Here is a 90,826-nt window from a genome sequence, read left to right on the forward strand (position 1 = left end):
TCAGTCAAACATGCATTAGCTGACACGCCGCCTTCGCGAGCAAGCCCGCTCCCACACAAGCCCGCTCCCACAAGGGATGGTATTCCCACATTGACTCAGGAGGAGGGCGGCACACTCGCCAGATGCGCCGGCAAACGGCGCAACGTCCACAGCGTGGTGAGCATCGCCGCAATGGCGCACAGCGCGATGCCAATCAACATCGGCGCCGGCGTATGGTCGGCGAACACACCGACTACCGTCATCGACACCGCCGCCACGATCATCTGGATCGCCCCCAGCAACGCCGACGCCGAACCCGCCACCGCGCCATGATCCTCCAGGGACAATACCCCGGCCGCCGGCAGCAGCAGGCCGAGGAACCCGAAGCCGATAAACAGCAGCGTCATCATCACGCCCAGGCTGTCGATCCACAACGTGGTCATTGCCAGTGCGGCCAAGACCACCGTCACTGCAATCACCGACCCGCGAATCAGCGGCGCCAAACCAAAGCGCGCGCTGAGGCGTGCGGTCAGCTGGCTCATGGCAAAGAACGACGCCGCGTTGAGGGCAAAGCACAGGCTGAATTGCGTCGGTGTCAGGCCGAAATACTCGATGTACACAAACGGCGCGCTGCCGATAAACACAAAGAACGTCGCGAGCCCAAAACCGCTGACCACTGACAGGCCGGTAAACACCGGGTCACGCAGCAGCGCGCCGTAGCTGCCAAACGCGTTGCCCAGGTTTTTGCCCAGGCGCCGCTCGGCGGGATGGGTTTCGGGCAGTTGCACGATGGTCATCACCAGGCAGGCCAGGGCCACCACGGCGAGGACGGCAAACACCTCACGCCAGCTCCAGATCGAAATCACCAGGCTGCCGGCCAATGGCGCCAGAATCGGCGACACACTCATCACCAGCATCAGCAACGCCATCAGGCGCGCGGCTTCATGGCCGGTGTACAGGTCGCGCACAATCGCCCGGGGAATCACCATCCCGGCACAGGCGCCAAACGCTTGCACGGCACGAAAGCCGATCAGCACTTCAATGGTCGGCGCCAACGCGCAGCCCACGCTGCCAATCGCAAAGATCACCAGCCCGGCATAAATGGGCGGCTTGCGCCCGAACACATCACTGATCGGCCCGTAGAACAGCTGGCACACGCCGATAATCATGAAAAACACCGTCAGGCTCATCTGCACCGCTGCCGGCGAGGCGTGCAGGCTGGCGCCGAGGGTGGGGAGGGCGGGCAGGTAGATGTCGATGGCAAAGGGGCCGACAGCCGTAATCAAGCCCAGTAACAGGGCGAGGTGGGCGATGCTTCGAGACATGGGCGGTTCCGGGCGGAGCAAGGGGCAGTCAGCTTAAGGGATTCGTGCATATCCGCAAACTTGGGCTTCAATATCCAACAGCTGATGCCGATAACAGTACAGGCGCAGCCCAACTGGCAGCCAGGCATGGGGACACCCGCATGACGATCAAACTTCGCTTGATGCTGTTGATTGCCACAGGCTTGGTCACGGCGCTGATTATGAGCCTGGCCAGTTACGTGGGAAACGCGCGGATGGGCAACGCCGTGCAAGAAAACGAAGTGAGCATGACGGTACTGCGCAACCACATGGAAGCCGACATGATGCACGACGCCCTGCGCGCCGATGTGTTGTCGGCCATGTTGGTGGGGTTGGGTAAAAGCACCAGCACCCCAGCCGAGGTCAACAGCGCCTTGCAGGAACACGCCGAGCACTTTCGCCAGGTCTTGGCGGATAATCTCAAGCTGCCACTGGACGATTCGCTCAGGGCCAGCCTGGAACAAATCAAACCCAGCCTCGACACCTACATCAGCACCGGCGAGCGCATTGTTGCCCTGGCCCTGAAGGATCCCGAGGCCGCCCGCGAACAATTGACGACCTTCAACAGCGCCTTCAGCCAGCTTGAAGATCAAATGGCGAGCCTCAGCGAACTGATCGAAAGCAACACCCAGCAGACCAGCGCGGGCACACGCCAGACCATTGCGAACGCCAACTTCACCTTGGGCGCGGTATTGATCGCCAGCCTGTTGTTGCTCTTGGCTCAGGGCCGCTGGGTAATCCTGAGCATCATGGGCCCGTTGCAGACCGCAAGCCGCATTGCCGCCAGCATCGCCCGGGGCAATTTGAGCGAGCCGATTGTCGAGCCTAAACGCAAAGATGAGGCCAGCGCCTTGATTCGCAGCCTTGCCACCATGCAACGTGATTTGCGCGGCATGATCGAAGTGGTGCGCAGCAACGCCCACGGTGTCAACGGCAAGAGCGAGCACCTGAGCCGGGGCTGCCATGAAGTGGCCGGCAGCAGTCAACAACAAAGTGCGGCTGCCAGCACCATGGCTGCGGCAGCCAGTGAAATGACCGCCAGCATCGAGGAAATCACCCGCCATGCCGGCCGCGCGCTGGCGATGGCCAACCAGGCCGAAACCCTGGCCAAGGACGGCGGCCGGGTGATTCACCAGGTCGTCAGTGACATGGATGGCATTGCCCGCTCGGCGCAGCAGTCGGCACAGGTTATCCGCACGCTGGACAAGGAGTCAGAGGCGATTTTCAGCATCATCCAGGTCATCAAGGGCATCGCCGACCAAACCAACCTGCTGGCTTTGAATGCCGCAATCGAAGCGGCCCGTGCCGGCGAACAAGGGCGCGGCTTTGCCGTGGTCGCCGACGAAGTGCGCAGCCTGGCCGCCCGCACCAGCGCATCGACCCAGGAAATCGCCAGCATGGTCGGACGCATCCAGCAAAACACCCGGGAAGCCGTGACCAGCATGGAGGAGGGCGTCGCCCAGGTAGACAAAGGCATGGCCGTGACCGCCGAAGTCGAACGGGCGATCCGCGAGATCCTGCAAGCCACGTTGAACACCACGGAGTTGGTCAACGACATCTCCCGCACAATCGGCGAGCAAAGCCTGGCCAGCAACGAGATCGCGCACCAGGTGGAGATGATTGCGGGCATGTCGGAGAGTAACAGCCGAGTGATCGCAGCGACGGCGACGACCACGGACGAGTTGTCGTCGTTGGCGGGGGAGCTGTCGCAGTCGGTGGATCGGTTCCGGTTGTAGGTTAGGGCTCCGCATATAACTAAACTAAATGACTATTTAGTTTAGTTATAATTATATTGAATATCAGAGCGGGCAGGTCAGGGCGCTTTCTTGTCCCTGTCACCGAGGCTGAACAGGCGTTTGTTGACGGAATAACCGGCCACACGCCATTGGCCGTCATCCTCGCGAAGCACTACTTTTTCCGTTGCGGGCCCGCTGCTGAACGTGGTGACACACTCAACCACCGCATAACTGCCAGCCGGTGCATCTGGCATCTGGGTAGTGAACCCGATCTGTGCGGAATTGCGCTCAACAAACGTACCAAGCCCAACACGCATAGCCTTGATCCCGTTAGTCCAGACCGCCTCGGACGTCGTCGCCTTGAGCAACGGACTGGTAACCGGCCAAGTCTGATCGACACTGCCTGAATCGAGCAGCCGCAAAAACTCGACCGTAGCGTTGAACACATCACGCTGTTGTTGTTCGGTGGCCGGTTCGGATGCAGTGACCTTGGGTGGGTTCTTGTTGAAGCTGACATCACAGCCCGATAGTAGCAACGAAGATAAAAGCACAGCGGCGAGTTGCTTCATGCATAGCCTCATGAGGGGATGGCGTCCGTGAAGCGAGTAAAGATGAGGATTGCGGGGGTTGCCATTGGTAGAGGGAAAATAGGCTTTGTGAGATTTGAAATCTGGCCTGCAACGACCCTGATGGGCGTATATGGTATTACGCATAATGTATATTATGTTAAATCGCATCCTATGTTCATAACGCATGTAAGTGTCACCAGTACCTAAAAACCGTGGTTTGCCTCGAATTACCAGAATCCAACCAAATCAACGAGTTCTGCACCCTACCTCCTTAGCTTTCGAGTTTTTTGAGGCTCTGCTTACTGGTTCTTCAGATTTAAAAACCAGACTCCACATGTTGTACAAAGCCACCAACTATTTTCGCTTAAGACCAGCCTCACACTCGCTAACGTGTTCTTTGTCGTCCTGACTTCTTAAGTGTAGGCTTCTTGTGAAGCACTGGCCGACCGTTCGGCGCTTGTGGTTTCCACAGGCGAACTTTGCGACGCGATGCCCCGGTTCGTTGACAGCGCTACGGCACCAACTCCGTTATGAGTCGTCACCACGAATCCTATCGTGACGATTCAGCACACTGCGCTGACTTGGCTCCCACGACTTGCTAGCCCAGCTAACCAGGTCGATCAGTCACCGCTCAGTTGAAAACGGTCACGCGTTCGCACAGGACTTACAATCCATGATTGAGCCTTCAGTTCCTTATCCTCTGTTCCCACCCCTTGGTTTACTCAATGACCATGTTCAAGCTGAGCGCCCGATAAACCTGGAAGTCCGGCGCCGCTTGGAGGCAGTTCCCGAGCACCTGAATGCGCTTAACACCTGGCAAACAGGTATGAGCTTTCTCGTAAACAAATCTGAGCAGCCTGGATTCGAAGAACGTCACTACAAGAAGCTTTGCCCGATCGTCGAGTCGATGATGCATTGGAGTTGGTCAATCCGCGGGAAGGCTCTAGATAACTGGGAAAGTGACGACGCTATAGCTTTTATAGAGTTCATCATGAGGCCGCCGATCGCTTGGGTAACGACCCCGGGCTGTAGTCGGTACTCCAAAAAGACCCGAGGGAACTTCGCGGATAAACCCCTCGATCCACTATGGCGTCCGATCATCCGGCAGACTCTCTCGGGCGATGACCCTGGGCTGAGCTCAAAGCATCATCGGAACTGGTTCATCACTCATGGACGGGAGTATTTCGCCTTTGCAGAGTCTCTGTCGGGCTCCAAGTCGATCGCTGACTCTAGCGGCAACCAAAACCAAAACGCCGGCGCTCCAAATCCTTTCAAAGATTTATTGCCGAAAGATTTTGACGCCCGTGCCGAAAAACGCCGGACTATCTTCACGCCAGAACAACTCTCCGACCTGATGGGAATCGCCGAGTCACTCGCAAACTACAGTGAGAAAACTGAACCGTTTTTGTTCATCGCCGCTGTGGCAAGCCACTCGGACATACCCATGCGGGCGCTCGGTGCAACGCAGACCATCAAGCCTACGTTCTCGTATTTCAAGCCCCGGGACTTCCAGGCAACCGACCCCATCCAAAATCAGCCCAAAACTGATTTTGCCAGCGCCTATCTGGCCTCACGGTTCGCATTTGCCAAGGGCCCCGGACTGTTCGAAAGTCCGCTTTATCCTGGCCGGTGGTTCCAGCTTTCTGTTCAGTTCCTGCCCTACTTCCAACGCTATGCGCAATTCCGACACCAGCGCGACCGATTAGTGAATGCTCATAGCTTCTTGATTCCGTTGCACCGTGACGTCGATGCTTATGGCTATGGGAGCCTGATCGAGAACTTCAGCGAGTTTACCGCCAATATCTTGCAGGTACTCCGGGCCCGACCTGCATCGGCTCGACTGCATTGGAGAGGGTCAGACAAGCTTGACCCCGGTGCTTCGCTCACATTCGTTGAGCTGCGTGAATCGGCGAAGCATGCCGGCCTGATTCCCAAGAGTCTTGTCTCGCGGGATGTCGGGAAGAAAGCCAACGTTTGGCCAGATATTGGCATTCGCCAAGATATGTCGAATACCCACTGGTTTCAGTCCCACTGACGGCACATGGCCGGCCGCCTACGCATTAGGCGTTGAGCAAGTCGATTGCCTCGGCCACCGTGGAACCGACATTGAGGGACTTGCACCCTCCTCTACAGCCTTTGCGCTGGCAAATTTTTTGGCGTGCCCCCAAAGGGGGCGGCTGGCGTGCACCGAGCCCCGACCTGGCGGTCGTGTCTCGGCCCTCCGGGCGCTCATCCTCACGCCTGCGCGCTCTGCTTACTGAAACCGTTCGAACGCCCCTCCCAATATGCCTTCACGGGACGCTTGCGTGTTTGAGGAGATAGCTAAGTACGGTGTCACCAGCGTCAGATCGGTTTTGTCTGGTTGCAAGTGACAGTGTTTTTTTCTCGACTGGCTTCACGGTCACGCGAACAAGGCCTGACCGTTCACGGCTTTGATGAAGCGAAAAATCCAAGGCCCTACGTGGCAGCCTGCGACAAATTCATCTACGAAGATGGTGAAGGTGCGGCGTTCATTTTCGACGCGGCCGTGCTGACAGTTGACTTCATCTGCTGAGGCCGCATCCTGCAACAAGGGCTTGATCCTCAACGAGTTGCTCGAACCGGTGCAAGCCTTCACCGCCCTCCCCACCTAACCCTGATTTCGTCTGGTGCCCAATCGCGTGCATCAGCCACGTCAAATGTTGTACGTCCCGATCTCTGAGCGCTTCCGACTGAATGCACGGGTGTTTCGTGGTTTTACAGGAAGAATTATCGGATACTGACATTCAGCCAGCATGTAAAACTTTCAGGGTAGATAGTAAATGGCAAGGAAGAAGTCGGGTAACGCCGCCGGCAACGGTATTCTGTTCGGTCTCGTGTTGGTTGGAGGTGCAATCGCCTCCGTTCCTAAGAGCGCCTGGATAGCAATCGGCATTGTTGCCGCCGTCGTCGCGATCGTCGGTGGAATCGGCTGGCTAGCTGCTAAAAGAAGTGCACGCCAAGCATCGCAACAGGCCTACCAAGCTCCGAAGCAGAAAACTACCAAGAAGGTTTCGCAGACAGATCGCAGAGACAATGCGCTGTCGTTTTCGCTTTCAGAAGTCGCTACTCCCCACAAATCGACGCAAGCAGAGCCCGAATTTTATAGCGTGCAGGTAGAGGTGGTCTCTCTTCCTGAGTTCCGAATCCCGGAACCAGTTTCTCAACGCCCCAACGCAAAATGGATACCCGCTGGAGAAACGGTGACCGTTGCCGAGTTCAGCATCCCCGGCGGCCTAATGTATGTCGGCGATGTTCTCGGTAGCTACGACGCGCAAGAGCCTTCCCTGATTAACCCGAAGCTGCGGATTGCAAAATCGCACGTCGACGTACAAGAGAGGTTGATGCCCTACTGGCCGAGCTATCACTCCATTTCCCCTGAGGCTAGACGTGGCTACCTGCAGTGGCTCGCTGGTGGACGTAATGACCCTGAGGCAGATACTGGCTACGTTTTCTTGTTCTTCTATGGGCTAGAGCGCCGGGCGTTGCTTGACGCTCAGGACGATTTAACGGCAAGCGCAGAAATCCCGACGATCATTACCGAGGTTCACCGCCTACTCGATCTTTATGGGGACAACAGGTCATTCCGAGGCTACGCAACCGGGTTGCTCAGTCATATCGGGGGCTCGGCAGCTGATTCAAACCTCTACCTCGGTCGGCCTCCTGAAGTGGCACCAATTGGCTACGAAATGCCATTGCCGCTACGGATCGCTCTAGGACAGCACGCAGTCAATAAACATCCTATGGACGCTGACTGGGCGCATGCCTGGGCGTTGGGAGATCCCAACATCAGCAAGCGCACGCCCGTCACGCGATGCGGTGACGTGTTCGCGAGCTTGTTCAAACTCCGCTACGACAGCTTCCATCCCAAAGGACTGCTACTCCCGCAGAACAAAACCAAGCTCAAAGCGAGCTATCGACCTGCTTCGGCAGCACTGCGTGTACCTGCAACATCTATCGGTGATCTGCCGGACGTTATGGCGACATCGGGAACGCGCAAGATCGTCCAGCGCCTGGTCGAAGTATGTACGTTGGAGTTGGAGCCATACAGCCGATACCTCGGGCGCAATCCAGAAGCAGCAAATACCCTGGAAGGCCTGCTCCAGCTGCCGGTCATGCTGTGGCCGCAGTCTGCGCGAGCAGAGCTGGATGACCTGGAAGCCAAGATTGGCGATGACATGATCATCATGAGCTTTGGCGAGTTGGCAGGACGTTTCAAAAGCGCTGGGCCCTTGTCGAGGGACAAAGTCCTTGCGTTGGCTCGCGCGCTTGAGTCGAAGCAGATCGGCATGGAGCCTGATGTGCTGGCCGGCAGCAGAACCCCAAAAGCAGAGGACAGGATTGCGCTGTTCGTCACGCAACCAGAGGACGGTGCGCTGCGAGCAACCCCTGCGTACAACGCCGCATCCGTTACGTTGGATCTGGCCAGTGCGGTTGCGGCTGCAGATGGAGACACTTCGCATGAAGAAGTAGCTTTACTGTCTGGCCACATCGACTCATGGAGCCATCTGAGCGTTGCACACCAAAAGCGCCTGAAGGCTCACCTTCAAATCCAGCTACAGCAGCCACCGACACTGGCCAGTTTGAAGAAACGACTCGATCCATTGCCGATCGACGCCAAGCGCACCATCGCAAGTTTTCTAGCCCACCTCGCGCAAGCCGATGGGACGGTGAGCCCATCGGAAGTGAAGCTACTTGAGCGCGTTTACAAGACGCTTCAGTTAGACAGCCAACTGCTATACAGCGATCTGCACGGTGCCGCGGCCGGTTCATCGATGGCATCCATCAAAGCAGCTGGCCCAGAAGCCCAGCAACCGGATACTGCGGTCAAAGGAGCTACTCAGCAGGCGAACGGCGGCTTCACCCTTGATCATGAGCGCATCGCTCAGTTGCAACGGGAGACAGCAGCCGTATCTGCCCTCCTCGCCCAGGTGTTTACCGAAGATCAGACTGACGATCACTTTAGCGATTCGCCTATCAGCTCAGCCCCCGCAAATACCTCCGAGAGTGCTGCTGGTATCGAGGCCGGACGTGTCGATGAGCAAGTAACCAGCTCTGACATCCCTGGTCTTGACTTGGAACACTCTGCTTTCCTGCGCCTGTTGGTGTCGCGGACGGAGTGGAGTCGTTCTGAGTTGGAGGAAGCCGCCAGCGACATGGAACTGATGCTCGATGGCGCGCTGGAGCAAATTAACGATATGGGGTTTGATCGCTTCAATATGCCAGTCACCGAAGGTGACGACCCTGTAGAAATCAATGCAGACATTTTGGAAGAGCTAGCCCTATGAGCGCCATCAGAGCAAAGGATCGCGATGCGGTAATTCAATCCCTACGTGCGGGGGTAGTACCTCGTGTAGGACAGCATCTCATTCAGGTTGGCCGGGTCGGTGAGCTCGATGCGCTGATCAAGGATGTGGATCGCCTGGTCGACAGCGGCTCTGCCTTTCGAGTGGTCATCGGTGAATATGGTGCGGGGAAAACGTTCTTTCTGAACCTGGTACGAGCGATCGCTATGGAGAGAAAACTCGTCACCATGCACGCAGATCTCAACCCCGATCGCAGGCTTCACGCAACGGGTGGGCAGGCTCGTTCGCTGTACTCTGAACTGGCCAAAAACATGTCGACGCGCACCAAGCCTGACGGTGGCGCGATGCAAGGTATCGTTGAGAAATTCATTTCCCAGGCCAAGACACAAGCCAAAACCGAAGGCGTCGAGAGCGAGGCAATCATTCGCCGTCACCTCAGCGAGTTGACCGAGATGGTCAACGGTTACGACTTCGCCGAAGTCATCGCCGCATATTGCCGAGGTTTCGACGAAGGTAATGAACAGCTCAAAGCCGACGCTATTCGTTGGCTTCGTGGAGAATTCACCACCAAGACTGATGCCAGGGCCGCATTGGGTGTTCGCACGATCATCGACGACGCCTCCGTCTACGATCAACTTAAGCTGTTGTCCCGGTTCGTTCGGCTCGCGGGGTTTGGTGGATTGATGATCTGCCTGGACGAGTTGGTGAACCTCTACAAGCTTGCGAATACTCAAGCTCGAAATGCCAACTATGAGCAGATCCTGCGTATCCTGAACGACTCCCTACAGGGTTCGTCAGAGGGGCTTGGTTTTGTGCTGGGCGGCACGCCTGAGTTTCTGATGGACACTCGCAGAGGCCTGTTTAGCTACCCTGCCCTCCAATCCAGACTTGCAGAGAACTCGTTTGCCAAGACTGGTTTGGTGGATCTTTCAGGCCCCGTGATCCGTCTGACCAGTCTGACACCCGAAGATTTCTACGTGCTGCTGCAGAAGCTTCGTCACGTCTACGCCGGCGGCGATGCAGAGAAATATTTGCTTCCAGACGAGGCGCTGCCGCTGTTCATGGCGCACTGTAATCAACGATTGGGAGAGGCGTACTTCCGGACACCGCGCACCACGATCACAGCGTTCATCAACCTGCTCGCAATTCTCGACCAAAATCCAGGCTCCGATTGGAGACCACTGCTTGGTGCGGTTGAAGTACCAAAGGACTTTGGCGGCGAAGCCGATACTCAGGTTGAGTCTGATGACGAACTTACCACCTTCAAACTCTGATTCAACAGGTTTCGAGTTGCTGGAAAGCCGCATTCAGCGATGGATCTGGCAAGAAGGCTGGACGACGCTGCGTGACGCCCAGGAGCGTGCGGTACCCGTATTGGTGGACGCAGATCAGGACGTCATCATCGCGGCTGCCACCGCGGCCGGCAAGACTGAGGCTGCGTTTCTTCCGATCCTGACAAACCTGCTGAACCGTAACGATCCGCCTGGGGCCGTGTTGTACATCAGCCCCTTAAAGGCTCTCATAAACGATCAATGGGGCAGGCTCGACCGACTGTGTGAGCAGTTGGAAATTCCAGTAGTGGCCTGGCACGGCGATATCTCCTCCAGCAGGAAGCACCGATTCCTCAAGTCGCCTGAAGGTGTTCTGCTGATTACCCCTGAGTCGCTGGAGGCGCTGTTCGTCAATCGGGGCTCAAGTCTGCCAGGAATATTTCAGAACCTGCGTTACATCGTGGTGGACGAGCTCCACGCCTTCATAGGCAGTGAGCGTGGTAAGCAACTTCAATCGTTGATGCACCGAGTCGAACTAATAGCAGGTCGGAAGCTTCCTCGTGTGGGCCTTTCCGCGACACTTGGAGATATGAGGCTGGGATCTGAGTTTCTGCGCCCGGGCGCAGCCAATCACGTCACGGTGATTGAGTCGAAAAACTCGAATCAGGAGATCCAGGTACAGGTTCGTGGGTACATCCAGCCACCGATGAGCCATCTGCTCAAAACCGTCCCCCCTGCCCCCGACAGCCAAAATGAAGATCAATCCAAAGGAGACGGTGAGGCGGATGAGGAAGAAGACAAAGCCAGTCCAGATTTCGCTATCGCCGACCACCTCTACAAAGTGCTGCGCGGCAGCAACAACCTGATTTTTCCAAACAGTCGTGCACAGGTGGAGTGGTATGCCGATCAGTTGCGCCGGCGTTGCGAGCACAATGGCGTTCCCAATGAGTTCTGGCCCCATCACGGCAGCCTTTCGAAAGACCTGCGAGAACAAGCTGAGCAAGCCCTGAAGGCTGGAACTCACGCCGCATCCGCTATCTGCACCACCACCCTTGAGCTCGGCATCGACATTGGCAACATCAAGACGGTCGCTCAGATTGGCTCTCCTCCATCGGTAGCCAGTCTCAGACAGCGACTAGGTCGATCAGGAAGACGAGCCGGTGAAAAAGCCACGCTTCGCGTCTACTGCAAAGAATCTCCATTGAAGGATGGATCGAGTCTGTCCGACCAGTTGCGCCAAAGTCTTGTTCAGACCATCGCGATGATCAGACTGCTGTCCCGCGGCTGGTTCGAGCCGCCACGGGCTCAGGGCATCCACGCCTCAACACTGGTACAGCAAACCCTGTCTATCATCGCCCAGTCAGGTGGTGCGTCGGCTGGCGACCTGTGGAAGAGCCTGGTTGCCGAGGGTGCTTTTAAAACCATCGACAAATCGGACTTCATTGCCCTGCTCAAAGCTCTGGGTGAGCACGAACTAATTGTTCAGGACAGCTCTGGGTTACTGCTCCCTGGAGTGATCGGCGAGCGCATGATCAACCACTATGAGTTCTACAGCGCGTTTACCAGTGATGAAGAGTTTCGTCTGGTGTGCGAAGGCAAGACCCTCGGATCGGTGCCTGTCAGTCGCCCCCTGACTAAAGATCAGCGCATCATTTTCGGTGGCCGCAGATGGCAAGTCAGGGATGTAGATCTGCAGGCAAAAGTGATCATGGTCTCAGCGGCACGAGCGGGCGCTCCACCCAGCTTCGATGGCTTGGGGGCCATGGTTCACGACACTGTACGAGCAGAAATGCGAGCGGTGCTCGCTGAGTCTACGCCCTGCCCGTTCCTCGACTCCGGAGGTCAGCAACTGCTGAATGAGGCCAGGACATTGTTCGGCGGGCTGGGGCTCGCCGATCGCTATCTGGTCGAAGCTGGGGGCAAGTGTTACCTAGTGAGCTGGTTGGGCGATTATGCAAATGACGCTTTGCGTTTGCTGCTCAACCACGTGGGTACTCCATGTGAGAGCGCAGGCTTGTTCCTTGAGATCGGCACCGGTCTTGAACATGCGAAAGCAGCCCTGGGTATTGTCGCGAAACTAGACATCTGCGATTTGCCCACAATTCTTGCTGACGTCGAAAACATGAACCGAGAGAAATGGGATTGGGCATTGCCTGAAGCACTGCTCATGAAGTCCTTTGCATCGATCTCCCTAGATATAGAGGCTGCGGTTGCATTCGCGCGATCGGTCGGGGCCGCTGAGGTGATCAAGGGCTGAGCCGTCATCTATACGATTTCGTTATCTTGTGTTGCTACCCGGTGAGTCTTGCCGCTGCACGTGACGTGTATTGCCGTCAAATCGTTGGGGCTGGAACGGACTGATACCCCGTTAGGGAGAAGCGAGCCGCGGGGTGCGTGGGTGTACTGTTGCCCACAAAACTGGATGCCATTATGGGTGACGAGCCGAGTTTGCTCTTTCGATTTCATTACCGAGTCCTTTTTGAGATTGAATGAGCACAATGTCGACAGCTTAGCGCACGTAATCGGACTTAACACACGGATGCTCCAAACTATGGAGAGTACAGTGAATAGCGACGCCAGATCATTCAGGGAGCTCCCACAGCTAGGGGCGATTTGGCTTCGCAATGCTGGCGTTCTTAATACTGCAGATGAGCTCAAGCGGAATGTCGCAGGCCACACCCAAATGGATGCAGGACTGTGTCCGCCTCTGAGGGAATTAGTCCGTGCTCAAGATTTTTTCCTGAAAATGGGCGTAGTAGCGCTGCGATCTTGTCGCTAGCATAGTGCCAGCTTGCTTAACCGGTGAAGAGGATAGGGACGAATGGAATCGAGTGTTGTGACGCGGGCTGAACTGCGAAACTGGCTTCGGGCGTTTTGCAGTGCACGAGGAGTTGAGCAACCGACAGGTTCCTCACTTTATTCGCTGAAGGTCTCAGATAATGAGTTTGCATCGCTTGGCATTGAGCTCAGACACCATGCCGCAGAGCTCTATCACCTCAGCGAGTCTGCAGCTTACGCAGCATGCTGGTTACTCTATGCGGCAGAATGGTGGAAGCGATGCTATGGCGGCGGCGCTTGGGCATGGAAGCCACTGTTCGATAGCATCAATATGTCCGTACCGTCGCATCAACGTATTCAGCAGCTAGTTGCATCGGGCAGAAAGTATTGGCATCTCACAAGCGAAATGAATGCAGGCAAGCGGTATATTGGTGAGGTAGCCATTCAGGGCGGGCTTCCCCTTCGCTTGATTGAGACTGCGCAAGGAAACGTGTCTCGCCTCCTTCATGCGGTGCTGCGTCAGACTATTTCATTCGACCTGTCCTCAGCCGCAATACGGGCTGAAGTCCAAAGCCTGCACCCTCTTCTTCCTCGAAGCTATCGTCAACCTGCGATCTACGACTTGTTGGGCAAAGTGGTAGAAGTCGTCAAGGATTTGCGCTCGCGCTACGCGCTCAAAGATGCCGATGATCCCATCATGTCTCTTCAGCGAGCCTATCCTGAATGGGCCGACGAATTCCCGCTGCGCATAGACGGGGAAGCAGCATCACAACTGCTTCGTGGCTTGGTACGCGAAGCGGGTGAAACTGAGCGATGTGATCGCCGTATACCCTTTTGGATGCGACGACAGCTGAGCTTCGATGCTGACGGCTCATGCGTTCTTGAGACCAGGGTAGAAGTACTGCCCACAAGCACGCCCGTCCTAGTCGCGCAGCTGTTTGGATGCGCGCCAGAAGAGCTGCCTGCGTCATTTCAAATCTCGTTGGTTTTGGGCGGTAATCGCTTTGCGTTAGCTGAGTGCGTGGTGCGGAGCCAAGGTATACGCATGGCCGTGCAGAACGTTCAGCTTCCCGATGATTGCCATATGTCTTTTGCACAGTTGCAGCTCAGCCGGTATGGAGAAACACTCCACACCGCCATGCTCCCCGGCGGCGAAAGACTGGAAGAAAACGCCCCGTGGGTATTCGAAAACGCATTCCCTGTTGCTAGGTTGCTGAAGGTTGGCAGCTTACGTATTGGCGCACCCTCTGCCCTCGTCTGCATCCCTGACGCCGCATTTTTCTTCAGTGAGGAAGGTGAATGCGAGTCCAGACTCAGCCCCGTGGATGGCAGATCGCTGAAGCTGCTCACTTCTGGCACCTCTCGAATGTCCTACAAGGGGGATGTGTATCGTATCCACTGCGGCGTTCAAGGCAACGAAAGTGAGCTGCTGCAGTGGCGCGGCCGAATTCTCGACGTTCACGCGGAACCTGCATTTGTATATGCAGGCATGCCAACACTCCACCGCGTTCACAAGGACGGCACCTCCTCGCGCGTAACCGATGGAGAAATAGTGTGGAGCACAGTCGCTGGCGAAGAGCGCGTCGTTTCGGACGCACGCCCGGCACTGGGGATGGGTACGTTGTCATGGAAGCTGGATGGGGAAACTCAGATCCGACAGACAGCAGTATGCCTACCCAATAATGCCGTGATCGAATCCGAGGCGGGTTCATCTGCTTCGACCGGACTAATTCACCTGAGAGGCTGGCCAGCACAGGCTGTTATATCGGCAGGGAACGAATGCCATGTTGACGCCGTTCCAGATGGCATGTCCTGGCGAGTGGCAGTGACCGCGCAACCCAACCAGATTCCTTCGCACTTCAGTCTGCAACTGGCGTGGGCGGGTGGAAGAACGCAGAAGATAACCCTGCCGTTTCCTGGAAAAGGCGCCGTATTTCTTGATTCGGCAGGCACGCGTCTGGCGCCTGATGCGGAGTTGGAAGTCAACAACCTCATGGGCTCCCGCCTCACACTCATGCCAGGCAGACATGGTGTCGCTTGGAAGGTGTGTTTGTCGTTGAAGTCAAAACGAGGCGGCCAGGAATTGGCAACTCGTGTGTTCAGTTATGGACGCTCCTGCGAGGTACGCCTCTTTGAGTTCATGAGACCGATCCAACAGATGCTGGCTTGCACCGAAGACCTGGACGCGTACGTTCAGGTAGAAGCCCTGGAGGGCGGCTCCCTGCGTGCGAAGCTGTTGGTCAGACGTTATGCGACACGGCTAGAAGTCGATAGAAGCAGCGGCAGCGTGCACTATCCAGCACATGCACTGGCGCCTGATGAGGATGCGTTGAAGCTGCTTGATGTATTCGCGCTGTGCATTACTCATCCAGAACAAGGGCCCGAAACCCTTAGGCGAGCCCGATCCAAAGAAGACAGCCTAGAACGATGGTGGTTTAACCCCCAGACCAAACAAGAAGGCGCATGGCTGATCTATCCGGATACCCAGTCGCGAAATGCTTTCAGGCCCCTCGCCTGGAGTACGCATGATCAACCAACCGGGCAACCTGTGATCGCTCATGAAGGGTTGCGCGCAGCACTGGCTATCGAGTCCTCAGGAGCGCGCTTCGCTGCGTTGACAAGTGCCGTGGACACGATGACCAGTAGTCCTGGCCATGCTGACTGGCGGCTGCTGGAAGAATTGCTTATCCATACTTCTCACCTCCCGCTAGCGGGTTTGGATATATGGCGGGTTTTCGCTCGCAGCCCCGCAGCCATGATCACTGCCCTGCTTCACCTGGAAGGATTCGCCGAGCACGTCGCACAGAGGATCACCGAAGAGCTTCCATTCGAATGGGTCTTAGCCTCTCCCCAAGACTGGGTCAGCAGCGTCGCAATACTGAGGCGTTATTACTATCAGGACGACGGCGATCGAGGCGTTCGCGCTCTGAAGCGAAGCCTGGAGGCGATCAAACAAAGCATGAGTATGTCGCAACCTGGCACCGTGCTCGGGATCGACTTGGCCTGTCATGAAGCCATGAGCCTTCCGACTCAGGAAACAAAGCTTTTACTGAACCATAACGCTGTGCTCGACGACCATCTCTTTCGTGCCTTGGTAGCCATTGAGCACGGCCCGCTCCAATCACTGGTACGTCAGTCTGACCGTGGCGACATGTGGCCTAACGAGCTTCATCAGGACATTTCCAAATTCATCGGGAGCGCGTCAGGCAAATCGATCCTCTCCAGGTTTCCACCGGTACTGGGAGATTTCAAGAGGCTGACAATCGCCTTTCCCATGTGGGTCGGTTACGAGGTCACCCGGGGAGCCGCCCGCGACTGGTTAGCGCAACCGGACAGGCTGCATGCACTTCGAACCTATCAGAGCTTTGATCCTGCATGGTTCGATGCGGCCTACCACTTCGCGCTCGTTCACTTCTTCAAACCGGCATAACAGCATTCCATCTGGACGGAAAACTATGGCTTATTTTGAATCGCTGATCACTGAACTCAAGACCCGGAGCACCCGGGCGATCCAGAGTCTCCTCTCGCTCGAAAGCAAACCTCTTCGCGACTTTTTGAGCGAGAAGCTGGCCTCAACACCCGGATCAAAAGATGCTCTGCTGGCCGACCCTGTGTTTGAGCCCACCTTCGGATGGCTCAAGAGCGGCGCAAGCTTACAGTCCTTGTCGGGCGGGCTGCTCAGCTCCCAGCTGGTAAAGTGCATGCAGCGGCCGCCCGCGGTCTTCGCCGATGAATATACGTTTCCAGGCGATAGGCAGATATTTACCCACCAGCTGGAAGCATGGGAGATCCTGGGTCAAGAAAAACCAGCATCCCTTGTTGTCACCAGCGGCACGGGCTCGGGCAAATCCGAATGCTTTCTCGTCCCAATTCTGAACAGTCTGGCTCGTGATATCGAACGCAGAGGCAGGCTGCAGGGTGTTCAAGCCCTTTTTATCTACCCGCTTAACGCGCTTATCAACAGCCAGCAGAATCGTCTGGACGCCTGGACAGACGGGTTTAACGGTGATCTGCGCTACTGCCTTTATACCGGTGCTCTAGAGAACGAAGTCAAAAGCACAGCAAAACAGTCTGCGGGCCATGTGGCGGATCGTACCTCCCTTCGCGCCAGCGCCCCTCCAGTTCTCGTCACCAACGCAACCATGCTTGAGTACATGCTGGTTCGTAAGGAAGATGCCCCCATTCTTGAGCAGTCCAAGGGGCAGCTTCGCTGGATCGTTCTGGACGAAGCACACACTTATGTTGGCTCGCAAGCCGCCGAAATGGCGCTCCTGCTACGTCGGGTCATGCTCGCATTCGACGTAGATCCGCGTGACGTCCGTTTCATCGCGACATCCGCAACGTTTGGTTCGGATAAAAAGACCGTCGAGTCGCTGCAGTCCTTCCTTGCTGACATGGCCGGCATTGAACCTGACCAGATCCATGTCGTTCATGGTTCCCGGCACGTTCCCGAAATTGCGCCGCTACAGACGCAACATTCCTCGAATAAGTCCACAGATGAGCTGATGGAAATAGGGAACGGTCAGGAGATCAGTAGAGAGCGGTATCACGCGCTTACGCAGCATCCAATGGCACGCCAAATCCGAACTGCATTCCTGAAACCAGGGGGTACTCGCGTAAACACGCTTGCAGATCTTCATCGCTCGCTAAATGGAGATGTAAGCCCCGCTGATATCCTGAACATGCTGGACATACTTTCAGGTACGCGAAGTGGTACCACGGATGATGACCCGTTCTTCCTTCCTCTGCGCGTACATCTGTTTCATAACGTGTTGTCGGACATTAAGGTCTGCATCGACCCCAAATGCGCTCACAAGCTTCAGACTGTCCTGGACACGCCCGAATGGCCTTACGGAATGGTCTACACCGCCGAGCGGTTGAGCTGCGACTGTGGCTGTCCGTTGATTGGCCTGGTCAGTTGCAACGATTGCAACCAGCCATTTTTGCTTGCGCATCGACGTGGCAATCTTTCACTAACAGCTGCTGACGATCATTCGGAAGATGAGTTTTCCATCAACCTCGATGCAGAAGTCGAGTTGGATGGGGATGAGACCTCCGGCGCCACTTCGGACGTGCATATGCTGATCGTCAACCGTATCGCTGGCGTTCAGACAGAACGGCTTTGGTTCAATCCCACGAAGAAGCAAGTGGAAGGCCACGCGTCCACACTCGATTCCATCGAGATGAGGGTCTTCAATCAGATACAGCGCGACCAATGCCCTTGTTGTGCGCAGGAGTCAGCTTCAGGCCGACAATTTCGCAGAGCGTCAATTGGCACCCCGTTCATGCTGAGCACCGTTATCTCGACGGTGCTGGAGTTCTGCCCCGAAGACAAAATTGATCCTCTCAACAAACCCTTCCGCGGTCGGAAAATGATTTCGTTTACCGACAGCAGACAAGGCACTGCCCGCATCGCGGTGAAGCTACAGCAGGACTCGGAACGGATCCGAATCCGCAGTCTGGTGTACCACTCGCTGCTAGGCGCGACGCCATCAGCATCGCTGTCCGAAGAAGACGAGCAGGATTTGCACGATTATCTGGACGAAGAGCGCGCAGGTACCATCCGACCACGTGATGTTCGTCGGCTGCAGGAGTTGAAGGATCGCAAGGCCAGTCTGTCCAAAGGCGTTGAACTGCCTTGGACAGAGATGGTGAGCAGCTTGACCACCAACAAGGATTTGCAGGAGGGATTGCTGCGCTACTACAGCACACTGTCGAAGATCGCATTTCCTGAAACCAGCGGTGCGAGAACCCTTGCAGGGGTGATGCTTGCGAGGGAATTTGTTCGTCGCCCCAAACGACAGAACAACCTGGAAACCATGGGCTTGGTAGAGATCACCTACCCAGCCCTTGCGCACGTCGTCAAAGCCCCCCTGGAGTGGCCCACAGGCAATATTGTGAGCTGGCGAGCCTACCTCAAGATTCTGCTCGACTTTTATGTTCGTGAGAACAGCTTCCTGCACCTTGATCAGGAATGGCAACGTTTCATCGGTGCAAAGATCAGCCCTAAATGGCTCCTCGCGCCAACCTCCAAGGAAAAAAACACCTCTAGGATCAAGACTTGGCCACAGGTTAATCCAGGTTCTAAGCGCCAATCGCGACCAATCCAGCTCATCTGCAATGCGTTCAGCTGGGACGCGCAAGATAATCAGGACAAGATCAACCACCTTCTTCAAGAGGCCTGGATTGCCCTGACGACGACTTCGACGATTCTGCGAAGCAGTGAAACAGGCTATCAACTGCACCTTGAGTCTCTCCATTTTCGACTGAGCTCAGACGTGTTTCTGTGCCCCATCACCCGCCGACTCCTGGACACCTCGTTCAGCAACCTCTCCCCTTACTCAGCGCCTGGCGGGCAGAATACTTTGCGGCCGATACGGCCTGTCTCGATGCCTCGATACCCTCAGGCGTTTGGTGGGGATGTGGATGCTTCAGAGAAAATCCTCAACGCCCGCGCCTGGCTAAACTCAGAACCAAAAGTGATCGGACTGCGCGATGAGGGTCTTTGGTCGGACTTGCATGACCGGATTATCGAGGGGGCGTCTTACTTCCGTACCGCGGAGCACTCTGCCCAGCAACCGAAAGCCAAGCTCAAGTCCTACGAGACTCAGTTCCGTTCAGGTCACATCAATCTGTTGAGCTGCTCGACCACCATGGAGATGGGTATCGACATCAGCGGTATCACGGCCGTCGCGATGAACAACGTACCGCCCCAGACGGCAAACTACTTGCAGCGGGCGGGCCGGGCGGGACGACGCGGGGAAGGACGCGCGGTTGCGTTAACCATTTGCCGCAAGACACCCCACGACCAGCACGTGTTCGCCAAGCCCCGGTGGCCGTTCGATACAAACATGATCATTCCGGCCGTCTCACTGCGAAGCCCAGATCTGGTCGCGCGCCACGTCAACTCCTACCTTTTGTCTTACTGGCTCAAGACAGTCTTGGGGCGAGAGGAGCTCAAAAGCATGACTATAGGCCCCTTCTGCATCGAGGAAGGTGGCGATTCCCTGGCGGGTCGATTCGAAGCGTGGTGCACGAATACCGCGGGCAGTTTGCCGGCAGTCATCAAAGGGATCGAGAAGCTGGTTCACCGGAGCCCGCTCGTGGACATGAATCCTGAAACGCTAACCCGCCACACCGCAGCCGCAATGCGAGATGTCGCGCAGAGCTGGAGGGAGGATTACAACAACGCCAGTCAAGAGCTCGGCTACTTCAAAGGCTGCTCAGAAAAGAAGAGCGCGGCATTGCGTGCGCTGAATGCTCAGCTGGAGCGGATCACAGGAGAGTACCTGCTGAGTGAGCTGGCAACTCGCCGGTTCCTGCCAGGTTACGGTTTTCCCACGGACATCGTCAGCTTTAACAACATCATCAGACAGCCCCCAGACAAAGCGCGAGAATACTCGCGCGAAGATAACCGCGGGCGCTACCTGGATCTCGCGACACGAGACCGTGTAACCGGGCTGAGGGAGTATGCACCTGGCGCCGAAGTTGTCATGGACGGTTTGGTTTATGAATCGCGGGGTATTTCACTCAATTGGAGGCTTCCCGCGTCCGAAGAAATCCTGCGTGAAGCGCAGCTTTTCAAGTATGCGTGGCGTTGCTCCCATTGCGGCGCAAGCGGGAGTACCTTTGCGCAACAACCGGGCGACTGCGGGCAGTGTGGAAGTCCCCTGGACGAGCAGGAAGATGTTCTGCGCTATCTGGTGCCTTCAGGATTCGCGGTGGACTTCTACGGTAAGGATCCGCACACAGATATCAGTAAGCCTACCTATATACCCGTCCAGCGGCCTTGGCTAAGCGTAAACGAGCCTTGGTTGACACTCGCCAATCCAGCCAACGGCGCATTCAGAGCAAGCGCTAAAGCTCGCTTGTTCAACCATACCAGCGGAGATGGCGGACAAGGGTTTGCACTCTGCCTGGAGTGTGGTCGTGCCGAGGCAATGCTCAAGTACCCTGACGAGCAAGCTGCCAAGAACGAGAAATTTCTTCCGCACAAGTTTCGCAGCGGCCAACAACACAGAAGGCTCAGGGGTGGCCGCACCGACGATGGAGAGAGCATTTGCGCTGGCAGCTCCGACAGCTGGAAAATCCAACGCAATGTTCATTTGGGACATGACAGCATCGCAGATGCTTTGGAAGTGATGATCCGAAACCCTGTGACGGGTGAGTATCTCAATGACGAAATTGCCGCCTTCAGCATTGCGGTTGCCCTGCGCGATGCCATTGCCGACCAAATGGGAGTAATGTCCGACGAGCTCGGATTTGGTACCAAGCACGTTCAGTGGCAACGAGAGCCCGTTCGACTCATTCAAGTTTTCGACCTGCGCAGTGGCGGCTACACATCCCAAGCTGCTCACCTGATGAACAGTCCAGTTCTGTGGGACAAGGTTTTGGATAGCCTTTCATGCCATTGCACCGGCGCCTGCCAAGAATGCTTGATCGGATTTGACACCCGGTTTGATGGTGAAAAGCTTGATCGCCACAAGGCGTTGGAATGGATATCCAAGGATTGGAGGGCATCCCTCGCCCTTCCCGATGACGAAGCGGTATTCGGAGCGGATTCTGTCGCTGAAACATCAACGCTTCTTGAAGCCGTAGAGCGGTATCTTGCTCAGGATAAATACGGTGCAGTTACCCTCTACCTTCAAGGGCCTGCTTCACTTTGGGATCTGCCCATGGCCACTGTGCTGAGGGATAAAGTACTCGGTTGGCAATGCCACAGAAGGATCGATGTAACGCTCATTGCCGAAAACGGCACCCTTGCCCATCTCGATGAGGCCAGTCGTTACAGCCTGGCATCCTGGGTCGACGCAGGTATTACCTACGTGGAAAGCGATCCAAGCCGCATGAGTCTTCAGGGCGGCCATCACTTGCTAGTCGGGCTGAGTGGTAAAGATGGCGAACTCACCTGGGCAAGCAGGCAAACCCTCATAGGCATAGCCAACCCTCACTGGGGAGAAAGCGATGGGGAAAGCCCACTGGTGCGAGGATTGCTCAGCCGCGGATTCAAACCTACCCGCCCCTACTCCCTAGATGAAATCAGACCCAAAACTGGTGACATTGAGGTCGATATCCACAAGGATCTGGATGGAGCCATCGCCCGATTCGGCGACCGACTATGGGCACTGCTTTGTGATAAATCGCCGGGACTACGTGCGGCCCTGGAGGGGAACGATCCCCTCCAATCCGTGGCATACACTGACCGCTATGTTGTCTCGCCATTGGCAGCCGCGTTGCTGCTTGAAGCCCTGACTGCCCTTAGAGAACGCGCGACAGTGGAGTCTGGAACGTTACCTGTCGCAATAACCGGCAGAGAATTTGAGTCGAAAAGCCGCGCTCCTCAGCGGATTTGGCACGACTGGCTCAATGATGTCGATCGTGATCACGCGCTTCAGGAAGCTTTGGACTATGTAGGTTTTGAGGCTCAGGTCAGGAGTGAGCCAGGCATCGAACATGGGCGCATGTTGAAGCTGGTTTTCGAGTCTGGCAAACAAATCCGGATTCGTCTCGATCAGGGCTTCTCATATTGGCAGGTGGATCGCAACATGAGCCACCGGCAACAGCAGCTTTTCGACTTTAAGAAAGACTCTGTAACGCAGGGCAAGGCGCTTCATGACGTTGCGGCCGTATTGACTGCCCCGGAGATCGGCAACACGCAGATATTTATAGGACTGTAATCCACGAATTGCCGTTGAAAAGTGGGTTGGTACTTTTCAACGGCATATCGACCGATCAGCAAGTCTGGCGTGCCGCGGCGAAAGTAAGTAGGTAGTGACCGTTACGCGCAGCTGCTAGTTGTTCTCTGGCGATACTGTAGGCGTCTTGGAGGGCGGCCATACTGAGTCACAGACTTGCAACGGCGTTTGCTCCACCAGCACACTGAGTAAAATAACAACAAAAGTGAACCCTCCCCATGAACCAGCCACTTGTAAAATACGTCGCGATCGAAGCTGACGGATGTACAGAGATTCGTGCGCAGACATTTTTCGAGAAGCAGGACAGTCACGCTTTCTCGCTTTTCCAACGGATTGGATTGAGATATCTGATGTTGGATGCGCTGATCGCTTTTAACTCAAACATCAGCCATCTCGCTCAAGCTTTCTTCACGAACACACTGGTTGAAGATGGCTGGTCTGGAAAAAACGCGAGCCAGCTCTTGGCGCAAGTTGGTTGGGAGCGTCGGATGTATACCACCTGGTGTCTGATGGACGACTCAGAACGCACGGCCGCCAAAGCGCTCGACTATGATGTTTTGCAAAACTTCTGGCCAAACCTCGATTTCATCGCCGATGGGTTCTCTGATCAGGCAGATGGCTCGGCCTGTGACCTACCCGCCTCCGTCCATTAACAGCCCCGGAATAGTCCCCACAATCATAGCCAACCATGGTTTTGCACAGCGCGCAGTGCGCCTCATCCACGCCTATGTTTGGTCTTATGTGCTTGTGTTTGTGGAGCGACAATGAGTAGCTCAGAATCGAGTACCGTGCGTGAGACGAATGCCAGCGTTCTCAGCGTAGGTTCGTTATCGATCGCTCGTGCGACATCGTCCGGATTGACGGATTTGTGCCCTACAAGCTTACGGCGCGCTCTACTTTGTCGAAGGGCGTCGACAATCGTCTCGCCAATGGCATGCACCCCAGCATCATCCAAGGCCCGAGAATCCCGTTCTTCCCGCTGCGCACCGAGCCAGTGGTTCATCATCTGAAATCTGACCGACTTTCGATCATCTGAGCATCTGTAGGCCACGCCATTGCGGAACACGATGTAGTGATCGTCATCATCTGGCAGCGAGCCAATGTCGCTTGGGCGGAATTGTGAAGATTGCGCCACGATTTTCTTTGACTGGAAATACGTGTTCAATTCCGCAGTTTGATGAAAGGCTGGTGCAACGTAATAAACTTCGTTGCCCCTGCTTTCCAGATCCAGCAACAAATCATGCTGAGCGGAATGCTTCAACGCATGGAGATGCCACCGGTAGTACGCTCCCCCCATCACCCCGTATTCTTTGCTGTTGGTGCGCGCCATGAAATGGCTGAGCTTGAACTGGAGGAAGAGCGGTGAGCCGAAAGGAATTTTGACGTCGTAGCCGCCGCCAGGCTTTCCCTCTTTCTGCAGCGAGGGGAATTCGGGTGCTGCTACGACGTGAGAGCCAGGCGCGTGGATCAACTCGTTGGTGAAGGCAAAGCCATAGGAAAACTCAGACATCTCAGGTTTCATTGCTGATGCATCCTTGCGATTGTTTTCGGACTGACTTCAGAGATTCGGGTACCGATTCATCAAGCGTTGAGAAGCGCTGTCGTGGTCGCTAGCCTGACGCGTAGCGTCTGGATATGAGCCGGTCAATCTGCTCTCAACCAGGGACACTACCTAAACCCCTGGTATTTCCTGTCTTTCGACCAAGGAACGTAATGAACCGCATCAACCTCGCTGCTAAATCGGACACCTTGGATCTGGTGGATAACGATGCAGTCTCTGGCTAGACGCAGGCTCGGCTCGGGAGGTGGTACGAGTGGCACATACTGGGAGCGTTCATCTGCGCACTTAGGCTCGGCTTCCCAGACCTCTGGGTAGTACACCCACCGATCCTCATCCGACTCCCACAGGCTCACGTACTCCGCCTCGTATCTGTCCTGGAGCCTTTCGACCCCGCTTGCCTTGTGAAAAAGAATCACGTTCTGGCCCGGTGAGGCATCCTTCGGCACCTGTGCAGACGGGAACAAGATCCCGTCGAGGTTGAGACCTTGGTGTGTAGCCAGAAAATCGGCAATCGCCTGCGTGATTAGATAACCGCTTTCCGCTGAGTCAGGCATGACCGGCATGGTCAGTTGGCTTTGCAAGGCTTTGAGGAAGGCGCATCGTTCGGCAAGGCTTCTGCGAATGGGATTGAAGTAGCTCAGGTCACGATGCGGACGCATCGCGCTCAGGTCGTTCAGGTTGAGAAGTCGCAGAGGCCTGATAACGTCGAACCGTGCCGTTACCACCGTGCTACCTACGGGAGGGCGAACCTCCGCAATTGCGGTATGGTCGTCTGTTGCACCATAAAAAACCGAGATGCCTTTGGCATTCATTCGCCCCGGGGAGCCCTTTCCCCTGGGTAGGGGCCCCAGATGCTTTTCAGGGTGCTTCAGCGCTGCTGTCATTGTGTCCTCGTCTTGGAACACTCGCCCCCGCTGGAATGATGAGATCGGTTGGCCTACGCCGGCGATGACAATGGCTGATCGATCGTCCTTTGAACGCAAATCTTCAATGCCATCGAACACCATGGACAGGATCGACCCCACTAGAGGGTTCGCCAGCCGAGATTCAAATTGCAAGCTGTGCTCCATTTTCCGCCAGCCAACCGTCAGCTCTGACGAGGCCTCAGTCTCCTCAATAAAATAGGGATCGTCGTCATCGTCCAGGCCGCTCCGGGCTTCAAGCAACCGATCATGAACATCAGACAGCAGGCTCTGATCGGCACCCAGCATGCGCTCCAGGACGAAATACAGGCTTTCACCGACTGGAGGATAACCGTGGTGTATTACTGAGCTCGGTTGCTGGATCGGACGAAAGCAGGCGTGGATTGCCGTCTCACACAGATCCACCAGTTCGTCCATGTCCATGACGGGAAGTTCTCGGTCACAGTAGTCGCATTCACTGACATCATTATTCGCGGCCTGATCACGCAAATAGGCTTCGGTGAGGCAATGGGTATACACGAGCTGGCTCATTACGGGCTCCTTGTCTGTTCAAAAGACGCTTGTCTATACGCCGGCGCAAGGCCAAGTCACCACCGGCTACCACTTTCGGAGTGGACGCGCCTCTGTGAGCGAGTAGCCGTGTTTTCTTCCTGCTGAACATTGGCTTTGAGAGGCGCTAGATCAGACAGGGCGTTACAAAGCTGGTTACTGCACCTCGAACCCCAACTGCGCCAGCACAGGTCGATCCTCGGCTTTGAGCTTTTTCACCGCCCAAATCAACATGTGCTGTGGCCTGGAACTCGCTACATAGGCAAACCGCGCTGCTTCTGATCCGCGATCCCGCAGCCAGTCTTGCCAATGAGACTGATGCACCCCGGGCTGTTGGGAAGAAACCACCACGGTGACATCGTGAGTTTCGCCCTTCACTTGGTGAATCGTCTCGTAGCGCAATGTGTCTGGTTGCCCTTCCAACATCTCTTGGCTTACTACTCGCACGGTCACGGGCTTGCCACCCTGCCCTTTACGAGCCACAAGATTCAAGCCTCTCAGGCCGCCCAGCACATCCTGCAGCTCCGTAGGTACAAAGGGCTGATCCGGGAGTTGTCGGATCGCCAGCTTCGCGGTGCGCACCCAGGCCGACCAGGTCTGATCGGAGTTTCCAGCACCATTGGCGACCATGAACTTCAGACTCTCATGGATGAACCTCCGCCAGGCAAGCCTGGACTCCATGACAATGGGGCAATACGGGCCGACCTTGGTGACCTCCAGCTCAAGTTTGTTCGCTAGCCACTTTGCAAAAGTCCTCAAGCTATCCTTGATGTCCTTGAGGTTGCCTGTACTGGCGCCGATGCACGCGACTGCCAGCAGCTCGATGCCTTCAAAGGTCTCACCATTACGTAAGCGCTGGAGGGTGGTATGACCGCGCGCCACCAGTACCACGTTGGTGTACGCCTGTGTCATGGCGCGGATCGTAGGCAACAGCTCAGAGGGGCAGGCCTTGTATTCGAGAATCCGCGGTTGTTCGGACGCAATATCTGGGTTGCCGCTGATCCGTTCGCCGCCGAGGAGGTTGGTGCATAGATCGACTATGCCCTGTCCGCTCCGCCAATTAGTCTTAAGCTCATACGGTTCGAACTTGAGCTTGGCCATGAGCTCGGTGACCTTATCGGGGTTCGACCTGCGAAAGCCATAGATTGACTGGTTCAAATCGCCCACGAAGTGGAACTTGATGCCGAACTCTGTGAGATGTTCGACGATTCGCAGCTGCTCGGCCGACAGATCCTGGCATTCGTCCACGATGACCAAAGGAAATCGGCGCGCGACCCGTGAATAGTAGGCGTCGAATTTCTTATCCTTGAATGCCTTCAGGGCGAGCATGTCGATGTCGCCAAAGGTGGCAAACCCTCCCTTCCACAGCCGTTTCTTGGTGGCGATGAGATCTTTGAAGGTATCCTGATCAATGGCTGCAGCATTCAACTGATTATCGAGGCTGCGCTCGCCGGTTGAAAATACGAACCTGTTCGCTCCAAGGTCATAGTCGTATTTGCACGCGGAGATCCAACGGTCGCAAATACTCTTTCGCGTGCGATAGATGTCCGCTGTCTTGTCTAGAATACGAATGCGAAAGTCACCCTCCTTGCCCGTATATCCAGTGATCTCACTGGCGATGCTCGCCACCAGCCGGTTCAGAACGAAGCTGTCGAACGTAGCGATCATATGGGGCATACCGATCGGCTCCCCCAGGTACTTATGAATCCTGTTTCTGAGTTCGTCCGTCGCGCTGTTGGAGAAGGTCAGCACTGCAATGCCTGCGGGTGAGCGAGACCATCCCTGAACGATCCGGGCCACCATAGCGCCAACCACCTCTGTCTTTCCGCTGCCCGGGCAGGCCTTGAGGTAAACATGCTGGTCAAGCGGTGAGGCAAGGTAGTCCAACTGCTCTTGGGTGAACGTCATCATGGGCGGGCCCTGCGCAGGACTGGTGCAGCGGCTCGAACCATCATGCTGGTCTTTCTTCCAGCCCGCAGGCCCAAAGAATCGCCAGTCGGATGTACTCTGGCACCACGAAGTCAGTTTCCAAGACCTCTAGCGCGTCCGCAAACGACTGGGCATAGAGCCCTTTGCCGATCTCATCCGAATCGAGCCGATCAAGTAACGCTCCCGCGTAATCGGCTCTTCCGGCAGATGTCATGGCGGCGAAATCCAGTTTCGCGTTCTTTTCCAGCCCCTTGACTACCGATCCGTCCGGTACCGGCCAGAGTCCAGCCGCAACCGTCAACATCGTCTTGAGATTGTCGCCCTCCATCGCGATGTCGTATTCGAATGTCTTGTACATGCCTGCGAACAGTCGACCGAACTGGGATCGGTTAATGGTGTCTTGGAGTGATAATGCTGGGTTGTTACCAACAGGATGCTCATCAGCGTGGGGTAAAAATGGCACTGCTTTGGTTCCACCTTTCCCGTCGTCAATGGACTTCAAAGACTTCGGTGGATCGTTGTCGGTTAAACCGGCGCACCTGACTGGCACATCAGCCCCCGGCTGTTCGCCATTGACGTCACAAAACAGCTGCATGAAGTGTTTGAAGTAAATACCGCCGAGGTTTATCACCGACACGCCATAGTCATCCAGGCAGTCTCTCCCTTTGCCGTAGGGCCGCAGGACAATCCGAGCCAGCTCCGGCACCACGATGGCTTCTGCGATGCCCTCGACTAATATTGCGCCCTTGGAGAACAGCAGATTTGACTTCGTGACATCTAGCCAGCGATCAACGAAGCGCCGGCTCTGGTCGGGAAGCCCCGTGTTCCTTAGTGGTATTGCTACGGGCTTTTCGTCATTGGAGATATGAATGATGTGATCGACCGACACAGCAGCAGAAATCACCGTTGAATGCGTGGTGATGATCACCTGCATCCCGCGTGCTTCGGCGACTGTCTTGAGGTGGCGAAGCAGCCGTAACTGGAGCTGGGGATGAAGGTGAGCCTCCGGCTCCTCGATCAGTAACAAGCGCAGATAGGTTTCTTCACCTCGATCTTCCTCTGCTTCAAGGATGAGCTCTGCCAGAATCGATGCGATGTACAGAAGGTTGTTGTACCCCAGGCTATTTTCCTCCAACGACCGAAACTGGGTGGCGTCAGCCTGGGAGAGATTGGGGAAATACAAGAGCCGCAGGCCTTCCACGATTCGGGAAAAGCTGACCTCTGAAAACTGGATCATTGTGCCCTGGGAAAGGTGCATCCCCAGAGCCGCCTTCAGATTTTCACCGATTCTCTGATTGGCCAATTTGATAGCAAACTTGTCGCTTTCGGAGAGCTCGCGGTTGAAGTCGCCCACGTGTTGCTCCAGCGGGTGCAACTCGCCGGCTTTTCTCGCCGTTTCGAGATCTTTGCGGCATAGGGCTTTCAACAGGCGAGCAAGGCGAGACTGGCGCCCCTCACGAAGCTTGGTCTCGGCGTCACGTAGCGGCGGTAGGTAAACGCAGTGAATGTAGTCGAGCGTTTCCGTGTCCAAGGCCTTGGTGTATTCATGGCCACCGTATGTGTGGTGTCTGAACCGGCCGCGCGACTCCTGATTAAGCGCGGTGAAAGTCAGTTTTGCTTCGTCGTGATTTCCGCACCAATCTTCGAAGGCAATGACATCGTCTTTGTCCAGGTCAGAGAACGTGGCTTGAATCTGGATCGATTCCGCAGGGACGGCTCCAACGTCAAAGCCCTTATAGAAATCGCGCTCACTGATGATCCGCTTCCCCGACTCGGAGTCATTGAAAAGCTGGCGTATCGCGCTGATGACGCCGGTTTTGCCCGCTCCGTTTTCCCCAACGAGAACGTTGAGACCGTCGTGGAATTCGATGGTAAACGGCTCGCCAAAACACTTGAACCCATCAACGTCTAAAGCACGCAGATACATGAGCATCCCTTCTCGTTAGTTGTCTTCCTGTGGAGCCTATGGCGCTGGGCGCCCACTCCAGGGCTTAGCACATGGCTGCCGCTTAAAGGGCGCCCGGGTAGTGGCGATACGATACACCGTGTATGGGCCAAGTCATATCGGCGAGCAGTTGCCAAACATCTCGTGCCTAAAGCACCCTCGCCCACTTTTCGGCGCCGCTTTCGGTTACATTTGGTAATCGCTGCGACCTGCACTGACTAAATCGAGCGAACGCCGTGCTGTGCTGGGCAGGATGAAGGTACGAATCGCGCCTTTGGCCCGTCTGGGCAGTTTGGCTTTCATGTTGAAACGCCGCTGAATTTGTTCTTCAGATGGCGTCGTCGGCCCACTTGATCATGCAAAGGAATGGCTCACGGCGGCAGTGCCGGGAGCGGACACTATGACCGGGAAATTTACTCTTGCGTGGTGGGCCAGGTGGCTACCATTCGCAGTTAGATCCGTCGCAATTACTGAGGATGGAGTTGAGTGGTGCTCTCGCGCAGGGCAGCATTACCTTCACTGGAGTGATCTCCCAGAGCCACCGAGGGCAGTGCCGCTATGGTTTCTGCATTCGGTTTGCCTCAATACGCCCAGCAAGACGTTCAGGCTCCATTTTGCCACTCCACGGCATCGAGATGATGTCTGGCAGCAGCTGATCCGAGCGTGGTACGCGCCTCACATCAAGCGGGTCGGTGATCGACTGGAGTACTTTCAGAGCTTCCTGGCGCAGCAGCGGTACATCAGGTCGAGCCAGTGGTCTCCTGTCTTACAGGAGCTCAATACGTGGCGAAACTACCTCCCACCAGTGCCTGCTAATGACGGGCTGCTCAATCCAGTGGCACAAGGTCTGCTCCAGAGTGCTTGGGCGTTGATCCATGATGCAGAGGGTTGTCTAGCTCAAGCTCGGGAGACGTACATCTGCGATGCATTAGACAAGTACAAAGCACTGTTTGACGTCATTGAGAGTCAGCCCCTCTCGGCCAAACAGCGTAGGGCATGTGTGATCGATGAAGACAACAATTTGATTCTGGCTGGAGCCGGTACGGGCAAAACCAGTACGGTTATTGGTCGGGTCGCCTTTCTCGTGCACAGCGGTCAGGCAAAACCTGAGGAAATCCTCCTGCTCGCTTACGGCAGTGCCGCGGCTGCGGAAATGCGCGAGCGTCTGGAGAAGCGCCTGGGTGTTAAGGGGGTTACCGCTGACACGTTTCACGCATTGGGGCGTCGTATCGTAGAAACTGTGGAAGGCAAGAAGTCGGCGATTAGTCCCATGGCCACCGACGGTGCGCTGAAGGCCAAATTCGTCGATGAAACCTTCAAGTCCCTGCAGCACAATGATGCTAAATATCGTGATTTGTTACTGACCTATTTCAAGCATTGGTTGTATCCGGCGCGCAACCCGTTCGACTTCAAATCTCTGGGGGCCTACTACTGCTTCCTGCAGGACAACGATGTTCGAACACTCAAAGGCGAAGCAGTCAAAGGCTTTGGTGAGTGCGACATCGCGAATTTTCTCTTCGCCAATGGCGTGGAGTACCAGTACGAGGCTGTCTTCACTACGCCCGAGCAATCCTCCGACCGCGGTGTATACCGCCCTGACTTCTACCTGCCTGACTACAACGTCTACATCGAGCATTTTGGTACCGATCGGGCGGGGAATACCGCTCCGTACATCGACCGCACCCAATACCATGCAGATATGGAATGGAAGCGCAAAGTTCACAAACTCAAGGGCACCCGGCTCATTGAGACCTTCCATTTCGAGAAGCAGGAAGCTCAGCTGCTTGAGCTACTTGAGAAGCGCCTCAAGGATGAGGGTGTAGTCCTCAACCCCTTACCGCCAGAGGCTGTCCTGGAGACGCTAAGGGAGTTCGGAGCAATTTCGAAGTTCGCCGAAGTCCTCGCGCAGATGCTGGGTCTGTTCAAGGCAGCAAATCTCTCGGGGCCAGAGCTGCTTGGACTGGCGGAGCAGTCACCTCACCCAGCACAAGTCAGGGCTGCACTGTTGCTACTGGCCCCTCTGCTCGATGCATACGACCTGAAGCTGAAATCGGCAAACGATGGCAAAGGTGAAGTCGACTTCGACGACATGATCAATCGAGCTATTGCGTATGTGGATGAGCCTGGGTTCATCGCTCCATGGAAATACATAGTGGTTGATGAGTTCCAGGACATTGCGAAATCTCGTGCGCAACTCGTCCAGGCACTGCGGCACAAATGTGGTGCCTCTTCGCTCTTCTGTGTGGGTGATGATTGGCAATCGATATACCGTTTCGCAGGTAGCGACATCACGTTCACTTTCGATTTCAAGGCACGCTTTGGCTCGACCGCCGTCAGCGACTTGGACAAAACGTACCGGTTCAACAGCAAAATAGGTGAGGTAGCCAGCCGCTTTGTGATGCGCAACCCGCGGCAGCTGGTAAAGCACATCCAGTCCCACGCCATTGCGACCCAGCCCACTGTCTCGTTGCTCAGGTCGTCCAAATCCTCTGCCGGGATAATCGATGAGGTGGTCGAAAGAATCAGCCGAGTCGCCGAGCCTGGCTCGTCGATTTACTTCCTTGCTCGCTTTGGTTTCGATCTACCTGGCCAAGATGCGCTCCATGCGCTGGCACGACGTTATCCGCTGCTCACTTTCAAAGGAGACACAATCCATCGATCCAAAGGCAAGGAGGCCGACTATGTCGTGCTACTAGGCCTTAAAAAGGGCCAGTTCGGTTTGCCATCCGAGAAGGTCACCCATCCTCTGGTCAATGCCCTGCTCCCCAAGGTCGAGGAGTTCTCTCACGCTGAGGAGCGGCGGCTTTTCTATGTGGCGCTGACGCGCGCCAGGCACCGAGTCTACCTCCCTGTGGACATGCGTTCGTGTTCACCATTCGTTCTGGAGCTGATGGCGGATGGTTATCCACTGGAACTCGATGAGTTCGACGCTACTGGCCAGCAACGTGTGTCCCAGGAGGCCAGATGCCCAATCTGTGAAGAGGGTGCTTTGGTCGTTCGGACGAACAAGACCAGCAAGGCTCAGTTCATCGGCTGCTCGAACTACCCGCGATGCACGCATACCGAAAAATGCTGCGAAAAATGTGATGCGCCAATGAATCGAGCAGGCCGTTTCAAAATTTGCGTGAATGAGAACTGCAACTGGTGGATTCCGGTCTGCCCGGTAAGTGGTGGTGACATGTCCTATAAGACAGGTTTCTGGGGTTGCTCGCATTACCGTAGCAATGATCCCGGCTCGTGTCGTCATACTGAAAAACGGATAGGTGATCCGCCCGTGAGACCGTCCCATGTGCTCATGACAAGGACGCAGGCCACTCCATGAATCAAACTGCCCTAACCGCGCGAGAAGCCTGCCAGGTGCTGCGCGACATTGCGCTGGGTGAACGCATCATGCGTCGCCTGGGCGATCAAAGCTGGCGTGCGATCTATTGCGGTCTGATGACCGTCGAAGTCGATGGCTGGGTTATTACGTTCTGCAACGACTGCGATAGCTTGGACTACTGTGACAGTTGCTACAGCCCTGATGGTCGCGCCTACCTCTTTGATTCATCCCAACGCTTTGGCACAGATCCTTTGGAGCTATTGAGTACGTGGGAGCATGCTCAGCTGGAGCGGCTGCTACTCGCTATTTGAACGATCGATGGTGTGCGGGTTACGCGCGGGCCCAGGCACTTGGGCATCGGCGCAACACTGATCAGTCATGCACGGGCAGATGTGGCCTCGCTTCCCAGAGTGCAGACCCATCGTGCACCCAAACTCCGACACTTTGCGGGCACGGGGCGTTACCGATGATAACGAAGACAAGTCCATTGAAGTCGGGGCGCCCTGCCCTCGCCTGTTCGGCAGCCATCGTCAGATCCGCCGGCGACGGGGTTGGATGCGGCTCTGGATGTGTGTGCCAGAATCCGAGACAGTGCAGGCCCCGGGAAAACATCTTGCGCCGTTCCTCATCGATCGATTTGAGGTCGAGCTGTACCCCGGCTCTGAGGGCCCATCGAGGCTTGTGTTTGGTCACAAGGTCGACGGTAATGGTATCGCTGGAGAAGTCCGATGAATACAGTTGCCCGGTGGACTCTTTACTGAACCAGCCTTTCTGAGCGTAGGAGCCAAGTTGCTCCATGATGTTGTCCGGGATCGCCAGCTGCCAGGATGCACCCTGAATCTTGAACATATGCTTCATGGTGCAGGCTTGACCGTGGCGGCGTAGGGTCGCGTGATTTGTACTGAATGGAAGATATCTGCTGACTTGGGTACCAACGGCCCGATATCAACGTCCGCATCGAGGTGCTCGAAGTACGCTGACGATCTGATGTAGCTCCAGATCGCGGAGGCTTGGGCGACGCCGTCCACGATGGCTAAGACACGCTCTGCGGCAAAACTCGCGACGTGCCATGCATCGGCTGCACCGTAAGGATGAAATCCTCTCCCACACGCCTGCAGCTCCACGCGCCCTGAAGCCTTCCAATCCCCGACATTGATTAGATCGGTGGGGTCGTTCGCAGGCCAAACGGAATCGCGATCGACGTACACTACGTGACCCGCGGCGCACTGAGGCTCCATCCACGCATGCACCACCGAGCACCCGCCCAGGGACGCTTCGCGATATTGAGCGAGCAGCGCTCGAACCGAGCTTTCACCGGTGCAATCAATGACCAGGTCGTAACTCCCAGGTTTACATTGCTGGCTGATCCAGCTGGATGCCTGCGTCCAGTACGCGGTGACTTGCACGTCGGGTACCGCCTCCAGCAGGCGCTTGGCAATTTGCTGTGCTTTTCCTTGGTCGAGATTGTTGGCGCCCAGCAGGTGTCTGGCGCAGTTCGCAGCCTCTAGAAACTCCATATCCAGCAAATCCATATGACCAATGCCTGCCCTTGCCAGGAGCTCAGCCAAGGGCGACCCCAAGGAGCCGCAACCCAGTAGAAGGATTTTTGCGGCGCGTCTCCTGGCCAACCTTCCAAGCTGGTGGTCGCGAGCCAACGTCCAGTCACTGTCAACCCGATCCAAGGTTAGAGGCATCAACTGAGGTTGAGTGAGGTTAGGAATCAGTCCTGGCTGCAGCAGGTAGCCGTAACAAACTCCCGACTCCACGAGGACAACCATGAGTAACTCGTGCTTCTTCTCGGGTTTTCGCTTTTCGCTGATCCAGCGTGCGAGGAAGCCCAGGCTCCCTGTGCAACGATCGACCAGATAAGCCAGGCTGGTGAAATCAGCAGGCCAAGTACTGGGACTCCATGGAGTATTGGCTCCTATCTGCACGTACAGAACGACGCCACGTTGCAAGGTGCCTTTGTTCCAGCCATGCCTGACAGCTACATTATGAGGCGCAGTATCTGTTGGGCTGGCGAGGAGCAGCGCGGCGTTAGCGCGGGGACTTTTTTCGAAGTAGCAAGCAACAGAGCCTTCCATGTGTCGCTCAAACGGCTTGAGAATTACGCGTGCAATTTGGGGAGCCGACCTGCCGGAGGCTTTGTGTTGTCTGGTACAAAATCGGGCCCAATAGGAGAGGCGCTCGCGCTGGAACTCTCGTTCGATCCAGTTGGGATCCTGGGTATTGAGCCAAAAGCCTTCCAGTCGGGAGAGAACAGTTTCGAGCGCGCGAGCAGGTGCGGCATAGTCGTCAGGTGAAGGCTCCACACCGTGGCAGAACTCCCCCGTCTCTTCCACGTGCGGCCATACCAGGCACAGGGAGGGTGAAAAATGTACCTTTGGGGTTGAGGCGGGAAAGTCAGGACGGATGGAAATCTGGACACGCTGAGAACCGACGACAGGATGCGACATGGTGATGTCCCAGGCATCCATTTTAATCCGTCGGTTCTGCACCGTGGCCCTTGTCGCAAAGGCTGCCCCCGGGCCGTCAAGCCAGTCACAGATAACTTGGACTGCGGCGTCAAAGGGCGACGGTGAGACAGCTCCGTCAGGCAAGGGTGTCTCCTGCGCCCGTTTTACGAGGCTGTTGAGGCTGGGCGCTATGACTTGGCGACGTTGCTTTGAGGCCCTGAAGGATCCCTGCACCCAGCAGTAGATCCGGCACTTCTTCGTGGCTGCCCTTCCAGGCACGAACGCCCTGTTGGCCGAAGATCTCGCGCACACGCTCCTCTGCTTTTTTGCTGTAGGACTCTGAGAACAAAGCCTCCAGATCCAGCGTCAGTCGTTTATGCCAGTTCCGAAAGCTCTTGTCCCGCGCCCCACCATCCCCATTCCAGCGATCTGCGAAATTTTCGCGTACTTGGCCCTGCATCGCAGGGTTATCAATCTTGATGTGGGTGGAGCGATCGATGTAGTCGGGCATGCGGGAGACAAGTTCCAGGGCTACCTCGATCGCGGAGGAAAAACTCGCCGCTTCATTTTCAACGAGTTCTTTGTAAGCGTGGCCTGCCAGGGTGACCAGGATCACCGAGATAGGCATGGTTTCCCGTATTTCGTCAGGTTGACGCTTGAAGTGATAGTCGCGATGCAGCTTCATCAACTGCACCATCCGACGCAGAATATCGTCGAGTCCGATAGGCTCGCTTGGGATTGGATCAGCGTGCGACCGGGCCTCCAACGACTTCTCCAGCATCACGTACTGGAAAGGGAACCGCTGATCAGCGATATCGCAAAACCATTCGGCAAAATCCTCCGGATTAGACGGACTCCAAACTGTCTTGGGGTCACGTACCCGAAGGTCAGTCCCAATGATTGCCAGGGAGTTAGGGATTGCAGGGGTGACGTCGAAGTAGAACGGTTCGCCCGGGTACTGGAGCCGCCAGCAGCGATTTTTAGGCTGGGGCTGGCCGGCCCCTTCGATTCCTTCGAGTGCTTTACCGAACGCTTGGAAGAACCACTCCGACTCGCGCAGCGGAGTGAACCTTGGCCCAGAAAGCTTTACCACCACATCAAGATCAAATTTTTCTCGGCCGTCGCCGGCAATCGTTGTCTGAGTCCGCATCGACCCCTGTACGACAACGTGTACGTTTGCAATGTCGAGCCCCATTTTCGTTGCGACGTGGTGCGCGAACTGCTCGTACCGCTTCTGCGCCGCGCGGCGCTTTTCCTCTGGTAACTCCAGTTTCTTGAGCATCGAGACGATGAAGCTTTCCCATTGCTTATCTTCGTTCAGGGCTCGAAGCTGCTGGGCGATTGCCCTGGAGCGCCTTGGTTGAGTCATAGATGTCATGAGCTTCTCCTTATGCGTTGCAGGGTGCCGGTTGCTGATGGGTAACGAGCTTTGCCAGCTCGCCTGAAGCGCGGGGCATTTCTATTGCCCAGGGGTAAGGGGGTGTCTGCGTGCGGTTCCACTGGTAACAACGCAGAGGCGGCATATTTCGGGGGTCATAGGCTCGCCCAAAACCGAAGGAGACACTGAACGGTGCGGCCAAGACCAAATGCACCATGCTCACCCCGGCCTTGCCCAGCCTGCAGAGAGTGTCAGTGAACTGCTGCTTGAGCGCCCTGACTTCGGCATCCGACCAAATCGTGTTTACAGTTGGATCGGGCCTTTCCAGGTGGACGATCGATAGACCGGGAAACGCCTTTTCAATGTCTTGAAATTCGGCGCGGTAGCTGGCCGAAACCGCTAGCACTACGTCAGTCTGAGCTTTGATATCGTCCAGACCCTGAACGTCGAAACGGATACCGAGATCGGGCTCAGTCAGCTCACGCCAGTCTTCGCGGGTACGATCCCAATCCATGGCGAGCAGTTGCCCCTCATCATCGAGCAGCATCCCGGCGTAGAACTGAAGCGACACTGGCATCATTCCCCCTGTCACGACCTGAACGTTTGCTCTTGAATTGTCCGCGCGCCATACCTTCAGGTCGCGGGGCAACTGAACGAGGTCATCCAGGGCAGCTTGTATGGATGGCGGCTTCGCGTTGAGCCAGGTGCGCAAGTCACGCAAAAGCGTGTCCCGCCGTCCCACAATGCGTGCAGGTACCGCGCTGGCCAAGGGTTTGTCGGAGGTATCGACTAGGCCCCGAAACTCGATGACAGCTACGCGACGACTGTCTCGATCCTTTCGGTCGGCATGCCAGTCGCGAAGAACAACATACCCTCCTGCGAGAAACCCGATGGCGCCTAGGTAGACCATTACGGTCGACGCCAAGGCATCGAGCCCGCCTGAAGTTGAGAACTTGAACACCTCCACCAAACCAAAAACGTGCTGGGCCTCGACATCGAAGTTGCCTGCGCTCTGGGATGCGATAATCCCGGCCGACGTAGCCATGATCGCAAGGCCGACGTTGCGTTTGCGAACCCAGTAGCCCACCAAGAGCGAACCTAGTCCCATTGCCCACTTCAAGATCTCGGACATAACGCGGCTCCTGCGCTGTCGTTTGAGGGGTGACAAAAACTATATATAGGATAACTGATCCGCAAACAACACTATATGTAGTGTTTGTTGCTGGAGCGTAGACGGCTAGGCATCAGAAAGGCATTCACCGACTACTGTATCCATAACCAGCATGGTTGGCAAATGGCCACGAGAGCGCGGAATCAGTCCATGAACGCCTATCGCTAACGAGTTGGCGGCGAGGGGCGTTTCGAGTGCAGGCTGCAGGGGGCATGGATTGCGATCAAGAAGCTGCCCTGCTTAGCGATCAAACTCTTGGGCAAGCAAATGCTGGGGAAGGCTTGAGTAACCAGGTGATAGGCCGGCAGAGCTATCCAGCAAGAATAGGTGGGATACAACGATGAGTTTGCGTCAAATGTGTCCCTGGGATGATCGTCTGTGCACCGGTAAACGAACCATCGGAAATGACACGTTAGCTGACTTCGTGACCTTGTCGTTTGCGAGTACTTGGAGGTAATGCTCCGCTCGGTATGGCTGACCCCGAGCCGAGGAGCCCATCAGCTTTCTTGGCCATTCTCTTCAACGCCGGCGCCGGGGGAAGGCGGCAAAGGGAGCTGTTGCTTTTTTGCAGCGATTTGTTCGCGCATCCATTCACCCGCCATTTCGTACTCGCGCATCATCGCGTCGAACTCTTCATCAGACAGCGCTCTGGCCTCATTTCGGTTCTTCACATGGCCACCTGGCAGCTCGCAAGAACATGCGTTTTGAAATCTAGACATGCTCGATTGAAGTCAAAGGCCCAATTCTGTACCAAAAAGGTCTTCGCGCATCGCGGAAGTGGCATAGCCATCATTGATTAGACACCGTTGCAAATGACTTGCGAGATGCCATCTCAACCTAGATCGGATTTCTAGATAGCCGATCTGGTCGGGGCCGCGATTTGGCATGGCCTGGGCAAGCGCTAAGCCTAGCGCCTCGAAGGCTTCAGGCCCGATCGGGCCGGAGTACAGGCGAGTCATGTCATCGTGACCGGGGCTGCGCCGATATCGCGACAGGGCCTGTGCAATCGTACTCTTCAGAGAGGGGCCATACACTTGCGACGCTACCACCCAAATGGCCGTCTCCAGATCGGCACCTATCCTCATAAAGCAAAACGCCCAAAAATCACCTCATCCGACCTTAAAAACACAACATATAGATAAGTATATTACAAAAACCACAATATATTGTTTTTTTCAAAAAAACGATTGTTGTTTGTAGACAAAGAGTAAGCAGCAGCCTTTCGGCTGCAAAGAAGGCGATCTCCCCAAGTGCCCTACCCTCACGACGTCCGACCAAGATTGCGCTCAGCCCTCCAGATAGCGTCACAAAATCCGCAAGAATCAGTTCTAAAAACCGGCGTTGTGTCAGCCGAAACGCGCTGCCTGGGTCAACACCGCTTTTTCTTTGCCCTCAAATATAAAGCTCCGTCGCGCTTTAAAAGTTTCAAGGGGGTGGGGTGGTAAAGTTGTCGCAAATTTGAACGTTTTGTCGCATCAAGAACAGTTTTTCTGAAGCTGTCCGAGGTTTAGGGTCACGAATCACGCCGAACGACTATTTCGTGAGGGGCAGGTCATTGCCCTATCGGAAGCATGTTGCAGGCCGCCCATGCGCGTTACTGTCACCAGCGGAGAGAAGCAATTACTGTCGTCCATCAGCATTTGGCTAAGGCGTTGGTGCGCCAGTTTCAAGCTCGTTGAGCACTCGCCGACTCTTCGCGGATTCACTGTGGACGTATTCATGTTTTTTTCCTGCGAGACGTTGAAGAGGTCGTGGGCTCGCTCGATGATTTTTCACCGGCCTCCAAAGTTTGCGCAGTCTCAGCATCCCTGCCCTGCCTTTCGAGTAGCTGCTTGTTCTGGACACTGGCTACGAGCTCCAAGGCCTTTTGCTCTCTCGATTCGGCTTCGGTCGCGGACTGCCGGAGCGTGTGAGTCTCTTTCCGCATTGCGGAGAGCTCCTCCAGGAGGTGTTCAGCGACCCCAGCTGACTTGGCTGCACTCTTTGTCAGTTCTTGAATCTCACCGGTGAGTGAACCTATTTGCGCATGCTGGGTATGGAGTGTCTTTGCCTGCTGCCTGGCCTCAGCAAGCAAACGTTCATTGTCCCGATTCAGCCGGGTCAATTCGTCCTGCTTCACGGCAAGCGTCTCGCGCAGCTTCCGTTGCTCAACCTGCATCTCGTTCAACTGCGATTCGTGCCGGCGTTGATCTTGATCTCGCTGCTCTTTGACCGACTCGCGATAGTGCTCCAATGCACCGCGCGCGTGAGTATGTTTCTCTTCCAGCGACTGAATCCGGGTGTCCTTTTCAGTGACGATTGTTTCCAAGGCTGTACAGCGTTGGCTGAGGCCCGCATTGCGCAGCAGTTCGGTTTGAAGTGAGGACAGAGTCGTCTGAAGTTCTGCGTCCTGGGCTTCGAGCGCTGACTGCATTGTTGCGATTTGCTGCTGGGCTTTGTCGAACTCGGCTGTGAGCTCGGACATCAGTTTATTCAGCTCTGCGCGTTCAAGCTCAAAGGACGAGCGAGCCTGTGCAAGTGCTTCCTCGCCCTCCTCCATAAGCCTATCCAGCAGGGTTTCCACTATCCCAGTCAGCTGCTCGCCGAGTCGCTCCCGTGGCGCGACACGGCCAGGGCTGAGTGATTCCAGCTCCTTAAGGTACCGCGAAATGGTGGTCTTAGAGCCGGTGTTTCCAAGCTCAACACGCACCGCATCAATGCTGGGATTCAGCCCTCTAGCCAGCAGCGCTTGCTGCGCTTTTTGCACGACTGCCTTGTTGATACCGCCACGGGCCATGGGATCTCCTACGATTTCATACCGTGTTACATGTCATGTACTTACGTTTCATGATACTAGCATATGTTATCGATTGAGCTCTGATTCCTATGAGCACATAATGGAGACTTATGGCTTCTTTACTGACGAAACGGTCTTTAGGCACCGGTAAAAGTGTGGAATGCTGGGATCACGCGGATTTTGAAGGCTAAGGGCGATGGACAAGGCTAATCGGTACCTCGAGGCGGGCACCCGCGAGAACACCCGTAAGAGCTACCGGGTTGCAATCGAGCACTTCGAAGTGACGTGGGGCGGCTACCTGCCCACGACTGGTGATGGGATTGTTCGCTACTTGGCCGAGTACGCCGACAAGCACGCGATCAGCACACTCAAGCAAAGGCTGGCAGCGCTGGCGCAGTGGCACATCTCCCAAGGGTTTCCAGATCCCACCAAGACACCCGACGTGCGCCAGATGATCAAGGGCATCCGAGTGGTGCATCCCGCCCAAGTGAAGCAAGCAGCCCCGCTCCTGCTCAAGCATCTGGAGCAATCCGTAAGGTGGCTGGAGTCTGAGGCTGCCGCCGCGCTGGATCGCGGTGACTACAAGACCCTCCTGCGGCACAGACGCTCGATTGCAATGGTGCTGATTGGCTTCTGGCGTGGCTTCCGCGGAGATGAGCTGGCCAGGCTCACGGTGGAGAACACAAAAGCCTATAGCGGTGAGGGCATCACGTTCTTCCTGGCTTACACCAAAGGTGATCGCCAGCACGAAGGGGCAACCTTCCAGACGCCAGCACTAACGATGCTCTGCCCGGTTGAGGCCTACATCGATTGGATCACTGTTGCGGGAATCGCCGCAGGCCCCGTGTTCCGGCGTTTGGATCGATGGGGCAATCTGTCGGACAAGGCCATCCGCCCACACAGCCTAATCCCCATGTTGCGCCGCATCTTCAAGGAAGCTGGACTGCCTGAGGAGCTGTATAGCACCCATTCCATGCGACGAGGCTTTGCGACCTGGGCATCGGCCAATGGATGGGATATCAAAAGCTTGATGGGCTATGTCGGCTGGAAGGACATGAAGTCGGCGCTTCGATATGTTGACTCGGGCGTGTCGTTTGGCGGCCTGGCCGCCAAATCGGCGTCTCCGGGTAATGTAGGCGTTGCCCAATTGGAGCGACGCCCAGAAGCCCGGTGATTTGATGACTGTGATCTCCACCCGGCCATAGCAGCTCCTACAGCCCAAGCGTCGGCAGGTGAGGCTCCAAATGAAGCTTAACGAGGGTGCGTGTGAAGGCAACGTAGGGTTCGCCAGAGTTCAACATGGCCATTAGATCGGTGAGATCCTCGCCAGGGTCAACACGATCCCCTAACGCGCGCTTGATGTGTCGTATGCAGCTCATTACGCTCCGGCCATGTCGTGCTCTAGCTTGCAGCAACTCCGCCCGAGCCAAGCCGAGGTAATGAATGCTCGCTTCACCCTTCTTGCAGACCACACCATTCACTTTTACGGGCTCGACAGCTCCGTTATCGCTAAAGACCAGGTGATCGTCTGGATCGTCCAAGCAGGGGTTCAGCAATAAGGGGACTTCGACCCTCAACGCACCTGCCCGCTGGGCTCGGGCGCTGTGTGCCGCAATTGGGAAGAAGTTTGACTTGCCGATCACTCGTTTCTGGTTGTCAAAGTCTTCTTGCTCTCTCGGGCGATTACAATCTGCGCAGGAGATCAGGAGGTTGCTCCACTCCGCAGCCAACCACCAGTAGCCATCGTGCACGGGCGCATTATTAACAGCCCCCCTCTTTGATCGTTTCGCTGGCTTGGGCTTGAAGGGCAGCTCGACATCTTTCGCGATTTTACCTTTGGGGCGGTAGTGCTCGATGTCGCCGGGCTGAGTGCCGAGCAGGGATGATTCGCAAAAAACACATTTGCGACCAAATATCTCGGCAAGCCTTTGTCGCACTGATTTGGCTCTATACGCCTCAAAGCTCAACTCAACCCCGGCAGCTAGTGCCTTGCGGTTTGCTCTGCGCTCACGAAGGCCAGCTAACAGCAGACCATCAGGGATGCTTCCGTTGGGGCGTTCCAATTTGATCATCTCCCTTCCCCCTCATCAGCCGGAGTCGGTTTCGCCACCTTTGCCATCAAACTCTTAAGCCGCGCGACCGTGGCGTCAGAGAGCTCCCGAGCGCTCGTTGTGGTATGCGCAGGGGGCTGATCCTCTTGATCGGCATCAAGGAGCTGCAGCGCCAGTCGCTCGCGACGCGTGGAACCGAGGTATCGGGCATCCGTCAGACGCTCGATAAGGGAGTCAAGCTCGACCTGTTCTGCCTTGGTTCGCTTGCGTTTCTTCATGAGGAGCTCGTAGCGCTGGATGATGAGATCCATCTGCGGATCAACCGTGCTGCGCAAGCCGAAGTGCTCCGAGGCAAGTAGCTGATCCACCCGCAGGCCCGCAACGGATGGTAGATCATCGAGAGCGTAGATCGCACCAGTCTTGTCGCGCATCAAGACAGCCACCTCTCCGTCGTAGAGCCCTCTCAGGCACAGCGGATCGTGAGTGCTGTATATGAATTGGGCCCTTGGGAAAGCTTGCCGCAAAGCGCTTAGGCACTGAAGTCGCCACGCTGGATGAAAATGATTTCCCAGTTCGTCGATTATGACGACGCCTTCGGCCGATTCGATGGAGGTCTCCGAGCGGAATAGAACCTTCATGATCTCCACAGCCATGCCAAGCATCGATTGGTAACCATCACTCAGCTCCCCGATGAGCCTGGCTCGAGATCCTCCGATTGAGAGCCGAACGTCCCCGCCCCTTCCATCCTGGACGACCTGCACCTGGTGCTCCTGTGGCATCAGACTCGACAACACCGTATTAACCTCATCGAGACGGTGTGGGGACAACTGCTCCAACCACTCAGCCGGATGGCTCAAAGGAAGGAAAGGGTCAAATAGGTTATCGATTTTTGCGTGAGCTTTACCTGCCTTGGGCTTATGACTTCCCCGCGGCAAGAGCCGCGTGGCCCCGTAGGCTAACACCAGAGACCTCGAACCCTTTTCACTGAACAGCAACGGCTTGTCGCGGCCCAGTGTTATCGATACATCGTGCTCGGCGCCTACGATAGAAACAGACACACCCCCTTGCAATGCGCCTTCTGAGAGGAGGTCGTTGCTCGACAGCCTCATGCGTCCTGCGTAACTCTTGCCAGCGAGACAGAGCGCCAGGGCGCGTAAAACAGTACTTTTTCCAACCCCATTTTCTCCGAGCAGCGCAAAGCATGGCGCTCGAGGAGACTCGGAGCGGCTCAGGTCTAGATCGAGGTGCGCGATTGGCCCAAAATTCGTTATCTGGATCCGTGACACGTACTGCGCAAAATCCAGATAGGTGTCTATGCCTTCGCCCGTTTCCGTATTTACTAAAGGCACCTTCGAGGGAGGTCGATCCGTTTTCGCAGCAAAGTCGGAGGGGGCTTTATAGGTGTTGAGCAACTGACGCCAAACCGCGCGATGTGCGCCACCACCAGCGGCGCGCGACACACGCTCATCGTGTGTGGAAAAGCTGAAAAGCTTTGCTTGATCGGCGCGTGCGCTGACCAGTTGCGTTCGGTTGAGAGCAAACAATTTGATCGTCTGCTCGCCGACATGACTGAGAGGCATGACCAACCCACCCTCTAGGAATTGGAGGTGCTCATCAGGATCATTTCGGCATGGGTCGATGATCAGAGGTCTCTCCCAATCCACGATCTCGTCATAGCTGAGGTTCGGCGGAGCATGCTCGCCGTCGACGGGGAACCGGTCGGCCTTGTAACGGTTGCAGGTCGGGCATGCCCAATACAAATTGCGCCAGTCGAACGCCAAGTGGGCATATGGCTGCTCGCTTGTGTAGGCGCCCCGCCCACCGATGCGCCTGGGACGGAAGCGCTCAATTTCCCCCTTGTCAGTAGCAGTCTCGCAATAGCAGCAGCTAGCGCGGAACGCATTGCTTAGAAGATCCACAATTTCCCGACGATGACGATCCAATACGACCGGCATCCCGCGCCCGGACTTAGTCGACACACCTTCGTATAGAGCCAAGAGGTCATCCACCGGAGCGTCAGCTTGGTAGCGAAGCAGAAAATCCGGGCATGGTGATCGTTTGGTAGGGGTCATCCTTGGCTCCGCGGGCAATTTTGTAAAAGTCGTCTATTCAGCCGCACTTCTCAGCGGGCCGCAACTTGAAGGTTGCTTATCGCCACTACTGTCGCCGGCGTACGTTCCAGGGCTGTGGGCAGCCAAGGCTCGATCTTGACGTCGCGCTATAGCTGATCGGCTAAGGCTTGCCGAACTTTTTCAGAGTGCTGCATCCGTAGCTTGGTCGCTGTAACCGTCTGGGTGGTTGTTGTGACCTCGACTCTCAAGGCATACCTACCTGCATAATTTCGCGCTGAGAAGACACGATCGACGTGGGCTGCAAACTGTTGCGCCAGCGCAACGTCCTCCAGGTAAAGGGTGTTGAACGTCAGCCGACCTGTAGGCGATACGTACAAGCCCGTGACGATGTCCTCGTCGTCATAGTGGGGATTTTTGAGATTCGCGGGCATGAGCCAATGCGCGAGGTCAACCAGGATGGTCGCGTACTCCACGGTGCGTTTATTTGGAAAATCGCCCTGAGAGCGAAGCCTTCCGTGCTGCGTCATTATCTTGCTCCTTGCTGACATATGGCCGATTTCAAGGCTCCGTTAGGCGGAGCAACTTGCATTATCACAAATATTGAACCAGCCTCAACGTCGGCATTTTAACGGTGATTTTTGAAGCGCATGGCCCACTGGCGTTGTGTGCGCGCATTTCGGAAGGCCTATGGTTCCGATGGAAAGCGACGCTCAGCGGTTGTTGAGTGTATTGGCAGCGGCCACAAAACTTGACCCCACGCTAACCTGCGAGCGAACCGCCCTGCTCCGTCAGGGAAGCGCAATTCTGTGGTGGGCCAACCCAGGCCAACCTGCGTTGAGCATTTCGACACTCAATCGCTACCTCAGCCTTCCAATCGAAAAGTGGATCGCCGCCTTGCACGGGAAATGATGAGCAAGGTGTCGCTGGTGGAGGATCCGGTGATGACCGCCGAATTCCTCACCTCAGGGCGTAACGTCAATCGCATCCCTGCCCTTGTGACCATCGAGCTCGTGAATGGCTCGACACATAGAGCGCTGTGTACCACTCCCGCAGGAACGCCTGGCCCAAACACTTCGGACTACGAGCAGCTGATGTTCGCGCGTAAGCATCGCACGTTACTCAGCACCCGCTTTGAGTTACAGGCCATAAACAGAATCATCGAAGCCATCCAGCATCTTCCTACAGCCCCTGACCTACAGGAATTGACGGACGCGCTGATGGACATTAACGAATCTTGATTTTCACCAGCATCGCCGCTGCAAGGTACTTCCAGATGAATAAAGACGCACAGGACAAACAGCTCACCTCCTCCACATTGCTGCTGAACTGCGATATCGGCGAAAGCTTTGGTGCCTGGGTTATGGGGATGGATGCGCAAGTCATGCCGTTCATTGACTGCGCAAACATAGCGTGTGGTTTCCATGCCGGAGACCCATCTGTCATGCGCAAAACAGTTGGTCTCGCGTTGAGGCACGGTGTGACGATCGGCGCGCATCCGGCTTACCCCGATCTGAATGGCTTTGGTAGGCGGTCAATGAAATGCTCCCCCGAGGAGATCCGCGACTTGCTCCATTACCAGATCGGCGCCCTGGATGGTATTTGCCGCGCACAAGGTGGCCGTGTCGAATACGTGAAGCCCCACGGAGCCCTGTACAACGACATGATGGCCAACCCAGAAATACTGAGGGCAGTACTGTCTGCGGTTAAGGAGTACGACGCGGATGTAGCGGTCATGATCCTCTCCACAGTCGACAACGAACTGTCTCAGTCCATCGCGAATGAGTATGGCGTTAGGCTCATGTTCGAAGCGTTTGCTGATCGGGCCTATACATCTAAGGGTTAGTTAGTGCCGAGGTCGATCCAGGGTTCCACCTACCATGAGGTGGCTCAAATCATCGAGCAGGCAACGCGGATCGGGTCGGGGAAGCCCATCAAGTCCCACGACGGTAGCGAGATAGGGATCGTGGCCGATACCTTATGCGTGCATGGCGACAACCAGAGCTCGATCGACGCTATCCAGCTCATACGAGCAGCGCTCTCTCAGGCGGGTCGACCATGAAGTACAACGTAGAAGTCGTAGCCATCGACTGTTTGATGGTACGTCTGTTTGACCTCATCGACGAAGCCAACATGCCTTGGATTCTCGCAGCGCAGACGCGCCTCAGCGCTGCCTTCTCGAATGGTCTCGTGGATATTGTGCCCTCGTACACCACCATCATGATCCACTTCGATCTGGCCCTGGTTAACCCCCTTCAGGCCAAACAAGTCATACGAAGCGCATTGAGTGACCTGGCACCAGCTGCATCAACGACGGGTCGTCACCATCCAGTTCCGGTTTGGTACGACCGCACCGTGGGCCCAGAACTTGAGCTGCTCGCCAAACAAATTAACAGATCGGTAGAAGAAGTCATCGAGCTTCACTCCCAGCAGCACTATCACGTCTTCGCGTTAGGATTTGCCCCGGGGTTCGCGTTCATGGGCATGGTGCCTGAGGTACTGGCGACTGCAAGACTGAGCACCCCTCGAAAAAGGGTCATGCCTGGAAGTGTCGGCATAGCCGAGCGGCAAACAGCCGTCTATCCAGCCGAGTCCCCTGGAGGCTGGAACATTCTAGGGCGTACACCCACCACATTATTCGACCCTGCCATCGAGGGGTATAGCCTTTTCCAGCCAGGTGACACCGTTCAATTTGTTCCGATTGATCGGGCCGAATTCCTGCGACTTGGCGGAGATGCGACACCCTTGGAGGCCCTGTCATGAACCAGCTGATCGTTGAAAAGAGCACCCCATTCTGCACGTTTCAGGATCAAGGTCGCTTTGGCGTTCGCCACCTAGGCGTCACGCAGGGCGGAGCTGCTGACTGGGTCTCGATGTCGTGGGCCAACTGGCTGTTGGGCAACGAGCTTAACGCAACGGTGATCGAAGTCGCCATGGGCGGGTTTTGTTTAAAAAGCTCACAAAGATGCCAGTTAGCAATCGCCGGCGCCGATCTCAACGCGACTATCAACGGGGTCAAGGTCGAGGCCAACACCTCGTTTGAAATCAAAGAAAATGAGACCCTGACCCTTTCTCACCCTCTGTCTGGCCAGCGAGCCTACATCGCCGTACCCGGAGGCTTTGATGTCCCCCAGACGCTGGGCAGTAGCTCGACTGTAGCGCGAGAGCGATTGGGAGGAAGCCTGGGAGACGGGGGAGCGATCAGAGCAGCCGATATTCTCCAGTTTTCGACCAGGTCGGAGATCTCGCGCGTTGTGAATCCACAATTGCTCCTCCCCCCTTCCTTGAATCTCCCGCTGGACGTGGTCATCGGAGCACAGCTAGGGCAGTTCAGTGGTCAGGCAACCTTCGACTTTTTCAATAGCGACTGGGAAGTTGACACGCGTGCTGATCGGATGGGCATTCGCTTACTAGGGCCAGCATTGGATTACTGCGGACAGGCGCTGGTGTCAGAAGGCATCCCACTCGGAGCGATCCAGGTACCGCCAGATGGTCAGCCAATCATCCTGATGAATGACCGCCAAACGATCGGTGGCTATCCCCGCATTGGGGCGCTGACGCCGATATCAGTTGCGCGCCTTTCGCAGATGAGTACGGGGAGCAAGCTGCGTTTCAAGGCGGTAACTCAGGAGCATGCGGCCGCCGAACATCAGCGATTTGTTGAGTCAAGGTGGGTATAAGTCGAGCGTCGCCACCGGGGCGTTGCTGATTCCTATACTCCGATGTCGAGGTCTCCCGCTGGCAGTCCCCTGACGGCTTGGGTGACCAGCTCCTTTACCAGTTGGATCGCCTGATCTCGGACGCTGTCCGCGCGCCAGCTAAGCTCGACCGAATAGCTAGGAAGTTTGATCGGGCAGTCCACCGAGACGAGTCGAGTGGTTCTGGAAAGGGCATGCGCGGCATGCCTTGGGAGCGTTGCGACGCAGCTACTCTCTGAGATCAAATGAGGTAACGCTGCAAAATGAGTCGTGGAGGCTTCAATCCGCCTCCTCAATGATTTTGCAGCGAGAGCCTCATCTACCAGGCCCACGAAACCACCGGAGGATACGAGGATGTGGCCTCTTTCCAGGTAATCACTCAGCTCAATTATACGGTCTGAATCCCTGTCTCGCCCCGCCACAACGCATGCATATCCCCCTGTGCCGATGACCCGGCGGCCCAGGGTTCTGGACGCCACTGACCCGGACGTCAGGGCGATATCGATGCTACGGCTCATCAGGGCATCACTGCTCAGCATGCTGTGTGTTTGCTTGAAAATGAGCCTCAGCCCTGCAGCGACAGAATTCACGGAATCAATGAGCGAGCGCCCAATGGCCATCTCGTAGTCATCTGATAGACCCAATGTGACAGTCCGGCCATTAAAGGATCCGCTACTGGAATTCACGACCTGAAGGCTCTGCCTGCATTTCTCCAGCGCCATCGCTATCAGGGGCCGCAACTCTTCAGTTTTGGGAGTTGGGCGCAACCCCCGCCCCGTCCGTTCAAACAGATGATCGCCGTAGACGACTCTCAAGCGTCCGAGCGCTGCGCTAACGGCCGATTGTGTAATTCCAAGCCGTATGGCTGCACGCCCGGCACCCCCCTCCTCATACAGCGCTTCAAAGACCTTGAAGAGGTTGAGGTCAAGCGATTCGATATTAATTTCATTCATAACAGATGCATCAATCTGTGAGTTGATTGATATTAGTGCCTAGGGCCACCATGGTGCAAATCATCCGTATACGAGGCCACGTCATGACCGTTTCTTCCGTTGCTGCGCTTCAGATAGGTTCACACCCAGAAGGGAAAGCCAAAACTCTTGAGGAAATCCTCTCCTACGAGAAGGCCATTGTTGATGCGGGTGTTTCGTTGGTGGTCATGCCAGAAGCAATCCTGGGTGGATACCCCAAGGGCGAGACCTTTGGCACCTACCTTGGGTATCGCTTGCCGGAAGGGCGCGAAGCGTTCGAACGATACTTCAACAACGCTATTGATGTTCCCGGCCCGGAAACCGTGGAGCTGGAGGGTTTGGCCCAAAGAACCGGAGCAAATCTGGTCGTGGGCGTTATCGAGAGAGCCGGCAGTTCAATGTTCTGCACTGCGCTCTTCTTCTCGCCGGAAGATGGTCTCATCGGGAAACATCGCAAGCTGATGCCGACCGGGACGGAGCGGCTGATCTGGAGCCAGGGTGATGGCTCTACCCTCCCCGTGTTCCCGACGTCTGTTGGAAAGATCGGAGCCGCGATCTGCTGGGAAAACCATATGCCGTTGCTGCGCACAGCCATGTACGCCAAAGGTGTTGAGGTCTGGTGCGCCCCAACGGTGGATGAGCGTGATGTTTGGCAAGCATCCATGCGGCACATCGCTCATGAGGGTCGGTGCTTCTTGGTAAGCGCCTGCCAAATTCAACCCTCTCCAAGCGAATTGGGCATCAATGTCCCTAGCTGGGAAGAGAATCGCCCGCTCATCCAAGGCAATAGCATCATCGTGGGGCCTATGGGCGAAGTGCTCGCAGGCCCGATGCGCAATGAACGCGGCCTCCTGGTGGCCCAGATTGATACCGCAGAATTGGTCAAGGCTCGATACGACTTCGATGTGGTAGGCCACTACGCTCGACCTGATGTCTTTTCGCTCAGCGTCGACGAGCGCGTCAAGAAGTCGGTGACATTCGTTAACTGAGGCCTTCAGTAGGCCTGCCTGACAGATATCACCAGCCCTAAAGGGGCGGTGATCGAGCTCGTAGTTGCTCCTGCTGCCCCTTACTGGGCAGCAGGACGGCGTCCCCCTCCCCCCCGCCAATCGCGCTGCTAGCTGGTTTGGTTTTCATATTCCCGAGTGAGGCTCAGATCAACACGGCACAGACCTTGGGGTAGTCGACGAGCCAGGGTGACTCGTCCCGGTGCCGACCCTATACCGGAGCACGCTAGAGCTAGGTCAGATTCAAGCCGCCGTCTGACAGGAGTATCTCGCCGGTTAAGTAGTCCGACTCGACCAGCATTACGACAGCTTTTGCGATGTCGTCTGGGCTAGCGGCCCTGCGCATAGGAGCGCGCGTTCGCCACAACTCTTGGGCCTCTGCCCACTCTGCGGTCAGGGGCGTGTCGACCAAGCCAGGCGCCACAGCGTTGACGCGAATGTCTGGCCCAAGCGATGCCGCGAGCAAGCGGGTCATGTGATTAAGCGCAGCTTTGCTTACCGCATAGGGAATCGAGGCGCCCTTAGGACGGACACCGGCATGCGAACTGATATTTACGACGGAACCTGCTCGGCGGAGACGGGCGGCATCGCGCAATGCCGACTCGGCCAAATCGACAAGGTGAAACGGCGCCACGACATTAACCTCATTAAGTTCGTGCCACACCTGCGAACTGGCAGAGGCAAGGTCGCCGTGCGGTATGACTCTGCTAATACCAGCATTATTGACCAATACGTCGAGCTGCCCCCAGGCGGCGATAGCCTCGTTAACAAGCCTGACCCTGTCAGCTTCGATAGCAAGATCCGCTTGCACGTAAATAGCCTGATTCATTTCGGCAGCCATAGCGCGACCCGTATCCGCAGAATTTCGGGAATGGAGCACCACTGCATAGCCTGCCAGGCTGAGTACACGTGCAATGGCTGCGCCGATGCCGGAAGTCGATCCCGTAACCAACGCGACGCGTAACTCGTTATCGAATGTCGGATTGGATGTCATATGGATTTCTCGAATGGGTTGCTAGAGAACCATACCGTAGCACCAAGCAGGCAACGTCGGCGTCAGACAGTCACGATTGGCAGGTATCCATTTGCGAACTCAGTTTGGCTCATGTTCTGTGGCCCGAAACTACGCTTGTGATGGAGACTTGTGGCTGTGGGCAGATCAGCTGTTTGCACCAAGACTACGGGAATGTGGGCAAATCCAGCGCCTCGCATGGCTAGTTCGGTCATACACCTGGCCGGATGGGTGACCACTGGCGAAATCCCGAATATGCTCGGTAGAGGGTCACCTCCTCCCAGCGAAACTCAAGGTCAATAAAATGCTGCTCACGGAAGATGCGCTTGAATTCGCCCGCCGGCACATCGGTGCCTACTACGACACCGACTTCTTCCCGAAGCCCTTCGAGTTTCTGGCTGTCTGGCACTGTTGGGATGAGGTCAAAGCCTACCTGCTGGCAACGCCTCTGAAAGATGTTTTGAGCAGTCAGCCCCGCGTCTTGCCGTGGCACAAGGCCCGGGGAGGCTGCCGAGTCGTCCATCAACTCGAGCCACTCGACGCGTTGATCTACACCGCCCTGGTTTCCCTGGTGGCCGAAAAGGTCGAGCGGGCGCGCATGGGGCCGGAGGTGTCCTGCGCCTACCGTATCGAGGTCAGTTCCAACAGTTTCTTCTCTCGGGGTTCGGGCTTTGACACCTATCGTGAAAACTGTGAGCGGCTCGCCAGCCAACATAGCTATGTGCTGTCCACGGACATCAGCGATTTTTACAACCAGATTTACCTGCACCGCATCCGCAATGGACTGGAGGAAATCGGCGCCGGCCCTGCCTTGGCTAAGGAAATCGAGTCGTTCCTGATGCGGCTCAATATCAAGTCCTCCCAAGGTCTGCCTGTTGGCCCTGCGGCCTCGATCATCCTGGCTGAAGCGGCGTTGATAGACGTCGATCAGTTCATTGCACACAGGGGACTGGAGCATGTTCGTTACGTGGATGATTACCGGATATTCAGCGACGACGAGGCTGAGCTGAAGGCCATCCTGGAAGACCTGGTGGTGTACCTGCACCAGCAGCACAGGCTTGGCTTGGTCTCAGAAAAGACCAAGATTCAGGACTCTTCGACCTTCCTCCATGTGGAGCTAAGAAACGCCTACCAGCTGGAAAAGCTCGACCTGATGCGCAGCATTGAGGCCGGCAATCAGTACGGTGAGTACCATGACGAAGAGGCAGAACAAGATGGGGATGAGGGCGAGGATCAGGATGACGACGATGGCTCCAGCCTTGGGGAACGCCTCTCTGAAGCCCTCATGCGCGTCAAAGAATCAGGTGCGATCGACCTGGGTGTGATGCGAGCCATCATCAGACGAGCCAAGAATGCCCGGGACTATACGATTGCCCCTCTCCTGACTGAAGATCTCGAGTTCTACCTGCCGGTGATCAATGACGTAGCGCTCTATCTCGATGCCTTATCTCCTGCTGATCATTTTGTGCTGGCGCCAGCTCTTACCTATGCATGTCGTCAGGGTCATCTGGAGAGCCAAAGCGCGAAGGTTTGGATGGGCTGGTACCTTGCAAGGCATGTGAGGGCGAACACGCCAGTGTTGAAGCAGTACGTCCAACGGTGCGGCACCGCCATCGCAACTGCTGCCGAGCTTTCCAGAGGAAACCGTGCGTGGTCAAAGGAGGCAAAGCAGCGGGTATCGGGTACAGCTTCGTGGGATCGTCGGGCCCTGATCCTGGCGCTCAGAGGGCTGTCTGACGATGAGCGCAAGGTGAGCCTGCAGTTGCTGAAGAACAGCGTGTCCTTGACCAAGCTTGATGGCTGGGTCTGCAAATGGGTGCAGGACGGAGCACCGGGGTTCTGAGATTCGGCAATCGCTTCGGCCTTGATGGTGATGTTCAACGCGACATCACCATAGGCACTGAGTCAAGGAACGGTTGATGGCAGGCAAGTCAGCTTGGCGTCAACCACGTCCTAGTCCGGATTACGAGGCCCTCAGGTTTCGGCTTGCACCGTTTCCTCATCTGACTCGAGCTTTCTGGGTTTACCCGATTGGAAGAGGTAACGCCCTTTGGCCAGCAATACCTTACCCACGAAATGCAGGATTGCCAGGCTCTGCAGATCGCGCTCGGGGGCGTCACCCTCCATCCGGTACTGCACCAGATCGTTGTTGTAGAAATGCAAGGTTTTGGCGAAGGCCTGCGCCATCGAATCTGGTTTGGTTGAACGAGGATTCTTGTACAACAGCGAAAATGACTCGCCAAACCACCAATGAGCGGTCAATTTGTCCTTCTTCTCCACTGCCTTATGACGGTGGTAAAGGTTGGTCAGGACGACCATGTCGACGTTGGAGTACTCATCCGTTGGGGCGTAGGATTGATCGGTGAACAGCCCTTGGGAGCCGGTCAGATATCCCTCCCATTGCATGATGTCGAGCGGATCATCGCAGCCAACGACCAGTACGTTGTACTCACCCTCACGTGACGCATCCGGGAACTTGCCATGGGCGTCCATCAGATAGTCTTTCAGCTTATTGTCCATGTGCAGGCCCTTTAGGAGCTGATTACCACCGCTCGCAAAGACTTCCTGCAACATGGTGGCTGCGTCGCCATAGTCATCCATCCGCCCCACCGCTCGCATGATGAAGGCGCCGCTCTCGTCAATTTTCTGCTTTGCGGTGTAGTCGGCGCACTTCACTTCGACGTTGAACTTGTACCCTTCACTCTTGAAGGAGCAATCCACGTCCCGCGGCGGCATTACCTTGTCTTCGTACACAAACCCTTCTGGGAAGAAGCGCGCGTAGTGGGTGCAAACTGTGAGCGCAACCGCAGCCTGCAGATACTGCTTTTCGGAAGGTTTGGGATCTTCTAGCCGGAGTTTTTTTAGCACCAGGGCTTCAAAAGCCGACTTGCTAAGAAATGGCCCGATGCACCTCAAGGCCTCCACGACGCCTTGGCGATACTCGTTCGGCGGGATGTAGGGATTGCAGACCGTCACTGATAATGGCTCCCGATCCTCTGGTGTTTTTTGCATGTATCACGTGTCCTGATATTGAGTGGTTCGTGTTGCCCAGCCCTTCCCCGGCTGGAGCTATGGGCAGATCGGTGGAATCAAGCTCGCGCGGTCATCATTTCGAAGCCCTGCAGCTCTACCGAAGGGGGCCAGGGAAGGTGTTTGGCACGACCTACCTGGCGTTCACATCCGTCGTTGTGAAAGCACGTGACCTCCACGGGGACTGCTCTCTGCAGTCGTCTCGATGGCAAAACACGGCGTAATTGCGGCAGCACCTAGGGGGCGCCATAACTCAAACACCATGGCATTTTTTGTACTTTTTCCCCGACGAACATGGACACGGATCGTTACGACCAATATCCAACGACTTGTACTGTTCACGTTCCGCATTCAGATCCGCCAACATACTGAGCCCAATCATCTGGAAGTGCTTCTGGAAGCTATCGTCGACGACCAAGTTGAGATACACACTTGCTCTCCTGATCCCCTGCTGCGCTGCGGCAGTCAGCAGTTGGCGCGCTCGTTTTTTATCCTGATCAATGAGCTCCCCTTCGTTAAGCACCACCCCGAGCTGAAACTTACAGTCAGCATCGTCTCGCGATACACCCTGTTCAAGGATTGCCACAGCACGCTCAGGGGAATAGCAGGGAGACTCTTGTGCGCTGTAGAGAAAAAAGAGACCAAGGTAGGCTTTCGACTGCTCTGACGTCGCGGCAAAGGTCAGCATTTCTTCAGCTTGGCCAAACTGCCCGATGTGCCGTAGATGGTCACCGTAGTAGACGCTCGCTTGTGGATGTTGACGCGTGGCGGCTTCCTTGAGCGCGTTCGTTGCGAGCCGCTCCATGTCCGTGGCCGGCTCGGTGGTGTAGGCCAGACTCCCGAAGCGATAAAGGGCCTCTGTATCTGCACGCTGTATCCACAACGCCTCTGAGCCACCGTGGACTTGAATGTACGCCATGGACAATACGTCCAAACGTGCGCTGATCTCACATGCGCACCGATACATCTCAACAGCCATGGTTTTGAGAGCTGTTGCGTGTTCTGCGCTGACTCGAGTGGAAATCAGACCACCACGGGCGCAAGCGCTTAGCCATTCAGCTTCGAGGACGAGCCCGGCTTGCATCTTTGCGTCAAAGGAATCCTCACTCGCAATGGCCTTGCCTATTACTTGCCCAGGTACGAGATCAGGTACCTCGGCAGGGACGATTGTCAGCTTGGGCGCGTTGCCGATCAGCAGCCCGTGAAATTCGTAGAGCGCCGACATGAAGAGCTCTCGAGCCTTTCTAGCTTGCTCAATGTCGCCCGTTTGCGATGAGGGTTGCTCATTCTCCTGCAGCGGTGCCAGCGCCTGAGGTGACGCATGCACGGCCTGGTTCCCCCACAAACGAATGCTGTGACAATCGCGTTTGGTGGCGTGGCTTATCAGCTGGCATTCGTGGAGGTGGTTGATACGCCAGCAAAGGTCTTGGTTCCCGAAAGGCAGGCTTAGCTTGTCGCCCACCAGTGAGACCATTAGCTCAAGAAGCTTTCGAAACGTGGTCAACGCGTAATCTGGGTAAAGCGTCAGAACTTCGAGCGCAGTGCGGTAGGTACCGCTGCTTTGCGCGGAAATCTTTGCCATCACTTCGAGGTCTGTGATGTGTTTGGTTACATCCATGTCAAACTCCTTGGCAGCACGCGAGCAGCGCCAGGCTGCCCGTTAACCAGCAATCAACAGCGGGATTAGTGGAGGGATTCAAGCGGGTCAAAAGCACCATTCTCCTGTTGCCGGTGCGCGATTACGTAAACCCCATCCATCGTAATGACCAACTCGTACTCCTCAACCCAAGCTCTATCCTGAACAGGAGACGTACTGATCGCTACCCCGTCAGGTAGGCCTTGATCCTCACCGCAGAACAGCAAGCCGGTCACACCAATTCGCTGCTCCCTGGCACACAGCAAATACCCTGTGATCCCCTCTGGGGATACAGCCGATCGCGCCCGCTCGATGGCCTTCGGTAATCTATAAATCCGCAAGTTGCCCACTGCTGCGGTCATCGGTTTATTGTCCATCACCACCGGCAAGCCGTACCCCCTTATCAAGCAGTTCAGCTAGCACCACTTCGCGCGATAGACCGGATTCTCCGCCCAGCCTGACCAGTGCTGCAGCAGCCCTCGCTGCAAGCCTTCTGGCTTGTATACGTTGGTTGGTCGAGATCTTCTCCAGACCTCCGCGGCCATGAATAAACGCGCTTCTGAGTTCAAACAGCTCTTCATAGACTTCTGCTGCACCTGGATCATCCAGGGCTGCAGCCAAGCGAAGCGCTACCCTTTTGGTAGGCCCCTTATCAACGTGGTTTCCACGCTCTCTGCGTCTGTAGTCCGCCTGGAGTCCAAGGGCTGCCTCCACGACGGTGAGGTGAGCCATGAACTCATCGATACCGTTCGCCAAAAATGCACGCACCAGGAAATGAATCACCGGTGTGTCGAACAGGCTGGTGTCGGAGGCATATCTGAACTCCGACCAGTGCTCTTGGTTTCGACTCAACAATTGTTCACTCGCCTCATCTGTAAGCGTCAGCACCACAGGGCCCTCTGTTTCTTCGACCTCGCCCCATTCGTCGTGGCGAAACTTAGGCTCCCACGAGAGGGAGTCGGGGTTACGAGGCTCTGAGGGCGCAACAAACAAGTCATCATCGAGCTGGTAAATCCACGGAATCCGAAAGCCCCGCCAGTCCACCTCAGTCATGGATGACCAGTCCTCCCAAGGAGCCAAGAGCAGGAAGAACAAAGCATGCTCGACCGCCGGAGGGAAACGGCTTTCATGGGGATCGATCTCGCCTAGATCACGACTCATCATCATCGAAAAACCCGGGGTCGAGCGGCCCCCCACGCTCTCCGCTACCGGGACGTCCTCCTCCACCACCAGCCAGTGAAATTGTGAGAAGCGGCTTGAGTCGAATGAAAGGTTTGGGTAGTACCTGGTGAGCCGTGGCTTATCGAACAACTCATCCAATTGCGCCGCCGTGAAGTAACCGGTTCTCGCGTCACCAAAATTTAACGTCGGAATGTCTTCGGCCAGATCAAGGGGGCAAATGTATCTGCGCCGCGTGGTCGTTCGGGTGAAGGCCGCGTCCAGCAACGTGTAGGCCTGTTTCGAATTGAAGGAGATGGTCTGAGAGCCACCTGAGGATAGACAAGGGAGCCCTAGAGATTTGAGAGCATGATCCAGCGCAAAGGTAAGTCCAAACGTGACCCTGCCCTCTTGATACCTTGCGGCGCATGCCTTTTGTAGCTCGTCGAATTCAGGTGCTTTCCAAAGCCCTCCCACTCGCGTTGTGCCTACGGCCCAGATGGCGTCCATAGCCTCGCTAACTCTAGTATCCACATCCATGTTCAAATCATTGTCCCCATCTGTGCCGGGCAGCGCCTCCGCGGCTTGGCTTCCAAATCGACTCACGGGCAATTACGCATGGTTATGTCGCACCAGACCTCGGTCGCACATGAGAGTCAGTTGGGATCTTAACTCAATCGGGGATCCGCTTTGTCGTCCGCACTGCAGCCTCTGGTTCAACACATTTCCTGCTTGGCGCAACGACTTCGAGGGCCCCGCGATACCAGACGACTGCAGGCTCACGTCCTGCTCGGTCTATCCGTGTCTCGAATTGCTTTGACTCGTGGAGGATCTGTCGCCAACTGCTATAGCCATACCGTTTCGGAGTTTGTTCCGGGTAGCAAATGCCGATCCAGCGAATGGCACAACCCAGGTGAGTCCAACCGCCCTCGGCAAACTTCGCCTCAGCCTCTTTCAAGCAGGCGTATATGCCGTGATCTGAGCCATCCACCGATCCATGGATCGAGCCGGCATCGAATATCGCCTCAGCGGCTGGGCTTTGGAGCCACAAGGCCAAGGTCTCTTGAGCCTCATTCATGCCCTTGGCCCAGTCACGTAGGTTCAGGTAGTGCTGGTGAATGGTCTTATAGCTTTCCTCTAAGAACTCATCCGCTGTCGAGCAGCCATCCACTGACCAGAGATCGAACCGATCAATAAAGTGATGAACCAGCTGATTGCGCAGACCTACCAGCTCCCGCAGGGCAACCTTCGTCATCTCGTAGTTTTCAGATGGCATCTGAAGCTCGTGCCGATAGCTGAACCAGGTCTGGTCGTCTGTTTCGACTTGCGTTGACTGCGGTCGATCACCAACCGTAGGCGAGGTCATATAGGTATCAGTCAGCATCCCCATCAGTGTGCCTAGGGTCTTCTGCTGGACAGCATTCGCCATCTTCTCTCGGATAGCTTCCAGTTGATCTATCGGGCCATTCAACTCGTGACGGGAGACTATGGCTTTCAGTAGCTTTTCGTACTGCTGCAATTGCAGGAGGCAGCGCCCAAGTTTGCGCTGCACGATCCTTTGAAGGCGGGACAAAGCATCTGAAGGGGAAGCGGCGTCATCCATGAATAGCGACTCGATCATCAGCAGTAACCAAAGGGATACCCTTCGGTCAGGGGTTGGGCTCAGATGATATTCCACCATTTCCTCTATCGCTTGGCGGTCTTGGATCATGGTGGATCGCTGTATCCAGATTTGCGTCTCTCGAGGAATACGTTTGGCCAAGGATCCTTTGTCTCACGCGCCGGCTGAGCTCCTGCATTATCTCTGGCTTGATTTCGAGGCAGTGACCGAGGCGGTCAATAGAGTTGGGACAAGAACAGCAGCATGATTGTGACGGCAGCCTGAAACCCTTCAAATTGGATTCCGAGCGTACTGTTGAGCGACCTGGAGGTCAGGTTTGAAGTCGCATGTTTCGGCACTCGTGAGCGATGGCGCAGCGCACACTAGGGAGTAAGCATATGAGGTTCACCAATCTCTAAACCCAGTCCGAAGCGCGCGCCGATTGTCGCCGCGACCTCGCGATGTACCTCAGTGGATCGATGAAAATGGATTTCTGTTTGGTAGGCGGGCCATTGACCTGCCTGACGAATCAGATACACCAGCTCGGCCTCCACGGTTTCGATGTCAAGACAGTCCCCCTCGACAGCGTCGAGCTGACACCAGATATCCATCGTCGCCGCAGAAAAATGACGCCGCCAGGCATAGCCGTGGTACCCGTTTTTGCCGTTGGCCGCCCATCCGATCCGAAGACGATTGCTCATCGATTGCTTGGTGATTCCGACATAGACGGGGTGTGAATGCCCCTCGACGCTGATGACGTAGAGCTTCGGAAATCGAGATGTCGCCAGCCCGGAAAATCTTGATGTGTTCTCTGGGCACTTGATGGCAAACCTCACAGGATCAAATGTAAGCGCGTACCGCCCCAGGTAAATCATTTCCATAAAGGCTCCTCAAAGACCGAATGCAAGCAAATATGGCTATGACGCAGAGACCAATAAAGAGCTGGGCCGTGGTTTCAAACGCTTTTCCGTCTAACCCAGAGGAGCAAGCACAGCTCGTATCGGCTGCGTAGAAGGCACATCAATGTTCCAACCTGCGCCCATGCACCTGCGCGTGGATGCGAACGTGAATTCTCCACCTCAACGCCATGATTTCAGCGACACCAAACCGCTAGACCTGTCAGCCGAATTGCAGCAATCCACCTCACATCTTGTACAGCGCAACATTCCGCGATGAGGGCCGACGGCAAGCGGACACCCCTACTGCAACGATTGGTTAAATGGTCAGCCTGACCCAGCCATAAGGTTGGCGAGGCTGCAAGAAAAAGCTACATGACCCTCATCGGCGGCTCATGGTGCCCAAGATCTAGAGGGCACTGTGTTCAGAAGCTGGATCGAGACGGGCTTCCTGAAGCCCTGGCCCACGAGCACAAAGATCGTGTCACTGGTTTCAAAGATGCCCCGACCATCGTAGCTGGTCGCGTAGCCGGTCTTGATGCGCTCGTTGTTCTCATAATCTCCGGTGCTGTGAAGCAAGACGCTATGGGAGAACAAGACAATGGGTAACCGCCCTGAGGCACCCAACGACTCGGCATCCACATCAAGTACATCAATAATGACCCAAGCAACCGCAGCACAGTATGCTTTGCCCGTTTCTGCGACACGTGTCTTGATGAGTTCGGCTTCCGCTTCGGACGCCCCAGACAGCGGCTCGCCGTCGAGCGCGATGGCTTCCGCAATATGTAGCAGATGCATCAATCCTCCAATCCCTGTGGTACCTCGTGCTTATAGAGGTGTCCAAAATTCTGTTCCACGGCGCCGGCCGGCTGGATGAGCACATAGCAGCTACCCGTAAACGTATGGGCAAGCAAATACCCATGCTCCCTGGTCAGTTGCATGATGACTGAGGTCTGTATCAGACCACCCTCCGAGAAGCGCTCGCTCAAATCCCCATGGATCTCACCAACCAGGCACGCCCCATGAGGAAACGCTCGCCGTAGAAATCCGCTGATCCTAGATTTGAAGCGCAGCGATGCAGCTTGAGCAAGTTCGCTAGGAATCTCAATGCTAGATGTCTTCATGATGCCCTTCGGCGCCGAGCTCGCTCACAATCAGAAAGTGATGATCCCCGCGTGGAGTACGCATCAGCTTAAATCCCGACTGAGCTGTCACAAGTTCCAGCGGTGGGGTGGCAACGGTCATGCCGTCAAGGCTCGCCCCTGATTTGTCCCCATACACGATCGCTGCATATCGCTGCCCTACCCTTGCCGCATCGTACAGGTATGCATCAATGGTCACACCCCAATCCATGGCTTGCGCTCGGATGACGGCACCAGGAATCACCTGACTCAGACGCTCGACGGCTTCCTTCTCCGCGACACGCTTATGGGAAAAATTGGTCATCAAATCGAAATCTCAAAAAACGGGTCAAAGCCAGTCTGCTCGTTGGGATAACCCCGGGGATTGGAGACGACTCTGCAGCCTGCCAACTCGACGTCCACAGCTTGGTGGGTATGGCCAAAGACCCACAGATCCGCTTTCTCGATGAGGCTAGGCCAATCGTTGGTGTAAGCCGCGTTGAGGTGTCCATCATGCTTCGTCCCAACGACCACGGGCGATGGTGAGTGATGGGTTATGACGATCGTTTTGCCTGCAAAAGGCTGGGCAAGCTGCTCGGCCAGCCAGGCCTTGGCTGCATGATTGCGAGTGACCAAGTCATCGGGCCTCAGGCGTCGGTATCCCGCATCAGCGCGGATGTAGTTAAAGTCATTCATCCACTGCCAAGCCATCCTGCTCGCGGCCACTTGGTCGCCCGTTGAGGAAAAATCCGTCCACGCTGCAGTGCCCAAGATGCGGGTGCCATTGATGATGAGTGAATCATTTTCGAGAACATGCACGTGGCTTTCTGCGGCATCTCGCATTTTGCGCAGTGTCCTGTCGATATGGCCGTCGTAATACTCGTGATTGCCGCATACATAAGCGACCTTGCACTGGAATGCGTCATTTGCCCACTTCACGCCGCGGGCTTTTTTGTCGATGTCGCCAGCGAGGATGACCAAGTCGACGCTAGGATCGAGGGCCGGCGGGTCGAAGCAGTGAAATTCGTTATGCAAGTCTGAGTAAATTCGTAGCTTCATCAGTCGGTCACTTGGGAATTTGCTGTGTTTCAATGTGATTTACAGGTTGTACGGCTTTAGTGCTTCCACACCTGGTTGACCTTCGCACGGGCACCGTTATGAGCTGCTGGTTTCGAGTGCGTTTGATACTCCATGGGGCCATAACAGCTTCACCTGTGTGGATCCGTATGCCGGATGGCTAGTGGCGTACGCCAGAAAAGCGTGGGCTCAATCCATCCGGCGCCCATTCGCAAACGACATATGTACTGCCATTGCTCGTCTCGAAGACGTGATATCCGTGGTTCTCGAACTGTCGACGTAGGGTGGACGTCCTAATAGTCGCACCATCTCGAAAGCGCCCACGTTGTTCTTGGTAAACCACACCTACCAGGCAGTTGATTTCCTGATCCACCCTCGCACAGCACATGTATGCGGTGGCCGGAAATTCGAACCGCACACCCATAGCACGCTTGACGCTTGCGGGCGTTAAGGTCGGCTTGACCTCCGCGGCGGTCTGCAAGCTGTTCAAGGATTCATAGTCTGTAGGCATGGCAATTCACTCGATATGTCCAGGCGTGATGTCCTGTGTTGACGTCCTTCAATGCACTTCGAAAAAAGGCCTGATAGCACCGTTTTCGAAGTAATGGTGGGCCACCACGAACAATCCGCCCGTGTCCGCCTCTACCACCAGATAACCGTTGCGGTGAAACCGCCTCACTACTGGTGGTGTATGCGCTGGCAGACCTGGGGGTAAGAGACTCATGCAATTGCAGAAGATCAGCCCAGTCATCCGCGGCGGCCTATACAGCGCGCATAAGAGAAATCCCACCACGTCATCCTCAGGTATGGCCGCCTTCGCCCTTTGGATGACCGTCGGCAGCCTGTTGAAGGAGAGGTCTCTTATCGTCGACCCGAAGGTCTTGATCATGAATGCCGAAGGATCTGGGAATGCTGGGTTGTTCACTGGTGGTTCCTCACATCAATCCAGGCCTCTCGGCACGCGACCCCGTTCTGTTGCTGCTTACGAGAGGTCAGCACTACCGGCTTCACCCTCTCAGCCGCTCATCCAGTCTCGAGCCGCCTCTGCAGCTGTTCGCCAACTCCCGGACGTAACCTCTGCTGGCGTGGGCTCTGCAGCTCGCCTAGGGCTAGAGGATAAAAATCAGAATCGACGGTTTAGGGCTAAATTGATATCTGGTAGAGAGATGTCGCCCTGAGCTGCTGCCCTCACCCGCCTGCCTGAACCCACGCAGCGGTAGTTCGAGCCACGCGCTCACGCCGTAACTGTACGACTACTATATACGGTAGAGTGTTACGGCACAACATGGCTACATCCTCGGTTTTGAGGAATGCCTGTGTCGATGAAGGTACCTTTAGCCGCGATCCTTCGCGCGCTGCGAGCTCACAAAGGGTTGACCCAGGAGTCAATTCCCGAGGGGAGCAATCGTCAGTACCTGAGTCAGCTTGAGCACGGCAAGTCGAGCCCTACCTTGGACAAGCTGCAGGACTTGTCGGAAGCCTACGGGGCGTCTCCCCTGTTGCTGGTCGGCGCAGCCACCCTGATCCAGGAAGGCGTCACGGTCGAGGAGCTCATCGAGAAATTTGCCACGCAGATGCGGCTATTAGAATCCGATGGCATCCTCGACGCTGCCCGTGCAGAGGTGAATGGGAACGAGTTGCTCAGTCGTCCAGCCGGCCGTGTTATCGATAGGATGCTTAAGGCGTCGATCCAGGAATGCAAAGCTCAGGGGCTGACTCAAGCTCAAGCATCCCAGAGTCTTGGGGTGAATAAGATGACTGTGAGCCGTTACTGGCGCGATTCTGAGTGATCCTCTGGCGGGCCCTCCCCCGGCTTCTGCAACTGGGCGTCGCGCATAAGCCCGGCTTGACCGCAGATGATCTTATAAAGCCGAGTATGCCGGCCCTCTTCGCTAGAGAGGCTCGTGTTCAGGAGAACGTCGAAGGCAATGCAGGACGTTGTGTATAGCCACGGCGGTTTTGGCTATACACGCTCAAGGCTGCAAAAGATGGCTAAAGACCAGCAAATATCAACCTCCGAAGAGCTATCCCTATTAGTGATAAGACGAAGGGTGACTAGAGCAGACTCCAGCCAGTTCATCATAACTCTCTCCAAGTAGGCAGAACATCTGCTCCATATTGTGCCTTCCACTCTTTAAGGCGGCCATGGTTAGAGCCCCGAGTTTCCACGACTTCTCCGGTGTGCGGATTTCGATACCGGCGAAGCGGTTTTGTAGTTGAATTCGCAGCGGCCGCTAATTTCTCATCTGACAGAAGTGCTTCAAACAGATCTTGAACCAGTGAAGGCGCAGCAACCGACGCCGCCGGTCTCAACAACCTTAGAACATCTGTAGCACTAAAATTGTACCGAGCTTTTAAGGCCACAAATTCGTGATAAAACCGTGCATCCCTATCTAGAGAAGAGTCATTTTCGATTTTCTTGATCTTCCCCATGAGCGCCAAGTAATCCATGATCGCAGTCATCAGCAACCTCCCATAAAACGGGCACTGACTCGTTGATTATACTGAGTCACACAGATATACAGGGAACATAGGATATCTACGAAAACTGACAGGGTGTCATTGGTAGTAATGTACCTCATTTATTATCACCCGCGCTTGTGTCACTGTCCGAAGGGATGCGATCTATGAGGATTCTGATGTCATCAGCCCCGTGAGTCTCATGGGCCTCAACGAGCTCTACCAGCTCCACGACTTCTTGATCCGTGTAACCGTAGCGACGGATTAGCTGATCAAGCTCGGCACTGAACTCCCGATCCAGCTGATAGTTGACGTCGCTGGCCTCAAGCGCGTGCATTTCGCTGTCAATTCGTGCTAGCAAACTTTTAATCTGTAGGTGCCTTACAAATGTATGGGGTCGATTCATAGCTGCCTACCCGCGCGGACATGCCTTGAGTGTAGCGCATGAAATGCACGGCTTAAAGCCGATGCTAGCGTTTAGCATGCGCGTCGCAAAACAGAAAAACCTGTATAATCAATAAATTAACTTGTTGGAAGGGTAATTTGAGGAATTCATGACGCGACGGATGGAAGTTCCGTCATTCATTGGCAATCCCACAAATGATGATCGTAGAGCTCCTTCCGTATTTTTCGTTAGAAAACATAAGCTTATAGGTATTACACCACCAACCTGCAACAATCGTTTGAGCCGTTTTCGGATGTGAAAATGGCGCAATCATGAACGTGCCAGCCATGCGTGAATGGCATGTTGTCAATTTAGGCTAAAAGACGCTCAATGCGAGCGCCAAATTTAACATTTTGTGGAATCCCGCTTTCGCGACCTTTTTTGGATAGCGGCGCATAGCCGCGCTCCGCTGCCTGCGCCAAAGGCGAAGGCTCTATCTCGGAGGTTTCAGCACCCTTCCAAAACTCACATTTCCCATATATTGACAGCAGGGTCGTACATTCTTGGCTCACGAATGTGCACGATCTGCTCTGATTTTTGAGGAGAACGGGAGCGAATGGCGACCAGACCGACCCACACTGGGCGTCAATAGCCCTCCGAGCTTCGATGCCTCCGTGGGCGCAGCCAGGAGGGAGGGTCTCATCGCCTAACTCCCCACACCAGTCTCTCCATGCTGGTTGAGCGCTTGTTTGGTTAGGGATCTAGATTTCTTTTAAGCACTAGAGCTTACCCACGTAGTTATCGTGACCACCACCAGCGGATTCGCCTTGCTAGCCTGCCACCGTTGCGCTCCGAGGTTTTAGTATGCATCTAACTGACGTCCTATAGGCTGGTTCATGTTTCTGCATCATCAGTGATACTTTAGCAACCAAGCCAGGTGAGCGAGATCGTCAACTGGTAGGTTCTGAAGTGCGCTGTTCCAGATAGCATCGAGGTGATAGGGTTGGAAGCACCGTGTTAATGACTTAAGTTCTTCGCGAGTCATGGGAAAAGAACTGTCAGTGAATATCAAAGCTTGGCGAATTAAACACAGCTCTTCTTTGGAGACGAGATCAAATGCTAAACCAAGAAGCAAGTAAGCAATTGCTAATGACCGTGGCGGCGCCGACTCGATATTTTTAACCATCTGGGCAACAGATGGCTTGTCATACTCATGGGAATTTATCTTCGAACCTCGAGCAGCTTTCAGGAACCATCGAGCAGCACCGCCATCGCTGACCAGGTTGCCTTGGTAGAGGAATATGCCAAGCAAGAAGTACAGTGAGTACTTGGATGGCCGCAGCGACGAAGGAATCGCAGGCGCATATTCCACCCAAGTCTGAACCCGCAACACTATTCGACAAATCCTAGTTTCGACTGATGCAGTTTGGTATCCCGACCTCTCGCAAGAGACCAGGCCTACCCCATGATCGAAATGCCCTCGCGTTGTTTGTTGCATATAGGCCTGCCAGCCTCCAGTGAAATTGCTCAGGTGCCCCTTCTCCAACTGCTGGAGCAAGACTGGCTGGCGATGCGCGGCACAAAGAGCTGAACCTCGGTTACGCCATGCACGCCGCAATCCAGGAGCTCTCATCGCTGATACATCATCCTCTAGGCATTGTGCGCAGAATCGGCGGTTATCATGTTGAGATACTGAATTGCTCGGCAGGCGGAAGCGCTCCGTTAGATGGATGCCTGTCGGATCAGAGAACGCTTCCAGGAAGAAGTCGGATCTGTAGAGGTCATCGCACTCAAGATCCTTGGCATCTTGGCAATGCTCTTGGGATCGAGGATTGCCAAGCAACACATCAGGATTCCAACGGTTGTGTTCATCTGCACCGTCAACCTGCGCCGCGGCATTCTTGGGACTGGCGAACTGGCTGAAATTGTGAGGGGTAGCTCGCGCAAAAGGGATGGCCGAAGGCTGCAGCAGCGCGATGCACCAATCCATAAACCCATCATGAATGACCGTGACCGCGCTCGATGCCGCATTTCGTGATAACCATGAGCCCAAAGTTTCGTCATGGAGTGGCGTCAAGTAGCCTGAAAAAGCCCTGCGTTGCTTGCGACTGCCGCTCAGGAGCGGATCGATTGAAGCTGCGCACTTGTCACCCGGATAGCTTGAGCTGCCCGACACAGGACTCAGAGAGAAACCCTTTTCTGTAGCTCCTCCAGTAGCGAGAATCGACGCAACGACAGGCTCATCTGTGCGTGTGATCGAGAGGCCAAAGCTAAGCTCCAGCTGCACCTCTATCTGCCGATCCTCGGCCAACTCAAACGGCAGACGGATTTGCATGCCGCGTGGAGTACCAGATGCGTCGGCCTGGGACGGAAATAAGTCATCGCCCCCGGATTCGCTTCTAGGGCTGAAAAACGCTTCTGATCCTGCCGGTTGAGCAACCGTAGAGTCGCTCGAGTAACTGAGTTGATCGTCGATTAGGCTAACTGATGAAATGGCGGCTCCTGCTCCGCTGGTTTGTTGGGTTTGTTCAGTTACGTCTGCTCCATTTTTCTCCCGTACTACCTCCTGATGCCTTGCTCGTTTGGAGCTCGGAGGTGAACTCGGCGATGCGTCATTTGATTGCCGTGGGGAGGAGTCAAACGTGCGGTGGTTGGTGGAAGCACCAGTTGTCACTGAGGCCGCCATAAGCCCCCTGACCACCGTCACGGTGTTTCCGATCAAGCCCTTCGTGTGTGCGTGCAGGATGCCAACGTCGAGCCCGCCGCAGGTCAAAGGGCAAGGGTCTAGCGCTAGGAAGGACGACGCACCCAGGTGGGTCTGCTCAGCCGAGAGATCGAAAGCTGCTGCCACGGAGCCCGGCTTGGATTGTGGAACTGGCACCTCTTGTGGCCCGCTAGCTGGTAGCGGTACGTCCACCCATCCCTTGGCGGTGGCAGAAAGTAAGAATGGGTTGATACGGTTGCCGTGAGCGCCCAGCTGCACGACCGTCGCAATGTCACGGACGAAGCCCAAGTAGTGCTGGTCGCAAGGCATTGGCTCCAGATCGACGTACTCGACATCCATCTCCATTGCTTGCGCAACGTGCCCCACCTCAGTCAATGGATCTCTTAGGCCGCAAAGCACCACGCAGTGCCCGTAAGGTGGTTGGGTTAGTTGTTGGATGGAGCCATAAATATTGTGGACTTTCACCTGGTGCTTATGAAAGAAATCGTGAGCATCTTCGCAGATAACGGCCTGATATCGTCGCAGGTGGATCGCTGCTTCGTAATGCAGCCTTACTTTCCGGCCTGAGATCATATCAACACTGGAGCTGGGTAACCCCAGCGACTTCAAGACGTGAGCAGTAAAAACAAAGTCTGCGTTAAAGGGCGCTCGGGGGACAAAGACAGATCGGATGTTTTTGCGTAACAGTATGGAGTGGAGACGTGAAGCGAAAGCGCTAGCCCCCGCTCCAGCCTCTCCTCTGACGACAATCAGCTTGCCGTGGGTATCCCCTCCATAGTGCCCGATCGACTCAACTACGCTTTCAAGCGGCGCTTGATTTGCAGAGCTCCCAATCCAGCGCCGCCCCATGTTGAAGGCTACTCCAGGAAAGCTGGAAGGCGGGCCTCAAAACAGGCATCCAGCAACGCTTCGTCGATGCATTCATGTCCGGTCTCGATAGCCAGCTTGGCAGAGGTGATCAAGACCCAAACGATATCGCGGGTGCTACCACGACAGTTCGACACCAGGCTTTGTTGGATCTCGACGGTATCCAGAGTTGATGGCTTGCGCAACGGCATGAACCGCACGAACGCCTTCAGGAAACGAGACAAGTCCTCCCCAGCTGCCTCCCACTGAGGGATTTCCCACACGCCGAAACGCGATCGCAGTTGAGGATCAATGCCCAAGAAGACCTTCAATTCATCGGTACCCGCGACCACTAAGCTGACCCCAAAGTCACGATTCGCCATCGCACGCAGGTATGTGTAATTGGGCTGGATCAGCATGTTTTTCACACCTGCGAGAGCATTGCCTTCATCGAGAATGCAGATAGCCAACTTCATCTCTTTGATACGCTCGGAAATGCGATTGATGCCGGACGCGGTACAAAGGGATTTCACCGACTGCGTGAATCCCAAATGGCTGAGGAAAACCTGCTGCAAGTCGATGTGCCGGCCGTATTCAGACAGATCGATGGTGAGAATCGATGTGGCGTCTGGGGTATTGAACCGTGTTGCAGCATGCTCAATCATTTTTGTCTTTCCGATACCACTGATGCCTATGAGCCCCATACAGGATCGGCTGCCAATCCGTGTAGCGTGGATCATTCGCTCGATCCCCGTGATGAATGTTTGACTAGTGTTAGTCTTGATCCAGAGCGGGTTATCGCAATACATGATGCGCTCAGGGCCATCGAGCATTGCTACCTGCTGAACCTTCTGAGCGAGATGTGGAAAGTCCATAGTTATTCCGCCTCGAAAGGTTCGACATCAAGAGCAAAGTTGCGAGTAACCAGCTTGTTTTTTTTGCCAGGGCGCTCGTGATGGGTCACGAGCCCGATTTCCTTATCAGCGTCATTGATCTCAAGCTGTTTACGCATGGCTGGAGTGTCAAGCAGGATCGACTGGCGAAGCTGATACGCGCGGGCGAGGAATGCCTTCACGGCGCGCTCACCCAGCTTGCCAGCGCGTTTAAGGTACTTCTGCAGGATTGCTTTCGCGGTGAGCGTGCCGGGGGTTTTCTCGCAGCACGGTACTTCGATCCACTGCCCCTCGAACCGGGCCAACACCATGGACAGGTTGGCCGCATCGTATTTCACCCGAATCTGCTTGCCGATCATGTGGCGGAGCACATCGTTCGAATAGCGAAAGCCGTTCACCTTGAGGCCGGTTTTCGACATCACGGGGTGCTTCTCAGGCAACACCTCGATGATAAAATTCTTCACATCGTGCACGCGCCGAGGAGCCACAGGACGGCCTTTCGCGTCCCGAAGCGCTTCACGCCAGCGATCACGTGGAGTCTTGCCGTCCTCTCCGGCCGTGTCGTGATATTCACACACAGCCAGTGTGAAGTACCGGGTGAACTCTTCCAGCGTCATTACCGCATGCTTTTGCGGGTTGAAATCACGATCCTTACGCGACCGCGATCCCGTTCCTCCCGGAAGCATATGGACAAACCCGACGTTCAAAGTCCCGAGAACGCGCTCGCAAATACCACCGTCTTGTTTCTGACGACGATGCCGCAGCTTGATCCCCTCCAAAGCGCATGCAGCGACAAGGTTGCCCGAACGGAACTCACGAGCATTGTCGGTTAATAGCTCATCGAACACGCCGTAGAACTCGTACTCATGATCCTTGAGGTCAACGTTCTTCATGAACGCTTCCTTGCTCATCACCGCATGTTTCAAAGTGTGAGCCACACTGGCCAGGCTGGGATACCGAAAGCTGATATAGAAGCCAAGGATGACTTTCGTCTTCGCGCAAACAGCGACAGTGATCCAAGGACGCCCAACAGGGTTTTTTCGGTCATGCCGGCTTGCGAGGAAAACGTCCGCTATGGTGTGATCCATTTGTACCTGTTCGAGCGCCCGACTGAGTTCTCGGAATCCGTCCCGAAGCTTGAAAGCATCGTCAGCATGGTTCTTCCCGTGTACCTGAAGATCTTTCACGTACTCAGGAAGGTTATTCATCCGATCGCATACAGTTTCATACGAAGGCACGTTGTCGATTTTTAAGTCAAAGCACGCTGCCTGAACACCCTTCCAAACTGTTCGGTAAGATGCACCCTCCCCCCGATAAAACCATACCTGCTCAGCGATGATTTTTTCGACTTCTGGTGAGATGGCCTTAGTTCCTTTTTTGCGTCCGCGCTTTTTACCGAGCAAGCTGATAGGGCCCACTTCGACATTAAAAAGCTTACGCACTTCGTAATAGCGCTGGACACTCAAACCGCATTCCTTGGCGGCCTCATCGACTGACAACTTCTCAGCAAACTGCTTCTCTATGATCTCGAAGCGATGGCGTGCCTGCTCTTTCTGCTCTGGAGTGAAATCATCACCCAAAATTAGGGCCCGCTTCGCGGTTTTATCTGCAATCTTCGCAGCAGCCGCCTGAAGTAACGTCTCATGATCGACTGACTCTACCTGTGCGGAGCTCACAAGACGAAGTGTGTCGTTACGGATGTTTTTGAGGTGCAGTTTCCGGGTGGTCTCGTCGATATCCTCGACGACCCAGATATCCCCTTCAAAATTTACAAGCTGTTTGCTGCCGTCTGGATTGCTGTATGTGCCCATGGCACACCTCCAAGCGACCAGCCGGCGCCGCTGAGGCGCAAGCACCGCACTGGTCAATAGTCCTTGTGGCGCCGATGACACTGGCGCTTCAAAGGAAATAAGGTTTTGGGCTATTCCGAAGGGTAGCCCGCTGGTTTATCCGTAAACGCGTCGCGAGTCACCGGGTGGAAACGCAGCACCTCACGAGAGAACAGGCGATCAATTTGTATGGTGACCGTCTTATAGGATGGCGGCTTGATGCCCGCTTCTCCGCACTTGGCCCTGACGTCTGCCCATACACCTCGCTTGGTGCTGCGTCCGTCGAACCAACCGACTCGGATAGCTTGCTCAACAATCTCTGCCGTCTTCTCAGGGAGCGCCGGGAGCGTTGACGACTCTTGAGCCAGTTCCGCGATTCCGCGTAGCGACCGGGCGTCAAGGGACTGCATGTCGAACGGATTTTCATGAGGCCAGATTTCGCTGGCGTTGAACTCATCAGCATCCATTGGCAGCTTTACTGGCGCAGGCGCGATAACCACCTTGGCAGGATGATTGGTGAAAGACACCGGTTTGAAGTCCCGATCCCCTGGATACTGAATGCAAAGCATCAGGGAAGCTTTGATCCTCATGAATCGGAGCTTAGGCAGCAGCTCACACGACCCCGGTATGGCGGGGAAAAACCCATTGCCCTGAATCAACGTGCGAGGGCTGTAGGTGCTTGGGATCGCACCGGTTTTAATGAGCCTTAACTTAGGTGGTTTGTCATTAGCCATGACTAGCCTCATTTTGGTAGATTTGCTAGTGAGTAGAGGAAGGGTTTGCCTAGTTTTGGCATCCAACACACTTTCGACTTAGGCAGCACTTCCGAATTAGGCTATGTATGCTTAACCACTAATGGCATTGCGCCATAACTTATGCAAATGTCATAACCGTCTTTGAGGTCTAGCAGGCAAACGTAAGCCGTCAAACGTATGAAATTCGTTTTTTCAATTAGGTCAAGAGATTCAGTGAGTTGAGTCGGAAATCTTTACATTGTCATAGAAATGAAAAGAAGAAAAAACACGGTGTATTTTCTTCTTTTTGACTCTGAGGAAGGTGTGGGCTAGGGAATGCGGGGCTTTCGGGGGGATCGGTTTTTAAGGGCTGGTCACAGTAAGTCACTGACTCGACGAATTCGTTTTTTATGCGTTCACGAATTTAGGAGATTTTCACCCATCGCTGTCCTGGGTGAGGTTATGGTCGGGCTGCTCTGCTGCGGGTCATATGGATGAGTGCTGATCTACGACTATCCAGAGAAGTTCTCTCTTCGACAGCAAAGGGCAAGAAGCCTAGTTTTGGATAAAGCAGCAAGCCTGCCGTATTTTCATTGAAGCACGAGATCTGCACCTCTGTGGCGTCATAGCGGTCGAATGCCAGAGCAGTCATCGTCTCTACGATGAAGGTCGCCACACCTTTACCTCGTGCCTCTGGGGCAACGATGACATTGCCGATACAGCAAACCCCACCCGTTTCAGCCCGATAAAAGTTAGCAAAGCCGACGACGCTGTTCCCGGCTTCGACAATCGTCGAGTCGAATCGTTGAGTAATAGCGTTAGACAGCTGAGCTTCAGTCAGAGGGTATTGAGCTTTCGGGAACATATAAAACAGTTCCTGAGCGTTAAGGGGAAAGCTGCAGATAGTTTTGATGTCATCCGCCGTCACTGGCCTGTGTCGCAATATCATCTCGCGTCCTTGAGGTCTATGCATTCGGCATTCTAGCCTGATTTTTTGACCTCCAAAACCACGCGCCTCACCGCCTCCTCAATCGCACCTTCATTCCGACACAAAACCCACCCCTGCTCCCCAACCACCCTCTCAAACGCCTCCGTACAAGCCACCTGCTCCTCCAACCGATGAATCACCGTACTCCCCAACCCCCGCCCTCGCCCCGCTGCCCGCGCCCATGAAATCTCCGGCGCCGTCACCACCCCCACATGCAAATCCGGCACCCGCACCCCTCGATCCAGATTCAACTGCAAAATCTCCGCAAACGGCACCAACCTGCGAAACGCCGCATCCGACGGATACCAACGATCAATCAAGATAATGCTATCGACCGGCTGCTTAACCAGCACATGCCGCGAGATCCACGCCCGACTCTCCGCCAACCGCTCACACACCGCCCATTCCAACTCCCGGCTGGGATCTCTGGCGAGTTTGTTGACGAGCACCATGGTTTCCCCCCTAAAGGGATCACTCTTTTTTTCGCACAGGCGGATGACCTTCTTGCCCTGGGCCCGCAGTTCTCGGGTAACCGCTTCCAACAACGTGGTTTTCCCGGTGCCCTTGGGCCCATCAAGCGCAACAAACAGCGGACGATTCATGCGGTAAACAACACGTGAAAAATTGGCGACCACTCTACCCCGATTTCTGCCTAGCCGAACCGGGGAATCGCCAACCCCAGGCTCTCGCGCAAGGTCGTGCCCTCATACGCCGTGCGATACACGCCGCGCGCTTGCAGCAACGGGATGACTTCCTGGGTGAAGCGCGTGAACTGCTCCGGGTGCCCTATATAGATGTTGAAGCCATCCACGGCCCGCGCTTCGAACCAATCGGCGATTTTCTGTGCGACGGTTTCCGCCGAGCCCACAAACGCCCCCGGCCGCAGTTGTCGGCCAAACTCCACCGCTTGGCGCAAGGTGAAGCCTTTTTCCCGCGCCTGGTCGGCAATGCGTTTGGCGGCGGTGAAGAAGCTGCTGCGTGCCGCCTCCAAACTCTCCTGGGGAAACGGTGCATCCAGGTCGTATTGGCTGAAGTCATGCCAGCCAAAATTGCGCCCGAATTCCTTCAGGGCCAGTTCAAAGCTATGGTCGGCCTGATGGTAGTGCTGCTCGATTTCCCGGGCGTGGGCGTCGCTGTCGCCCACGTAGATTTCAGCGCCGGGCATTACCAATAATTGTGATGGGTCGCGCCCGTGTTGCACCGCCCTACCCTTTATATCCTGGTAGAACGCCTGGCCCTGTTCGATGCTCGCGGCGTGGGTGAAGATCACGTCCGCCGTGGCGGCGCCGAGGTCGCGGCCTTGCTCGGAGTCGCCGGCCTGGAAGATCACCGGTTGGCCCTGGGGCGAACGTTGGATGTTCAGCGGGCCGACCACGGAGAAATGCTCGCCTTTGTGATTCAGGCTGTGCAGTTTGCTCGGGTCTAGGAACTGGCCGGTGGCGCGGTCGCGCACGAAGGCATCGTCTTCGTAGGAGTTCCACAGCCCTTGCACCACCTGCACGTGTTCGGCCGCGCGGCCGTAGCGTGTGTCGTAGTCGTAGTGCTCGTCACGGCTGTAGTTGCCCGCCGTGCCGGCGTCGCCGCTGGTGACGACGTTCCAGCCGGCGCGGCCTTTGCTGATGAGGTCGAGGGAGGCCAGCCGTCGTGCGACATTGTACGGTGAGTTGTAGGACGTCGTCAGCGTACCCACCAGGCCCAAATGCCGTGTACTGACCGCCAGTGCGGACAGTAGCGTCAGCGGTTCCAGGCGGTTGAGGTAGTGGGACGGCGAGCCAGGAGTGATGAACTGGCTGTCGACGATAAACATCAAGTCGAACAGTGCCGCCTCGGCCTGGCGGGCGATGTCGATGTACCAGTCGACGTTCACGCTGGCATCGGCCGGCAATTGGGGATCAAGCCACAGGTTGTGGCGGCCCGGCCCGCCGCAGCCCATGGTCAGGGCGCCAAGTTTTAGCTGTCGTTTGCTCATGTGTGGGGTGTTCCTTGCGGCGTTCAGGGCTGGGTTTTGGCGACGGCGGGCTGTAAGGCACCGGCAAAGGAGGCGTCGAACAGGCTGGCGGCAGCGTAGGACTTGACCAGGCCTTCGCTGGCGAAAAAGTCCACGGTCTTTTGCGCATCCAGCGGCGACTGGGCGGTGACCGGCTCAACCGTCGTGCGCGCGCGGGCAAACCAGGCGCGGGCGATGTCGGCGTCGGCGCGGGTGCGTTTGGCCCAGGCATCGGCATACGCGTCGGCGTTGGCCGGGTTCAGGCGTGTCCAGTCACGGGCTTTTTTCAGGCGCTGGAGGAAATCGCTGATCTGCGCGCGTTTGGTGTCCACCGCTTTGGCATTGGCGGCGATGTAGCTCTGGGCTGGAATCAAGCCGTCAGCCGTTGCCAGCACCCGTGCACCTTGGCGTTCCTGCTGGGTGACGTAGGGTTCCCAGGTAGCGATGACGTCCACCGAGCCGCCTTCCAGCGCATGGGAAGCGTCCAACGCGCTGAGGTAACGGAACTCCAGCGAATCCCTGGCAACCCCGGCTTTGTCGAGTGCGGTCAGCAGCAGTTGTTGGCTCCAGGAACCTTTCCAGATGGCCGCGCGCTTGCCCGCCAGGTCCGCCAGGCTATGGATCGATGACTCCTTTTTCACCAGGATGGCCACCCCGTCGAGGTTTTGCCGGGTGACGGCAATCACCTTGATTGGCGCGCCCAAGGCGCCGAGGAACAGCACCGGCGCATCGCCGAGCAAACCGATGTCCAGGCTGTTGGCATTCAGCGCTTCGGCCACCGGCGAACCGGCGGTAAATTGTTTCCACTCCAGGGTATAGGGCAGGTTATCCAGCACCCCCGCCGCCTCCATGACGGCCTGGGCGTTATAGCTTTGGTCGCCGACGGTCAGGGTCTGCGCCTGGGCCGTCAGGCTCAGCAACGCGCCAGCCAGGGCCGCCGCCAGTGTTGTCAGGTAACGCACATCAATCTCCAGATGCCTTCTCGGGCAGGTCAGGTCGATCCGCGCGCGCGGTCTCGGCAGTCTTCACAAGGTGGGCTACGATGAGGCCAGGATCGCGCCATGTAAAATACCCATAATGCATAACGTAATTCTATAATAATGCGATACATGCATTTTCATCATCAGCGTACCCCACGGCACATTGCGCAGTGCCCGGCACCACCTACACTGATTTGAACCCGGTTTTCCCCGTGCCCTTTTCAGCGAGCCCGCCTGATGCAGATCGGCCTCCCTCGACAAGCCTCTCGCCTGGCGCCCTTGAGCCTGTTGTGCCTCGCCCTCGCCGCCTGCACCGTCGGCCCTGACTTCCAGCGCCCCGAGGTGCCCGCAGGCGCGGGCTATACAAAAGAAAACCTGACCCGCACCGCCCATGCCGACATCGACCCCGGCGGCGCCGCACAACGCCTGGTCGCCGGCCTGGATATCCCCGGGCAATGGTGGACGCTGTTCCGCTCGCCCGCGCTCAACGCGTTGGTTGAAGAAGCCTTGCGCGCCAACCCGGATGTCAGCGCCGCCCAGGCTGCGTTGCGGCAAGCCAACGAACTGGTCTACGCCGACCAGGCCTCACTGTTTCCGTCCGTCAGCGCCAACGCGTCGAAAACCCGCGAGAAACTCTCCGGGGTGCAGACCGGCAGCCCGTCGTCACCGATTCTCACGATCAACTCGGCGTCATTGAGCGTGTCCTACGCCCCGGATGTGTTCGGCGGCACCCGTCGGCAAATCGAGTCCAGCACGGCGCAGGCCGAGTATGAACGCTTCCAGCTCGAGGCGACGTACCTGACCTTGACCGCCAACGTGGTCAACACCGCGATCAACCTGGCCTCCATCCGTGACCAGGTCGCCGCCACCGAAGAGATCATCCGCCTGCAAAGCGGGCAGCTCGATCTGTTGCAGGCCCAGCGCCAGCTCGGCGCCATCGGCAATACCGACGTGCTCACCCAGCAAACCACCCTGGCGCAAACCCGCGCGACGTTGCCCCCGCTGCAAAAGCAGTTGGCGCAAACCCGCAACCAGCTGATGGCGTACCTCGGCCGGTTTCCCAACCAGGATCGTGGCGAGGCGTTCAACCTCGCGTCCCTGCACTTGCCGCAGGAATTGCCGGTCAGCCTGCCCTCGGCCCTCGTCGGCCAGCGCCCCGATGTGCAATCGGCGCAAGCGCAGTTGCATCAGGCCAGCGCCAATATCGGCGTGGCCGTGGCCAACCAGCTGCCGCAGTTCAGCATCACCGGGTCGTTGGGTTCCACGGCGGCCGCCGGAACCAAGCTGTTTTCGGCCGGCACCGGCGTGTGGAGCCTGGCCGGGGCGATTGCCCAGCCGATCTTTGATGCCGGCGCGCTGGAACACCGCAAACGCGCCGCCGTGGCTGCCTATGACGAGTCGGCCGCGCGTTATCGCGGCACCGTGCTCATTGCGTTCCAGGATGTGGCCAACGCCCTGCGCGCCCTGCAAGCCGATGCCGATGCGCTCAACCAACAGGTGATGGCCGAGCGCTCTGCGCAGGCCAACCTGGACCTGGTGCAAGCTCAGTTCAAGCTCGGCGCCGTGGCCTATATCAACCTGCTCACGGCCCAGCAAACCTACCAGAACACCGTGCTGGCGCGGGTGCGCGCGCAGGCGGCGCGGTACAGCGACACCACGGCGCTGTTCCAGGCCCTGGGCGGCGGCTGGTGGAACCGCGCTGACGTAGACCCCGCCACCGCAGGCCGCCCGGACCGCTTCGGCCTGCCCACCTGGCAAGAACTCCGGCCGGCCCACACGGCGGCGACTGAACCGACTCCTTGATACAGCGAGAACCTCCATGGCCGACGCCCCGACTGCCTCTCCCCTGCCCCCGGCCCCGCGCAAGCGGCGGCTGTGGCGGCCTATGCTGATAATGGTCGTGGTGGTCCTGGTGATTGTCGCGATCATTGCCGGGGTGAAATTCGTGCAGATCTCCGCACTGATCGCCCAATCCAAAGTGCCGCTGCCCGCCGCCGTGGTCACGGCCCTGCACGTGCCGTTCGAAGACTGGCAGCCCAGCGTCAGCGCCGTCGGCTCGATCAAGGCCGTGCGGGGCGTGGACGTGACCACCGAAGTCGGCGGCATCGTGCGCACAATTGGCTTCAATCCCGGGCAGGAAGTGGCGGCCCAGGCGCTGCTGGTGCAATTGAACGCCGACTCGGACATCGCCCAGTTGCACGCGCTGGAAGCCACCGCCGACCTGGCCGCCATCGTGCTCAAGCGAGACAAGGCGCAACTGGCGGTCAACGCGGTGTCCCAGGCCCTGGTCGACAGCGACACCGCCGACTTGAAGGCCAAGCTCGCCGCCGCCGAACAACAGCGCGCACTGGTGGAAAAAAAGTCCATCCGCGCGCCATTTGCCGGGCGCATCGGCATTACCGGCGTCAACCCCGGCCAGTACCTCAACCCCGGTGACAAGATCGCCACGCTGCAAACCTTCGACCCCATCTACATCGACTTCACCGTGCCGCAGACCCAACTGGAAGCCATCGCCATCGGGCAAACGGTCGCGGTGACGGCGGACGGCCTGTCCCATCAAACCTTCAGCGGGCGCATCACTACCCTCGACACCCAGTTCGACGCGACCACGCGCAACGTCACGGTCGAAGCCACCGTCGCCAACCCCAAGCAAAGCCTGGTGCCGGGGATGTTTGCCCGCGCCGTGGTCAACGCCGGCAGCCCGCAGCGCTACCTCACCGTGCCGCAGACAGCGGTGACCTACAACCCTTACGGCACCACCGTGTTCATCGCCACGGCGAGCAAGAACGACAAGGGCGAAGACGTGCTCACCGCGCAACAGACCTTTATCAAGACCGGCCCGACCCGTGGCGACCAGGTGGCGATTGTGTCCGGGGTGAAGGAAGGCGACCTGTTGATTACCAGTGGCCAGATGAAGCTGAAAAATGGCTCGCCGGTGAAAGTCGACAACAGCGCCGCGCCCTTGAACGACCCCGCCCCGACTCCCCAAGAACACTAAGGGTGCGCCATGAAATTTACCGACACCTTTATCTATCGACCGGTCTGGGCCGTGGTGGTCTCGCTGTTCATCCTGATCCTGGGGCTGCGCTCGATCTTTGAATTGCCGGTCAACCAATGGCCGCGCACGGAAAATACCGTGGTCACCATCACCACCGCCTACTACGGCGCAGACGCGTCCACCGTCGCCGGGTTTATCACCCAGCCGCTGGAGTCGGCGATCGCCCAGGCCCAGGGCATCGACTACCTGTCGTCATCCAGCATCACCGGCGTGTCCACCATCACCGCCACCCTGCGCCTGAACTACGACGCCAGCAAGGCACTCACCGAGATCAACACCCAGGTCAACTCGGTCAAGAACCAGTTGCCGGCGCAGGCCCAGGAACCGGTGCTCACCGTGGCGGTCGGGCAAACCACCGACGCCATGTACCTGGGCTTCTACAGCGACACGTTGCCCACCAATAACATCACCGATTACCTGGTGCGTGTGGTCAAGCCCAAGCTGGACTCGGTGCAGGGCGTGCAAACCGCCGAGATCCTCGGCGGGCGCCAATTCGCCCTGCGCGCCTGGCTCGACCCGGACAAGCTGGCGGCGCATAACGTCACCGCGCAGGACGTGGCCAGCGCCCTGGCCAACAACAACTACCTGTCCGCCGTCGGTTCTACCCGTGGGCAAACGGTCACGGTGGACCTCACCGCCGGCACCGACTTGCATACGGTGGACGAATTCAAGCAGCTGGTGATCAAGCAAAAAGGCGACGCCCTGGTGCACCTGGAGGACGTGGCCAACGTCACCCTCGGCGCCGAAAGCTACGACAGCAGCGTGGCGTTTTCCGGCAAGCGCTCGGTGTTCATCGGCATCAAGGTGGCGCCCAGCGCAAACATCCTGACCGTCGCCGACAGCGTGCGCGAGGCCTTCCCCGAGTTGCAGGCGCAACTGCCTGCGGGCGTGCGCGGCGAGATCGTCTATGACTCCACCGCCTTCATCAACACCTCGATTGTGGAGGTGGTGAAGACCCTGGCCGAAGCCATGGTGATTGTTTCGGTGGTGATCTACCTGTTCCTCGGCTCCTTCCGCGCGGTGATTGTGCCGCTGGTGGCGATCCCGCTGTCGCTGGTCGGGACCTTCTTTGTGATGTACCTGCTGGGTTACTCCATCAACCTGCTGACCCTGCTCGCCCTGGTGCTGGCCATCGGGCTGGTGGTGGATGATGCGATCATCGTGGTGGAAAACGTCGACCGGCATATCAAGGAGGAAGGCAAAGGCGTGTTGGAGGCCGCGCTGGTGGCAGCGCGGGAACTGGGCGGGCCGATCCTGGCGATGACCGTGGTGCTGGTGGCCGCCTACGTGCCCATCGGCCTGCGCAGCGGCCTGACCGGGGCGTTGTTCAAGGAGTTCTGTTTCTCCCTGGCCGGAGCGGTGACCGTTTCCGCCGTGGTGGCGCTGACCCTCTCCCCCATGATGACCTCGCGTCTGTTCAAGCCCGGCCAGGAAGAAGGCCGCTTCGCCCGCCGCCTCGACGGCTATTTTGACTGGCTGCGCGGGCGCTATCACCGCATCTTGTCTGGAGGCCTGGATATCTGGCCGGTGCTGGTGACCTTTGGCTTTGTCCTGTTCCTGCTGGTGGCCGCCAGCGGCATGACGGCCAAGAGCGAACTCTCTCCTACCGAGGACCAGGGCCTGGTGTTCATGCAGATCAAAGGCCCACCGACCGCCTCACCGCAGCAGATGGAGCGCATTGCCGACCAGGCTTTCCAGATCGCCAACAAAGAGGCCGAGTACGCGCAAATGTTCCAGCTCACCGGCTTGCCTGCGCTGAACCAGGGCCTGGGCGGCGTGCTGCTCAAATCCTGGGGCGACCGTACGCGCTCCCAGGCCGAGCTGATCCTGGACTTGCAGCAAAAATGGAACCAGGTGCCCGGCGCAACCATCGCGGCGTTCCCCCTGCCGTCGCTGCCGGGGGCGCAAGGGTTGCCGGTGCAGTTTGTAATCACCACCACCGACTCCGTGGAAAACCTCAACGAAGTCGCCGAGGCGGTGATGGCCGAGGCGCAGAAACAACAGCTGTTCTGGTTTGCCGACATGGACCTGAAACTGGACAAACCCCAAGCGCGGCTAGTAGTCGACCGGGAAAAAATCGCCGCCCTCGGCATGACCCAGGCCGACGTCGGCGCCGCGCTGTCCGCCGCCTTGGGCGGCAACTACGTGAACTACTTCTCCACCGCCGGGCGCTCGTACAAGGTGATTCCCCAGGTGTTGCAGGTGGATCGCCTCAACCCGGAGCAGATTCTCGACTACTACATCCGCACACCTGGCGGCGCGATGATCCCGGCGCGCACCGTGGCGCATATCGAAACCTCGACGCAGCCGGAGTCGATCAACCACTTCCAGCAACTCAACTCGGCGACCCTGGCCGGCGTGAGTGGCGTGGCCCAGGGCGAACTGCTGGGCAAGCTGAACGCGATCCTCAACACCATCGCGCCGTCGGGCTACACCTCGGATTTCGCCGGCGAATCTCGGCAGTTCATCCAGGAATCCGGGGGTTTTGTCGGCCTGTTGCTGTTTTCGATCCTGATCGTCTACCTGGCGCTGGCCTTCCAGTTCGAGAGCTTTCGCGACCCGGTGGTGATCCTCTTTTCCGTGCCGCCCGCCCTGTTTGGCGCGCTGGCGTTCATCACCATGGGCTTCGCCTCCATCAACGTATACACCCAGGTCGGCCTGGTGACCCTGCTGGGCTTGATTACCAAGCACGGCATCTTGATCGTGCAATTCGCCAACGAACTGCAACGGGCCGGCCGCAGCAAACGCGAGGCGATTGAAGAAGCGGCGGCAGTACGTTTGCGCCCGATCCTGATGACCACCGCCGCGATGGTGCTGGGCGTGGCGCCACTGGTCTGGGCCTCCGGCGCCGGGGCTGCGGGGCGGCATGACATGGGCCTGGTGATCTTCAGCGGCCTGTCGATCGGCACCTTGCTCACCCTGTTTATGGTGCCGGCGATGTATATGTTTATCGGCGCCACTCACACCCACGCTGCTGAATCGGTGCAGCACCCTATGTGAATTGCGCATGGGCCATTCTCAAACGTCATAATCCTACCTTTTCCTACATGGTAATCTGCGACGTCCACCCATAGGCATTGATCGTATGCAGTCAATGGCCCCACCAGGAAAGATCATGCCGAAAAAGTCCCACACAGCCCTGCGCCGTAATTTCCGTGAACTGCTGGCAACGCCTGCGTGCGTTGAAACCGCTTCGGTCTTTGACCCGATGTCTGCGCGCATCGCCGCCGACCTGGGTTTCGAAGTCGGCATCCTTGGCGGCTCTGTCGCCTCCCTCCAGGTCCTCGCGGCCCCCGACTTTGCCCTGATTACCCTGAGTGAATTCGTTGAGCAGGCCACCCGCATCGGCCGCGTTGCCCAACTGCCCTTTATTGCCGACGCCGACCACGGCTATGGCAACGCCCTCAACGTGATGCGTACTGTCGAAGAGCTTGAGCGTGCCGGCGTGGCCGCGTTGACCATTGAAGACACCCTGCTGCCGGCGCAATTCGGGCGCAAATCCACCGACCTGATCTCCATCGAGGAAGGCATCGGCAAAGTGCGCGCGGCCCTGGAAGCCCGGGTTGACCCCGAGCTGTCGATCATCGCCCGTACCAACGCCGGCGTATTGCCCACCGAAGCCGTGATCGAGCGCACCCTGGCCTATCAAAAAGCCGGTGCGGACGGGATCTGCATGGTCGGTGTCAGCGACTTCGAACACCTGGAAAAGATCGCCGAACACCTCACCGTGCCGTTGATGCTGGTGACCTACGGCAACCCGAAACTGAACGACGCGGCCCGCCTGGCCAGCCTTGGCGTACGTGTGGTGGTGGCCGGTCACGGTGCCTACTTCGCGGCGATCAAAGCCACCTACGACAGCCTGCGCGCCCAGCGCCAGCTGACCCACAGCACTTCCAACCTCAGCGCTACCGAACTGACGCACACCTACACGTTGCCCGAGAACTACGTGGCGTGGGCGAAAGAGTTCATGGATGTAAAAGAGTAGTCCTTACCTGCCAGGTAAGCGGTGAATGCCCTCCTACTGCCTTGGGCTCACCGCCACCGTTGGCATGCGTCACCCCCTCTTAAAAGTCATAACGCGCCGTCGCGCCTAGCGTTCGCGGAGTGCCCAGCACCCCGGTATAAGCGCCGTTCGGCGAGTTCCACAGCGTGGTGTAGTAGGTCTTGTCGAAGGCATTTTTCAGCCACAGCGACACGTCCCATTGCCCATCCCCCCAATTCCCCCGCACCCCCGTAGATACGTTGACCAAGCCATACCCTGGCAATTGGGCTTCGCGCGAATCGTCCACCGTGCCCACCGCGTGGGATCGCCACGCATAGCTGCCGTTCACATACGGCTGCAAACCGTTATTCATCTGCCATTGATAGCTCGCGCTGGTGTTGTAGATCCATTTCGACGCCCCGACCACCGCGTGCCCGCTCAAATCACAGGCGGCGGGCGCGCCCGGGCGCAGGGCGACTTCGGCCGGGCATGGCGCGTCCTCGTAAGACAGGTAGCGCACGTCATTCCAGGAACCATTCACGCTGAGCGTTAGCCCCCGCAGTGGCCGCCAACTGCTTTCCAGCTCCAGGCCACGGCTGCGCACGGTGCCCGCGTTGGTCAGGTAGCTGGTGAGGTTGGCGTCATCGTAGGCGTTGGTCTGGTAGCCGTGCACCACGGTCCAGAACAGGTTGGCGTTGAGCAACAGGCGCTGGTCGAGCAAGGTGGTCTTGACCCCCAGCTCGGCATCGTTGGCGCGTTCGCTGCCGATCAACAGCGAGTCGGCCCCGGCGACGGGCGCACTGGCCACGCTGAGGTTGACCCCACCGGACTTCTCGCCGTGGGACAACGACGCGTACGCCAGCACGTTCTCGTCCACCTGCCAGGCGAGGCTGGCCAGCGCCGACGGGCTGAAGCTGTAGAGGCTCAAGTCACCCGAATCATACGCGCCGAGCCGCCCAGCCCTGGCACCCGCCGCTGCGCCCGTGACCGCAGCACCGCCCAGCGGCGCGTTACGCGTGACCTGCGCCAACTTGCGCTCGTAGGTGCCGCGCACGCCGAGGATGAAGTCCAGCGCTGGCGTCAAATGCCAGGTGCCTTGGGCAAACGTGGCAACGCTATCCGTATCCACCGTGCCATGCCCCACGCTGCTGACATTGTTCAGTGCGCCTTGGGCGGTGCCGTTCCAGGTGTCGGCCAGCGGGCCGTAATCGGTGAACACCGTATTGCGCATCTCCTGGCGGAAGTAGTACGCGCCCAGCACGTAGTCAAAGTGTTCGCCCACCGGCGAGGCCAGGCGCAGTTCCTGGGAGTATTGCTTGTCGCGGGCGGATTGACCGACGTTGTGCATGACATCGACGTTCAGTTCGTCATCGTTGCGCGGGGTGAAATCCCACCAGCGATAGGCGCTGATGGAGGTCAGCGTGTAGTCGCCGGGCAAGGTCCAGTTGGCTTCCAGCGAGGTGCCGCCCTGGAACACCTTGACGCTCTGGTCCGCGTCCAGGTTGACCCGGCGCCCGCTCACCAAGGTCGCGCCCACGGCGGCGGCGCGCTGTTCGTAGCGGTTGACGCCGTTGATGGTTGGCCCGGTGCTGAACAGCGAACGGGTGCCGGCGCTGGAGTCTTCTTCGTGGTAGTCGGCGACCCAGCGCAGGTTGAAATCTGCGTTGGGCTGGAACAGCAACTGCGTGCGAAAGCCCTGGCGTTGCCCGCCGCCGAGGGTGTTGCCGTTATATTGGTTCTCGACGTAGCCGTTTTCATGGGTGCGATACAGCGCAATCCGCCCGGCCAGGGTGTCGTTGAGCGGGCCGGAAAAGCTCGCCTGGGTCTGTACGTAACCGTCCTCCCCCAGTGACGTGGCAAGGCTGCCCTGCGGGGTAAACGTGGGACGCCGCGTGGTGATATTCAGCACGCCCGCCGTGGTGTTCTTGCCAAACAAGGTGCCTTGGGGCCCGCGCAGCAGTTCGATCTGCTCGACATCCAGCAGGTCGAACACCGCCATGCCCGGGCGACCGAGGTACACGTTGTCGAGGTAGATCCCGGCGCTGCCCTCCAGGCCATCGCTGGCCGGGTTGTTGCCCAGCCCGCGAATTGACAGGCTGGATTGGCGCGCATGCATAAACGCGACGTTGACGCTGGGCATCGCCTGCTGCACGTCCTGCAAGCGATACAGGCGCTGTTCTTCCAGGGTTTGCGCGCCAAGCACGCTCATGGCCACGGGTACGTGCTGGGCGTCTTCGCTGCGCCGGCGCGACTCCACCGTCACTGCTTGCAGCACGGTGTCGGGCGGCTCGGGTAACGTCTCGGCCGCTGCCGGCAGGCCTTGGATCAGCGCGCAAACGCCCAGTGCAGCCACGCTCAAAGGGCGCGAATAAAGCAGAATCATCGGTGGTTCCTTAAGTCGGGGATGAGTCGATACTTCGCTGCGCGTGGCCTGCGTGAGCGTGATCGTTGCGGGGTCGGGTCAGTCGCGCAGCCAGGGAATGTCCTGGCGCTGGTAGCGGTGTGCGCGGAAGATCGCGTTGTTTTCCCCCGGCAAGTAGCGGCGGGAGGCTTCATCGGGGTAGGTGGCGAAGTGCGGGTTGACGTATTCCCACACCACTTCACCGGCCGGGGTGACTTCGAACAAACGGCCGAAGTTGGCCTCGGTCACCAGGGTGTTGCCGTTGTGCAGGCGCTGGGCGCCGCCCATGAACGGGGTGAAGAACGCGTAGCCCGGGGTATCGGCGTATTGCCAGGTGATGCGCTGTCGCAGCGGGTCGATTTCGAGGATGCGCGAGTGCGGCATGCTGATATGCGGGCGGGAAATGCCGTTGTCGAACACCAGGATATTGCCGTTTTCCAGCTCGCTCGGGCAGTGTTGCTGCGCCACGAGGTCGTGACCGAGACGCCACAGCACCTCACCGCTGCCACGCTGGACGGCAATCACCGACGACACGCTGCGCAGGCTCAGGATGACCTTGCCGTCGCGGCCCGGCGAGACCGCATTGGTCATCGGCCAGTGGTAGCGCTCGAACGTCGTGTGCAGGGGGTAATCCTCGGGACGCAGGTGTTCCCAGCTGCGCCACTCCCACACCACCTGGCCCTGGCGGTCGACTTCCTTGACCACATCGGCATAGATCACCCCACCGGCCGCCTCGCTGCCGGGAATGCCGCCGACCACGCGGCTGGCCAGCTCCGCGCTGAGGGGCTCGACGGTGGTGTACAGCAGGTTGCCGTTGTCCAGCCATTGCGCATCGTGGTGGTGCAGCAGGTCGGTGTGCTGCCACACCACTTCCCCTTCAGGCGTCACTTCGCTGAACGCACCGCCGTGCCACACCGACCAGCCGGGGAACAGCTCCGGGGAGTCCGCGTGGTTGCCGTTGTAGCCGAGGTTGCCGTTGGCCAGGATCACCGCATCGCGGCCCGGGCGTTGGGGCAGCTTCCAACGGTGGACGACTTCGCCGTCGAGGTCGATGAGGAACACGTTGCCGTCGGCCGTTTGCGGCGCGAACAAGGTGTAGCCGCCGGCGCTGCAGGCGTAGTCGACGCCGATCAGGCCGGTCTTCTGGCGCTTGAGGGTGGTGCTGTGCATGGCTTTTCTCCGGGTGCAGGAACCCCTGCCGGCGGCACACCGGCAAGGTCAATAACAGGGATCAGTTAGGTGGCAGTACGGCGTTGAAGCGCGTGTCGAACATCTGCCCGACGTCCAGCGGGCGCGGGATCACCCGTTCGGCGGCGAATAGATCGGCCAGGCGCTGCTGCAAGGCGATGACCGACGAATCAATCGGCACATATCGCAGGTTTTGATGAGCGAGGATGTCGCGCACCAACGGCAGCGGCAGCCGCGTGGTTTGCGCGAACACCTGCGCCCACGCATCCGGGTTGGCCGTGGCCCAGGCTTGTGCGCGGGCGAGCCTGGCAAGCAAATCGCCGGCTTCGGCGGCGCGCTGTGGGTCGGCCAAGGCGTTGAGGCTCGCCAGGGTGAAGTTCTGCCCGGTTTCCGGCCAGGCGCTGCCGTCCAGCAATACGCGAGCGCCACGGGCAGTGGCCTGGCCGACAAAGGGGTACCACACCGACCACGCATCCAGCCGGCCGCTGGCAAACGCGGTTTGCGCGTCGAGCGGGCTGACGTAGGCAATGTTCACATCCCGCGTCGTCAACCCGGCCTCATGCAGCGCCGCCAGCAGCAGGTAATGCCCGCTGGTGCCTTTGGCAACGGCCACGCGCTGGCCCTTGAGGTCGGCGACACGCTGCACGCTGGAACCTTGCGGCAGCAACAGCGCATTGTTGTTTTGCGCCCCGCTCGCCACGCCAATGATGCGCACATCAAAACCACCGGCCTGGGCAAACACCGGCGGCGCATTGCCGACCACGCCGATATCGATGGCACCGGCGCTCAGCGCCTCCAGCAGCGTGGTGCCGGCGTTGAACGGATGCCACGCCAGCGCGGCCGGCAGGTCCTGGTCTTCCCCGGACGCGTGCAGCATGGCCTGGATCAGGCCGCTCTGGTCACCGACCTTTAGCGCCGCCGACACCGGTTGCACCAGCAACAACGTCGCCAGGCACGCCAACCCGGCCAGGCGGCGCAGGACGGGGTGCTTGGCAGCGTCAGGTTTTAGCGTCATTGTCGTGCCCTCATTTTTGCGTTGAACCCAGTATGTCGAGGCTCGCCGTGACGCTCCATGCCAAACACCCCTCCTTTACTGCCACGTCGGACAACGGCGTGCGCACGGTTGTCGTGCTGGCGTTCGATGACTTGCTGCTGCTGAACGCGGCCGGGCCACTGGAGGTGTTTGCGGCGATTCCGCGCCTGTTGGGCGGTGCGGCGCCGTATCGGCTACTGTTGGCGTCGCCGCTGGGGGGCGCGATTACGTCCGTGTCGGGGATTAGCGCCAACACCCTGTCGCTGGAGCAGATCGATGCACAAGTGCCGCTGATCGACACCTTGATTGTCGCGGGCGGCCCCGGCATGGCCGCGCTGGAGGCCAACGAACAGGCGTGCGACTGGTTGCAGCGGCGCGCGGCGCAGATCCGCCGCCTGTGCTCCATCGGCACCGGGGCGTTTGCGTTGGCCGCCGCCGGCTTGCTGGATGGGCGCAAGGTGGTGACCCACTGGAAGTTTGCCGATGAACTGCAGGCGCGCTACCCCAAGGTCATCTGCCAGACCGACGTGCTGTACCTGCACGACCGCAACCTGTGGACCTGTGGCGGCGCCACCGCCGGCATCGACCTCGCCCTCGGGCTGGTGGAACAGGACCTTGGCGCCGAGGCCGCGCTGTCATTGGCGCGCTACTTCACGGTGTTCCTGTGGCGCTCGGGCGAACAGGCGCAGCTGAGTGCTTCGCTGAATGCGCAGTCCACGGCCCTGCGTACGGATCCCGATGTGCGCCTGGCGCGCTTGCATGCGTGGATTGCGGGGAACTTGAACGGTGATCTACGGGTAGAACGCTTGGCCGAGCAATTCGGCATGAGCCCGCGCCACTTTGCCCGGGCGTACGTCGCTGCTACGGGTGATACGCCGGCGCAAGCAGTGGAAAGTCTGCGCCTGGAGGCCGCTTGCCGGGTGCTGGCGACCACCAGCGAGCCGATCAAGCGGATCGCCGAAACGGTGGGCTTCGGTCGTGAAGAACGCATGCGCCGGGCGTTTCAAAAACAACTGGGCACCAGCCCGCTCGGTTATCGCACGCAGATGAAGGCTGCGCCGGCCAGCCAACCGCCGTTCCCGATGGGCATCGCCTTACACGGCTTGGCGCACTAAGCGCCTCAACTCAAAACTGTCCCAACGAAAAAATCCGCCGCAGAGTCTGCGGCGGCAACCAAAGGATTTTTGTCAGAGCAGAGCGGCTAAGACAGGTCCCACGCTACACCCCCCGCCGCTTAAATCATGTGAAGTTTAATTAATCGAGTTTCATCCTTTGCCTGGCTGTAGCCCCCGCAAACTGGGCTTAGAATCAACTTCGGCAACCACGCCGAACACAATAAAAATCCGTAACGCCCACCTTGTAAAACTCTGCCGATCATACGTTTTGCGCCATTTAAAAAGTGCAGTGTTTCTGTGCGCGCGTTTATTACCCGGGGAAGTGAATACCATGATTAAGCAGTCGAGCCTGTTAGCACTGGCGGTGTGTGCCGGTATCAGTCAGATGGCCTTTGCCGAGTCCGTGACGGACCAGGCGGACTCCAAGGGGTTTACTGAAGGCAGCAGCATTACCGGGCTGTTGCGCAACTACTACATGGACCGCGACCGCCAAAGCGGCAAGGCCGATAACCGCGACTGGACCCAGGGCGCCATGCTCAACTACGCCTCGGGCTTCACCCAGGGCACCATTGGCTTTGGTGTCGACGCCTACGCCTACGGCGGATTGAAGCTGGACGCCACCCATGCCGACGCCGGCACCGGCAACCTGCCCACCGATCGCCATGGCGACCCGCAAAACGCCTACGGCTCCGTGGGCGCAGCGGTGAAGGTGAAGATCTCCAAGACCGAGTTGAAATTCGGTGACATGCAGCCCACCGCCCCCGTCTTCGCCACCGGCGGCACGCGCCTGCTGCCGCAGACCGCCACCGGTTTCGACCTGACCAGCAGCGAAATCGCCGGCCTCGACCTCGAAGCCGGGCACTTCACCAGCACCAACAGCGGCATGACCAGCAACCATGACCACGATATCTACGCGACCTACGCCAACATCCCCGCCAACAGCGCGAGTTTTGTCGGCGGCAAATACACCTTCACCCCAAACCTGAGTGCGACGTTGTATGCCGGCGAGCTGGAAGATATCTGGCGCCAGTACTACACCAACCTCAACTACGTGATCCCGTTGCCGAATGACCAGTCGCTGGCACTGGACGGCAACCTGTACCGCACCCTCGACACCGGCAGCGCCAAGGCCGGCGCGATCAACAACACCACCTACTCGCTGGCGGCGGCCTATTCGTTCCTGCAGGCCCACACGCTGACGCTGTCGTTCCAGAAGGTGCATGGCGACACGCCGTTTGACTACATCGGCACCGGCAACAACGGTGCAGGCGAAGGCGGCGACTCGGTGTTCCTCGCCAACTCGGTGCAATGGGGCGACTTCAACGGCCCGGGCGAACAGTCCTGGGGCATTCGTTATGACCTGAACATGGCCAGTTACGGCGTGCCGGGCCTGAGCTTCATGGGCCGCTATATCAACGGCTCGGACATCGATGGCACACACACGCCGGAGCACAGCGCCTACGTCAACGACTACGGCTCGGATGGCGCCCACCACGAGACCGATGTGGAAGCCAAATACGTGATCCAGAGCGGCCCGGCGAAGAATCTTTCGCTGCGGGTGCGCGATGCCATCGTCTCGTCGAATGCCGACCAGGGCGATGGCAAGTTGAACGAACTGCGGCTGATCGTCGATTACCCGTTTACGTTGCTGTAGTTTGCCCCTGCGGTCATTTTCGCGGACCATGGGCGCCTTTCTTATACCTGCCAATGAGAGGCGCCCATGGCCAACCACGACCTGTCCTACACCCCCGACCCGGATGCCGACTCGATCTCTTCCGACGTCGTCGGTTTCAACGGCATCCTGGTCTCCACCCAGATCCCCACCCGCGCCGATGGCAGCCTGGAACTGGGCGACATCAGCCTGCAAAGCGAATGCACCCTGCAAGCGCTGAAAGTCGCCCTGGAAAAAGCCGGCAGCTCGATGGACCGGGTGATGCATTTGACTATCTACCTGACCGACATGGCTGATCGTGCGGCGTTCAATGAAGTCTACAAGCGCTTCTTCGCCAAGCCATGGCCGGTGCGGGCGGCGGTGGGCGTGGCTTCCCTGGCCGTAGAAGGCATGCGTGTCGAAGTGACCGCTATGGCCGCAAAAGCCTAAGCCAGGCACTGATTAGAAATGTGGGAGCGGGCTTGTGTGGGAGCGGGCTTGCTCGCGAATACGGTGTGTCAGTCAACAGATTCATTGGCT

Annotated in this window: 62 protein-coding genes and 3 pseudogenes; 27 read left to right on the forward strand and 38 right to left on the reverse strand. The window is 57.2% G+C overall.

Annotated elements, in window-relative coordinates:
* Positions 1 to 95: 95 nt before the first annotated feature.
* A complete protein-coding gene (locus NUV89_RS00455) occupies positions 96 to 1,304 on the reverse strand; it encodes a multidrug effflux MFS transporter (protein WP_257779867.1) in 1,209 nt (402 codons plus the stop codon).
* A gap of 140 nt (positions 1,305 to 1,444) precedes the next feature.
* Here NUV89_RS00455 and NUV89_RS29845 point away from each other — a divergent pair.
* Positions 1,445 to 2,200 (forward strand): annotated as a pseudogene (locus NUV89_RS29845) (MCP four helix bundle domain-containing protein); the annotation flags it as partial.
* Between the two features lie 132 nt (positions 2,201 to 2,332).
* Entirely contained in the window at positions 2,333 to 3,058 is a 726-nt protein-coding gene (locus NUV89_RS29850) for a methyl-accepting chemotaxis protein (protein ID WP_374684451.1), read from the forward strand.
* Positions 3,059 to 3,135: 77 nt separating this feature from the next.
* Here NUV89_RS29850 and NUV89_RS00465 read toward each other — a convergent pair whose 3' ends face one another.
* On the reverse strand, positions 3,136 to 3,627 hold the full coding sequence (locus tag NUV89_RS00465; protein ID WP_257779869.1) for a DUF4019 domain-containing protein: 492 nt from the start codon (positions 3,625 to 3,627) through the stop codon (positions 3,136 to 3,138).
* Positions 3,628 to 4,300: 673 nt separating this feature from the next.
* On the opposite strand from NUV89_RS00465, the gene NUV89_RS00470 reads away from it, so the two are divergent.
* From NUV89_RS00470 to NUV89_RS00490, 5 genes and pseudogenes are all read left to right on the forward strand, one after another.
* Positions 4,301 to 5,662, forward strand: coding sequence for a hypothetical protein (locus NUV89_RS00470; RefSeq protein WP_257779870.1), 1,362 nt, complete (start codon positions 4,301 to 4,303; stop codon positions 5,660 to 5,662).
* Positions 5,663 to 5,973: 311 nt separating this feature from the next.
* Positions 5,974 to 6,115: pseudogene (locus tag NUV89_RS29855) on the forward strand (NYN domain-containing protein); the annotation flags it as partial.
* Positions 6,116 to 6,428: 313 nt separating this feature from the next.
* A complete protein-coding gene (locus NUV89_RS00480; protein WP_257779871.1) occupies positions 6,429 to 8,933 on the forward strand; it encodes a TerB N-terminal domain-containing protein in 2,505 nt (834 codons plus the stop codon).
* A complete protein-coding gene (locus NUV89_RS00485; protein ID WP_257779872.1) occupies positions 8,930 to 10,225 on the forward strand; it encodes an ATP-binding protein in 1,296 nt (431 codons plus the stop codon). Before NUV89_RS00480 ends, NUV89_RS00485 begins: the two co-directional genes overlap by 4 nt.
* A 43-nt stretch (positions 10,226 to 10,268) precedes the next feature.
* The gene (locus tag NUV89_RS00490; RefSeq protein WP_257779921.1) at positions 10,269 to 12,479 is read left to right on the forward strand and encodes a DEAD/DEAH box helicase; all 2,211 of its coding nucleotides are present in this window, start codon (positions 10,269 to 10,271) and stop codon (positions 12,477 to 12,479) included.
* 8 nt (positions 12,480 to 12,487) lie between these two features.
* Here NUV89_RS00490 and NUV89_RS29860 read toward each other — a convergent pair whose 3' ends face one another.
* On the reverse strand, positions 12,488 to 12,688 hold the full coding sequence (locus NUV89_RS29860; protein ID WP_374684450.1) for a Mu transposase C-terminal domain-containing protein: 201 nt from the start codon (positions 12,686 to 12,688) through the stop codon (positions 12,488 to 12,490).
* A gap of 355 nt (positions 12,689 to 13,043) precedes the next feature.
* Here NUV89_RS29860 and NUV89_RS00495 point away from each other — a divergent pair, with 355 nt between their 5' ends.
* From NUV89_RS00495 to NUV89_RS00505, 3 genes are all read left to right on the forward strand, one after another.
* A complete protein-coding gene (locus tag NUV89_RS00495) occupies positions 13,044 to 16,430 on the forward strand; it encodes an STY4851/ECs_5259 family protein (protein ID WP_257779873.1) in 3,387 nt (1,128 codons plus the stop codon).
* Between the two features lie 25 nt (positions 16,431 to 16,455).
* A complete protein-coding gene (locus NUV89_RS00500; RefSeq protein ID WP_257779874.1) occupies positions 16,456 to 22,677 on the forward strand; it encodes a DEAD/DEAH box helicase in 6,222 nt (2,073 codons plus the stop codon).
* 236 nt (positions 22,678 to 22,913) lie between these two features.
* Positions 22,914 to 23,348: a hypothetical protein gene (locus NUV89_RS00505; protein WP_257779875.1), complete on the forward strand. Its 435-nt coding sequence runs from the start codon at positions 22,914 to 22,916 to the stop codon at positions 23,346 to 23,348.
* A gap of 62 nt (positions 23,349 to 23,410) precedes the next feature.
* On the opposite strand, the gene NUV89_RS00510 is transcribed toward NUV89_RS00505, so the two are convergent.
* The 4 genes from NUV89_RS00510 to NUV89_RS00525 all read right to left on the reverse strand — a co-directional run bounded on the left by NUV89_RS00510 (position 23,411) and on the right by NUV89_RS00525 (position 29,584).
* Positions 23,411 to 24,217 (reverse strand): hypothetical protein, encoded by an 807-nt coding sequence (locus NUV89_RS00510; RefSeq protein ID WP_257779876.1) that lies wholly within the window; start codon positions 24,215 to 24,217, stop codon positions 23,411 to 23,413.
* A gap of 146 nt (positions 24,218 to 24,363) precedes the next feature.
* Positions 24,364 to 25,710 carry an RES family NAD+ phosphorylase gene (locus tag NUV89_RS00515; RefSeq protein ID WP_257779877.1) on the reverse strand — a complete coding sequence of 449 codons (1,347 nt, stop codon included), beginning with the start codon at positions 25,708 to 25,710 and terminating at the stop codon, positions 24,364 to 24,366.
* A gap of 174 nt (positions 25,711 to 25,884) precedes the next feature.
* Positions 25,885 to 27,636, reverse strand: coding sequence for an ATP-dependent helicase (locus NUV89_RS00520; RefSeq protein ID WP_257779922.1), 1,752 nt, complete (start codon positions 27,634 to 27,636; stop codon positions 25,885 to 25,887).
* 43 nt (positions 27,637 to 27,679) lie between these two features.
* Entirely contained in the window at positions 27,680 to 29,584 is a 1,905-nt protein-coding gene (locus tag NUV89_RS00525; RefSeq protein WP_257779923.1) for an ATP-dependent endonuclease, read from the reverse strand.
* A gap of 853 nt (positions 29,585 to 30,437) precedes the next feature.
* On the opposite strand from NUV89_RS00525, the gene NUV89_RS00530 reads away from it, so the two are divergent.
* Together NUV89_RS00530 and NUV89_RS00535 are read left to right on the forward strand one after the other, a co-directional pair.
* Positions 30,438 to 32,924, forward strand: coding sequence for a UvrD-helicase domain-containing protein (locus NUV89_RS00530; RefSeq protein WP_257779924.1), 2,487 nt, complete (start codon positions 30,438 to 30,440; stop codon positions 32,922 to 32,924).
* Positions 32,921 to 33,235, forward strand: a complete 315-nt coding sequence (locus NUV89_RS00535; protein ID WP_257779878.1) for a hypothetical protein — start codon at positions 32,921 to 32,923, stop codon at positions 33,233 to 33,235. The genes NUV89_RS00530 and NUV89_RS00535 overlap by 4 nt, the downstream gene beginning before the upstream one ends.
* A gap of 61 nt (positions 33,236 to 33,296) precedes the next feature.
* On the opposite strand, the gene NUV89_RS00540 is transcribed toward NUV89_RS00535, so the two are convergent.
* The 6 genes from NUV89_RS00540 to NUV89_RS00565 form a co-directional block, all read right to left on the reverse strand.
* A complete protein-coding gene (locus NUV89_RS00540; protein WP_257779879.1) occupies positions 33,297 to 33,782 on the reverse strand; it encodes a Mov34/MPN/PAD-1 family protein in 486 nt (161 codons plus the stop codon).
* Positions 33,779 to 35,401: a ThiF family adenylyltransferase gene (locus NUV89_RS00545; protein ID WP_257779880.1), complete on the reverse strand. Its 1,623-nt coding sequence runs from the start codon at positions 35,399 to 35,401 to the stop codon at positions 33,779 to 33,781. The genes NUV89_RS00540 and NUV89_RS00545 overlap by 4 nt, the downstream gene beginning before the upstream one ends.
* Before the next feature lie 115 nt (positions 35,402 to 35,516).
* The gene (locus NUV89_RS00550; RefSeq protein WP_257779881.1) at positions 35,517 to 36,758 is read right to left on the reverse strand and encodes a nucleotidyltransferase; all 1,242 of its coding nucleotides are present in this window, start codon (positions 36,756 to 36,758) and stop codon (positions 35,517 to 35,519) included.
* Positions 36,759 to 36,768: 10 nt separating this feature from the next.
* Complete coding sequence (locus NUV89_RS00555; protein ID WP_257779882.1) at positions 36,769 to 37,890, reverse strand: SAVED domain-containing protein; 1,122 nt, start codon at positions 37,888 to 37,890, stop codon at positions 36,769 to 36,771.
* Between the two features lie 536 nt (positions 37,891 to 38,426).
* The gene (locus NUV89_RS00560; RefSeq protein WP_257779883.1) at positions 38,427 to 38,600 is read right to left on the reverse strand and encodes a hypothetical protein; all 174 of its coding nucleotides are present in this window, start codon (positions 38,598 to 38,600) and stop codon (positions 38,427 to 38,429) included.
* Between the two features lie 1,046 nt (positions 38,601 to 39,646).
* Positions 39,647 to 40,705, reverse strand: coding sequence for a DNA-binding protein (locus NUV89_RS00565; RefSeq protein ID WP_257779884.1), 1,059 nt, complete (start codon positions 40,703 to 40,705; stop codon positions 39,647 to 39,649).
* Between the two features lie 196 nt (positions 40,706 to 40,901).
* Between NUV89_RS00565 and NUV89_RS00570 the strand changes: the two genes are divergently transcribed.
* Positions 40,902 to 41,879: a tyrosine-type recombinase/integrase gene (locus NUV89_RS00570; protein ID WP_257779885.1), complete on the forward strand. Its 978-nt coding sequence runs from the start codon at positions 40,902 to 40,904 to the stop codon at positions 41,877 to 41,879.
* 37 nt (positions 41,880 to 41,916) lie between these two features.
* Here the strand turns inward: NUV89_RS00570 and NUV89_RS00575 are convergent, their stop codons facing one another.
* The 3 genes from NUV89_RS00575 to NUV89_RS00585 all read right to left on the reverse strand — a co-directional run bounded on the left by NUV89_RS00575 (position 41,917) and on the right by NUV89_RS00585 (position 45,355).
* Positions 41,917 to 42,777: a hypothetical protein gene (locus NUV89_RS00575; protein ID WP_257779886.1), complete on the reverse strand. Its 861-nt coding sequence runs from the start codon at positions 42,775 to 42,777 to the stop codon at positions 41,917 to 41,919.
* The gene (locus NUV89_RS00580; RefSeq protein WP_257779887.1) at positions 42,774 to 44,828 is read right to left on the reverse strand and encodes an AAA family ATPase; all 2,055 of its coding nucleotides are present in this window, start codon (positions 44,826 to 44,828) and stop codon (positions 42,774 to 42,776) included. The genes NUV89_RS00575 and NUV89_RS00580 overlap by 4 nt, the downstream gene beginning before the upstream one ends.
* A gap of 146 nt (positions 44,829 to 44,974) precedes the next feature.
* Positions 44,975 to 45,355 (reverse strand): hypothetical protein, encoded by a 381-nt coding sequence (locus NUV89_RS00585; RefSeq protein WP_257779888.1) that lies wholly within the window; start codon positions 45,353 to 45,355, stop codon positions 44,975 to 44,977.
* Positions 45,356 to 45,736: 381 nt separating this feature from the next.
* Here NUV89_RS00585 and NUV89_RS00590 point away from each other — a divergent pair, with 381 nt between their 5' ends.
* From NUV89_RS00590 to NUV89_RS00605, 4 genes and pseudogenes are all read left to right on the forward strand, one after another.
* Positions 45,737 to 46,066 carry a hypothetical protein gene (locus NUV89_RS00590; protein ID WP_257779889.1) on the forward strand — a complete coding sequence of 110 codons (330 nt, stop codon included), beginning with the start codon at positions 45,737 to 45,739 and terminating at the stop codon, positions 46,064 to 46,066.
* A gap of 35 nt (positions 46,067 to 46,101) precedes the next feature.
* A pseudogene (locus NUV89_RS00595) lies at positions 46,102 to 46,887 on the forward strand (5-oxoprolinase subunit PxpA).
* Positions 46,884 to 47,588, forward strand: a complete 705-nt coding sequence (gene pxpB / locus NUV89_RS00600) for a 5-oxoprolinase subunit PxpB (RefSeq protein ID WP_257779890.1) — start codon at positions 46,884 to 46,886, stop codon at positions 47,586 to 47,588. The pseudogene NUV89_RS00595 and the gene pxpB overlap by 4 nt, the downstream one beginning before the upstream one ends.
* Positions 47,585 to 48,505: a biotin-dependent carboxyltransferase family protein gene (locus tag NUV89_RS00605; protein ID WP_257779891.1), complete on the forward strand. Its 921-nt coding sequence runs from the start codon at positions 47,585 to 47,587 to the stop codon at positions 48,503 to 48,505. The genes pxpB and NUV89_RS00605 overlap by 4 nt, the downstream gene beginning before the upstream one ends.
* Positions 48,506 to 48,537: 32 nt before the next feature.
* Here the strand turns inward: NUV89_RS00605 and NUV89_RS00610 are convergent, their stop codons facing one another.
* Complete coding sequence (locus tag NUV89_RS00610) at positions 48,538 to 49,476, reverse strand: LysR family transcriptional regulator (RefSeq protein WP_257779892.1); 939 nt, start codon at positions 49,474 to 49,476, stop codon at positions 48,538 to 48,540.
* 83 nt (positions 49,477 to 49,559) lie between these two features.
* On the opposite strand from NUV89_RS00610, the gene NUV89_RS00615 reads away from it, so the two are divergent.
* Positions 49,560 to 50,483: a carbon-nitrogen hydrolase family protein gene (locus NUV89_RS00615; protein ID WP_257779893.1), complete on the forward strand. Its 924-nt coding sequence runs from the start codon at positions 49,560 to 49,562 to the stop codon at positions 50,481 to 50,483.
* A gap of 250 nt (positions 50,484 to 50,733) precedes the next feature.
* On the opposite strand, the gene NUV89_RS00620 is transcribed toward NUV89_RS00615, so the two are convergent.
* On the reverse strand, positions 50,734 to 51,495 hold the full coding sequence (locus NUV89_RS00620) for an SDR family NAD(P)-dependent oxidoreductase (protein WP_257779894.1): 762 nt from the start codon (positions 51,493 to 51,495) through the stop codon (positions 50,734 to 50,736).
* A gap of 322 nt (positions 51,496 to 51,817) precedes the next feature.
* On the opposite strand from NUV89_RS00620, the gene NUV89_RS00625 reads away from it, so the two are divergent.
* Positions 51,818 to 53,356 (forward strand): RNA-directed DNA polymerase, encoded by a 1,539-nt coding sequence (locus tag NUV89_RS00625; protein ID WP_257779895.1) that lies wholly within the window; start codon positions 51,818 to 51,820, stop codon positions 53,354 to 53,356.
* A gap of 131 nt (positions 53,357 to 53,487) precedes the next feature.
* On the opposite strand, the gene NUV89_RS00630 is transcribed toward NUV89_RS00625, so the two are convergent.
* The 8 genes from NUV89_RS00630 to NUV89_RS00665 all read right to left on the reverse strand — a co-directional run bounded on the left by NUV89_RS00630 (position 53,488) and on the right by NUV89_RS00665 (position 62,013).
* Positions 53,488 to 54,525 (reverse strand): hypothetical protein, encoded by a 1,038-nt coding sequence (locus tag NUV89_RS00630; protein ID WP_257779896.1) that lies wholly within the window; start codon positions 54,523 to 54,525, stop codon positions 53,488 to 53,490.
* Positions 54,526 to 54,796: 271 nt separating this feature from the next.
* The gene (locus NUV89_RS00635; RefSeq protein WP_257779897.1) at positions 54,797 to 56,161 is read right to left on the reverse strand and encodes an SEC-C metal-binding domain-containing protein; all 1,365 of its coding nucleotides are present in this window, start codon (positions 56,159 to 56,161) and stop codon (positions 54,797 to 54,799) included.
* 384 nt (positions 56,162 to 56,545) lie between these two features.
* Entirely contained in the window at positions 56,546 to 57,847 is a 1,302-nt protein-coding gene (locus tag NUV89_RS00640; protein WP_257779898.1) for a hypothetical protein, read from the reverse strand.
* 163 nt (positions 57,848 to 58,010) lie between these two features.
* Positions 58,011 to 59,048, reverse strand: a complete 1,038-nt coding sequence (locus NUV89_RS00645; RefSeq protein WP_257779899.1) for an OST-HTH/LOTUS domain-containing protein — start codon at positions 59,046 to 59,048, stop codon at positions 58,011 to 58,013.
* 272 nt (positions 59,049 to 59,320) lie between these two features.
* Positions 59,321 to 59,818 (reverse strand): hypothetical protein, encoded by a 498-nt coding sequence (locus NUV89_RS00650; protein ID WP_257779900.1) that lies wholly within the window; start codon positions 59,816 to 59,818, stop codon positions 59,321 to 59,323.
* Between the two features lie 408 nt (positions 59,819 to 60,226).
* Entirely contained in the window at positions 60,227 to 60,631 is a 405-nt protein-coding gene (locus NUV89_RS00655; RefSeq protein ID WP_257779901.1) for a hypothetical protein, read from the reverse strand.
* 312 nt (positions 60,632 to 60,943) lie between these two features.
* Positions 60,944 to 61,279: a hypothetical protein gene (locus tag NUV89_RS00660; protein WP_257779902.1), complete on the reverse strand. Its 336-nt coding sequence runs from the start codon at positions 61,277 to 61,279 to the stop codon at positions 60,944 to 60,946.
* Positions 61,279 to 62,013, reverse strand: coding sequence for a metallophosphoesterase (locus tag NUV89_RS00665; protein ID WP_257779903.1), 735 nt, complete (start codon positions 62,011 to 62,013; stop codon positions 61,279 to 61,281). The genes NUV89_RS00660 and NUV89_RS00665 overlap by 1 nt, the downstream gene beginning before the upstream one ends.
* 1,340 nt (positions 62,014 to 63,353) lie before the next feature.
* On the opposite strand from NUV89_RS00665, the gene NUV89_RS00670 reads away from it, so the two are divergent.
* A complete protein-coding gene (locus NUV89_RS00670) occupies positions 63,354 to 63,821 on the forward strand; it encodes a transcriptional regulator (protein WP_122677844.1) in 468 nt (155 codons plus the stop codon).
* Positions 63,822 to 64,110: 289 nt separating this feature from the next.
* Here the strand turns inward: NUV89_RS00670 and NUV89_RS00675 are convergent, their stop codons facing one another.
* From NUV89_RS00675 to NUV89_RS00715, 9 genes are all read right to left on the reverse strand, one after another.
* Entirely contained in the window at positions 64,111 to 64,494 is a 384-nt protein-coding gene (locus NUV89_RS00675) for a histone-like nucleoid-structuring protein, MvaT/MvaU family (RefSeq protein ID WP_163032302.1), read from the reverse strand.
* Positions 64,495 to 65,786: 1,292 nt separating this feature from the next.
* Positions 65,787 to 68,450 carry a TniQ family protein gene (locus NUV89_RS00680; protein ID WP_257779904.1) on the reverse strand — a complete coding sequence of 888 codons (2,664 nt, stop codon included), beginning with the start codon at positions 68,448 to 68,450 and terminating at the stop codon, positions 65,787 to 65,789.
* Positions 68,451 to 68,458: 8 nt separating this feature from the next.
* Positions 68,459 to 69,322 carry a TniB family NTP-binding protein gene (locus NUV89_RS00685; RefSeq protein ID WP_257779905.1) on the reverse strand — a complete coding sequence of 288 codons (864 nt, stop codon included), beginning with the start codon at positions 69,320 to 69,322 and terminating at the stop codon, positions 68,459 to 68,461.
* Between the two features lie 2 nt (positions 69,323 to 69,324).
* Positions 69,325 to 71,151 (reverse strand): Mu transposase C-terminal domain-containing protein, encoded by a 1,827-nt coding sequence (locus NUV89_RS00690; RefSeq protein ID WP_257779906.1) that lies wholly within the window; start codon positions 71,149 to 71,151, stop codon positions 69,325 to 69,327.
* A 110-nt stretch (positions 71,152 to 71,261) separates the two neighbouring features.
* On the reverse strand, positions 71,262 to 71,903 hold the full coding sequence (locus NUV89_RS00695) for a hypothetical protein (RefSeq protein WP_257779907.1): 642 nt from the start codon (positions 71,901 to 71,903) through the stop codon (positions 71,262 to 71,264).
* 460 nt (positions 71,904 to 72,363) lie between these two features.
* On the reverse strand, positions 72,364 to 72,852 hold the full coding sequence (locus NUV89_RS00700; protein ID WP_257779908.1) for a GNAT family N-acetyltransferase: 489 nt from the start codon (positions 72,850 to 72,852) through the stop codon (positions 72,364 to 72,366).
* Positions 72,853 to 72,884: 32 nt separating this feature from the next.
* Positions 72,885 to 73,493 (reverse strand): dTMP kinase, encoded by a 609-nt coding sequence (locus NUV89_RS00705; RefSeq protein ID WP_257779909.1) that lies wholly within the window; start codon positions 73,491 to 73,493, stop codon positions 72,885 to 72,887.
* A 50-nt stretch (positions 73,494 to 73,543) separates the two neighbouring features.
* Positions 73,544 to 74,860 carry an LLM class flavin-dependent oxidoreductase gene (locus tag NUV89_RS00710; protein WP_257779910.1) on the reverse strand — a complete coding sequence of 439 codons (1,317 nt, stop codon included), beginning with the start codon at positions 74,858 to 74,860 and terminating at the stop codon, positions 73,544 to 73,546.
* Between the two features lie 23 nt (positions 74,861 to 74,883).
* A complete protein-coding gene (locus NUV89_RS00715) occupies positions 74,884 to 75,840 on the reverse strand; it encodes an ABC transporter substrate-binding protein (RefSeq protein WP_257779911.1) in 957 nt (318 codons plus the stop codon).
* Between the two features lie 255 nt (positions 75,841 to 76,095).
* On the opposite strand from NUV89_RS00715, the gene NUV89_RS00720 reads away from it, so the two are divergent.
* The 4 genes from NUV89_RS00720 to NUV89_RS00735 all read left to right on the forward strand — a co-directional run bounded on the left by NUV89_RS00720 (position 76,096) and on the right by NUV89_RS00735 (position 82,901).
* Positions 76,096 to 77,661, forward strand: a complete 1,566-nt coding sequence (locus NUV89_RS00720; protein WP_257779912.1) for an efflux transporter outer membrane subunit — start codon at positions 76,096 to 76,098, stop codon at positions 77,659 to 77,661.
* An 82-nt stretch (positions 77,662 to 77,743) separates the two neighbouring features.
* Positions 77,744 to 78,856 (forward strand): efflux RND transporter periplasmic adaptor subunit, encoded by a 1,113-nt coding sequence (locus tag NUV89_RS00725; RefSeq protein WP_257779913.1) that lies wholly within the window; start codon positions 77,744 to 77,746, stop codon positions 78,854 to 78,856.
* 9 nt (positions 78,857 to 78,865) lie between these two features.
* Entirely contained in the window at positions 78,866 to 81,916 is a 3,051-nt protein-coding gene (locus NUV89_RS00730) for an efflux RND transporter permease subunit (protein WP_257779914.1), read from the forward strand.
* A gap of 115 nt (positions 81,917 to 82,031) precedes the next feature.
* Positions 82,032 to 82,901 carry an oxaloacetate decarboxylase gene (locus NUV89_RS00735; RefSeq protein WP_207042271.1) on the forward strand — a complete coding sequence of 290 codons (870 nt, stop codon included), beginning with the start codon at positions 82,032 to 82,034 and terminating at the stop codon, positions 82,899 to 82,901.
* Between the two features lie 79 nt (positions 82,902 to 82,980).
* On the opposite strand, the gene NUV89_RS00740 is transcribed toward NUV89_RS00735, so the two are convergent.
* The 3 genes from NUV89_RS00740 to NUV89_RS00750 all read right to left on the reverse strand — a co-directional run bounded on the left by NUV89_RS00740 (position 82,981) and on the right by NUV89_RS00750 (position 87,502).
* Positions 82,981 to 85,281, reverse strand: a complete 2,301-nt coding sequence (locus NUV89_RS00740; protein ID WP_257779915.1) for a TonB-dependent receptor — start codon at positions 85,279 to 85,281, stop codon at positions 82,981 to 82,983.
* 78 nt (positions 85,282 to 85,359) lie between these two features.
* On the reverse strand, positions 85,360 to 86,469 hold the full coding sequence (locus NUV89_RS00745) for an aryl-sulfate sulfotransferase (protein ID WP_257779916.1): 1,110 nt from the start codon (positions 86,467 to 86,469) through the stop codon (positions 85,360 to 85,362).
* Between the two features lie 61 nt (positions 86,470 to 86,530).
* Positions 86,531 to 87,502, reverse strand: coding sequence for an ABC transporter substrate-binding protein (locus tag NUV89_RS00750; RefSeq protein ID WP_257779917.1), 972 nt, complete (start codon positions 87,500 to 87,502; stop codon positions 86,531 to 86,533).
* 47 nt (positions 87,503 to 87,549) lie between these two features.
* Here NUV89_RS00750 and NUV89_RS00755 point away from each other — a divergent pair, with 47 nt between their 5' ends.
* The 3 genes from NUV89_RS00755 to NUV89_RS00765 all read left to right on the forward strand — a co-directional run bounded on the left by NUV89_RS00755 (position 87,550) and on the right by NUV89_RS00765 (position 90,736).
* Positions 87,550 to 88,635, forward strand: coding sequence for a GlxA family transcriptional regulator (locus tag NUV89_RS00755; RefSeq protein WP_257779918.1), 1,086 nt, complete (start codon positions 87,550 to 87,552; stop codon positions 88,633 to 88,635).
* Between the two features lie 331 nt (positions 88,636 to 88,966).
* On the forward strand, positions 88,967 to 90,289 hold the full coding sequence (locus tag NUV89_RS00760; protein ID WP_257779919.1) for an OprD family porin: 1,323 nt from the start codon (positions 88,967 to 88,969) through the stop codon (positions 90,287 to 90,289).
* Between the two features lie 66 nt (positions 90,290 to 90,355).
* Positions 90,356 to 90,736, forward strand: coding sequence for a RidA family protein (locus NUV89_RS00765; protein WP_257779920.1), 381 nt, complete (start codon positions 90,356 to 90,358; stop codon positions 90,734 to 90,736).
* Positions 90,737 to 90,826: the final 90 nt, after the last annotated feature.

Origin of the sequence: Pseudomonas sp. 18.1.10, assembly GCF_024655625.1 — a bacterium.
Taxonomy (GTDB): Bacteria; Pseudomonadota; Gammaproteobacteria; order Pseudomonadales; family Pseudomonadaceae; genus Aquipseudomonas.

Coding starts and splice junctions, on each gene's coding strand:
- NUV89_RS00455 (WP_257779867.1), bottom strand. CDS start 1,304: ATGTCTCGAAGCATCGCCCACCTCGCCCTGTTACTGGGCTTGATTACG.
- NUV89_RS29850 (WP_374684451.1), top strand. CDS start 2,333: ATGGCTGCGGCAGCCAGTGAAATGACCGCCAGCATCGAGGAAATCACC.
- NUV89_RS00465 (WP_257779869.1), bottom strand. CDS start 3,627: ATGAAGCAACTCGCCGCTGTGCTTTTATCTTCGTTGCTACTATCGGGC.
- NUV89_RS00470 (WP_257779870.1), top strand. CDS start 4,301: ATGATTGAGCCTTCAGTTCCTTATCCTCTGTTCCCACCCCTTGGTTTA.
- NUV89_RS00480 (WP_257779871.1), top strand. CDS start 6,429: ATGGCAAGGAAGAAGTCGGGTAACGCCGCCGGCAACGGTATTCTGTTC.
- NUV89_RS00485 (WP_257779872.1), top strand. CDS start 8,930: ATGAGCGCCATCAGAGCAAAGGATCGCGATGCGGTAATTCAATCCCTA.
- NUV89_RS29860 (WP_374684450.1), bottom strand. CDS start 12,688: ATGAAATCGAAAGAGCAAACTCGGCTCGTCACCCATAATGGCATCCAG.
- NUV89_RS00495 (WP_257779873.1), top strand. CDS start 13,044: ATGGAATCGAGTGTTGTGACGCGGGCTGAACTGCGAAACTGGCTTCGG.
- NUV89_RS00500 (WP_257779874.1), top strand. CDS start 16,456: ATGGCTTATTTTGAATCGCTGATCACTGAACTCAAGACCCGGAGCACC.
- NUV89_RS00505 (WP_257779875.1), top strand. CDS start 22,914: ATGAACCAGCCACTTGTAAAATACGTCGCGATCGAAGCTGACGGATGT.
- NUV89_RS00510 (WP_257779876.1), bottom strand. CDS start 24,217: ATGAAACCTGAGATGTCTGAGTTTTCCTATGGCTTTGCCTTCACCAAC.
- NUV89_RS00515 (WP_257779877.1), bottom strand. CDS start 25,710: ATGAGCCAGCTCGTGTATACCCATTGCCTCACCGAAGCCTATTTGCGT.
- NUV89_RS00520 (WP_257779922.1), bottom strand. CDS start 27,636: ATGACGTTCACCCAAGAGCAGTTGGACTACCTTGCCTCACCGCTTGAC.
- NUV89_RS00525 (WP_257779923.1), bottom strand. CDS start 29,584: ATGTATCTGCGTGCTTTAGACGTTGATGGGTTCAAGTGTTTTGGCGAG.
- NUV89_RS00535 (WP_257779878.1), top strand. CDS start 32,921: ATGAATCAAACTGCCCTAACCGCGCGAGAAGCCTGCCAGGTGCTGCGC.
- NUV89_RS00540 (WP_257779879.1), bottom strand. CDS start 33,782: ATGAAGCATATGTTCAAGATTCAGGGTGCATCCTGGCAGCTGGCGATC.
- NUV89_RS00545 (WP_257779880.1), bottom strand. CDS start 35,401: ATGGATGCCTGGGACATCACCATGTCGCATCCTGTCGTCGGTTCTCAG.
- NUV89_RS00550 (WP_257779881.1), bottom strand. CDS start 36,758: ATGACATCTATGACTCAACCAAGGCGCTCCAGGGCAATCGCCCAGCAG.
- NUV89_RS00555 (WP_257779882.1), bottom strand. CDS start 37,890: ATGTCCGAGATCTTGAAGTGGGCAATGGGACTAGGTTCGCTCTTGGTG.
- NUV89_RS00565 (WP_257779884.1), bottom strand. CDS start 40,705: ATGGCCCGTGGCGGTATCAACAAGGCAGTCGTGCAAAAAGCGCAGCAA.
- NUV89_RS00570 (WP_257779885.1), top strand. CDS start 40,902: ATGGACAAGGCTAATCGGTACCTCGAGGCGGGCACCCGCGAGAACACC.
- NUV89_RS00575 (WP_257779886.1), bottom strand. CDS start 42,777: ATGATCAAATTGGAACGCCCCAACGGAAGCATCCCTGATGGTCTGCTG.
- NUV89_RS00580 (WP_257779887.1), bottom strand. CDS start 44,828: ATGACCCCTACCAAACGATCACCATGCCCGGATTTTCTGCTTCGCTAC.
- NUV89_RS00585 (WP_257779888.1), bottom strand. CDS start 45,355: ATGACGCAGCACGGAAGGCTTCGCTCTCAGGGCGATTTTCCAAATAAA.
- NUV89_RS00590 (WP_257779889.1), top strand. CDS start 45,737: ATGAGCAAGGTGTCGCTGGTGGAGGATCCGGTGATGACCGCCGAATTC.
- pxpB (WP_257779890.1), top strand. CDS start 46,884: ATGAAGTACAACGTAGAAGTCGTAGCCATCGACTGTTTGATGGTACGT.
- NUV89_RS00605 (WP_257779891.1), top strand. CDS start 47,585: ATGAACCAGCTGATCGTTGAAAAGAGCACCCCATTCTGCACGTTTCAG.
- NUV89_RS00610 (WP_257779892.1), bottom strand. CDS start 49,476: ATGAATGAAATTAATATCGAATCGCTTGACCTCAACCTCTTCAAGGTC.
- NUV89_RS00615 (WP_257779893.1), top strand. CDS start 49,560: ATGACCGTTTCTTCCGTTGCTGCGCTTCAGATAGGTTCACACCCAGAA.
- NUV89_RS00620 (WP_257779894.1), bottom strand. CDS start 51,495: ATGACATCCAATCCGACATTCGATAACGAGTTACGCGTCGCGTTGGTT.
- NUV89_RS00625 (WP_257779895.1), top strand. CDS start 51,818: ATGCTGCTCACGGAAGATGCGCTTGAATTCGCCCGCCGGCACATCGGT.
- NUV89_RS00630 (WP_257779896.1), bottom strand. CDS start 54,525: ATGCAAAAAACACCAGAGGATCGGGAGCCATTATCAGTGACGGTCTGC.
- NUV89_RS00635 (WP_257779897.1), bottom strand. CDS start 56,161: ATGGATGTAACCAAACACATCACAGACCTCGAAGTGATGGCAAAGATT.
- NUV89_RS00640 (WP_257779898.1), bottom strand. CDS start 57,847: ATGGACGCCATCTGGGCCGTAGGCACAACGCGAGTGGGAGGGCTTTGG.
- NUV89_RS00645 (WP_257779899.1), bottom strand. CDS start 59,048: ATGATCCAAGACCGCCAAGCGATAGAGGAAATGGTGGAATATCATCTG.
- NUV89_RS00650 (WP_257779900.1), bottom strand. CDS start 59,818: ATGGAAATGATTTACCTGGGGCGGTACGCGCTTACATTTGATCCTGTG.
- NUV89_RS00655 (WP_257779901.1), bottom strand. CDS start 60,631: ATGCATCTGCTACATATTGCGGAAGCCATCGCGCTCGACGGCGAGCCG.
- NUV89_RS00660 (WP_257779902.1), bottom strand. CDS start 61,279: ATGACCAATTTTTCCCATAAGCGTGTCGCGGAGAAGGAAGCCGTCGAG.
- NUV89_RS00665 (WP_257779903.1), bottom strand. CDS start 62,013: ATGAAGCTACGAATTTACTCAGACTTGCATAACGAATTTCACTGCTTC.
- NUV89_RS00670 (WP_122677844.1), top strand. CDS start 63,354: ATGAAGGTACCTTTAGCCGCGATCCTTCGCGCGCTGCGAGCTCACAAA.
- NUV89_RS00675 (WP_163032302.1), bottom strand. CDS start 64,494: ATGACTGCGATCATGGATTACTTGGCGCTCATGGGGAAGATCAAGAAA.
- NUV89_RS00680 (WP_257779904.1), bottom strand. CDS start 68,450: ATGGGGCGGCGCTGGATTGGGAGCTCTGCAAATCAAGCGCCGCTTGAA.
- NUV89_RS00685 (WP_257779905.1), bottom strand. CDS start 69,322: ATGGACTTTCCACATCTCGCTCAGAAGGTTCAGCAGGTAGCAATGCTC.
- NUV89_RS00690 (WP_257779906.1), bottom strand. CDS start 71,151: ATGGGCACATACAGCAATCCAGACGGCAGCAAACAGCTTGTAAATTTT.
- NUV89_RS00695 (WP_257779907.1), bottom strand. CDS start 71,903: ATGGCTAATGACAAACCACCTAAGTTAAGGCTCATTAAAACCGGTGCG.
- NUV89_RS00700 (WP_257779908.1), bottom strand. CDS start 72,852: ATGATATTGCGACACAGGCCAGTGACGGCGGATGACATCAAAACTATC.
- NUV89_RS00705 (WP_257779909.1), bottom strand. CDS start 73,493: ATGAATCGTCCGCTGTTTGTTGCGCTTGATGGGCCCAAGGGCACCGGG.
- NUV89_RS00710 (WP_257779910.1), bottom strand. CDS start 74,860: ATGAGCAAACGACAGCTAAAACTTGGCGCCCTGACCATGGGCTGCGGC.
- NUV89_RS00720 (WP_257779912.1), top strand. CDS start 76,096: ATGCAGATCGGCCTCCCTCGACAAGCCTCTCGCCTGGCGCCCTTGAGC.
- NUV89_RS00725 (WP_257779913.1), top strand. CDS start 77,744: ATGCTGATAATGGTCGTGGTGGTCCTGGTGATTGTCGCGATCATTGCC.
- NUV89_RS00730 (WP_257779914.1), top strand. CDS start 78,866: ATGAAATTTACCGACACCTTTATCTATCGACCGGTCTGGGCCGTGGTG.
- NUV89_RS00735 (WP_207042271.1), top strand. CDS start 82,032: ATGCCGAAAAAGTCCCACACAGCCCTGCGCCGTAATTTCCGTGAACTG.
- NUV89_RS00740 (WP_257779915.1), bottom strand. CDS start 85,281: ATGATTCTGCTTTATTCGCGCCCTTTGAGCGTGGCTGCACTGGGCGTT.
- NUV89_RS00745 (WP_257779916.1), bottom strand. CDS start 86,469: ATGCACAGCACCACCCTCAAGCGCCAGAAGACCGGCCTGATCGGCGTC.
- NUV89_RS00750 (WP_257779917.1), bottom strand. CDS start 87,502: ATGACGCTAAAACCTGACGCTGCCAAGCACCCCGTCCTGCGCCGCCTG.
- NUV89_RS00760 (WP_257779919.1), top strand. CDS start 88,967: ATGATTAAGCAGTCGAGCCTGTTAGCACTGGCGGTGTGTGCCGGTATC.
- NUV89_RS00765 (WP_257779920.1), top strand. CDS start 90,356: ATGGCCAACCACGACCTGTCCTACACCCCCGACCCGGATGCCGACTCG.